Raw genomic sequence first — 112,591 nt, 5'->3', positions numbered from 1 at the left:
CCACTCAAACAGGATATGCGGACTGCATGACCGGCTTATCGCGTAGTCCACACGTAAAGGAGCGCCAGCGTTTCAGGTCTGCGGCTGAATGCAGCCGGCCGCCGGCCTTCCCAACGACAGCAGGCTAGCGGAAGCGGTACGACACGGCGATAAACCCGGTGTCCTGCGTCCGGCGGCTGACCAGGGGACTGCCCTGAACCGAAGACCCCAGCCACTTGCGGCGCAGCTGCATCGTCAGCACCCAGGGGTCACCCAGCGGCACATCGACCCCCAGGCCCAGCGTGGGCGCTGTCGAGGCGCCGGCGTTGTAGGTTGTAAACCCGCTGGCGGCTGACTCGGCCGGGGTCACACCGTAGAGGTAGTTGTTGTATTTGGCGCTGGTGTGTTCCAGCCCCACCTGCGGAAAGAACGACCAGCTGCCGACCTTGAACTCCGCCGCGTAAGTGGCTTCCAGCAATGCACCGTGCGACTTGTTGGCGTCCACAAACGCGTTCACGAAAAACCCGCCGTAAGGCGTTTCCTGAAAGGTCCCTATGCCCAACGGGATCGGCCGCTTGCGGTCTTTCAGCCCCGACAGCGCGGCCGTATCGGCGCGCCAGCCGTCCTGGCTGATACGGCCAGAAAATTCCAGGTAGCCGTAGCCCATCCTTGCGGTCTTGATGCCCAGTGTGTCGACACGCGCAAAGAAGCGGCCATAGTCCGCATAGGCATAGGGCAGCAAGGCGGTGTCGTTGCTCTTGCTGCGGATCACGCTTTGCGTGCCATACACGGCGCCGCCGATGTCGCCCGTCAGCTGGTATTTGAGCGGGGTGGGTTGTGCCTGCGCGATGCCCGTAAACACCAAGCCGGTGAAGATCACAGCGGACGGCAAAAACCGAACACCCTGAGGTACAGGAGAAGAAGCCCGGGTAAGACGTTTCATCGCATGCCTTCTTTCCGGAAATGATGCGATCCAGTATAGGACCGGGCAGGAAAAACTGCGCACCCGTCCTGCAGGCGCGTCGCGGGGCCGCGACACTCAAGCCCCGGAACGCTCAGGCCGTGGCGAGTACTGTGCGGCGCACCCGGCGCACATTGAAGGCGCTGGCGATCAACACCGCCTGCATCAGCGCCAGGCCCAGCAGCACGCCGCGGTAGTAGCCATGGTCCATCATCGCGCCGAAGATCAGCGGCGACACGGCCTGGCCGATGTCCAGGCCTGCATACACCACGCCGTAAACCCGGCCCGAGGCGTTTTCGGGGGTTGAGCGCTTGACCAGCAGGTCACGCGACGGCCCGGCAATGCCGGTGGCGAAGCCCATGATGCCGAACAGCACAGGCACGACCCATGCGGGGTAGCTGCCCGCGGCCAGCAGCACCGCCACGGCAGCCGCCGCACCAAACCCGATGCCCACAATGCGCTCGCAGCGTGCGGGATCCGACGCCAGGAAGCCGCCAAAAACCATGCCGCCCGCGCTGCACACCATATAGACCGTCAGGCAAATGGCCACCAGCGCGAGCGGCACGTTGTGCAAGTGGCGCGCGGCTTCAGGTGCAAAGGCCTGCACCACGCTGAGGACAATGGCATACCAGAAGAAGAAAGAAAAACACATCCAGACGGCCGGTATCTTCAGAAAACCCAGACTGCTGTCGGCCGCGGGCGCGCCCTTGACCGGTGCCGCCATCGTGAGGGTGAGCTTGTCGCGGTTCATCACCAGCACCGCCAGCACCGCAAAAGCCAGCACACCGGCCGCCGCCAATGCCACGCGCCACGAATAGGCAAACGTCAGCGTCACCACCACTGCGGGGGCCAGTGCCCAGCCCAGACTGCCGGTGATGCCGTGCACGCTGTAGGCGTGGCCCAGGCGCGGCGCGCTGACTTTGCGGTTCAGCAGCGTGTAGTCCACCGGATGAAACACACCGTTGCCGACACCGGCAATCACGGCAAAGCCGGCCAGCATCCAGTAGCTGGTGCTGACGGAATACCCAAAAGCCGCCACACCGAGCAGGCTCAGCCCGGCAAACAGAATGGGGCGCGGCCCGAAGCGGTCGACCACAAAACCCGAGAGCGCCTGCACCGCGCATGACACCACAAAAAAGATCGTCATCAAGAAGCCCAGCTCCGCATAGCTGACGCTGAACTCTTCCTTGAGCCAGGGAAACAGCGGCGCCAGCAGCAGCTGACTGAAATGGCTGATCATGTGTGCGAGGCCCACCAGGCCGATCACGCTGGCGTCGGCACGAAAAGGGACTGCAGCGGGCGCGTTCAGGGTCGTACTTGAAGTATTCATGGCGCTATCGTAGTATTGGCCAAGCCTTCTGAAATGCGACATAAAGCCATGTTTCGGCGAATTTCAGACAAACCGCTTTGATGGCATTCGCCCCACGATCACATCCAGATTCAGGTGAACAGAATCTCCAACCATGCCGCAACGTAAAGCCCCGCTCCATTTCGTGCCGGTGGGCGACACCGACAACTTCACACCCAGCCGCCAGCGGCCGGTGCGCGTGCGGGCGCGGACGCTGGAAGCCGATACCCATTTCAAGCCCCATTCCCATGCCTGGGCGCAACTGGCTTACTGCTCTACGGGTGTCTTGCAGGTCACCGCCGAAAAGGCGGGCCATGCCGGCGGCGAAGTCACCTACATCGTGCCGCCCTCCCGCGCCGTGTGGATCGCGCCGGGGGCGCAACACCATGTCACCGTGCTGGAAGCGGCCGAATTCCGCACGCTGTACCTCGACGCCAGCGCCACCCCAAAGGGCTGGACTGGTTGCCGCGTGATGGTGGTGTCACCGTTGCTGCGCGAGTCCATCCACGCGCTCGATGCGGCCACCCCAGAGCACCCGCTGCCGACAGCCCGGGAACAACTCCTTTCCGGCCTTGTGCTGGACGAACTTGCGCGCGCCGACACCCAGGCGCTCGGCGTGCCCATGCCACATCCGCAAACCGGGGACAAACGGCTGCGCGCGCTCTGCGAAGCCGTGTTGCGCGCACCATCAGAGCGGGCCACGCTGGCCGAATGGGCTGCCGGCACCGGCGCCAGCGAACGCACGGTGGCCAGGCTTTTTCGCGACGAACTGGGCCTGAGCTACCAGCAATGGCGCCAGCAAGCCATCCTGGCCCACGCCCTGCCCCTGCTCACGCGCGGGCAATCGGTCAGCACCGTGGCGGCGGCCAGCGGTTATGCCAGCGACAGCGCCTTCACCGCGATGTTCAAGGCCGCCATGGGCCAGCCACCCAGTCATTTTCAGAGTAAATAGACCTACCCCCGTCCGGGCTCACTTCGTGTAGCCCGTTCCCCCCTCAAGGGGGCGGTGCCTGGGGCCGGCAAAGCCGGACCCTCGGCCCCCACTGGTGAAATACCCCTCGCTGGCTATCATGGCTTGATGCAACTCCCCGCGACAAAGAATACCCAGCAAAGCCGACGGTGGCGTGCCGCAGCATGCGTGGCACTGACCGCCTGGCTGGCCGCGGCCAGCCAGGTACACGCACAGCCAGCCCCCTCAAACCACCCAACCCTGCTGCGCGAGCTGAACCGGGTACGGGAGGACGGTTGTGACGGGCGCGGCGCCAAGGTTTCCCTGCTGCGTGAAAACAGCGCCCTGTCGCGGGCGGCACAGCTCATGGGCGGCGGCCGCACGATGGACGAGGCGTTGAAAGCTGTCGACTACCGCGCCGTGCGGACCGCACAGATTGCCGTGCGCGGCGCGACCGGCCCCTCAGCGCTGGCGCGCAGGACCCTGGGCAAATCATGCAGCGCAGTCATGCATGCCGAGCTCGCTGAAGCCGGTTTCTACCAGCGCGGGGCACAAACCTGGGTCATTCTGGCCGCCCCCTTCTCGCCTCCCGCGGCGGCCCAGGCCGGCGATGTGCAAGCGCGGGTGCTGGCTTTGGTCAATGAAGCACGCGCCAGCCCGCGCCGCTGCGGTGCGCAGGCTTTTGCAGCCGCAGGACCGCTGCAATACAGCCCCCTGCTGTACAACATCGCCGGGGTGCATGCCACAGACATGGCGAGGTACAGCTACTTCAGCCACACCGGGCGCGATGGCAGCGACGTGGCCAGCCGCGCCACACGCGCGGGCTACGGCTGGAAGGCCATTGGCGAAAACATCGCCGCGGGGCAGATGCAGGCCGACACCGCCGTGCAGGGCTGGCTGAACAGCCCCGGCCATTGCGCGAACATCATGGCGCCCGCGTATACCGAAATGGGCACGGCCTTTGCGGTCAACACCCAGAGCAGCGCCGGTATTTACTGGGTGCAGGTGTTCGGGGCGCAGCGGTAAGTCACCTTGCCCGGGGCGCCCTGCTGTCAGTGTTTTTCAAACGCCGCGTTGAGGCGGCGCAGCAAGGGCTTGTTCAGCTCGCGTGTGTGCCTGTTCCAGCGTTCCATGGACCGCTGCAGCTCAATCTGCAGGCGCGCGCTGGTGGCGGTATCCCCGTTCATCGCGGCCCAGATGGCGTATTCAGCGCGGCTTTCAAAGCTGCCAAAACGGTCCACGGCGGATTCAAACTCCGCTTTCGCGTCCGCCCCCCTGCCGGCGCCGGCAAAGGCCTGGGCAAGCAGCAGCGACACCAGCTCCGCGCGAAAGGCGGGGTCGGTCTTGCGGATGAATTCAAGGTGAGTGATGGCCTCGGCATAGCGCTCGCAGGCGAAATAGGCCCTTGAGGCGCCCAGCCGGATTTCCAGGTCGGAGGCGAATGGGCCCTTTAGGCATGCGTCGTAACTCTGCGCAGCTTCCAGCGCCTGGCCGGCTTCGAGCAGCGCAGAGGCCAGCCGCATCTGGTTCTGCGCGGTGGGCGTGTAGTCAAACGCAGCGTGTGCTTCACGGAGTTCGCGTGTCGGGTCCAGTGTTTTTGCGGCTGCGGCCACGACCTTGCGCGCACCGCGTTCCAGCCGCGAATCCGGCAGGTAGACCGCCAGGAAGTAGACGAGGCTGCCCAGCATGGGAAACGAAAACAGGATGATCAGCCAGTACATCTGCTGGCCGCTACGCAAGGCATGAACGGCAAAGAACACCGCCACAATGAAATGAAGTCCCAATCCGACAAAAGGCATGGCCCATCCCTCCAGTTATTTTGGGGGGATTCTAAAGGGGCGTTAAGGAATGGGCCAGACCTTTCAGTTACCGGCAGGAAGCGCCGTCTCCTCCCCATCGCCATCAAATAGGCGCAAGGCGAGCAGGCCGTGCCCCACGCTGGCGCCTGCCCGCACAGCCGCCGCAACCAGAACCACTTCCGCCAGCTCCTCGCGCGTCACGCCCAGCCGCCTGGCCGCGCGGGTGTGCACGTCCAGGCAATAGCCACATTGGGTGGTAAGCGCCACCGCCAGCGAAATCAGCTCGCGCACACGGGGCTCAAGATGGCCGCCTTCGCGCTTGGCCGCATGGTCAAACGCGAGGAAAGCCCGGGCCTCCACAGGCGCCAGCCGCACGAAGGCTGGCGCCAGTTGCAGGTCTTGGGGTGACTGGTAACCGGCGCTCATGGCTGGCCTTTGCTGTCTGCTGACCTGCGGCGCCGCGCGATGGTTTCAAACAGGCCCACAAGCCAGCACATCGGGCAGCCGCGCATCAACACCAGCGCGCCCGCCAGGGGAAGCAACGCCCACAGGGAATGCACCTGGAAAACCAGAGCGGCGCACACGAGCAAGGCCAGCGCGCCTATCCCGCGCAGCAGATGTTGGGTGACCGAGGTGCTACAGAACATGGGCACCTCCGGTGGATGCGGTGCCACCCATGGTGCCGCCCGGCGCACAGTCAGGAAGATTTCGTTGCGGAAAAAACATCAGGATCTCCTTGTCGGTGGTTGATACCGGCAAAGAGGCCCACATTCAGCAAAAGGATTCGGGTTTCCTCAAAGAAATTTGAACGGCGCCATCACCAGAACGCCAGCCCTTCAGGTCAAACCTCAGATCAAGCGCTTGAGCAAGCCCATCACCTGGTCAAAGCGTTTGCCATAAGGCGGATAAAACAGGTCGCCCCTCGCCCACTTTGACTGCACCATCACCGGCTTTTGCTGCGTCAGCCGCAGGAAACCGGTTTCGCCGTGGTAGCTGCCCCAGCCGCTTTCGCCCACACCGCCGAAAGGCAGGTTCTCGTGCGCGATGTGCATCAGCGTGTCGTTGACAGTGACGCCGCCGCTCACGGTGCGCGCCAGCACGTGGTCGCGGGCACCGGCGTCGGTGCCAAACCAGTACAGCGCCAGCGGCCTGGGGCGGGCGTTGACATAGCCAATCGCGTCATCGATCGACGCATAGGGAATCACCGGCAGGATGGGGCCGAAGATTTCCTCGCTGAGCAGTTTCGAGCCGGCGGGCACATCGAACACCAGCACCGGCGCCATCTGGCGCGACGCCGCGCCCGCGCCGGGCGCACCGGCCTGGATGGTTTGCAGGCGCGCGCCCTCACCTTCGGCCTGGGCCAGCAGCGCCTGCAGGCGTTCATGGTGGCGCGGGCTGATGATGGCAGCGTAATCGGGGTTGCCGGCGATGGTGGGAAACAGCGCGGCCACGGCGCGCGCAAAGGCTTCGCCAAACGCGGCTTCACTGCCCTTGGGCAGCAGCACGTAGTCGGGCGCGATGCAGGTCTGGCCGGCGTTCAGCAGTTTGCCGTGGGCGATCTTGATGGCGGCCTTGTCGATGTCGCAGGACGCGTCGATGATGCAGGGTGACTTGCCGCCCAGTTCCAGCGTGGTGGGCGTGAGGTTGGCGGCGGCCGCTTCGGCGACCTTGCGGCCCACGGCGGTGGAGCCGGTAAAAAACAGGTGGTCAAACGGCAGCCCGGCAAATTCGGCGGCCAGGACGCCGTCGCCCTGCACCACGCAGAGTTCATCAGGTGCGAAGGATTGTTCAATCAGGGCCGCCAGCAAGGCAGAAGTTTTCGGCGTCAGCTCACTGGGCTTGAGCATGACGCGGTTGCCGGCCGCCAGCGCGGTGATGACCGGCCCGAGCGACAGCTGCACCGGGTAGTTCCACGGCGACACCACGCCCACCACGCCCAAGGGCTGGCGCTGCAGGTAGGCCCGCGCGGGCTGCAGGTACAGCGGCGTGCGCACTTTCACGGGTTTCATCCACTTTGGCAAATGCCGCAGGGTACTGGACAGCAGCGAGCGCAGCACAAAGATGTCGGCGATTTCGGTGAGCTGGGGCGACCGCACGCCGAAGTCTGCGTTGACGGCCTGTGCCAGCGCGCTGCCGTGCTCATCCAGCAAAGCACGAATACGCAGCAGGCGCTCCCGCCGCAGGGCCAGCGGAACCTCTGTCTGTGCCCGGCTGGCCTGGTGCTGGGCTTCGAACAATGTGCGAAGGACGGACGGAGGTGTGCTGGAACTCATGCGGCCATGATAGGGGCCACAGGGGCAGAGCAGTAGGGACGCAACTCCAGCAGCACTGCGGGTTGACCCTGAGGCACTTGACCCCATTTACAGACCTGATGCAGAACCTGTTGACGGTCTAAACGGGTTCTCAGGCATTTGGCTGACAATCGCGCCGGCACTTATCCGCTATGGTGGTTGGCAGGTAAACCATCCCTGATGAAAGTGTTTCATGGAATTCAAGGATTACTACAAGGTCATGGGCGTAGAGCGCAGCGCCACGCCCGACGAGATCAAAAAGGCACACCGCAAGCTGGCACGCAAATACCATCCCGACGTCAGCAAGGAAAAAAACGCCGAGGCACGCTTCAAGGAAATCGCCGAAGCCTACGAGGTGTTGCGCGATCCTGAAAAGCGCACCGCTTACGACCAACTGGGCGCCAACTACCAGGCCGGGCAGGACTTCCGCCCGCCACCGGGCTGGAACCCGGGGCAGGCCTCCAGGGGTGCCACCGGCGCTCCCCATTTTGGCGGAGCCGAAGGTTTTGACCACAGCGACTTTTTCGACGCGATCTTCCGCGGCATGGGCGGAGGGCCGCAAGGCCGGGGTGGTTTTGACGATATGCGCGGCAGCCGAAGCTTTGACATGCATGGCCAGGACCAGCACGCCAAAATCCAGATCGACATCGGCGACTCCTACAGCGGCGCCACGCGCAAGCTGCAGTTGCGCATGCCGATGGAGAGTGAAGCCGGCGTGACGATGCAGGACCGCAGCATCGAGTTCGTCATCCCCAAGGGCATACGCGCAGGCCAGCACATTCGCCTGGCGGGCCAGGGCTCTCCCGGTATGGGTCAAGGCAGCCCGGGCGACCTTTACCTGGATGTTGAATTTCTGCCGCATGCCCTGTACCGTGCCGAGGGCCATGACGTGTACATGAATCTGCCCGTCGCGCCATGGGAAGCCGCGCTGGGCGCCGAGGTGGAAGTGCCCACGCCCACCGGCGAGGTGGAGCTGAAAATCCCGGCGGGCTCTGCCGGCGGGCGCAAGCTCAGGCTCAAGGGACGCGGGCTGCCGGGCAAGACCCCGGGAGATTTTTATTTTGTGCTGCAGGTGGTCTTGCCGGCCGCGGACACGGATGCGGCAAAGAAAGCGTACGAAGACATGGCGGCGGCATTCAAGGCCTTCAGGCCGCGCACCGCCCTGCAAACCTCGGGAGCCAAGGCATGAACACCCCCACCCGCTACCTCGCCGGCTTCATCCTGGAAGACCAGGATGAACTCACCCTTGACGATCTCTGCCGGGCCTGCTCCGCGCAGTCGGAGCTCATCGTGGACCTGGTACACGAAGGCCTGCTGGCGCCTGTGGGAGAGGCTCCTGAGGTCTGGCGCTTCACCGGCGTGCACTTGCACCGGGCCACCGTGGCTGTGCGCCTGCAGCGCGACCTGGGGGTGAACCCAGCAGGTGCGGCGCTGGCAATGGAACTGATGGACGAGCTGGACAGTCTGCGCCGACAGCTGCACCGGCTGCAGGACAACTGACTCATCGGCGCGGGCAATCTTCTATATAGGACAGATCATGGCGCTCGCTGCCAAAGCAGCATGGGAGAATTCGCGCCATGTCCACCGAAGCAGCGCCCGCCCTGAAAAACATCTTTGACAAGGCGCGCTACCACCACATCGCGGCTGAAACCGCTGTGATCTACCCGCGTTTTGACGGTAAAAAATTTCTTGCACTCGCGCTCCCTGGCCTGGACGAGCTCTCGCTGATGCAGCGCCTGCGGCGCACCAGCGAGTGCCTGCACGCCACATTGCCGGCTGACTTCCCAAAAGCCATCGCCATCCTGCGCAAGCTGGCCCCGCGCATCAACAGCGGCTTCGTCACGCTGGTACTGCCGGACTATGTGGGCCTGTATGGGCGCGATGATTTCGACACCTCCATGGAGGCGCTGAAGTTTTTCACCGCCTTCGGGACCTCGGAGTTCGCCATCCGTGAATTCATCCGCCAGGACCCTGCGCGCACGCTGGCCGTGATGAAGGCCTGGGCCAAAGACGGGAGCGAGCATGTGCGGCGCCTGGCCAGCGAAGGCAGCCGCCCTCGCCTGCCCTGGTCTTTCAGGCTGGATGCGCTGATGGCCGACCCCGAACTTGCCGCGCCCATCCTGGAATCGCTGAAGTCCGACAGCAGCCTCTACGTACGCAAGTCGGTGGCCAACCACCTCAACGACGTCACCAAGCTGCACCCCGACTGGGTGCTGGAGCGTCTGAAGAGCTGGCCGCTGGACAACCCGCACACCGCGTGGATTGCCCGGCACGCGCTGCGCACACTGATCAAGCAGGGCGACAGGCAGGCGCTGGGTGTGATCGGCGCCGGTAAAAAGGCGGACGTCGGCATCAGCGGTTTGTCCATCACCCCCAAGAAACTCACCCTGGGCGAGCGGATGTCACTGTCGTTCACACTGCAATCCACCTCGCGCCAAAGCCAGCGGCTGGTGGTGGACTACGCGGTGCACTACGTCAAGAAATCGGGCAGCAGCTCGGCCAAGGTATTCAAACTCAAGGAGTTAACGCTGGCCGCCGGCGAAAGCGTGCAGCTGTCGCGCAGCCAGGTCGTGCGCGACTTCACCACCCGTGTGCACCATGCCGGGCGGCACGCGGTGGACATCATGGTCAATGGGGAACGCCTTGCGAGCGGGCATTTTGACCTGGTGAAGACCTGAAATGGCTACAGCCCAATAAAGACAAGAGCAAGCAGCTATCAAATATATAGCAATCCAATATACTACCTTGTCGCAGGGCCGCGCAGCCCAGGCACCTGGCGGCGGGCTTTGTACAGTAGCTACCTGACGCCCTCCCGCCGCCCTTCCGATTCCCATACCAAGCACCAAGGACATGTTCATGCGCCAACTCACCCTGCAACGATTCAGCCCCGCCTATTGCGCCCTCAGCCTGGTGCTGCTTCTGTCCGCCTGCGGAGGCGCCGGCGGTGAAGAGATCGGCGCGGTCGACACGGTCTTCAAATTCATCGGGCCGGACCACAAGATCGTGGTGGAAGCCTATGACGACCCCAAGGTGAGCGGCGTCACCTGTTATGTCTCGCGCGCCAAGACGGGCGGTATCAAGGGCGCATTCGGCGTGGCCGAAGACAAGGCCGAAGCCTCGATAGCCTGCCGGCAGACCAGCGTGATCAGTTTCCCGGGAGGCAAACCGATCGAGAAGCAGGAAGAAATGTTCAGCGAACGCATTTCGCTGGTCTTCAAAAAGCTGCGTGTGGTGCGCATGGTGGACACCAAACGCAACACCCTCGTCTACCTCACCTATTCCGACCGCGTGATCGAAGGTTCGCCGCAGAACAGCGTGACAGCGGTTCCGGTGCCGGCGGGCACGGTGATTCCGGTGAAGTAAAGGCCCGGCTACGGTCTTCGCGGCTGGCGGGTCTGAATACCCCCGCTGGCCAGCGGGACTAGCGTACTGTGCCATCGGCGTTTTCGCTTTTGACAACAGAATTCCGACCCATGACCCAAACCACCGCCACCTCCCTGAGCGATTTCCCCATCACCCGGAAATGGCCCGCCCAGCACCCTGACCGCATCCAGCTGTATTCGCTGCCCACGCCCAATGGCGTCAAGGTATCGATCATGCTGGAAGAGTGCGGCCTGCCCTACGAGCCGCACCTCGTCGACTTTGGCAGCAACGACCAGATGTCGCCGGCATTTCTGTCGCTCAACCCGAACAACAAGATCCCGGCCATCCTCGATCCGAACGGTCCTGGCGGTAAACCGCTGGGCCTATTCGAGTCCGGCGCGATCCTGATCTACCTTGCCGAGAAGACCGGTAAATTCCTGCCAACGGACGCAGCTGCCCGTTACGAAACCATCCAGTGGCTGATGTTCCAGATGGGCGGCATCGGCCCGATGTTTGGCCAGCTCGGTTTTTTCCACAAGTTCGCCGGCAAGGACTATGAAGACAAGCGCCCGCGCGACCGCTACGTTGCCGAATCCAGCCGCCTGCTTGGTGTGCTGAACCAGCGGCTCGAAGGCCGCAGCTGGATCATGGGCGACGACTACACGATTGCCGACATCGCCACCTTCGGCTGGGTGCGCAACCTGATCGGGTTTTATGGCGCCGGTGAGCTGGTGGAGATCCAGAAATTCCCCAACGTGACGCGCGTGCTCGACGCGTTTGTGGCGCGCCCTGCGGTCGTCAAGGGGCTGGGCATACCCGCGCGCGGCTGACGCCCCCACGCGAACACGGCGGACAGGCCGGGATGGTCAAATTGGCTATCATGGCGGGCATGTCCGCCAAGCCAGCTCCTAGCCCGGAACAGATTACAACGGACCGCTTTCGCCTGCTGGTGGATGCGGTGCAGGACTACGGCATCTTCATGCTCGACACCGCGGGCAACGTGATGTCCTGGAATATCGGCGCCCAGCGCATCAAACAGTACCGGGCCGACGAGATCATCGGCCGCAATTTCTCCACCTTTTACCCCCCTGAGGCCGTCGCCGCCGGATGGCCCGCCGAGGAATTGCGCCGCGCGGAAAGAGATGGGCGCTTCGAGGAAGAAGGCTGGCGCATCCGCAAGGACGGCAGCCGTTTTTGGGCCAATGTCGTCATTACCGCGCTCAGGGACGAGAACGGACAACTCGCCGGTTTCGGCAAGGTCACACGCGACCTCACGGAACGCCGGGCTCACGAGGAAGCGCTGCGCGAGAGCGAGGAACGCTTCAGGTTCATGATCGAAGGGGTGCGGGACTACGCGATCTTCATGCTCAGCCCCGACGGCGTGATCGAGAGCTGGAACAGCGGCGCGCAGCTCATCAAGGGCTACAGTCCGAGCGAAGTCATCGGCAAACATTTCAGCCTGTTTTACCGTCCTGAAGACCTTGAGGCCGGCAAACCCCAAGCCGAACTGAAGGCGGCCCTGGAGCATGGCCGGGCTGAAGAAGAAGGCTGGCGCGTTCGGCGGGACGGCTCGGTGTTTTGGGCCAATGTGGTGATCGCCCCGGTGTATGACACGGGCCGGCAACTGCGCGGCTTTGTCAAAGTCACACGCGACATGACCGAAAGGCGGCGCCTGCACGAGCTGGAAAAATCCAGCAAGCGCATGAGCGAGTTCCTGGCCATGCTGGCGCACGAGCTGCGCAACCCGCTGGCCCCCATCCGCAACGCCATCACCATCCTGCAACTGGAACCCTCCCCCAGCCCGCTGGTTCGAAGCAGCCGCGACATGATTGACCGGCAGCTCACGCACATGACACGCCTGGTTGACGACCTGCTCGATGTCGGGCGGCTGACCACCGGCAAGATCCGGTTCAAGACGGAGCAGGTTTCCTACAACCAGGTGGTGGCCCGCTCCATTGAGGCCGTGCGCCCCTTGTTTGATGCGCGGCGCCACCGCCTGAAGGCAGACATCCCGGCCGCGTCGCCGCTGGTGCAGGGAGACGCCACACGGCTTGCCCAGGTCCTGCAGAACCTGCTGGTCAATGCCGCAAAGTACACCCCCGAGGCGGGCCTGATCGAGCTGAAAGTCTGGCAAGAGGGCACGCAGCTCTACACCTCGGTCCGCGACAACGGGCTGGGTCTGTCGTCCCAGGCGCTCAGCCAGATCTTCGAGCTGTTCTCCCAGGGCGACGCGCAGACAGCCGCGCGGGAAAGCGGGCTGGGCATCGGCCTGACGCTGGCACGCTCCCTGGTGGAAATGCACGGCGGCGCACTGCATGCTGAAAGCGAGGGCCCAGGCCGCGGCAGCACATTCACTTTTTTCCTGCCCAATGCGCAGACAGGCGTGCACGGCACCGATGACGCAAGCGGTCCGGGCGCGGCCATCCTGGTGGTGGACGACAACCGCGACGCAGCCAATAGCCTGGCGGAGATTCTCAGGCTGATGGACTGCCAGGTGAAAGTGGCCTATGACGGCCCCGCTGCGCTGGAGATGTTTCGCCAGCAGGCACCCCAGGCCGTTTTGCTGGACCTCGGCATGCCGGGAATGAACGGCTACGAGGTGCTGGCAGCCCTGCGCGCCCTGCACGGCGGCGAGCAGGTGACGGTCGCGGCCCTCACCGGCTTCGGCACGGACGAAGACAAAAGCCGCGCGCTGGCCGCCGGGTTCGACGAGCACCTCACCAAGCCGCTGGACTTTACCGCCCTGCAGGCATTTCTGCAGACCGCCGGCGTGGTGGTTTGAGCGTTTGGGCGGCCAGGAAGGCTGTTTCTGCCCCTTTTCAGGCATCAAAAATGTCTGCAGCCTAATAACACCGTGCGCCAGCAGCTATCAAATAGATAGCAATTTCAGGAATGCCAATGTGTGTAGCTCGCCCGCAAGGCCCGCCGGCAGGCCGCCGCGGCCATGGGTGTATAACCAGAGCCCCCGGTCCCGCGCTTTTTCCTCATCCCGCGCGTGGCCGCTCACCTCACATCAATAAGCATCAAGCCGGGCGCATGAAGCGCCACGACACACCAAGGAAGATCAAACATGGGCGCGCAGTGGAAAGCAAAAGGCAAGGAACTGGCCGCAAATGCCAAGGGCAAGGTATTTGGAAAACTGGCCAAGGAAATCATGGTGGCCGCGCGCAGCGGTGCCGACCCGTCATTGAACGCCCGCCTGCGGCTGGTGGTGGAGCAGGCCCGCAAGGTCTCCATGCCCAAAGACACGCTGGAGCGCGCCATCAAAAAAGGCGCCGGCCTCACGGGCGATGCGGTTCATTTTGAACACGTGATCTACGAAGGTTTTGCCCCCCACCGCGTGCCGGTCATGGTCGAATGCCTGACCGACAACCTGAACCGCACCGCATCCGAAGTTCGTGTGCTGTTTCGCAAGGGGCAGCTGGGCACTTCCGGCTCGGTGTCCTGGGATTTTGACCACGTGGGCATGATTGAAGCCGAACCTGCCGCAGCAGGCGCCGACCCCGAGCTGGCCGCCATTGAAGCGGGCGCCCAGGACTTTGAGCCGGGCGAAGAAGAAGGCACCACCCTGTTCCTGACCGACGCAGTCGACCTGGACCTGGTGAGCCGCGCACTGCCGGCCCAGGGTTTCAGCGTGCTGTCGGCCAAGCTGGGCTACAAGCCGAAAAACCCGGTCGATCCGGCAACCCTCAGCGCCGCCGAACTCGAGGAAGTCGAAGCCTTCCTGGCCGCCATCGATGCCAATGACGATGTGCAGACCATTTATGCGGGCCTGGGCAGCTAGGGCCTGTCTGTTTGCGTTCCCCGGGCGTTTCCCGGGTCAGTTGCCCATCAGCGCGCGCACATGCGCCGCCGTGCCGCTGGCCAGGCCTTCCATGCTGTAGCCTCCCTCGAGGACGGAAACCACACGGCCCTCGGCGGTTTCATCGGCCACCTTCATCAACTCCCGGGTGATCCAGTGGTAATCGTCGTCCGTGAACTTCAGGCCGCCCAGCGGATCCAGATGATGGGCATCGAAGCCCGCGGAGATGATCAGCAGCCCGGGCGCAAACTTGCGCAGGGCCGGCAACAACTGGTCGGTCATCGCGGCGCGGAAGGCGGCAGACCCGGTGCCCCGCGGAAACGGCACATTCACGATGTTTCCAGCCACGCCGGTTTCATGGCGCGCGCCGGTGCCGGGGTAAAACTGGGACTGGTGGCAGGAACCGTAGAACAGGTCCGGGTCGTCGTAGAACGAGTTCTGCGTGCCGTTGCCGTGGTGCACGTCGAAGTCCACCACCGCAACACGCTGGATGCCGTGCCGCTCGCGGGCATGCAGCGCTGCAATGGCCGCCTGGTTGAACACGCAAAAACCCATGGCCTGGTCGGCCTCGGCATGGTGGCCGCAGGGGCGGGTAGCGCAAAAAACGTTGCTCGCCTCCCTTGTCACCACATCGTCCACGCCGGCACAGGCCGCACCCACGCAACGCATCACCGCCTCCAGCGAGCCCGGCGACAGGATGGTGTCACCGGCATCGAGCGCGCGGTAACCCTCGGCCGGCGACACAGCCTGCACTTGCTCCACATAGCCGGGTGTGTGCACGTGGAGCACCTGATCGAAGGAGCCCAGCGGCGCATCGCGCCAGAGCGCCTTCGCAAACTCCGGTGTCTTCAGTGCCCGCAGCACGGCTTCGAGACGCTCGGGCGACTCCGGGTGGTGCGGGCCGGGACGATGGTCGAAACAGGCTTCGTGGGTGTAGATCAGGGTGCTCATGGGCGTTTGTCTCCTTTGCAGCGCCGGCGCCGCCATGCAGTCGATGGCTTTCATGGCTGCGGGTTTTTGTACGGTCTCGTGAATGACTTTAACGGATCCTGTCCGCAAGCCGCTCTGCCAGCCGCCTCAGACGGCGAGCAAGAAAAAACCCGTTGCCTGCGTGCGCAGGAACGGGTTTTTGTCTTTTTCACATCAATAATGGCCACCAGCCCCCGCTGGTAAGCGCGAGCAGCTATCAATCCGATAGCAAGCTGCAGGCGCCGCTCAGCCCGGCCTCACCCGGCCGCCGCTTCGAAGCTGAACACCCCCGGATTCTGGATCGGGTCCACATCCACCGGGATGGTGCTCTTGGGCGGGAACTTGCCCTCAAGCAATAACTTCGACAGCGGGTTTTCAATGCGCTGCTGAATCGCACGCTTGAGCGGGCGCGCGCCAAACACCGGGTCGAACCCGACCTTGGCGAGCTCGGCAATCGCCGCTTCCGACACCTCCATGTTGAGGTCCATCTTCTGCAGACGCGCTATCAGCGTACGCAGCTGGATGCGGGCGATGGACTCGATGTTTTTCGCGTCGAGCGAATGGAACACCACGGTCTCGTCGATACGGTTCAGGAACTCGGGCCGGAAGTAGTTCTTCAGCTCGCCCTCCACCGCTTCCTTCACATCCTCATAGGGCTGCCCCACCATGGACTGGATGATGGGCGAGCCGATATTGCTGGTCATGACGATCACGGTATTCTTGAAGTCCACGGTGCGGCCCTGGCCGTCGGTCAGGCGGCCATCGTCCAGCACCTGCAGCAGCACATTGAAGACATCGGGGTGGGCTTTTTCCACCTCATCGAGCAGCAGCACGCTGTAGGGCTTGCGGCGCACGGCTTCGGTCAGGTAGCCGCCCTCCTCGTAGCCCACGTAGCCGGGAGGCGCGCCGATCAGGCGGGCCACGGAATGCTTTTCCATGAACTCGCTCATGTCGATGCGGATCAGGTGGTCTTCGCTGTCGAACAGGAAACCCGCCAGCGCCTTGCACAGCTCGGTCTTGCCGACGCCGGTGGGGCCCAGGAACAGGAAAGATCCCGTAGGCCGGTTCGGGTCGGAAAGACCCGAACGCGAGCGGCGGATGGCATTGGCCACGGCGCCGATGGCTTCGTCCTGGCCGACCACACGCTCGTGCAGCTTGCCTTCCATGAGCAGCAACTTGTCGCGCTCGCCCTGCATCAGCTTGCTGACGGGGATGCCGGTGGCGCGCGCCACGACCTCGGCGATCTCTTCAGCGCCGACCTGGGTGCGCAGCAAGGTGGGCGCACTGGACTTTCCCTTGCTGGCTTCGCTAGCCTGCGCTTCTTTGAGGCGCTTTTCCAGCTCGGGCAGCTTGCCGTATTGCAGCTCGGCGACTTTGTTGAAGTCGCCCTTGCGGGTGAATTCCTCGATCTGGAAGCGAATGCGGCCGACTTCTTCCATCACGTCCTTGGAGCCGAGCGCCTGGGCTTTTTCGGCCTGCCAGATTTCATCGAGGTCGGATATCTCCTTTTGCAGCTTGGCGATCTCCTCTTCAATCAGGTCGAAGCGCTTTTTCGAAGACTCGTCTTTTTCGCGGCGCACGGCTTCGCGCTCGATCTGTAGCTGGATCAGGCGGCGGTCGAGCTTGTCCATGACCTCGGGCTTGGAGTCCATCTCTATCTTGATCTTGGCCGCGGCTTCATCGATCAGGTCGATGGCCTTGTCGGGCAGGAAACGGTCGGTGATGTAGCGATGGCTCAGCTCGGCCGCGGCCACGATGGCCGGGTCGGTGATCTGCACGCCGTGGTGCTCTTCGTATTTCTCTTGCAGGCCACGCAGGATGGCAATCGTCGCCTCCACGCTCGGCTCGCCCACCAGAATCTTCTGGAAGCGGCGCTCCAGTGCGGCGTCTTTTTCGATGTACTTGCGGTATTCGTCGAGCGTAGTGGCGCCGACGCAATGTAACTCGCCGCGTGCCAGCGCAGGTTTGAGCATATTGCCCGCGTCCATGGCGCCTTCTGCCTTGCCGGCGCCCACCATGGTGTGCAACTCGTCAATGAAGACGATGGTCTGGCCTTCGTCCTTGGCGAGTTCGTTGAGCACGGTTTTCAGGCGCTCTTCAAACTCACCGCGGAACTTGGCGCCGGCCAGCAGTGCGGCCATGTCCAGGCTCAGCACACGCTTGCCCTTGAGCGAATCCGGCACCTCACCGGCCACGATGCGCTGGGCCAGGCCTTCTACGATGGCGGTCTTGCCGACGCCGGGCTCGCCGATCAACACGGGGTTGTTTTTGGTTCGGCGCTGCAGCACCTGGATCGCGCGGCGGATTTCATCGTCGCGGCCGATCACCGGGTCGAGCTTGCCCAGGCGGGCGCGCTCGGTCAGGTCCGTGCAGTATTTCTTGAGGGCTTCGCGCTGGCCTTCGGCGTCGGCGCTGTTCACGCCCTGCCCGCCGCGCACGGCGTCGATCGCCGCTTCCAGCGCCTTGCGGGTCAGGCCGTTTTCTTTGGCCAGCCGGCCCACGTCGCTCTTGCTGTCGGCCACAGCCAGCAAAAAGAGTTCACCTGCAATGAACTGGTCGTTGCGCTTGATGGCTTCTTTTTCAGTGGCCTGCAGCAGCCTGGCGAGGTCGGGGCTGACCTGGATCTGGTCCTGGCCCTGCACCTGCGGCAGTTTTTTAACGGCCGCATCAGCTGCCTGCGTGAGGCCGCCCACGTTGACGCCGGCTTTTTCAAGGAGGGCACGCGGGCCGTCTTCCTGGCGCAGCATGGCTGCCAACAGGTGAACCGGCTCGATATAGCCGTTGTCGTTGCCCAGCGCGAGGGACTGCGCATCGCTCAGGGCTTCCTGGAATTTGGTGGTTAATTTGTCTTGTCGCATTGAATTTGACTCCGCAAAGGGGCTCCGGGCTCACAAAGGAGCGGTTATTGCCGAGTTTGGGGCTTTTACGCCCCTTTTCAAGTCATCTAGCAGCAAGCAAGGCAAGCCATTGGGCCGCGTTTGATGTGCGTCAAGCCCGCCCGGTTCAGGCGTTGCCGGACCACCTTGTCCAGCGGCTTCGGGATCCACCAGCCAAAGACGCCTCGCTGCCCTTGGGAAAAGAGCCACTGCCGGTCACAGAGATCAAGGTGTTTTTGCTTGCGTGAAGCGCAACGGCCTGCTACCTGAACTTGAAAACCGCCAAACTACTGCGCCCTGACCTTGATAATTCCTGCCGCAGCCAGCTCCGCAACAGCCGTTCTTGCAAATTTGCCCGCCACGCTTTTGCTGTCACTGCCGATGGGCGTACCTCCCTTGATTTCAACGGACCAAGGCTTTGTGCCTGGCGGTGATTCCTTGAAGTGAACGGAAACAACCAGAACAGCCCCTGGACCCGTTATGGTGTGGTGAGTCCCAGTGACCCGGATACGAATCTGCGCATCATCGCCGCGCGTTGCACCGCCGTCTTTTAGCGCTGTTTCAATCTGGGCAGTCATTTGCCCCCGGATTTCAGTCAGCAGCTCTTCGACCTCTTTCCTGGCAGATACGACATATGCGCCGCTGACAGGCGGAGGGGAATAGCCGTAAGTGGAAACGGTGACGGCCATGGGTATGGCGCCAGGATTGACCCACACAACTTCGGCGCTGCTTACCCGCCTGGTCTGCACATCGGGTGTTTGTCGCGTGATATTGCTTGCACAACCAGCCAAGCCTATGAAGCAGATAAACAGCGATAGAACTCTGTAACAACGAAACATAAATACCTTCCAGAGAAATCAGAAAATTGCGGGGCTAAGCGTTTCGGGCCGAAATTCCCCATTTGGCCAGCGCCGCATCGTCGGTGACGCGGGCATCCACCCAGCGGGCGCCTTCCGGCGTTTCTTCCTTCTTCCAGAACGGCGCCTGGGTTTTCAGGTAGTCCATCAGGAATTCGCAGGCCTTAAAGCTTTCGCCGCGATGGGCTGACACTACGGCCACCATCACCACCTGGTCCAGCGGCTGCAGCAGGCCCACGCGGTGCACCACGCGCGCGCCAAAGATGTCAAAGCGTGCCATCGCTTCGTCGATCATGGCTTCGATGGCTTTTTCGGTCATGCCGGGGTAGTGTTCGAGCTCCATGGAAAGTACTTCTCCCGCGCCGGCCGACGAACGCAGCGAAGGGCCGCCCCGAGCAAGTTCAGCCCCCTCGGGGGGCAGCGAGGACACGCCAGTGCCGAGCGTGGGGGCCATATTGCGGTCCCGAACCGTGCCGGTGAAGGTGCAGACGGCGCCGACGCGCTTGTCGTTTGCGCGCAGCGCGGCAACTTCATCGGCGAGGTTGAAGTCGTCGGTGGTGATGAGGACGCGGGGGGGAGACTGGGCCATAGTGGCAATTTTGCCACTGGGCCAACCAGGCCGGTGCATATTCAACGCCGAAACAGTGCCACAGCCCGGCCCCTCAAGTAATATGGCTGCATGACTGGCCACATTCACCTTCTTGCCAACCGGACGCACGACAGCGCCCGCGGCTTTGAGGCGTGCGCCAGCAAATCGAAAAAACCGTTGCTCATTTGACCGGGGCTGCGGTTCCGTCGTCGAATGAGCGATGGAGCCGCCGGTTACTTTTTCAGAGTCTTTTGCGGACACCTTCTCTTGTTCTGATGACGGCCTTTTTAGCCGGTCAGTTTTTTGGGATGTGTATTCATGCAAACAGTGCTCAATGCCGAGCAGGCAAATCAAGCCACTCAGGCAACTCACGATTTCTCGGGACTCTGGATCCCGCTCGTTACCCCGTTTGACCAGGACAAGGTCGACTACGGTGCCTTGAAGCGCCTGGTAGCGCACTACCAGGCCAGCGGCATCGCCGGGCTGGTGGTATGCGGCTCTACGGGTGAAGCTGCCGCGCTCAGCGATGAAGAGCAACTAGAGGTGCTGCAAACCGTGATGGCCGAAGCCCCCGACCTGCCTGTGATCATGGGCTTGTCGGGCTATCACCTGGGCAAAACAGTGGCGCGCGTTCGTGCTTTGAGCCCACTGAACCTCGCGGGCATCTTGCTGCCGGCGCCCAGCTATATCCGGCCCTCGCAGGCGGGCCTGGTCGAGTGGTTTACCACCCTGGCCGATGCCAGCGCGGTGCCGGTGGTGCTTTACGACATCCCCTACCGCACGGGCAGCCAGATGGCGCTTGAGACCATCCGGGCGCTGGCGGCGCACCCGCGCATACAGGCCGTCAAGGATTGCGGGGGTGACCCGGCAAAAACGCGGGCACTGATCGCCGATGGGCAATTGCAGGTGTTGGCCGGTGAGGATGCGAACATCTTCGCGACTGTGGCAGCAGGCGGCCGGGGCGCTATCGCGGCAGCGGCGCATTTGCATACGTCGCGATTTGCGGAAATTGTTCAGTGCCTTCGAGCGGGTGACGTAGCTGGGGCCGAGGCTTTGTGGAGACCGCTGCCGCCGCTGATTGAAGCCCTGTTTGCAGAACCCAATCCGGGCCCGCTCAAGGCATTGCTGGCGCGACAGAGTTTGCTGAGTGACGAGTTGCGCAGCCCGATGACGCGCGCGTCTGCGGCGCTGGTGGAGCGGCTTGTGAAGCTGGATGCGCTGGTGGTTTGAGCCGCCGAGAGTGAGTGAATCAACCGCCGGTGACGGGGGGAAAGAAGGCGACTTCGCAGCCCTCGCTGAGTACAGCCGACTCATCGCTCATGACCTGGTTGAGCGCCATGCGCACCGATTTGCCGCGCGCAAGCGCTGCAGCGTGCGCGGGCGTGGCCGCCAGCAACTCATCGCGCAGCGCGGCCAGCGTAGCGGCGGAGGTGTCGCGCAACTCGCTGCCCTGCCCTATGGCTTCGCGGATCGAGGCAAAGTATTTGACGGTGATTTTCATAGGGGTCTTACCGGGAATGCCCTCACGACATCAAGGCTGAAAACGGAAGGAACTGCACCACGTCCCCGTGCGCGATGGTCTGGCCTGCCGGGTTGTCGATCACGCCGTCGCCCCAGACCGCCGAGGTCAGCACGCCGGAACTCTGGTTGGTGAACAGTTCCAGCCCGCCGGACGCGTTGCGCTTGACGCGCAGGAATTCACGGCGCTTGTCGGCTTTGGGCCAGTCAAAATGCGCAGTCGCAGCCATGGGACGAACAGCAGGTTCGACAGAGCCTTGCAACTTGAGCAGGAAGGGCCGCACCAGGACCAGGAAAGTCACAAAACTGGACACCGGGTTGCCAGGCAGGCCGATGAAGTGGGAGCCTGCAATCTTGCCGTAGGCGAAGGGCTTGCCCGGCTTCATGGCGATCTGCCAGAGCGCCAGTTCGCCCAGCGCCTGCACGGCGGGCTTGATATGGTCTTCTTCGCCCACCGACACGCCACCGCTGGTGAGGATCAGGTCGTGCTGCTCGCTGGCGCCCTTGAGCGCGGCGATGGTGGCGTCCAGGCGGTCGGGCACGATGCCCAGGTCAGTGACCGTACAGCCCAGGCGCAGCAACAGCGCACGCAAAAAGAAGCGGTTGGAGTTGTAGATGGCGCCGGGCTTCATGTCGGCGGGTGCAACCTCGCCAGGCATGACAAGTTCGTCGCCCGTGGAAAACAGGGCGACGCGCACCCGGGGCGCCACCTGCAATCTGTCGAAGCCGATGCTGGCGGCAAGACCAAGCGAGGCCGGCGTCAGGCGCTCGCCACGGTGCAGCACCACGGCGCCGGCAGCGACGTCTTCGCCCCGACGGCGAATCCACTGGCCCGCTCTGGGCGCTGTCTGAATGCGCACGCCGGCCTGGCTTTCGCTGCCGGCGTTGACCGTCTCGCAGTCTTCCTGCATGACCACCGCGTCGGCGCCCGGCGGAATGGGGGCGCCGGTGAAAATGCGCGCCGCAGAGGCTGGCGCGAGCATGTGGCCGCTGCTACCGGCCGGAATGCGCTGGTTGACCTGCAGCACCGCATCGGCCGACCAGTCGGCAACACGCACCGCATAGCCGTCCATGGAACTGTTGTCGTGTGCCGGCACATCGAGGCTGGACACCAGGTCCTGGGCCAGCACCCGGCCGTCGGCATCGAAGGTGGAAACCGTCTCGGCACCGGGCAGCAATGCCGCGTGGCCCAGCAACTCGGCCAGCGCCTGGTCCAGCGGCTTCAAGGGGGCCCGGCCGGGCTGCGGCGCAAGCGCCGGGCCGGCGGGCGCGGAGGAAACAGAACTCATGGTCGGGGTGTCCGGAACAAAAACATGAACGGAACGAAAAAAGCCTGCTTTGGCGAACGTTTAACCGAAACGGTCTTCAAACGAATAGGCGAAGCGTTCCTGATTGTTGACCAGGTACTCCGCCACGGCGTCGGCGTCGTCCAAATCCAGCACCGGGCGCAAGGTTGCTTGGGGCAGCTTGCCGGGTGCATCCGTGGCAACGGCGACGATGAAGTCGTCGTCCGGGTAGAGCGGGGGCTTGCCGGCATAGTCGGCCGAAGGCGCACGCCAGACTTCGATCTTGAGCAGGTCGCTGCTCTTGAAGCCCTCTACCAGCACCCAGTCCACGCCGCCATACAGCTCGGCGATCAGCTGGTGAACGGTGAGCTCGGACGGCTTTTCAAATTCACGCATCAGCGCAAGCCGGTTTGGCGAGGCCACGACCACTTCAAAGGCACCGGCCTGGCGATGCCGGAAAGTGTCTTTGCCGGGATGGTCAATGTCGAACTTGTGGTGCGCATGCTTGACCACCGACACGCGCAGGCCTCTGGCCTTCAGTGCCGGGATCAGCTTTTCGACCAATGTCGTCTTGCCCGAACCGGAATACCCGGCAAATCCGACCACGTTCATGATGTCGCTCTCACAGAAAGAAAGGCCGGAAGACGCCCAGGCCGCTATTAAAAATATAGCTGCTTGCGCAAGTCAGATATGGGCTACAGCCCGATTTAATGCACATTGTCGGCAATGTAGCGTTTGATCACAGCTGCATCGGCCGGCAGCACCTTGACGCGTTTCGGCAAGGCCTCAATGCCTTCGAACTTCGCCGGCCGCGTGGGCAATTGGCCCAGGGCTTCTTCAATGGTCGCCGCGAACTTGATGGGAAGCGCAGTCTCCAGCACGATCATGGGCACACTGGGTTGCAACTGCTCGCGCGCCACCTTCACGCCGTCGGCGGTGTGGGTGTCGATCATGGTGCCAAAGCGCTTGTAGGTGTCGCGGATGGTGGCCAGCCGGTCGGCATGGGTGCTCTTGCCGCTCACAAAACCGTAGCGCTGCGCGGCCGACTTGAAGGCTGCCTCCGCGCTCAGGTCAAAGTAGCCCTGGCTGCCCAGCTGGTCATGGAAAAGCGCCTTCGTCTTGCCGCCGTCACGGCCCAGCAGGTCAAACACAAAGCGCTCGAAGTTCGAGGCCTTGGAAATGTCCATGGAAGGGCTGGAAGTTTCGTGTGTGTCGGCACTGCTGCGCACGCGGTACACGCCAGTGCGGAAGAACTCGTCGAGCACATCGTTTTCGTTGGTGGCCACCACCAGCTTGGCGATGGGCAGGCCCATCATGCGGGCGACGTGGCCGGCGCAGACATTGCCGAAGTTGCCGGAGGGGACCGTGAAGTTGACCTTCTCGGTGTTGTTGCTCGTGGCCTGGAAATAGCCTGCAAAGTAGTAGACCACCTGAGCCATCAGCCTCGCCCAGTTGATGGAGTTGACCGTGCCGATCTTGTACTGGCGCTTGAAGGCCAGGTCGTTGGACACGGCCTTGACGATGTCCTGGCAGTCGTCAAACACACCGTCGACGGCGATGTTGTGGATGTTCTCGTCCTGCAGGCTGAACATCTGCGCCTGCTGGAAGGGGCTCATGCGGCCGTTGGGCGAAGTCATGAAGACGCGCACGCCCTTTTTGCCGCGCATGGCGTATTCGGCCGCGCTGCCGGTGTCGCCGCTGGTGGCGCCCAGGATGTTGAGCTCTTCACCGCGGCGTGCCAGTTCGTATTCGAACAGGTTGCCCAGCAGCTGCATGGCCATGTCCTTGAAGGCCAACGTGGGGCCGTTGGAGAGGGCTTCGAGGTAAAGGCCGTCTTCAAGCTTTTTCAGCGGGACGATGGCTTTTGTGCCGAACACCTCTTCGGTGTAGGTCTTGTTGCAGATAGCCTTGAGGTCGACGGCGGGAATGTCGTCGACGTAGAGCGAAAGAACCTCGAACGCCAGTTCAGCGTAAGGCAGGCCACGCCACTTCTGCAGCGTGGCAGCATCCACCTGCGGATATTGCTCGGGCAAGTAGAGGCCACCGTCGGGCGCCAGGCCTTCGAGCAGGATTTCACAAAAACGCTTGCGTTCGGCGTGGCCGCGGGTGGAGATGTACAGCATCAGGCCAGCTCCTCCTTGCGGATGCGCGTGATGGGCGCCAGCACCGTAGGCAGCGCCTGCATTTGCGCCAGGGCTTCGTTCATCTTCGCTTCCACGCACTCATGCGTGAGGATGATGAGGTCGGTGTGCGTGGAACCCACGCCGCCCACTTCATCGGCTTCGCGCTGCAGCACGGCGTCAATGCTGATGCCCGTGCCGGCCAGGATGCCGGTGACCTTGGCCAGTACACCGGCCTGGTCTGCGACTTTGAGGCGCAGGTAGTAGCTGGTGACGACTTCGGACATGAGCACCACAGGCAGGTCGCTCATCGCATCGGGCTGGAAGGCCAGGTGCGGCACGCGGTGCTCGGGATCTGCGGTGTGCAGACGGGCGATGTCCACAAGGTCGGCGATCACGGCGCTGGCGGTGGGCTCGCTGCCCGCGCCCTTGCCGTAGTACAACGTGGTGCCGACGGCGTCGCCCTGCACCACCACGGCGTTCATCGCGCCTTCAACATTGGCGATCAGGCGCTTGGCCGGCACCAGGCTCGGGTGCACACGCAGCTCGATGCCATTGGCGGCGCGCTTGGTGATGCCCAGCAGCTTGATGCGGTAACCGAGTTGTTCGGCATAGCGAATGTCTTGTGCGGCCAGGCCAGTGATGCCTTCGACGTAAGCCTTGTCGAACTGCACCGGGATGCCGAAGGCGATCGCCGACATCAGCGTGACCTTGTGGCCGGCGTCCACGCCTTCGATGTCGAAGGTGGGGTCGGCTTCGGCGTAACCCAGGCGCTGTGCTTCTTTCAGCACGACGTCGAAGTCCAGGCCCTTGTCGCGCATCTCGGACAGGATGAAGTTGGTGGTGCCGTTGATGATGCCGGCGATCCACTGGATGCTGTTGGCGGTGAGGCCTTCGCGTAAGGCCTTGATGATGGGGATGCCGCCGGCCACGGCCGCTTCAAACGCGACCATCACGCCCTTGCGGTGAGCCGCTGCAAAAATCTCGGTGCCGTGCACAGCCAGCAGCGCCTTGTTGGCGGTGACCACGTGCTTGCCGGCTTCGATGGCTTCAAGCACCAGTTGTTTGGCGATGCCATAGCCGCCTATCAGTTCGATCACGATGTCGACGTCAGGGCTGGCCACGACCTTGCGGGCGTCGTCCACGACCTGCACACCGGGGCCGACTGCGGCCTTCGCGCGCGCCACGTCGAGGTCGGCCACCATGGTGATCTCAATGCCGCGGCCGGCGCGGCGGCGGATTTCTTCCTGGTTGCGCTGTAGTACGTTGTAGGTGCCGCTACCCACGGTGCCAATGCCCAGAAGGCCTACCCGGATCGGGCTCAAATTCGTCGGTTTCATAGTCGCTGAGGTCTTGCTTTACGTTGATTTGGAGTCCTGCCCTCAAAAGAGCGAGGAAGAGGAATGGGGCCGAATGCAGGGTCAAGTTCGGTTGTTGCGGTAGTTCTCGAGGAACTTCGCAATGCGGCCAATGGCTTCGCGCAGGTCTTCCTCATGCGGCAGGAAGACGATGCGAAAGTGGTCCGGCTCGGGCCAGTTAAATCCCGTGCCCTGTACCAGCATGACCTTGGTCTCCTTGAGGAGCTCCAGGAAAAACTGGCGATCGTCCTTGATTGGGTAGACCTTGGGATCGAGACGGGGAAACATGTAGAGCGCAGCGCTGGGCTTGACGCAGCTCACGCCCGGAATGGCGGTGATCAGCTCATAGGCCAGGTCGCGCTGGCGGCGCAAGCGCCCGCCTTCGCAGGTCAGGTCGTTGATGCTCTGGTAGCCGCCCAGCGCAGTCTGGATGGCCCACTGGCCGGGCACGTTGGAGCACAGTTTCATGTTGGCCAGCATGTTCAGGCCTTCGATGTAGTCCTGCGCCTGCTTCTTGGGGCCGGACACCACCATCCAGCCGGCGCGGTAGCCACATGAGCGGTAGCTCTTGGAAAGCGAATTGAAGGTCACCGTGAGCACGTCAGTCGACAGGCTGGCGATGGCCGTGTGCTTCACACCGTCGTACAGCACCTTGTCATAAACCTCGTCCGCGAGAATGACCAGACCGTGCTCGCGTGCGATGTCGATGATGCCTTTGAGCAGTTCGTCGGAGTACAGCGCGCCCGTCGGGTTGTTGGGGTTGATGACCGCAATGGCTTTGGTTTTGGGTGTGATCCTGGCGCGGATATCATCCAGATTGGGCATCCAGCCATTGCTTTCATCACACCGGTAATGCACCGGCGTGCCGCCCGAGAGGCTGGTGGAAGCCGTCCACAGCGGGTAGTCTGGCGCCGGCAGCAGCAGCTCGTCGCCGTCGTCGAGCAATGCGTTGGTGGCCATCGAGATCAGTTCGCTCGCGCCGTTACCGAGGTAAATGTCGTCCAGCGTCACGCCCTTGATGCCCTGCTTCTGGGTTTCGTGCATCACGGCCTTGCGCGCCGCGAAAATGCCCTTGCTGTCCGAATAACCGGCCGAGGCAGGCAGGTTGCGGATCATGTCCTGCTGGACTTCTTCGGGCGCATCAAAACCAAACACCGCCAGATTGCCAATATTGAGCTTGATGAGCTTTTGGCCTTCTTCTTCCATCTGCTTGGCGGCATCCATGATCGGACCGCGGATGTCATAAAGGACATTGGCCAGCTTGGCAGATTTGGTGATCGGTTTCATGCGGTTTTATCGGTATGTGGGCAAGGCCTCGGGGCCCACCATGCTGGCAACGGGGAAGAAGCGTCAGCACTGCGGCGGGAAATTCGGGCGGAATCTATAATTTGACCACATAAAAGAGGGTTTTCGCCTCTAAAACCCGTCAAACCGCCCCGTGCATCGGCGCCCTCCGCACCATCGAAACGCCCAAATAATCCCGTATGAAACTTCAGCCAGACCGTCTCGATGTTCAGTCCATCCTTGGCTACGGTCCAGGCTGGGTCGGCCTGGGAAGCAATGGTGTCGCGGAGAAAATCGAACACAGCATCGTGATTGGCTCAAGGGGCGAGAAGTTTGACTGGAACTGCACGCGTTTTGAGCAACTCACGGCAGAGCATTTCACCCTGCTTTCCGCGACGCAGCCTGAACTCGTGATTTTTGGCAGCGGCTCCCGGTTGCGCTTTCCGCCTCCGGCCTTCCTGCGCACGCTGATGGAGCGCCGCATCGGCATTGAGACCATGGACACATTGGCGGCATGCCGCACCTACAACATCCTCGCGGGAGAAGGCCGGCAGGTAATTGCTGCCCTGCTGATTGAAACAGAAGGAACAGAAGGCTGAAATGCCCTCTCTTTCAGGGTAAAATCTAGGGTTGCACTTGGCACCACATCCAGGACTCACGTCCCGGGCCGGTTGCCAAAAGGCGCGGCTAATTACAACTACTTTCGTCAGGGTCTACTCAGTATGGCAGTCGTCGTCAATAAACCACTCCCCGAATTTGAAGCGATCGCCACAAGCGGCATCAAGGTTTCCAACACATCCCACCTCGGCAAAGTCGTTGTGCTGTACTTCTATCCCAAGGACAACACACCGGGTTGCACCACGGAAGCCATGCAGTTCCGTGATCGCTACAAGGACTTCGTCAAGGCCGGCGCAACCGTGTTCGGCGTGTCCCGCGACAATATGAAGTCCCACGACGAGTTCAAGTCCAAGCTTGAACTCCCGTTCGAACTGATTGCGGACACCGAAGAAAAAATGTGCCACATGTTCGGTGTGGTCAAAAACAAGATCATGTACGGCAAGAAGGTCAAGGGCATCGAGCGCAGCACCTTCCTGGTGGGCGCCGACGGTCAGCTGAAAGAAGAGTGGCGCGGCCTGAAGGTGCCCGGCCACGTGGACGACGTGCTCAAGGCCGTCAAGGCGCTCAAAAAGGCTGCCTGAAACAGCCCTGACGCCAGTTAGCAACAAAGAATTGCAAAGGATTGCCCTGTCACGCGAGTTGTGCATAATGAACTCATGCTGTTGACCTTCGCAACTGCGCCAAAAGAACAAGCCGCCCTGGTTTCAAGGCGGCTTTTTCGCTTCTGGAACCCTTCTTTTTTAGAGAGTTTTAAGCACTATGCCCCTGCCCCCCGCCCCGACCAAACGTGCCGCCCTGCTCTCCCCCGACGCGCTTGACGCGCCCGCCCGCTCGCCCTCCAAAGCACGCAAGACGGAAAGTGCCGAATCCGCCCAGAAACCCCCGGTGATGGACCTGTTTGACAGCCGCGCAGCAGGGGATGGCAGCCAGCATCCGTCAGCGTTTCAAGGAAAAGAGCCTGCCAACCCTTCAAGGACGAGCGCAAGCAGCTATAAAAAAGAGAGCATTCCACTGCCGCAGCCGGCTGCCAAGCCCAAAAAGGCCAAGCGCACCGGCCCCACCAAATTGTTCGTGCTCGACACCAATGTGTTGATGCACGACCCAATGTGCCTGTTCCGGTTTGAGGAGCACGACATCTTCCTGCCCATGATCGTGCTTGAAGAGCTCGACGGCCACAAAAAGGGCATGACCGAGGTGGCGCGCAACGCCCGCCAGACCAGCCGGACGCTGGACGCGCTGGCAGGCACCCAGGGCGCTGACATTGCCAAAGGCCTGAAACTGGACACCACCGGCCACCCTGAAGCTGGTGGCTGCCTGTTTTTCCAGACCAAACCGCTGGATTACACCCTGCCCATGAGCCTGCCGCAGGGCAAGGCCGACAACCAGATCCTGGGCGTGGTCGAGGCCTTGCGCAAGGAATACGCGCCGCGCGAGGTGGTTCTGGTGTCCAAGGACATCAACATGCGCGTCAAGGCCCGCGCCCTGGGCCTGGCCACAGACGACTACCAGAACGACAAAACCCTGGAAGATGGCGACCTGCTGTATTCGGGCTCGCTGGCCCTGCCGGCTGACTTCTGGACGCGCCAGAGCAAAACCGTCGAAAGCTGGCAGCAAGGCAGCCACACCTTCTACCGCATCACGGGCCCCATCGTGGGTAGCCTGCTGATCAATCAGTTTGTTTTTTTTGAAGCCCCCGGCGAACCCCCGCTGTATGCCCGCGTGACGGAAATTCGGGCCAAAACCGCCGTTCTGAAGACCCTGAAGGACTACAACCACCTCAAAAACGCCGTCTGGGGCGTCACCACGCGCAACCGCGAGCAAAATTTCGCGATGAACCTGCTGATGGACCCCGAAGTGGACTTCGTCACGCTAGCCGGCACGGCAGGCACTGGCAAGACGCTGATGGCACTGGCCAGCGGCCTCACGCAGGTGCTGGATGACCGTCGCTACACCGAGATCATCATGACGCGCGCCACGGTGAGCGTTGGCGAAGACATCGGTTTCCTGCCGGGTACCGAAGAGGAAAAAATGGGCCCCTGGATGGGCGCACTGGACGACAACCTGGAAGTATTGGGCAAGACCGACAGCGGCTCGGGCGAATGGGGCCGCGCCGCCACCAACGAACTGATCCGCTCGCGCATCAAGGTGAAAAGCATGAATTTCATGCGCGGCCGTACCTTCCTGAACAAGTACGTCATCATCGACGAAGCGCAAAACCTGACGCCCAAACAGATGAAAACGCTGATCACGCGGGCCGGTCCCGGAACCAAGATCATCTGCATGGGCAACCTGGCGCAGATTGACACACCGTACCTGACTGAAGGCTCATCGGGCATGACTTTTGCCGTCGACCGCTTCAAGGGCTGGCCGCACGGCGGACACATCACGCTGGCGCGTGGCGAACGTTCGCGGCTGGCTGATTTCGCGAGCGAAGTGCTCTAAGCACGACGGCAAAAAAGCGGCGCTTATTGGCGCCTATCGGTGTTTACGGCGCCGAAATGAAAAAAGGCCAAGTCGCAAGACTTGGCCTTTTTTGTTCTTCAAATTCTGGTGGGCGGTGCAAGTTTCGAACTTGCGACCCCTGCAGTGTGAATGCAGTGCTCTACCCCTGAGCTAACCGCCCTATTGGTCAGCCTAAGATTATATGCTGTTTCGATGGCTTTATTGTTTACGCCGCCAAAACACGCCAAACCGTTTTACCCTTGCTGGCCTTGTCAATATCCACCAGCAGCTTTTCATGGTCGGCGATCTCCTGGTCGTTGGCTGCGAGCAGCGGCAGGTCAAAGGCGCTGAGATCCATCTGGGGCACGTCACTATCGCCTTCCCGGGCGCTGTCCCCAACGTCCATCACCAGCGCATTCTGGCCACGGGTCAGATTGATGTAGACATCGGCCAGCAGTTCAGCGTCCAGCAAGGCGCCGTGCAAGGTCCGGCCCGAATTGTCGACTTCCAGCCGGTCGCACAAGGCGTCCAGCGAGTTGCGTTTGCCCGGGAACAGCTCCTTGGCCATCATCAGGCTGTCGGTGACCTTGGCCACGCAATGCTTGATGGGCGGCTTGCCGATGAGTTCGAGTTCCTTGTTGAGGAAGCTCACGTCAAAAGGCGCGTTGTGGATGATGATCTCGGCGTCCTGCAGGTACTCCAGCAGTTCATTGGCCACGGCCGAGAACTTGGGTTTGTCTTTCAGGAACTCGTTGCTGATGCCGTGAACCTTGAGCGCGTCCTCGTGGCTGTCGCGTTCGGGGTTCAGGTAGAAGTGGCGGTTGTTGCCGGTGAGCTTGCGGGCTACCAGTTCGACGCAACCGATTTCGATGATGCGGTCGCCGTTTTCAGCGGAAAGACCGGTGGTTTCGGTGTCAAGAACGATTTGGCGCATGGCTGGATTATCGCTGTGCTGGGTCAGTGGATGTTTTTCCGCCGGGCCGCCCCTAGGAAAAATGCGCCCCCTCGGGGGGCAGCGCAGCACACGCAGTGGCAAGCGTGGGGGCTAATGATTTTCCTTTGCGTGATTGATGGAGTATTTGGGTATCTCCACCGTCACATCCGACTGGGCCAGGAAGGCCTGGCAACTCAGCCGTGAATTGGGTTCCAGGCCCCAGGCGCGGTCCAGCAGGTCTTCTTCGCTCTCGTCGAGCTCATTCAGCGAATTGAAACCTTCGCGCACAATGATGTGGCAGGTTGTGCAGGCGCAGCTGAGGTCGCAGGCGTGCTCGATGTTGATCTTGTTGTCGAGCAGGGCTTCGCAAATCGAGGTGCCGGCCGGCGCACTGATTTCAGCGCCCTGTGGGCAGTATTCGGGATGAGGCAGTATTTTGATGATGGGCATGGTTGTCAGTCGGTTCAGACCGCCTCGATGTTTTTACCGGCGAGGGCTTGCTTGATGCCCCGGTTCATGCGCTGGGCGGCAAAGCCTTCGGTGCCTTTGGCCAGCGCCTGGGTGGCCGCTTCGATTGCGGCCGCATCACCGTGGGCACGCGTGTCGGCGAGGCCGACGATCAGGCTGTCGATCTGCGCCCGTTCATTGGGACTCAGCAGGTCGGCATCCGCTGCCAGGGCGCTTTGTGTGGCCAGAATCATGCGGTCGGCATCGACCTGGGCTTCGGCCAGGGCACGGGCCTGCATGTCTTGCTGCGCGGTTGAAAAGCTGTCTTGCAGCATGCGCGCAATATCGTCGTCCGACAGGCCGTAGGAAGGCTTCACGTCGATGCGTGCCTCAACGCCGCTGACCTGTTCTTTCGCATTCACACTGAGCAGCCCGTCGGCATCGACGGTAAACGTCACGCGGATGCGGGCAGCGCCCGCCACCATGGGCGGAATGCCGCGCAGCTCGAAGCGGGCCAGGCTGCGGCAGTCGGCCACCAGGTCGCGTTCGCCCTGCACCACATGCAGCGCCAGGGCGGTCTGGCCGTCCTGGTAGGTGGTGAAGTCCTGTGCCATGGCCGTGGGGATGGTCTGGTTGCGCGGCACGATGCGCTCGACCAGCCCGCCCATGGTCTCGATGCCCAGCGACAGCGGGATCACGTCGAGCAGCAACAGGTCTGCGCCCATGTTGTTACCGGCCAGTTGGTTGGCTGAAATGGCCGCGCCCAGCGCTACCACTTCATCGGGGTTGAGGTTGACCAGCGGCTCGCGCCCGAAGAAGCTGGCAACCGCCTTGCGCACCTGCGGCATGCGGGTGGAACCCCCAACCAGCACCGCGCCCTGGATGTCTTCTTTGGCCAGTTTGGCATCGCGCAACGCCTTGCGGACGGCCGCCAGCGTGCGCTGTGTCAGGTGGGCGGTAGCAGTTTCAAAATCTTCCGCTTTCATTTCGAAATTGACGAGGGCTTTAGCCAGTTGCACCGAAAAAGGCACGGGGTCCGCAGACGACAACGCCTCCTTGCAGTTCCGGGCGGTACGCTGCAAGGCCGCCTTATCGGACGGCGTGAGCGTGTCCGCCGCAAGCCCGGCCTTGGCCAGCACCCAGTCGACAAGCGCACGGTCGTAGTCATCACCGCCCAATGCGGAATCGCCACCGGTCGCCACGACTTCGAAGACACCTTGCGTGAGGCGCAGGATGGAAATGTCAAAGGTGCCGCCACCCAGGTCATAGACGGCGTAGACGCCTTCGCTGCTGTTGTCCAATCCATACGCAATCGCGGCGGCCGTGGGCTCATTGAGGAGGCGCAACACGTTCAAGCCGGCCAGTTGCGCCGCATCTTTGGTTGCCTGGCGCTGGGCGTCGTCAAAGTAGGCCGGCACCGTGATTACGGCGCCATAAATATCGTCATTAAAAGTGTCTTCGGCGCGGTAACGCAACGTGGCCAGAATCTCCGCGCTGATCTCGACCGGGCTTTTCTCGCCGGCGACAGTCTGCAGCGTGACCATGCCCGGCTTGTCGTTCAACTCGTATGGCAACTGAGCGCGGCTGCCGATGTCGTCAATGCCGCGGCCCATCAGACGCTTGACAGAAGAAATGGTGTTGCGCGGATCTTCCACCTGCGCGGCCAGGGCTTCATAGCCGATCTGGCGCTTGTCGTCCTCAAGGTAGCGCACCACGCTGGGCAGCAGCACCCGCCCCTGCTCGTCGGGCAGGCATTCGGATACGCCACTGCGCACGCTGGCGACCAGCGAATGTGTGGTCCCCAGGTCAATCCCCACCGCGATGCGTCGCTGGTGCGGGTCGGGCGTCTGGCCGGGTTCGGAAATTTGCAGGAGTGCCATGCGCGGTTGTCGTACTTTTTCTGTAATGCCTTGGAACCTGTTCAATGTCTTTTTGGAGATCGCATTGGAGTGCAATCGGGATGAGTGGATACCTCGGATGCGCCGCATGGGCTGATGCCCATGCAAGCGGCCGGGGTGTCCAATCGCCCGATTTCACTCCAACCCTTCGGGCAAGTGCCTTGTCGGGCGGTCTGCGGCGTTGCGGCGCTTGCCAATAGCCCAGCTATTGGCGGTGCACCGCGCCTTGCATCCCATCCCGAAAAGGTACTTGTGCGACTCCAAAAAGACATTGAACAGGTTCCTATTGTCCCAGCTGGTCGATGCGTGCATCAACCTCACTGGCAAAGCGCTCAATAAACATAAGGCTTCTGACCTGCTGGGCTGCGGCAGGAAAGTCCTTGTCCACGTCCAGCAGTTGCTCTATCTTTGATAGCTGCTTGCGCGCGTCAACTGTGGCTTGGGAGGCTATTTCTTCAAAATCTTCAGTTGTTTCGGCATCGTCGAGCGCTTCGCGCCACTGCATCTGCTGCATCAGGAAGTCGTGCGGCATCGTGGTATTGTTTTCGGCGTTAATGGGCGCACCGTTCAGCTCACACAAATAGCTCGCCCGCTTGAGCGGGTCTTTCAGCCGCTGGTAGGCCTCGTTGATGCGCACCGACCACTGCATGGCCACACGCTGGGCGGCCGTACCCTTAGCCGCGAATTTGTCAGGATGCGCTTCGCGCTGCAAATCCTTCCAGCGCGCGTCAAGCGCCGCGCGATCCTGCGCGAAGCGCTGGGGAACACCGAAAAGCTCGAAGTCGTTGGATTGGAGATTCATGCCGAGAAAAAGCCGCCAGCACAATCAGTGGAGGCGGCTTTGATAAGGGTGCAGCACGCGTTCGACCGCTCGCCCGTCAAACCCGGAAGCTTTCGCCACAGCCGCAACGGTCACGTTCGTTGGGGTTGATGAACTTGAAGCCTTCGTTCAGGCCTTCGCGCACAAAGTCGAGCTTGGTGCCATCGATGTAAGCCATGCTTTTAGGGTCGACCAGCACCTTGACGCCGTTGTCTTCAAACACGACATCTTCCGGTGCGATCTCGTCGGCGTACTCCAGCTTGTAAGCCAGGCCGGAGCAGCCGGTGGTCTTCACGCCAAGGCGAACGCCCACACCCTTGCCGCGTTTGGTCATGTAGCGGGTCACGTGGCGGGCGGCGGCATCAGTCAGGGTAACGGACATTTAAATCACTCGAAGGAAACAGGTGACGGGCAATGCGATTGATCAGTGCGTGTGCTTTTGCTTGTAATCGTTCACGGCGGCCTTGATGGCGTCTTCCGCCAGGATGGAGCAGTGAATCTTCACAGGCGGCAGGGCCAGCTCTTCAGCAATCGCGCTGTTCTTGATGCTTGCCGCTTCGTCCAGCGTCTTGCCCTTGACCCACTCGGTCACCAGCGAGCTTGACGCAATCGCGGAGCCGCAGCCGTAGGTCTTGAAACGTGCATCTTCAATCACGCCCGTCACCGGGTTGACCTTGATCTGCAGCTTCATCACGTCGCCGCAAGCAGGCGCGCCGACCATGCCGGTGCCTACCGTTTCGTCGCCCTTTTCAAAGGAGCCGACGTTGCGGGGGTTTTCATAGTGGTCTACCACTTTTTCGCTGTATGCCATTTTGTTTACCTCTTTAAGCTGTCTTGAATTGCGGGCTCGCCTTAATGGGCGGCCCACTGGATGGTGGATAAATCAACACCATCCTTGAACATCTCCCACAGGGGGGAGAGTTCGCGCAGTTTGGCCACGTTTTCCTTGATGGTGGCGACCGCGTAGTCGATTTCTTCCTCGGTGCTCCAGCGGCCAATCGTCATGCGAAGGCTGCTGTGCGCCAGTTCGTCGCTGCGGCCCAGGGCGCGCAGCACATAGCTGGGCTCCAGGCTGGCCGATGTGCAAGCCGAGCCGCTGGACACGGCCAGACCCTTGATGCCCATGATCAGCGATTCGCCTTCGACGAAGTTGAAGCTCATGTTCAGGTTGTGCGGCACGCGCTTGTCGGCGTGGCCATTGAGGAACACTTCTTCCACGTCCTTGAGCCCGTTGAGCATGCGCTCATGCAAGGCAAGGATGCGCTTGTTCTCTTCGTGCATCTCGGCCTTGGCAATGCGGTAGGCCTCGCCCATGCCGACGCACTGGTGCGTGGGCAAAGTACCCGAACGCATGCCGCGCTCATGGCCACCGCCGTGCATTTGCGCTTCCAGGCGTACACGCGGTTTGCGGCGCACGTACAGGGCACCAATGCCCTTGGGGCCATAGGTCTTGTGCGAGGTCAGGCTCATCAGGTCGACCGGCAAGGTGGCAAGATCGATGTCAACACGGCCGGTTGCCTGCGCGGCATCCACGTGGAAGATGATGCCTTTTTCACGGCACAGGGCGCCAATGGCCGGGATGTCCTGGATCACGCCGATTTCGTTGTTGACGAACATGACGCTGACCAGAATCGTGTCGGGGCGGATAGCGGCCTTGAGCGCCTCCAGGTCGAGCAGGCCGTCGGCTTGCACGTCCATGTAGGTCACTTCAAAACCCTGGCGTTCCAGTTCGCGGCAGGTGTCCAGCACAGCCTTGTGCTCGGTCTTGACCGTGATGATGTGCTTGCCCTTGGTCTTGTAGAAATGAGCCGCACCCTTCAGGGCCAAATTGTTGGACTCGGTCGCGCCGCTGGTCCAGACGATCTCGCGCGGATCGGCGCCAATCAGGTCGGCAATTTGTTCGCGTGCCTTCTCGACAGCGGCTTCCGCTTCCCAGCCCCAGGCGTGGCTGCGGGACGCGGGGTTGCCGAAGTGCTCGCGCAACCAGGGAATCATGGCGTCCACCACCCGCGGATCGCAGGGGTTCGTGGCACTGTAGTCCATGTAGATGGGAAAGTGTGGGGTGTCCATGTGGCTAGCTCTTTAAATTCACAGGCTGGCTGGCAGCGCGATCAATGAAGTCAATGCAGTCGGTTCACAAAAGGATGGTGCCGGGCAGACGCCCGGCATCGCTCCATCAGGATTTGGAAAATGCATTGCCCAGTGCGAAGACCGAGTTCGGTGCATTCACGCGGATCGGCTTGACAACCGGCGCTGTGAAAATGGCTTTTTTCACCTGCGGGGTATTCTCGATCACCACGCCCTTGGCGAGCTGGTCTTCCACCAGTTTTTGCAGGGTCACGGAGTCCAGGAACTCCACCATGCGGCTGTTCAGTGAAGCCCACAGCTCGTGCGTCATGCAGCGGCCGCCTTCGCCCAGGCAGTTTTCCTTACCGCCACACTGGGTGGCGTCGATCGGCTCGTCCACCGACACGATGATGTCAGCCACGGTGATCTCGGAAGCCTTGCGGCCCAGCGTATAACCGCCGCCGGGACCACGGGTGGATTCCACCAGTTCGTGACGGCGCAGTTTGCCGAACAGCTGTTCGAGGTAGGACAGGGAAATCTGCTGGCGCTGGCTGATGGCGGCCAACGTGACCGGGCCGTTGTTCTGACGCAATCCCAAATCAATCATCGCGGTGACCGCAAAGCGGCCTTTGGTCGTGAGGCGCATAACAAGCTCCTTTAAATGGCTTGACTGTCGTTTTCACCCTGAAAGCTTGTGACTTACAGGGAACTCTTCCTCCAGCCGCCCAGGTCAGTCAACCGGTATCGCGGGGGCTTTTTTGTTGTTCTGATATTGTTCTTGACTGTTTTCGTCAAGTATAACACGAGCAGGGTTTTTCCCGCTGAGGGTGCTCAAAACATGAGGGCTAACCCGTAGCTCGACTCACTTTATGCACCATATCCGTGCACAAAGTGAGTGGTCGGGTCGATCGGCCTAGGCGCGGGTTTGGCCTGCGGCGCTTAGCGGTACGACATTATCGGTGCCAGGCGCGCCAAAAGCCTGCTCCTTGAGGATGTGCAACTGGTCCCGTACCCGCGCGGCTTTTTCGAACTCGAGATTCTTGGCGTGTTCGATCATCTGCTTTTCCAGCCGCTTGATCTCGCGGGCGATGTCCTTCTCGCTCATGTCTTCCACCAATGCCTTCTGCATCTCGATCTTTTCGGCTTCCTTGCCGGATTTCTCGCTGTAGACACCATCGATCAGGTCCCTGATGCGTTTGACCACGCTGCGCGGCGTGATGCCGTGCTCCAGGTTGAAGGCAATCTGCTTGTTACGCCGGCGTTCGGTTTCATCCATGGCTTTTTTCATGGAGTCGGTGATGCGGTCTGCATACAAAATCGCACGGCCGTTCAGGTTTCGGGCCGCGCGGCCAATCGTCTGGATCAGGCTGCGCTCGGCGCGCAAAAAGCCTTCCTTGTCGGCGTCCAGAATGGCCACCAGCGACACCTCCGGGATATCGAGCCCCTCACGCAGCAGGTTGATACCCACCAACACGTCAAACGCGCCCAGCCGCAGGTCACGCAGGATTTCTACCCGCTCGACCGTGTCCACATCGCTGTGCAGGTAGCGCACCTTCACACCGTTGTCGCTCAGATAATCCGTCAGCTGTTCGGCCATGCGTTTGGTCAGCGTGGTGATCAGCACCCGTTCATTCTTCTCGACCCGGATGCGGATTTCCTGCAGCACGTCGTCGACCTGATGGGTAGCCGGCCTCACTTCCACCTGCGGATCCACCAGCCCGGTGGGCCTGACCACCTGCTCCACCACCTTGCCTGCGTGCTCTTTCTCATAATTCGCTGGCGTGGCCGAGACAAAAACGGCCTGCCGCATCTTGGCTTCAAACTCCTCGAACTTGAGCGGCCGGTTGTCCAGCGCGCTCGGCAGGCGAAAACCGTATTCCACCAACGTGGTTTTGCGTGCGCGGTCGCCGTTGTACATGGCGTTGAGCTGACCGATCATGACGTGGCTCTCGTCGAGAAACATCACGGCATCCTTGGGCAGGTAATCGCACAGCGTCGAAGGGGGTGATCCCGCCGGCGAACCGCTCAGGTGGCGGGTGTAGTTCTCAATGCCCTTGCAGTGGCCGATTTCACTGAGCATCTCCAGGTCGAACCGGGTGCGCTGCTCGATGCGCTGGGCTTCCACCAGTTTGCCGTCGGCGACGAACTGGGCCACCCGCTCGGACAGCTCCAGCTTGATGGTCTCCACCGCCGTCATGACCTTGTCGCGCGGCGTGACGTAGTGGCTCTTGGGGTAGACCACAAAGCGCGGGATTTTCTGGCGTATGCGGCCTGTCAGTGGGTCAAACAACTGCAGCGACTCGATCTCGTCGTCGAACAGCTCGATGCGTATGGCCAGCTCGGAATGCTCGGCCGGGAAAATGTCGATCACGTCCCCGCGCACCCGGAACGTGCCGCGCGCGAAGTCCTGCTCGTTGCGCGTGTACTGCATGCGGATCAGCCTGGCGATCACGTCGCGCTGGCCCATCTTGTCGCCGATGCGCGCAATGAACCGCATCTGTGTGTAATCCTCAGGCGCACCTATGCCGTAAATAGCGCTGACCGTACCGACGATGATGGTGTCGCGCCGCTCCAGCACGCTCTTGGTGGCCGACAGGCGCATCTGCTCGATGTGCTCGTTGATGGCCGAGTCTTTCTCGATGAAAAGATCGCGCTGCGGCACATAGGCTTCAGGCTGGTAGTAGTCGTAGTAACTGACGAAATACTCGACCGCGTTTTTTGGGAAGAACTCGCGGAACTCACTGTAAAGCTGCGCGGCCAGCGTCTTGTTGGGCGCAAACACGATGGCCGGCCGGCCCAGGCGGGCAATCACATTGGCCATGGTGAAGGTCTTGCCGGAGCCGGTCACGCCCAGCAGGGTCTGGAACACCTCGCCGTCGTTGATCCCTTCGACCAGCTGGTCAATCGCCGTCGGCTGGTCGCCTGCAGGCGGGTAAGGCTGGAACAGCTCGAACGGCGAATCCGGGAAACGGACGAACTGGCCCACAGCGGGGTCGGTGTTGACTGAATCAGTTATGACTTCCATAGCTTCTGGCATAAAACCTCGATCAGGCCCCGTTAAAATTCAGGGCAACCAAACAGAATACGACATTCGGCCGAAAATGGAAATTGCAATCCCCATTCGCCTTGTAGTTGCCCCCGCCATCGCTTTTGACACCTCTTGTAGCCTTTTTTCCGGTCAGCTTGTGACCTAAATCCGTGACCTGAACCCCCTATCGTCGCTTTCGCCTTCTTTTCACTTCTCTGAGGATATTTCATGTCTTTGTTTACCGCTGTCGAAATGGCCCCGCGTGACCCCATCCTGGGCCTGAACGAGCAGTTCAATGCCGATACCAATCCTGCAAAGGTCAACCTGGGCGTGGGCGTGTACTACGACGACAACGGCAAGCTCCCCCTGCTGCAATGCGTACAGGCGGCAGAAAAACTCATGATGGAGTCTCCCAAGGCGCGCGGCTACCTGCCAATTGACGGTATCGCCGCCTACGATGCGGCCGTCAAGGGCCTGGTTTTCGGCGTCGACAGCGAACCTGTCAAAAGCGGCCGAGTAGCCACTGCACAGGGCATTGGCGGCACGGGCGGCCTGAAGATCGGCGCCGACTTCCTCAAAAAGCTCAGCCCCAATGCCAAGGTGCTGATTTCCGACCCAAGCTGGGAAAACCACCGCGCGCTTTTCAGCCAGGCCGGTTTCGTGGTTGAAAGCTATCCTTACTATGACGCAGCCAAGCGCGGCGTCAACTTCGACGGCATGCTCGCCGCCCTCAATGCAGCCGCCGAAGGCACCATCGTCGTGCTGCACGCCTGCTGCCACAACCCGACGGGCTACGACATCACCGCGGCCCAGTGGGACCAGGTGATCGCGGCCGTCAAGGCGCGAAAGCTCACGCCTTTCCTCGACATGGCCTACCAGGGCTTTGGCCACGGCATTGCGGAAGACGGCGCCGTCATCGGTAAATTTGTGGCTGCCGGCCTGAGCTTTTTCGTGTCGACGTCCTTTTCCAAGAGCTTCAGCCTCTACGGCGAACGCGTGGGTGCCCTGTCGGTGCTGTGCGAATCCAAGGACGAAGCCGACCGCGTGCTGTCGCAGCTCAAGCTGGTCATTCGCACCAACTACAGCAACCCGCAGATCCATGGCGGCATGGTGGTGGCCACGGTGCTCAATACCCCCGCGCTGCGCACCCAATGGGAGCAAGAGCTGAGCGAAATGCGTGTGCGCATCAAGGCCATGCGCCAAAAGCTCGTGGACGGCCTGAAGGCCGCCGGCGTCAAGCAGGACATGAGCTTCATCACCGCCCAGATCGGCATGTTCAGCTACTCGGGCCTCAGCAAGGACCAGATGGTGCGCCTGCGCAATGAATTCGGCGTTTACGGCACCGACACCGGCCGCATGTGCGTGGCCGCCCTGAACAGCAAGAACATCGACTACGTCTGCGCGTCGATTGCCAAGGTCGTCTGAGGCCGTACTCCCGGATGAATTCATCCGGGACGCGCTGAAAAACCGCCACAACCGGTTCATTCTGGAACACCTGCCTGCGCTGGGACTGCCCGACGCATGGCTGGTGGCGGGATGCCTCTTCCAGACAATCTGGAACCTGCACGCGGGCCAGCCACCCGAAGCCCACATCAAAGACTACGACCTGTTTTACTTTGACCCTGCCGACCTTTCAGGCGCAGGCGAAGCAGCCGTCAATGAACGTGTCAGCGCCTGCTTTGCGGGCCGGGGCATTGTGGTGGAAGCCAAAAACCAGGCCAGGGTCCATACCTGGTATCAGGAGTATTTCGGCTTCCCCTACCCCGCCCTGCAAAGCTCCCGCGATGGCATCGACCGGTTTCCGGTGAGCTGTACGTGTGTCGGCTTAAGGGCAAATACTGCGGAGCGGACGGATGTAGAGCTTTATGCGCCCAACGGCCTGGCGCAGTTGTACCAGGGCAAGCTCAGCCCCAACCTGCTGTGCAACCACCTGCCGCTGTTCGAGAAAAAGGCGAAGGCTTATCAGGATCGCTGGAGCTGGCTGCAGGTTATCCATCCGCAAGTGGCCTGACCGGCCCCCAGCACGGCAGTGGCAAAAGCCAGGCTCTTCAAAAAAAAACGGCTGCAGACCATGACTGACAAGCGCAAGCAGCTATCAATTCAATAGCACAAAAAGCTATCTGGATTCATCCCCAAATTACTGACCGCATGGAAATGGAGCCAGCCTGGAAGCTGGTGTTGAAAAACCGTATTGGCTCCTTCGCGTCAACCGCGCCCGCCGTATACAGCAGCGGAAGGTAGTGCTCGTGGGTGGGGTGCGCCATCTTCGCCACCTGGCCCAGCTTCTGGAAATTCTGCAGCGCATCCAGATTGCCCTGCTGCAGATAACCACCGATCGTCTGGTCAAACTCCAGCGCCCAGTCGTAGGCCTGGTTACCCGCGGCCCCGCGCTGCATCTGGCGCAGGTTGTGCACGATATTGCCGCTGGCCACGATCAGCACGCCGCGATCCCGCAACGCCTTCAGCTGCTTTGCCAGCGCATAGTGCTCGTCGGGAGCCCGGCTGTAATCCATGCTGAGCTGGATGACCGGGATGTCCGCATCCGGAAACATGGGCTTGAGCACCGACCAGGCACCGTGGTCCAGTCCCCACTCGCCTTCGTCGAGGCCGAGCGGCGCCGATGCGCGCTGCCTGACCAACTGGCTGATCACCTGCGCCGCCGCGGTGTCGCCGGGCGCGGGGTATTGCTGGTCGAAGAGCTCCTGCGGAAAGCCGCCAAAGTCGTGGATGGTTTTGGGCTTGTCCATGGCCGTCAGCCACCAGCCTTCGGTCAGCCAATGGGCGGAAACGCACAGAATCAGCTGCGGCCTGGGGAATTTCGACCCAAACTCGGCGCCCAGCGCCTGCCAGCTGCGCCGGTACTCGTTGTCGCCGATGGCATTCATCGGGCTGCCGTGGCCCACAAAAAGCACCGGCATCCGGTCTGATTTCTTCAGGGAGGCCAGCTGCTCCAGTGCGGAGACGTCAATCGGGGGAAGCATGTTGTTTTTCCTGTTGAAGGGCTGCAGCTTCAGGGCGGGCAAAAACCACCGGCTGCAGGCAGAATGGTAAGTGTTCTTTCAATTCCGCAGGTGGTAGCGGTTTATCGGTCCGCAAGCCAGGCTGGCACCATCGTGGTGCTTTTGGCGTCAACAGTGTGAAAACCGCCCGGTATTGGTGGTTATCCTCAAATCAGTGCGGCAACCCCCTGTTATATTGCACTGCAACATATTACGATTTACCGAAGTAACCCTAACCCCAAGGTCGACCCCGATGCTGTACCAAGTCTATGAAGCCCAACGCACCTTGATGGAGCCCTTTGTCGACTTTGCGCAAGCCGCTGCAAAGCTCTACGGCAATCCCCTGTCGCCCATGGGCCAAAACCCGTTTGCACAACGCGTAGCCGCCGGCTACAGCCTGATTTACCGATTGGGCAAAGACTACGAAAAACCGGCTTTTGACATCCGGACGGTGGATGTCAACGGCACCGAGGTCAGCATCCACGAACGCGTGGAAATCGACAAGCCCTTTTGCGAGCTGCGCCGCTTCAAGCGCTTCACCGACGATCCCGCCACGCTGACAGGCCTGAAGGGCGAGCCCGCCGTGCTGATCGTGGCGCCGCTGTCGGGCCACTATGCAACCTTGCTCCGGGACACGGTCAAGACCATGCTCAAAGACCACAAGGTCTACATCACCGACTGGAAAAATGCGCGCACCGTGCCGCTTTCTGAAGGTTCATTCAACCTGGACGACTACGTCAACTACGTCCAGGAGTTCATTCGCCACCTCCAGGGTATTTACGGCAATTGCCACGTCATCAGCGTTTGCCAGCCCACTGTGCCGGTGCTCGCTGCCGTGTCGCTGATGGCCTCCCGAGGCGAAACGACGCCCTTGAGCATGACCATGATGGGCGGCCCGATCGATGCCCGAAAATCGCCTACGGCCGTGAACAACCTGGCCATGAACAAGAGCTACGAGTGGTTTGAAAACAATGTGATTTACCGCGTGCCGAGCAACTTTCCGGGCGCAGGCCGCCGCGTCTACCCCGGCTTTTTGCAGCACACCGGCTTCGTCGCGATGAACCCCGACCGCCACGCCAGCAGCCACTACGACTACTTCAAGGACCTGCTCAAAGGTGATGACGCCAGTGCCGAGGCGCACCGCAAGTTCTACGACGAGTACAACGCCGTGCTCGACATGGACGCCGACTACTACCTTGACACCATCAAGACGGTGTTCCAGGAATTCAAGCTGGTCAACGGCACCTGGGACGTCAAGGGCGTGGATGGCCAAATTGAGCGTGTGCGGCCCGAAGACATCAAGACCACAGCCCACTTCACGGTCGAAGGCGAGCTGGACGATATCTCGGGCTCTGGCCAGACCGAGGCAGCACACGGTCTTTGCCACAACATCCCCAAGGCACTGCAAAAGCACCTGGAAGTCAAGGGCGCGGGCCACTACGGGATTTTCAGCGGCCGCCGCTGGCGCGAGATTGTCTACCCGCAGGTCAAGGCCTTCATTCTTGAGAACAATCGGGCTCCAACCCAATCCAAGCGTGCGCCAGCAGCTACCAAAACGATAGCAAAACCGGTGCGCACCGCAGCAGCAAAGCCTGCCGCCAAAGCCGCCCCGAAGGCCGCAGCAAAGCCGGCGGCAAAAAAAGCAGCACGCAGCAAGAAGGCTTGAGGGCGGCGGCAAGGCCGGAGTCGCGAAGGTAGAGCGCAGGCAGAGCGGGCCATGACTGGTAGGACAATAGGCGGGTGACCTCCCCCCCCGACTCCAGCCTTTTCGAGCGCATCAACGCCGCACTGCCCCAAACCCAGTGCACCCGCTGCGGCTATCCTGACTGCGCGGCGTATGCCACGGCCATTGCAACAGGTCAGGCCCCCATCAACCAATGCCCGCCAGGCGGCGCCGAAGGCGTGCAGCGGCTGTCGGCCATCACCGGTCAGCCCGTTCAGCCGCTCAATCCCGCCAACGGTACCGAAGGCCCACGTGCTGTCGCCTTCATCGATGAAGACTGGTGCATAGGCTGCACCTTGTGCATCAAGGCCTGTCCGACCGACGCCATCATGGGCAGCAACAAGATGATGCACACCGTCATCGAGCCCTGGTGCACAGGCTGTGAGCTGTGCATACCGGTCTGCCCTGTCGACTGCATCAGCCTGGAAAACGTCACCGGCGAGCGCACGGGCTGGACGGCATGGTCTCCGCAAGAGGCCGACACCGCCAGAGCCCGTTATGAATTCCATCAGAACCGGTACAGGAACAGCACAAGCCCGGAGGACAAAGGCGCAGGGAAAGCGAAAAACCCGCCACAGGCCCCGCTACCAGCTTCAGCTGCACGCCCCGAGGGCGACCCCGCCGTGGCGGACCGCAAGCGCATGGTGATTGAGGCCGCCCTGGCCCGGGCCCGTGTGCAGCGCGAAAAAAGCGGCAAAAAAGACTGAGCAGCCCCTCAGCCCAGGGCAGAGAAAGCCTTGATCACCTCGGGCGGTGCCTGCACCAATTCAATCAGTACACCTTCACCCGAAACAGGAAACTCATCGTTAGCCTTGGGGTGCAGGAAACAGATGTCAAAACCCGCTGCGCCCTTGCGAATGCCGCCGGGTGCAAAGCGCACACCCTTGGCTGTCAGCCAATCGACGGCTTTGGGCAGGTCGTCTATCCACAGGCCCACGTGGTTGAGCGGCGTGGTGTGCACCGCGGGTTTCTTGTCCACATCCAGTGGCTGCATCAGGTCAACTTCGACCTTGAACGGGCCGCTGCCGATCGCGCAGATGTCTTCATCGACGTTTTCACGTTCGCTGACAAAGTTGCCGGTGACTTCCAGGCCCAGCATGTCGACCCACAGCGTGCGCAGCCGGTCTTTGCTGGTGGCACCGATGGCGATCTGCTGGATGCCCAGCACTTTGAAGGGTCGAGTGGCACTCATGCCTGGAACTCCACAATCGGCTGGTCCACGCTGAGCGATTCGCCCTTGGCCGCCAGCACCTTGCCGACCACGCCGTCGGCTACGGCAAACAGCACGTTCTCCATCTTCATCGCCTCAATCACGGCCACGCGCTCACCGGCCTGCACTTTCTGACCCACCTGCACGGCCACATCCACCAGCAAGCCCGGCATGGGCGAGAGCACATAGCGGCTCATGTCCGGCGGCGCCTTGTAGGGCATGAGCGCATGCAGCTGCGCCGCGCGCGGCGACAGCACCAGCGCATCCAGCCGTGTGCCGTTGTGCGCAATGCGGATGGCCAGCGGGTTGCGGCCCACACCGCGCTCCACCTGCGCGGCGAAAGGCTGCCCATTCACCGTGCCGCGTATGCGCGCGCCGCCCAGATGCCAGTTGCTACAAATTTCATAGCTACCGGCGCCCGTATCTACTGTGCCGGAGCCCGATTGGGCTTGATAATTTCGCACCGTTACAGGGTGCTGCGTGTTCTGCCCCGCAGCGCCCAGGCTCACCACAACGAACTCTTCCCCCACCGTCACGCCATGGCCCGGCAGCTGTCCGCTGATGCCGGCGGCACGGCCCAGCATGCGGCGATTGACGTAAGCAGCCAACGCCAGCAGGAACGAAGGATCGTCATGCGGCACGTCTTCGGCATGAAAGCCTTTGCTGTAGTTCTCGGCAATAAAGCCCGTGTTGAAGTCACCCGCCACAAATTTCGGATGCGCCAGCAAGGCCGCCTGGAAAGGAATGTTGCTGGAGATGCCGCGGATCACAAAACCATTAAGCGCCTCACGCATCTTGGCAATCGCCTCCTTGCGATCCTTGCCGTGCACGATGAGCTTGGCAATCATCGAGTCATAAAACATCGGGATCTCGCCGCCATCCTGCACGCCGGTGTCAACACGCACACCGTACAGCTGCGAGATGTCGGCCGCAAACATGGTCTCCTTGGGCGGCTGAAAGCGCACCAGCCGTCCGGTGGAAGGCAAAAAGCTGCGGAACGGGTCTTCGGCGTTGATACGGCACTCAATCGCCCAGCCGCTACGCTGCACATCCTTCTGCGCAATCGGTAGTTTCTCGCCAGCCGCCACGCGAATCATCAGCTCCACCAGGTCCAGCCCCGTGATGCATTCCGTCACCGGGTGCTCCACCTGCAGGCGGGTGTTCATTTCGAGGAAGTAAAAGCTCTGGTCCTTGCCGACCACAAACTCCACCGTGCCAGCGCTCTGGTACTTCACGGCCTTGGCCAAGGCCACCGCCTGTTCGCCCATGGCCTTGCGCGTCGCGTCGCTGATGAAAGGCGACGGCGCCTCTTCAATCACCTTTTGGTGGCGCCGCTGGATGGAGCACTCGCGTTCGTTCAGGTAAATCACATTGCCGTGGCTGTCACCCAGCAGCTGAATCTCGATATGGCGAGGTTCCTCGACAAATTTCTCGATAAAGACGCGGTCGTCGCCAAAGCTGTTCCTCGCTTCATTGCGGCAGCTCGTGAAACCTTCGAATGCTTCCTTGTCGTTAAAGGCCACCCGCAAGCCCTTGCCCCCGCCGCCGGCCGAGGCCTTGATCATCACCGGGTAACCGATGCCCTTGGCAATCTCCACCGCCTTCTCGGCCGTTTCAATCGCATCGTTCACGCCGGGAATGCAATTCACACCCGCCGCACCGGCCAGCTTTTTCGATTCGATCTTGTCGCCCATGGCGGCAATCGAATAGTGCTTGGGACCGATAAAGATGATGCCCTCTTCCTCGACCCGCTTGGCAAAGCCCGCGTTCTCGCTCAGGAAGCCGTAGCCGGGGTGCACCGCCTGCGCGCCGGTCTGCTTACAGGCCGCGATGATCTTGTCGGCCTGCAGATAACTGTCACGGCTGGGCGCGGGGCCGATGTTGACGGCTTCGTCCGCCAGTTCGACATGGCGCGCGTCCTTGTCGGCGTCAGAATAGACGGCAACGGTCTGGATACCCATCTTGCGGGCTGTCTTGATGACCCGGCAGGCGATCTCACCTCGATTTGCGATCAGTATTTTTTTAAACATCATTGAGCCTGTCTTCGTTAACCGCCTCAGCGGTTGATAAACATCGTGTAAATCGGTGGATTTTGTGAGCGATCGACAAACACGTAAGCGATGCCGTCCGAGCAGAAGTTGGCGACCTCGGCCGCACTGCCACTCTCCAGTTCTACCCAGTTGTCAATCTGCAGAAACAGCCGGCCGGGCGGCATCCGCTGCGCACCGTTGGCGGTCCAATAGGGAACGCCTCCACTTTTGGTGCACCAGGGGCTCTCCCAGTCGTGGGGGTGTCCAAGCTCCGGCGGCAGCTCAAAGTGGCGGGTGTAATCGTAAAAGGCCTCTTCGAGCTCGGGCGGCGCGCCATCGTCGTCAGTGCGCCAGCTCACGACGCCCAACTCGGACAGCACAGCCGGCAGCCCGTCGCTGGCAGCGGCGGGCGGGTCGGTTGCAAGCGTGCCCAGTTGGCTTTGCGGCACCGTGAAGGCGGCGTTTGCGCCGGCATCAGACTCCCAGAAGCTGCAGATACTGTCCCACTCGCACTTGAAAAGGAACAGCACTTCGCCATCCGCGAGCGGAAGTTCAGGAACAGCGGCCGGCAGTTGCGCAAGATGGCTCATGGCCCGCCCGCACTCCTTGCAAACGGGCCAAAGATGCGCGGGCAGCCCCCAGGGCAAGCCGCCCAGCTTGGGCACAAGGCCGGGTGCCGCGCCTTCGCGGAATCGGGGATAGTGGCTGATCATGCTACGTTCACAGCGGGATGTTGCCGTGCTTGCGCCACGGGTTCTCAATCTTCTTGTCCCGCAACATCACCAACGAACGGCAGATGCGCTTGCGCGTCTCATGCGGCAAGATCACGTCGTCGATAAACCCACGCGCGCCCGCGACGAATGGGTTGGCAAAGCGAGCCTTGTATTCGGCCTCTTTGGCAGCCAGCTTGGCCGGGTCGCCCTTGTCTTCACGAAAGATGATTTCCACCGCGCCCTTGGCGCCCATCACGGCAATCTCGGCGTTAGGCCAGGCGAAGTTGACGTCGCCGCGCAGATGTTTGGAGCTCATCACGTCATAAGCGCCGCCATAGGCCTTGCGCGTGATGACAGTGATCTTCGGTACCGTGCATTCGGCATAGGCATACAGCAGCTTGGCGCCGTGCTTGATGATGCCGCCGTATTCCTGTGACGTGCCGGGCATGAAGCCGGGCACGTCGACAAAAGTAATGACCGGGATATTGAAGGCATCGCAAAAGCGTACAAAGCGCGCTGCCTTGATGGAGCTCTTGATGTCCAGACAACCAGCGAGCACCAAAGGCTGGTTGGCGACGATGCCCACCGTCTGCCCCTCCATGCGAGCAAAACCAATGATGATGTTCTTCGCGTACTCGGGCTGAATCTCGAAGAAATCGCCGTCGTCCACCGTCTTGACGATGAGTTCCTTCATGTCGTACGGCTTGTTCGGGTTCTCAGGCACCAGCGTGTCCAGGCTGAGGTCCATGCGGCCAGCCGGGTCGGCGCTGGGGCGCACCGGAGCCTTTTCGCGGTTGTTCAGCGGCAGGTAGTTGTACAGGCGACGCAGCATCAGAAGCGCCTCGACGTCGTTCTCGAATGCCAGGTCGGCCACGCCGCTGCGCGTGGTGTGGGTGGTGGCGCCGCCCAGCTCCTCGGCCGTGACTTCCTCGTGGGTCACGGTCTTGACGACCTCAGGACCCGTGACAAACATGTAGGAGCTGTCCTTGACCATGAAGATGAAGTCGGTCATGGCGGGGGAATACACGGCGCCGCCGGCGCTCGGCCCCATGATCATGCTGATCTGCGGAATCACGCCGCTGGCCATCACGTTGCGCTGAAACACATCGGCATAACCGCCCAGCGAAGCCACGCCCTCCTGGATGCGGGCGCCGCCCGAGTCGTTGAGGCCAATAACAGGTGCGCCCACCTTCATGGCCTGGTCCATCACCTTGCAGATTTTCTCGGCATGGGCTTCGCTCAGGGCACCGCCGAACACGGTGAAATCCTGGCTGAAGACAAACACCAAACGGCCGTTGATCATGCCGTAGCCAGTGACCACACCGTCGCCGGGAACCTTGTTGTTTTCCATGCCGAAGTCGGTGCAGCGGTGCTCGACAAACATGTCCCATTCTTCAAACGTGCCTTCGTCGAGCAGCAGTTCCAGCCGCTCGCGCGCCGTCAGCTTGCCTTTGCCGTGTTGCGCATCGATGCGCTTTTGCCCGCCGCCCAGGCGCGCCGCAGCGCGTTTCTTTTCGAGTTGTTCAAGGATTTCTTGCATGGTGTATTCCGCAATGGTGGGACGGTGAAATTTATTTAACGGGTTCAAACAAAAGGCGCGCGGCGGCCTGGCTCATACGGCGTGAGTCATGCCCCACGCCCGGCACGGTGACACGCTCCCAGGCCAGGGGGGTGCCCAGCTTCTGCGCCTGCGTCTGGGCCTGCTCGAAGAAGTGGGTGCCGCGCTCAAAGCGGTTCACGCCCTGGGCGGTGGCTTGCCTGGCCTTGGGAAGGTTGGCCTCATCGGTTTTTATGTCAGTTTCACCGAGCAGCACGATCAGCTTGCGGGCAAAAACCTGCCTGAGTTTGTCGGGGCTGACAATGCTTTCGTTAAGCGCGTAAGGGAATTTGTCTTCCATCAGACCTGGATAGCGGGGCATGGTGTAACTGCCGGCATTGGCCGCCACGGCGACTGAAACGCGGGGTGCCTCGGTCAGCAGCATGAAGCGGTGCACAAACTGCCCACCTGCCGAGTGGCCGAACAGCAGGTAGTCGCTCGCCGCGAGGCCCTCACCAGCACGGACAAAATCAAAAAGATGCTCGACGATCTGGAAAGACCACTGGGCACGATCACGGCTTTCAATGCCGCCCATGTTGAACAACCTGGAAGAAAACCGCGCCTCGTCAAACTCCGGGGCCAGCACGATGAGTTTATTTTTCTCCGCAAAGGGCATCCAGTTGTCGCGCATGCGCGAGCCCTGCCGCTCCGCGCCGTGGATCACCATCATCACCCGCGCATCCGGACCAGCGCTGCGCGCCTTGTAGTAATGCACCGTGACGGGCTTGTCCGCGAAATAGCCTTTGTCGGTGAAGACAAAACTCTGCGGCTCGCCGGCGACCATGCCGCCGGCCCAGGCGAGGCAGGCCTGCAGAAGCAGTATGCAAAGAATGGCGATTTTCTTCATGAGTTCCCCTCTTTGGATGCCAGGGCCAACAAGCTCCTCGCAGCTGTCGATGCCGCCACTTCGCCACGCGCCACCTCAGCGAGCAGGCCGGGCAGGCGCTCGCGCACTTGCGGATCCTGGCGGAAAGCCTGCTTGAGGCCGGCGTCTATGCGTTCCCACATCCAGGCCAGCGACTGCTGCTTGCGGCGTGCTGCCAGCTGGCCGTTGGCGGTCTGTAGGGCCTTGAACTGCGTCACGGCTTTCCAGAACACGTCCACGCCCTTGTTGTGAAGGGCGCTGAGCTGGATGACTTGCGGGTGCCAGTTCTTGTCGAAGCTGGCGGCCTGCGTGCTATTCATGGCGTTATTGACCAGGCCGAACAGGCGCATGGCGGAAGTAATCTGCGCCTCGGCCCGCATCGCCGCGTCGGCATCGATGTCGGCCTTGTTGATGATGACCAGGTCGGCCAGCTCCATCACGCCTTTTTTGATGGCTTGCAGGTCGTCGCCGGCATTGGGTAGTTGCATCAGCACAAACATGTCGGTCATATTGGCGACGGCGGTTTCGCTCTGCCCCACACCGACAGTTTCTACGATCACCACGTCGTACCCGGCGGCCTCGCACACCAACATGGCCTCTCGCGTCTTCTCGGCCACGCCGCCCAGGTTGCCGCTGGAAGGGCTGGGCCGGATGTAGGCACGTTCATGCACCGAGAGCTTTTCCATGCGGGTCTTGTCACCCAGGATGGAGCCACCCGAGACTGAAGAGGAAGGATCGACGGTAAGCACAGCGACACGGTGGCCCTGCGCGATCAGGTAGAGGCCCAGCACTTCGATGAAGGTGGACTTGCCCACGCCGGGCACGCCGCTGATGCCCAGGCGCATGGCTTTGCCGGTATGGGGCAGCAAAGCAGTCAGCAACTCGTCGCCTTGTGCCCGGTGGTCGGCGCGGGTGGACTCCAGCAGCGTGATGGCCTTGGCGATGGCGCGGCGCTGCACCATTGGGTCCGGGCCCATGATGGCCTGGAGGAAATCGGGCGCGGCCATCACGTCGCCAACTCCGTCACTGACCATTCATAGTGCAGATCCACGCCCTCTTCGCCTTGCAGCACAAAACCGTGGCGCAGGTAGAAACGGTTGGCATCACTTTCTTTCAGCGCGGTGAGCCTGACAACCAGACCGCGCTCGCGCGCCTGGGCCAGCACCAGCCGCAGTACCCATGCGCCTATGCCCTGGCCGCTGGCACTGCTGCGCAAATACAGGTGATCAAGCCGCAGGGCCGCTTCGCCTTCAGGCTTGAGCGTGAAAAAACCCACACGCTCGCCATCGAGCAGGATGTGTTGCATGTGCTGCGGAATGAATCCCGCTAACAGGCGCTCGCGCGAGCGCGCAAGGTCAAAGCGCCCGACACGCTCCAGGCTGGGGCGCATGGCGTCGACGCGCAAGGCCAGCATGTCCTCGAAGTCGCCGGCAAGCACCGGCTGCAAGGACAAGCGGGAACTGATGTCTGTCACCGCACACTCCTTTCGCAACAACGGCTTGAATCTGGTCCCGCACATCCGCGGTGCCGGCCAGGATCAACGCGGATGGACTCCATCAGCATGACGACTTTGGCGATGGCGCGGCGCTGGGCCATCGCATCGCCGTCTAGCAGGGCGGTCAGGGTATTCATTGCTTTACCAGCAGGCTTGGCAGTCAACATCAATACTCATGACCCGTCCACTCCTGTGCTCCAGCAGCAGACCGGCACATTCCCCCAGTAGCTTTATCGGGGAGGGCATCCTGGCGCTGATCGGAACCCCGAATTTCTGGCTCACAGATGAAAGCGTCTCGCCAATTTGAACTTGCCTGAGAAAATGCCAATGGGGTTCATTGACCTTGAAGGTCAAAACGCTGATGTCCTGCGACTTCTTCGTTACCAGCAACCTGGCGTTCAAGCCCACAAAATCGAGCGTCCTTATCTCGCAGGAATTTTCTGGCTCGCAATACTCCCCAGCAGACTCGACCGTCTGGCTTTTCACCTTACCCAAAGCCACAGCCTCGCTTAGCTTTTTAGGGAATGAGGACTGCAATTCGCTACAAATCAACGCTGGATCGGCTTTGCTTGTCCTGATCCACTCTTGCGGCGGGTTTGCATACGCATTGAGCGCACCGGCAAGCAGCATGATGGGACTGAGCCTCAAAAACACCCTGAAAATCACTTCAACGCAGCCCGAATCTGTTCCAGCACGTCCTTGGCACTCGCCGGAATCGGCGTACCCGGGCCGTAGATGCCTTTCACGCCGGCCTCGTACAGCATCTCGTAATCCTGTCGCGGAATCACGCCGCCGACAAACACGATGATGTCATCGGCGCCCTGCTTCTTGAGCTCGGCGATGATGGCCGGCACCAGTGTCTTGTGGCCGGCCGCCAGCGTGGAGACGCCCACCGCATGCACGTCGTTCTCAATCGCCTGGCGCGCGCATTCTTCGGGCGTCTGGAACAGCGGGCCCATGTCCACGTCAAAGCCCAAATCGGCAAAGGCCGTGGCCACCACCTTGGCGCCGCGGTCATGGCCGTCCTGGCCGAGTTTGGAAATCATCACGCGTGGACGGCGGCCCTGCTCTTCAGCGAAGGCGTTGATTTCGGTCTTGAGCGTTTCCCAGCCTTCGGCGGAGTCATAAGCAGCAGCGTACACACCGGTCACCTTTTGTGTATCGGCGCGGTGGCGCCCGTAGACTTTCTCGAGGGCATCGCTGACCTCACCCACCGTGGCACGCAGGCGCACGGCCTTGATGCTGAGGTCCAGCAAATTGCCGTTGTTATTTTCGGCGGCGGCCGTCAGCGCGTCCAGCGCAACCTGTACTGCGGCGTTGTCCCGCTTGGCCTTGATGGCCTTGAGCCTTGTGATCTGCCCGTCGCGCACCGCCACGTTGTCGATGTCGCGCGACTCGATGGCGTCTTCGGTTTTGAGCTTGTATTTGTTGACGCCGACGATGACGTCCTTGCCGCTGTCGATGCGCGCCTGCTTTTCAGCGGCAGCCGCTTCGATCTTGAGCTTGGCCCAACCGCTGTCGACGGCCTTGGTCATGCCGCCCATGGCCTCGACTTCTTCAATGATGGCCCAGGCAGCGTCAGCCATGTCCTGCGTGAGCTTTTCCATCATGTAGCTGCCGGCCCAGGGGTCGATCACGTGGGGGATATGGGTTTCTTCCTGGATGATGAGTTGGGTGTTGCGGGCGATGCGGGCGCTGAACTCGGTGGGCAGTGCAATCGCCTCGTCAAACGAATTGGTGTGCAGGCTTTGCGTTCCGCCAAACACGGCCGCCATGGCTTCGATGGTGGTGCGCACCACGTTGTTGTAGGGGTCCTGCTCGGTCAGGCTCCAGCCGGAGGTCTGGCAGTGCGTGCGCAGCATCAGGCTCTTGGGGCTCTTGGCGTTGAAGCCTTTCATGATGCGGCACCACAGCAGGCGCGCGGCGCGCATCTTGGCGACTTCAAGGTAGAAGTTCATGCCGATGGCCCAGAAGAAACTCAGGCGCCCGGCGAATTCATCCACGTCCAGGCCCTTGCCCAGCGCGGTTTTCACATACTCTTTTCCATCGGCCAAGGTGAAGGCCAGCTCTAGCGCCTGGTTGGCACCGGCTTCCTGCATGTGGTAACCCGAGATCGAGATCGAATTGAACTTCGGCATGTTCTGCGCCGTGTATTCAATGATGTCGCCAATGATGCGGATGCTGGGCTGCGGCGGAAAGATGTAGGTGTTGCGGACCATGAACTCCTTGAGGATGTCGTTCTGGATGGTTCCGCTCAATTTGTCCTGGCTCACGCCCTGCTCTTCGGCCGCGACCACATAGCCGGCTAAAACCGGCAGCACCGCACCGTTCATGGTCATGGAGACGCTGACCTTGTCCAGCGGGATCTGGTCGAACAGGATTTTCATGTCCTCGACCGAATCAATCGCCACACCGGCCTTGCCCACGTCGCCGGTCACACGCGGATGGTCGCTGTCGTAACCGCGGTGCGTGGCCAGGTCGAACGCCACCGACACGCCCTGCCCTCCCGCGGCCAACGCCTTGCGATAGAAAGCATTCGACTCCTCAGCCGTGGAAAAGCCGGCGTACTGGCGAATCGTCCAGGGACGCACCGCATACATGGTGGCCTGCGGCCCCCGAATGAAAGGCTCAAAACCCGGCAGCGTATTGGTATGGGGAAGGTCTTTGGTGTCCTCAGCGGTGTAGAGCGGCTTGACGCTGATGCCGTCAGGCGTCTGCCAGTTCAACCCGCCCACATCGCCGCCGGGCGCTGATTTGGCAGCGGCTCTGGCCCACACCTCGAGGCTGGCTGCGGGAAATTCAGGTTCTTTGCTGGGCTTGGACATAGGATGGGTTACCGTAACGGGTCTTCACGCCGGGCGTCGCGATGGGAACAGCATAGGCTCAGCATGAGAGGAAGTCATGAATCCGGTCAAGTTTACATCATTTATAATTATTGATGCAAAATTCAGTTTGAAGTAAAATGCCCACTAACTCGCGTGCAGCGCTGATCGAAAGCAACGCCCACTCGAAGCTTTCGCACATTCAAAACACACCTTTATGCCCATGGCCGCAGTGTCCCTGACCCCTCGAGCGCTTTACGAAGAAGTGGCGGAGCTTTTGCGCCAGCGCATCTTCAACCGCGAGCTGACGCCGGGCAGCTGGATTGACGAGCTCAAGCTGGCCGAGGAATACGGCATCAGCCGAACGCCGCTGCGCGAAGCCCTGAAAGTGCTGGCCACCGAAGGCCTGGTCACGATGAAAGTGCGCCGCGGCGCCTATGTGACCGAAGTATCTGAACGCGACCTGGCCGACGTGTACCACTTGCTCGCGCTGCTGGAAAGCGATGCGGCCAGCGTTGTGGCAACCCAGGCCACGCCTGCCCAGTTAAAAGAACTGCAAAGCCTGCACAACGAACTGGAAAAAGCCGTTGCCAATCGCGAACGGTTCTTCGAGATCAACGAAGCCTTTCACATGCGCCTGCTGGAAATCGCCAACAACCGCTGGCGCGACCAGATGGTGGCCGATTTGCGCAAGGTGATGAAGCTGAACCGGCACAACTCGCTGCTCAAAAGTGGCCGCATTGAAGAGTCGCTTGCCGAGCATCGCGCCATCATGCAGGCGCTGTCGTCAGGCGACGCGAATGCCACCGCGCAGCGCATGCGGGAGCACTTCAGGAACGGACTGGAAGCGGCGGCCTGACAACCTGGCCTTCGGCCGACCCCTGAATGGAATGGAATCAGGCCTGCGGCACCGCCTCCCAGTGCTGCACCACCTTGCCATGTTTGTCCACACTTTCAAGCAGGACGGGAAAACCCCAAAGGCGCGCAACATGCTTGATCACCTCCTGGACATCGTCGGTGAGCGTTCGGTCGTTGTGGCGGCTGTGGCGCAAGGTCAGGGAGCGGGTCCCGCGTACGTCAACGTCCCAGACCTGTATGTTGGGCTCGCGGTAATTCAGGTCATGCTGGCGCGACAGCGCCTCGCGTACATGCCGATAACCCGCGTCGTCATGAATGGCCGCCACTTCAAGCTCGGACCTGCTCGCGTCATCCACCACTGAGAAGAGGCGGAATTCGCGTATCAGACGCGGCGAAAGGTATTGCCCGATGAAACTCTCGTCGCGGAAATGCCGCATCGCGTAGTCCAGCGTCTCCAGCCAGTTGGAGCCGGCAACGTCCGGCAACCACTGCCGGTCTTCTTCCGTGGGAGACTCGCAAATGCGTTTGAGGTCGCTGAACATGGCAAACCCCAGCGCGTAGGGGTTGACGCCGTTGTAGCCCGGATGTGTCACCGGCGGCTGGTAAATGACATTGGTGTGGGACCGCAGGCATTCGATCATGAAGCCGTCGGTCAGCAAGCCCTCGTCGTACAGGGAATTGAGCAGCGTGTAATGCCAGAAGGTGGCCCAGCCTTCATTCATGATCTGCGTCTGGCGCTGTGGGTAAAAATACTGGCCGATCTTGCGCACGATGCGGATCACCTCGCGCTGCCATGGCTCCAGCAGGGGCGCGTTCTTCTCGATGAAATACAGGATGTTTTCCTGCGGCTCCGGCGGAAAACGGCGATGGGTTTTTTCGGCCGGCTTGTCGGCAGACCTGGGGACTGTGCGCCACAGGTCATTGAGCTGCTGCTGCAGATAAGCCTCGCGGTCCTTGCGGCGGGCTTCTTCCTCCGCCAGCGACAGCTTCTGCGAGCGCTGGTAACGGTCCACGCCGTGGCTCATCAGGGCGTGGCAGGAATCCAGCAGTTGCTCGACCGCCTCCCAGCCGTGGCGCTCTTCGCACTCGGCAATGTAGGCCCGTGCGTACACCAGGTAATCGACGATGGCGCCGGCGTCGGTCCACATCTGGAACAGGTAGTTGCCCTTGAAGAAGGAGTTGTGGCCGTAGCAGGCATGCGCCATCACCAGCGCCTGCATGGGCATGGTGTTTTCTTCCATCAGGTAGGCGATGCAGGGGTTGGAATTGATCACGACTTCGTAAGCCAGCCCCATCTGGCCGCGTCGGTAATTTTTTTCCGTCGAGATGAACTCTTTGCCGAAGGACCAGTGCCGATAGTTCACCGGCATGCCTACCGAGGCATAGGCATCAATCATCTGCTCGGCCGTGATGACCTCGAGTTGAACCGGGTAGGTGTCCAGGCCGAAGGACTTTGCCTTTCGCGCAATCTCGCCGTGGTAGAGCTCGATCAACTCGAAGGACCAGTCGGATGGGCTGGGCAGGCAGGCATGCCGGCGCCCGGTGCCGGACAAGCCAGGCGCCGCCACTTCGGCAGGCTTTTTTGCGGTCTTTGTCATGGCTTGGCGCCTTTTTTGAACAACTCCCTGAACACCGGGAAAATTTCGTCCGCGGCTGCGACCTTGCGCATCGCGAAATTCCGGTTGTCCTCTTGCACCTGGGTGTACTCCTCCCAGAGGTTCTGGTCCTCTTCACCGACCTGGACATAGGCGAAATACCGCGACACCGGCAGCAGCTTGCCGACCAGCAACTCGCGGCAGCGGGCCGAGTCCTGGTGCCAGTTATCGCCGTCCGAAGCCTGGGCACCGTAGATGTTCCAGTCGCCGGGAGGGTAGCGCTCCTGGATGATCTGGTGCATCAAGGCCAGTGCGCTGGACACCACGGTGCCGCCGGTTTCGGTGGACTGGAAGAACTCCTCTTCGGACACCTCGGCGGCCTGGGTGTGGTGGCGAATGAAGATGACGTCGGTTTTCTCGTAATGCTTCCTGAGGAACAGGTACAGCAGGATAAAAAACCGTTTGGCGATGTCCTTGCGCGTTTCGTCCATGGAGCCCGATACATCCATCAGGCAAAACATGACCGCCTTGGCACTGGGCTGCGGCACCCTGACCCGGTTGCGGTAACGCAGGTCGAAGGGATCAAAAAACGGGATGGTCTTGAGGCGCCGGCGAAGCGCGTCGACTTGTGTCCTCAAGGAAAGAATCTCGTCAGGCAAATCCGGCGCGTCGCGCAGGGCCAGCGCCAGCTGCGCCTCCAGTTCATGCACCTGCCGCCGCGTCTCCCCGCCTATGGCGATGCGCCGGCTGAGCGCGACCCGCAGCGAACGCACCACGTGCAGGTTGGTTGGCGTTCCATCCGAGATGAAGCCGGCACGGCGGGATTTCCATTCCGGCGCATCGGGCAAAAGCTGGGTACGTATGAGATCGGGCAGCGCAAGGTCGTCAAAGAAGTACTGCATGAACTCTTCGCGTGTGATGCGAAAGACAAAGTCGTCTTCCCCCGCGCCGTCGGGACTGGCCTCACCGCCCGACCCGCCGCCGCTGCCACCCTGCGGCCGCGCGATGTGATCGCCGCGCACGTATTCACGGTTGCCGGGGTGCACGGTCTCGCGCGTGCCGCCGGTGTGCCCAAACACCGGCTGGTAAACATCGCGCCGCGGCAATGTGACGTCTTCGCCCTGTTCGATGTCATGGATGCTGCGGCCCGCGACAGCACGGCGCACGGCGTCACGTATCTGCCCGCGGAATCGGCGCAGGAAGCGCTCGCGGTTGCCGATGGACTTGTTCTTTCCCGCCAACCGCCTGTCAATGACTTGCTGGAGCACAGTGATCTCCGGTCACATACACATGACTACACCTGACACAGGACGCGCCGCCACGGCGCGCCGTGGGCCTCAGGAACTCTTGCGTACCCGCAGGTACCAGTCGCACAGCAACCGGACCTGCCGCGTGGTATACCCCTTGGCGACCATGCGGTTGACGAAGTCTTCGTGTTTTTGCTGCTCGTCCGCGCTGGCCTTGGCGTTGAACGAAATCACCGGCAACAGGTCTTCGGTGTTCGAGAACATTTTTTTCTCGATCACGGTGCGGAGTTTTTCGTAGCTGGTCCAGACCGGGTTCTTGCCCGCGTTGTTGGCGCGTGCGCGCAACACGAAATTGACAATCTCGTTACGGAAATCTTTCGGGTTGCTGATGCCGGCGGGCTTCTCGATTTTCTCGAGCTCGGCATTGAGCGCCGAGCGGTCGAAGATTTCACCGGTATCGGTATCGCGGTATTCCTGGTCCTGGATCCAGAAATCGGCGTAGGTCACATAACGGTCGAAAATGTTCTGCCCGTATTCCGAATAGGACTCCAGGTAGGCCGTCTGGATTTCCTTGCCGATGAACTCGGCATAACGCATGGCCAGGATTTCCTTGATGTAGGCCAGGTACTTCTGCTCGGTCTCAGGCGGGAACTGCTCGCGCTCGATCTGCTGCTCCAGTACATACATCAAATGCACCGGGTTGGCCGCGATTTCGGTGGAGTCGAAGTTGAACACCTTGGACAAAATCTTGAAGGCAAAGCGCGTCGAGATCCCATTCATTCCCTCATCGACGCCCGCATAGTCGCGGTATTCCTGGTAGCTCTTGGCTTTCGGATCGGTGTCCTTGAGGTTTTCACCGTCATACACCTGCAGCTTGCTGAAAATGCTGGAGCTCTCGGGCTCCTTCAGGCGCGTCAGCACAGCAAACTGCGCCATCATCTTCAAGGTGCCGGGGGCGCAGATGGCGTTGCGCAGCGAGGAGTTGTGAATCAGCTTTTCATAAATCTTCACCTCCTCCGACACGCGCAGGCAATACGGAATCTTGACGATGTAGATCCGGTCCAGGAAAGCCTCGTTGTTCCTGTTGTTCTTGAAAGCCTTCCACTCGCTTTCGTTGGAGTGCGCCATCACAATGCCGTCGAAGGGAATGGCGCCAAAGCCCTCCGTGCCCTTGAAGTTGCCCTCCTGGGTGGCGGTCAGCAAGGGATGCAGCACCTTGATGGGCGCCTTGAACATCTCGACAAATTCAAGCAGGCCCTGGTTGGACAGGCACAGGCCGCCGGAATAGCTGTATGCGTCGGGATCGTCCTGGGCGTAAGTCTCCAGCTTGCGGATGTCGATCTTGCCGACCAGCGAAGAGATGTCCTGGTTGTTCTCGTCGCCGGGCTCTGTTTTGGAAATGGCGCACTGCTTCAGGATGGAAGGAAAGCGCTTGACCACGCGGAACCGGCGAATGTCGCCACCGTACTCCTCGAGGCGCTTGACCGCCCACGGCGACATGACCCGCTGCAGGTAACGCGGTGCAATGCCGTACTGGGATTCGAGCAGCGGAAGGTCCTCTGCATTATTGAACAGGCTCAGCGGAGACTCATTAACAGGCGAGCCCTTCAAGGCGTAAAAAGGTACCTGCTCCATCAGCTGTTTGAGCCGCTCGGCGATGGACGACTTGCCGCCGCCCACCGGGCCGAGCAAGTACAGAATTTGCTTTTTCTCTTCCAGGCCCTGCGCGGCATGGCGGAAGTAAGAGACCACCTGCTCTATGGGATCCTCCAGGCCGTAGAAGTCGCGGAACGCCGGGTAGATCTTGATGACCTTGTTGCCGAACAGGCGCGACAGGCGCTGGTCATGCCGGGTGTCCAGCAGTTCAGGCTCGCCAATGGCGGCGAGCATCCGCTCAGCCGCAGTGGCGTAGACGAGAGGACTGCGCTTGCAGGCGTCGAGGTAGTCCTCAATGGACAGCTCCTCTTCTCGCGTCTGTTCATAACGCGTCAGAAAATTACGGACGACATCCATAAAGCCTCCTTTGCGCGCGGGAACCGAAGCACCCCGACTCGTGATGGAAATCTGCTTCAGATTCCGCGCAATGCATCGACTGTTATCTCACACCATGCGATTGATAGATCGCAGCGTCAACGGAAAGTTCCAAGGAACAATCGTCTCCATTATTTTCCAAATGCGCGAATAGGTACAGCGTATTTTTTAACGAATGCGGACGATATGTATGCGTGTGTGCACTATGTCGGCACCATCGCACGTCTGTCTTCATGGTCGTTGAGTTTGCTATTTTTTTAATAGCTCAGTGCGCAGGCAATCAGGCAGCTTTGAATGTTTTGTTGAAGAATGCAAAATCGCTGGCCGCGATTCATTTCAAACCCGGAGCGCATTCAACAGACAAAAATCACACACACGCATTGCATGGACAAACAGCAGGCCACTAGCTGAAGTCACCAATGCGTGTCAGGAATTTCAAGTGCCTTCTGTCAGTATCGGCCCTGAATGTTTTTTAGTCAGCCCCTTGTCGGCGCCCGTTACAAAAAATACGCCCGGCAATATCAATGCAGCACCCAACGCGTGGTGCCAGCCCAACGGTTCGCCCAGCACAACCCAGGCAGCCAGTGCCGCATAGAGGGGGCCCAGGTAAAGCGACACCGCCACACGGCTGGCGCCCAGGATTTTTTGCGCCCAGCCGTAAATCCAGTACGCGCCCAGTCCCGGCACAATCGCGGCCACCACGATCAGCCACAGCCCGTAGCCGCTTAACGGCAGGACATCAGGCCGCGACATTTCCCACACAGTCAAGGGAAGCAACACCAGGCTACCGCCTGCGCAGATGGCCGCCAGCCGGGCCGTGGCGCCAAGCGGGCTGGGCCACTGCTTTTGCAGCAAGGCATAGGCCGCCCATGACACCGTGGCAGCCACGATCCACAGGTCTCCCGCCGAGAACTGCACACCGGCCAGTGCCGTCCACTGGCCTTTGACCACCACATGCAGCACGCCGGCAATAGCCAGCACCACGCCCAAGCCCTGGCGCAGGCCCAGGCGCTCACCAAGCCAGATCACCGCCCCCAGACCTATCAGCACCGGCGACGCCGCATAAATAAGCGCGATATTCATCGCACCAGTGGAACGTGCCCCCTGGTAGACCCAAGCGCCACAAATCACCATGCCCAGGGTGCCCAGCACCAGGTACTGCCACCACACCTTGGCAATGTGGCTGCGCTGGCGCCACAGCTCGGACCGCGTGAGCACCAGCAGAAACAATGCCACCAGGCCCCAGCGCCCGAAAGCCAGCAGATAGGGGCCTATCACGCCCGGCGCCTTGCGCGCCACAATGTAGTTGACCGTCCAGAGCGCCGGTACCAGCCAGAGCAAGGCCAATGCCTGGCGCGCCTGTTTTTGCGCGGAATCAGGCATCGGCCATGGTGGTGGTGTCGACAAGCACTGATGGCGATAAAGCCGGCATTTCGTGTGCCAGCGCCATCACGGCATGCGGCGGCAAGTCGCGCAAGCGGTGGTCGCTCCAGACCTGGCGCCAACGCCGCGCACCAGGCAAGCCGTTGCGCAGACCCAGCATGTGGCGCGCAATGGCGCTCTTGGGCGTGCCATGCTCGGCAGCCTCGCGCACCATGTAGTCACACATCTGCGACTCCACAGCTTCACGGGTTGGCAGGGATTCGGCAGCGCCGAAGAAGGCGCTGTCCCAGGAAGCCAGCCACCAGGGGTTGTGATAGGCCTCACGGCCGATCATCACGCCGTCGAGCACGTTTAGCTGCTGTGACACCTGTTCCAGCGTGTTCAGGCCACCATTGATACAGATGACAAGGTGCGGAAATTCCTGCTTGAGGCGATGCACGAGCTCATAACGCAGCGGCGGCACCTCGCGGTTTTCCTTGGGGGAAAGGCCCTTGAGCCAGGCATTGCGCGCATGCACGATAAAGACCTTGCAACCGGCCTCGCTCACCGTACCCACAAAGTCGCGCACAAACTCATAGCTTTCAGCCTTGTCGATGCCGATGCGGTGCTTCACCGTGACCGGCACATCGACCACATCGACCATGGCTTTCACGCAATCAGCCACTAGCTGCGGCTCGGCCATCAGGCAGGCACCGAAAGCCCCGCGCTGCACGCGCTCGCTGGGACACCCGCAGTTGAGGTTGATTTCGTCATAGCCCCATTGTTCGCCCAGCTGCGCGCAGCGCGCCAGATCCACCGGCTCGCTGCCGCCCAGCTGTAACGCCACAGGATGTTCTTCGGCGTTGAAGCGCAAGTGGCGCTCCACGTCACCGTGGATCAAGGCACCCGTGGTCACCATTTCGGTGTAAAGCAAGGCGTGGCGCGACAGCAACCGGTGAAAGTGGCGGCAATGCCGGTCGGTCCAGTCCATCATCGGCGCCACGCTCAGCCGCCAGGGATGGCCCGGCAATGCGGCAGAGGCGCCAGATGCAGGCGCAGCGGGAAATGGAAAAAGGGCTGACATAGCCCCATTTTCCCAGAAAGGACGCACCCGCAGCTGCGCAGGGTCTTGGCCTGCGCAACCGGCTGAAACCCTGTCAGACTTCAGCGGTCTTGAATTCGTCCATCAGCTCCATTTTGCGCTGGCTCAGCTCGTCGGCCAATGCAACCAGGTCCAGCCTGGACTTGCGGGCTTTGACGAACATTTCCTCGCGCTCTTCCTTCACGTGGTGGTCGATGTATTCGCCCAGTACCGTCACGCGGGCGTCATACAGGTCGTCTTCCGGGTCCATTCCCGATATCTGCGCGATCAGGTCCTTGGCCGTACCGTGCTCCACTTCCGCCTCGTCGAGCAGCGCGTCGTCGTTGATGGCCGCGCGAACTTGAGGATAGAAGATTTCTTCTTCAATTTGCGCGTGTACCGTCAGCTCCTGGCAGATCTTGTCGGCTACTTCGCGCTTCTCCTCGCCGGACGCATGGCTGTCGCATAACTTCCTGAATGTGGTGAAAAGCTTTTTAACGGCAATATGGTCGGCATCCAGCAGATCTACAGCATCGTGCTTTTTTGGAGGTGCTTTGCTCATGGGGATCCTCTTTGGGGTTAATGGTCAGTCTGTTTGTGGGTTGAAATTCAATGCGGCCGGCAAAACCAATCGCCCAGCCAATTTAGGCCGACGCTCGCGCGAGATTTGTGGGAAACCCGGGAGCGCTTTTGTAGGAATACAGGAACCTGGCGGAGCCGAGCGAAAACCGTGGCGGCCTTGCTGCAGAGGTCCGTCTAATTCGCCCGAACCCGCGCGCTGCGGGCTGCCAAGCGGGTAATATGGGCGGCTACACCTCTCCGAACAGTTCAGGCCCTGAAGTGCAGGAACAAATGACGCCGACCATGCCGCACAACTCCACCTCACACGCACACGTTCCGCCCACATTCCGGATACATCCGCTTGTCGCACTGCTTCCGCTGACGTTGCTAATCGCCTGCACTTCAGTACCGCTTCCGCCATGGACGCCACCCTCCACACAGACTTCTGCGCCCTCACCAGCCCCAGCGCCCGCCGCGCAACGTCCTGCGCCTGCGGCCGCTGCGGTCCAGACCTCGCCCGTCGCGCCCCCAACAGCAACGGTCGGCCAACCCGCACCTTATAGCGACGCGGTTGCCGCGCGCTTTCCGGCACCCTCCGTTGTTTACAACACGCCAGGGCTTCAAGCCGGCCGCACCACGTTCACCACGCAGGCCGAGATCCAGGCATGGCTGCGCGAGCAGGCCGCCGCAGCTTCCCGCACGCCCGGGGTCAGGGCTGCCGTGCTGCCCATAGGCCGGTCACAGCGCGGTGAAACACTTGAAGCACTGGTCCTGACCCGCGCCGGCGGCACGGACCCCACGGTAATGCAGTCAGCAGGCAAGCCCACGGTGCTGCTGGTAGGCCAGCAGCACGGCGACGAGCCTGCCGGCAGCGAAGCGCTGCTGGTCATCGCTCGGGAGCTTGCCCAAGGTTTGCTGCAGCCTGCCCTGGACCGCATCAATGTGGTGATTGTTCCGCGCGCCAATCCTGATGGTGCAGCGAATGAGCAACGTGCGACCACAGGTGGGCTGGACATGAACCGCGACCACATGCTGCTCAACACGCCGGAAGCCCAGGCGCTTGCCAGGCTCGCCCGCGATTACCACCCCACCGTGGTAGTCGACGCCCATGAGTACACGGTCGTGGGCCGCTTCCTGCAGAAGTTCGGCAGCGTGCAGAAATTCGACGCGCTGTTCCAGTACGCCACCACCGCCAACCTGCCCGAGTTTTTGACCAAGGCCGCGGAAGAGTGGTACCGGCGCCCTCTGCTGGCAGCCCTCAAGGGCCAAAACCTCACCACGGAGTGGTACTACACCACCTCAAGCGACCTGGCCGACAAAAAAATCTCGATGGGCGGCACCCAACCCGACACCGGCCGAAATGTTTATGGACTGAAAAACGCCATCAGCCTGCTGATCGAAACACGCGGAGTTGGCATTGGCCGCCTGCATATCCAGCGGCGCGTTCACACCCATGTGACAGCCATCACCAGTGCGCTGGCGAGCACCGCCCAGCGCGCGAACGAGCTGCAACAGCTGCGGCCCTACCTCGACAAGGAAGTCGGCGCCAAAGCCTGCAAGGAGGAAGCAGTCGTGGAGGCAGCGCCTACTTCCGCACAGTACGACCTGCTCATGCTCGACCCCGTGACAGGCGCCGACAAGACCGTGTCCGTGGACTGGGATTCTGCCCTTGCGCTGCGCGTCCTTAAAGCTCGCGCACGCCCCTGCGGCTATTGGCTGTCGGCGGCCTCCACCGTGGCCGTCGACCGGCTGCGGCTGCACGGCGTCCATGTGCAGCGCGTTGCCGAACAGGGTTCCATGCTCGGCGACAGCTATCGGGAGACTTCCAGCACCTCGGGCGAACGCCAGGACGTACGCGGCACCATCGCCGACGCCAAGGCCGTTCTCAAAGTCCAGGTCAGCCTGACACGCGGCGTGGTGGACGTGCCTCGCGGCAGCTACTACGTGCCGCTGAATCAACCGCTTGGCAACCTGGTGTTTGCTGCACTGGAGCCCGACACCCAGAGCAGCTACTTCGCCAACCAGCTCCTGCAGGGCCTGCAAAGCACGGTGCGTGTGATGGCTGAGCCGACCATCAAGCTAGAGGACTTGTAGCCCCCACGGTCGCTCACTTCGTGTAGCTTCCTGCCCCCTGAGGGGGCCGCAGCGCCTGCGGCCCCTGCTGGCATAAGAGGTGAGCCTCGGGCCTGACTTGACGTCTGCGTCTGACAGGAAGAGGATGTGATTGCTGACCGGGAATTTACAGTTTTCGCGCCTTAATGATTCGTTGAACCAACGCAATGCATGAAAGGACTCGCCATGAAGAACTTCGAACTGACTAAAAAAATGCTCAGTATGGGGGGTGTCTTTTACCCCACCGGCTACGCCTTCATCATGTTCCCGAATCTTGAAGACGCCAGGCACGTGGCCCATGAACTGGAAATGGCCAGTAACAGCATCATGCTGCTGACACCGGAAGACATCCTCGAAGACATCGGCAAGGCGGATGGCCATTCGGACGTGAGCCTGCCGCGTGTCGGCACTGAGGGCGCAACAGTTCACAAGTACGTGGACCTCGCACGGGAAGGCCACCACGCGCTGATGATTCCGGTGCCGTCCAAAGACGCCACGGAGCGCATCATGGAAGTCGTGCGGAGGGTGCCTTTTTCCTATGCGCAGAAGTACCACAGCCTGGCGATCGAGGACCTGGAGTAACGCCTGTCCCGCAGGTGCCCAAGGACCATCGGGGCAGATTGAAAACCGGCCCGGGTTTAAGGCACACTGCGCCTCATGCCCCTGCCCAGCCACACGCCAGATCCATTCACTACAGCGCCCCGCGCCCGCCAGCTCATTGAACAGCTGCGGCTGAAACCGCATCCCGAAGGAGGCTGGTACTGCGAGGTGTTCCGCTCCACACAGCAAGTTGCGCCGCAGGACGGAAGACCGGTGCGCAACGCACTGACCTCTATTTACTTTCTGCTTGACGCCACACAGCACTCTCGCTGGCACCGCGTTCTTTCTGACGAAGTGTGGGTCCATCTGGAGGGCGCACCACTCGATCTCTGGACATGGAACGCGGAGGACAACCGCCTGAGCAGCACGGCGCTGGGCCCTGTCAGCGTAGCAACCACCCCTCAACACGTTGTAGAGGCCGGCCTTTGGCAGGCAGCCAGGCCACAGGCGAATGCCGCGATGGGCTACACCCTCATGGCCTGCATGGTGGGTCCGGGCTTTGATTTTTCCGACTTCCGGATGATGGAGCCGGGCGGCAACGAAGCCCGGCAAATCGCCGCCGACCATCCACAGCTGGCGCCATTGATCTAACGCTCAACAAGTTCAAAAACCCCGAGGATTTCCCATGATTGACCTGCACTACTGGCCTACACCCAACGGCTGGAAAATTTCCATCATGCTGGAAGAATGCGGCCTGCCTTACCGGCTGGTCCCGGTGAACATCGGCAAGGGTGAGCAGTTCACGCCGGAATTTCTCGCGATCAGCCCCAACAACCGCATGCCGGCCATCGTCGACCACGCGCCTGCCGGCGGTGGGGCGCCTGTGGCGGTGTTTGAGAGCGGCGCCATACTGGTGTACCTGGCTGAAAAGACCGGCCGCTTTCTGCCTGCCGAATTGCGCGAGCGCTACCAGGCTATGCAGTGGCTGATGTGGCAGATGAGTGGGCTCGGTCCCATGGCGGGGCAAAACGGGCATTTTCTTTTGTATGCGCCGGACAAAATCCCCTATGCGATCGAGCGCTACAGCAAGGAAGTGGACCGCCTTTACGGCGTGCTCGATGCGCAACTGGCACGAACCGGTGTGCATGTGGCGGGTGCTGCTTACTCCATCGCCGACATGGCCATCTTTCCCTGGGTGCGTACACACAAGGCTCAGCAGGTTGACTTGCAAAAATTTCCCCATGTACAACGCTGGTACGACGCCCTGTTTGAAAGGCCTGCCGTCAAACGCGGGCTGAACCTGGGCAAGGAACTGCGCGCACCGGCGCTGACCGATGAGGCACGCAAGGCCCTGTTTGGCCAGACAGCGCAAAGCGTACGGGACGGCGCGCACAAGGTTTCCTGACCCCCTTTTCCTTCCTCAAAAATCGAGATACCCATGATTGAATTCTTCTTCGACTGCTCCAGCCCCTGGACCTACATCGCTTTTCGCAACATCCAGCCGCTGGCAGCCGAGTTAGGGGAAGCCATTCGCTGGCGGCCGGTGCTGGTAGGAGGCATCTTCAACAGCGTCAACAAAGGCATTTATGCCGCGCGGGAAGACATGAATTCGCCGAAGAACCGCTATACGCTCAAGGACGTGCAGGACAACGCGCGCCAAGCGGGCCTGAAGATTTCATTTCCACCCCAGGTATTTCCGGTCAACAGTGTCAAGGCCATGCGCGGCTGTCTGTGGATTGCACAGGATGCCACGGCCGAGCTGCACTACCTTGAGTTTGTCGAAGCCACCTTCGCGGCGTATTTCACCCGTGAGGAAGACATCTCCCAAGACGAGGTGCTGACCGCCATCTGCCGACAGACCGGCATCAACGCGGAGGCATTTTTGACCGGCATTGCACAACCCGATATCAAGGAGCAGCTCAAGGCCAACACCGACGAAGCGATCCGGCGCGGTGCGTTCGGTTCACCCACCTTCTTTGTGGGTGACGACATGTATTTCGGCAACGACAGGCTAGCGCTGGTGCGCTCCGCCGTGTTGCGGGCCAAAGCAAGCACCTAATGCGCTGCGGTTGACGCGCCCGCGGTGCCGGCGCGCTCCAGCACATGGCGCGCCATGGACTGCGCCAGCTCCTGTTCACCGAGGAAGACCTTGCCGGCCTTCTCGTTGTCGAGCAGGCGCGCCTCGGCCTCGTTGTGGGTGCGTACCACGGTTTCAATGGCCGGATTCAGTGAACGCGCAGTGGCGACCATACGTCTGACGTCCAGCGTGTCGGGCGTCGCGATCACGAGCATGCGCGCCTGCGCGATGTGAGCCTGAACCAGAACTTCCGCCTCCACCGCATCGCCAGACACGGCCGCGATACCCTGTTCCCGAAGCTGTTCCACTGCCTCGCGATTCTGCTCTGCCACCACAAACGGAATGTGATGGGACTTCAGTGCATCGGCGATGCGCCGTCCTACCCGTCCATAGCCCACCAGCACCACATGATTCGACAAATACTTCTGGTCGGTCGTGGCCGGCAGCTCGGCTGTCGGGTCATCGCGGGCCTCCAGCTTGCGCGCCAGGGGTGACTTCGCCAGGATCCATTGCTGCAAGGGTTCAACGGCCTTGAAGACCAGCTGGTTGAGTGCAATCGAGATCAGCGCACCCGCCAGCACCAGGCTTTGCCCTTCGGGGGGCAGCAGACCCAGCGATGCACCCAGGCCCACCAGAATGAACGAGAACTCGCCGATCTGCGCGAGACTGGCCGAGACGGTGAGCGCGGTGTTCAGGGGATAGCGAAATACCATCACCAGCAAGCCGGCCGCCAATGTCTTGCCGACGATGATGATGCCCACCACGGCCAGCACCTGCAGTGGCCGCTCCAGCAATACCCAGGGGTCGAACAACATGCCTACCGACACGAAAAACAGCACGGCGAAAGCGTCGCGCAATGGCAGCGACTCTTCAGCAGCCCGGTGGCTGAATTCAGATTCGCGCATCACCATGCCGGCGAAGAAGGCGCCGAGCGCAAAGGACACACCAAACAGCGCCGTCGCGCCGAACGCGATGCTCACGGCGGCGGCCACCACGCACAGCGTGAACAGCTCGCGCGAGCCAGTGCGCTGCACCTGCCACAGCACCCAGGGGAAGAAGCGGCGCCCCACCACCAGCATCAGCGCCACAAAACCGCCCACCTGCAGCAGCGTAATGCCCAGTGTTTTCCACAGCGCATTGACATCGGCATCGACCTTGCCCGACAGCCAGCCGCCCAGCGGCGGAAGAAGAACGAGCACCAGCACCATGGCCAGGTCCTCCACGACCAGCCAACCCACGGCAATCCGCCCATTGACCGAGTCGAGGATGCCGCGGCTTTCAAGGGCCCGAAGCAGCACCACGGTACTGGCGACCGACAGCGACAGGCCAAACACCAGCGCCCCGCCGAGGTTCCAGCCCCACCAGTGCGCAAGGCCCATGCCGAGCGCGGTGGCAACCGTCATCTGCACGATGGCGCCAGGCACCGCGATCTTGCGCACCGCCAGCAGGTCGTCCAGCGAGAAATGAAGCCCGACGCCGAACATCAGCAGCATCACCCCGATTTCAGCGAGCTGGCTCGCGATCTCCGCATCCGCCACAAAGCCGGGCGTGAACGGCCCGATGATCACACCCGCGAGCAGGTAACCCACCAGCGCGGGCAAACGCAGCCGCACGGCGAGAAAACCAAAAATCAGGGCCAGACCCAAGCCGGCGGCAATCGTGCTGATCAGGGAAACGCTATGGGGCATGCGAGAGGGATTCCTTCTGGAAACGATCAAGAGCCCGTTCAGACTCAAGGGAAAGCCTGCGACGCAGCCCGGCATACGGGCTGTCCCCGTAGAACATGTCTCTTTAATTTACTACAGACGATTGAAATGGCCCATGGCCAATTCCCCACGCGTTCGCAGGTTGTTTACGCCAAACAGTCAGACATTAAAAAACCCGCCGAAGCGGGTTTTGATCAACCGCCCGGACGACGGTGCTCAGCCCATGTGCAGGCCGCCATTGAGCGAGAAGTCGGCGCCGGTGGCGTAGCCGCCTTCATCGGACGCGATCCAGGAAATGATGGAGGCAATCTCCTCGGGCTGGCCGAGCCGTTTGGCGGGCACGCCTGCGACGATTTTCTCCAGCACGTCAGGGCGTATGGCTTTGACCATGTCGGTGCCGATATAGCCGGGGCTTACCGTGTTGACCGTCACGCCCTTGGCGGCCACCTCTTGCGCCAGCGCCATCGTGAAGCCGTGCAGGCCGGCCTTGGCGGTGGAATAGTTCACCTGGCCGAACTGGCCCTTCTGGCCGTTGACCGACGAGATGTTGATGATGCGCCCGAAACCCGCTTCAATCATGCCCTCGATGACCTGTTTGGTCACGTTGAACATGCTGTTGAGGTTGGTGGAGATCACGGCATCCCAATCGGCCTTGCTCATCTTGCGGAACTGGCCATCGCGCGTGATGCCGGCGTTGTTGACCAGCACAGCCACGGGGCCATGCTCGGCCTTGACCTTGTCAAAGGCCGTGACGGTGGAATCCCAGTCGCCGACGTTTCCCACGGAAGCATAAAAAGTATGGCCCAGGGCTTTTTGCTCGTCGAGCCATTTGGTGAAGTCGCGCGTGGGGCCGCATCCGGCGATCACCGTGAACCCATCCTTGTCCAGCCGTTGGCAGATGGCAGTTCCAATGCCGCCCATACCGCCCGTGACATACGCTACTTTCTTTGCCATTTCGCTCTCCTTGATTTTGTGAATTATTCGAAACCGTTTACCTGATGACTTCCCTGCCGAACGGCCCACCGTGATTCGCTATCGATTTAATAGCTGCTTGCGCACGGTGCAAGCCAGTCTCAGCCTCTTTTACCTTATATTCAGCGTTCCAGTGTGAGGGCAACCCCCATGCCGCCGCCGATGCAGAGGCTGGCAATCCCTTTTTTCGCATCGCGCCGCGCCATTTCGTGCAGCAGCGTCACCAGGATGCGGCAGCCGGACGCGCCAATCGGGTGGCCGATCGCGATGGCGCCGCCGTTGACGTTGACCTTGCTGGTGTCCCAGCCCATCTCCTTGTTCACCGCGCAGGCCTGGGCAGCAAAGGCTTCGTTGATTTCGAGCAGGTCGAGGTCCTGGGCCTTCCAGCCTGCGCGCTGCAGCGCCTTGGTCGACGCGGGTACCGGGCCCATGCCCATGTAGGCCGGGTCGAGACCGGTGGTTGCGTAGCTGGCGATGCGCGCCAATGGCTTGAGGCCCAGTGCGGCGGCTTTTTTGGCCGTCATGACCATCACCGCGGCAGCGCCGTCATTCAGGCCCGAGGCATTACCGGCCGTCACACCACCAGCCTTGTCAAACGCTGGGCGCAGGCCCGCCAGGCCTTCGGCGCTGGTTTTGCGGTTGATGAATTCGTCCGCGGCAAATACCACCGGATCACCTTTTTTCTGCGGAATGGTGATGGAGATGATTTCATCCTTGAACTTGCCGGCGTCCTGCGCGGCCGCGGCCTTGGTCTGGCTGCCCAGGGCCAAGGCGTCCTGCGCCTCGCGGCTAATCTCGTATTTCTTCGCCACGTTTTCGGCGGTAATGCCCATGTGGTACTGGTTGTAGACATCCCACAGGCCGTCGACGATCATGGAGTCGATCATCTTCCAGTCGCCCATGCGCTGGCCGTCGCGCGAACCGTTGAGTACGTGCGGCGCGGCGCTCATGTTTTCCTGGCCGCCGGCAATGACGATTTCGCTGTCACCCGTGGCCACAGCCTGCGCTGCCAGCATGACGGCTTTGAGGCCGGAGCCGCAGACCGCATTGATGGTCAGGCCCGGAATGCCGTTGGGAAAACCTGCCTTGATGACCGACTGGCGTGCCGGGTTCTGGCCGACACCGGCGGTCAGAACCTGGCCCATGATGACCTCGCCGAGCTGGTCGGCGCTGAGGCCGGAACGCTCCAGCACACCCTTGATGACGGCTGCGCCGAGCTCGGTTGCGGGTATTTTGGCGAGCGAGCCGCCGAATTTACCGACGCCGGTGCGGCCGGCAGCAACGATAACGATGTCTTCCATGATGTGTCCCTTTTGAAGTTTTAGGATGCGTTTATGAATGCGTTTATAAATGCGGTCTGAGAGGCGCGGCTTGCTGTGTCAGGCTTTTGCCTTGACATAGCGGCCCGGCGCAGGCTCGATGGCTTTGTACTTGCGGCTGCCATAGGTTTTGGGTGCAGCAATTTGCTTGCCAGCATGGCCCTTGAGCCATTCCGACCAATCCGTCCACCAGCTGCCAGGATGTTCTGTCGCGCCTTCGAGCCAACCGGCTTGCGTCGCGGGAAACTTCCCCTGTGGCAGCTTGTCACGGGTCCAGTAGCTTCGTTTTTTCTTGGCCGGCGGGTTGATCACACCCGCAATATGGCCGGAAGCACCCATGACAAAACGTTTTTTTCCAGGCAAGTGCTGCGTGGAGGCATAGGCGCCGCCAATCGGCACGATGTGGTCTTCACGCGAGCCGTAGATGTACACAGGAATGTCGACCTTGCGCAAGTCTACTTTCTGGCCGCACACCACGGTCTTGCCCGGCTTGATGAGATTGTTCTCAAAATAGGTATTGCGCAGGTACCAGGCGTAAAACGGGCCCGGCAGGTTGGTGGAGTCGCTGTTCCAGTACAGCAGGTCAAACGGAGGCGGTGTTTCGCCCTTCAGGTAATTGCCGACCACGTAATTCCAGACAAGGTCGTTTGGTCGCAGGAAGCTGAAGGTGGAAGCCAGGTCTTGCCCCTTGAGCAAGCCGCCCTCCCCCATCTCGGCCTCACGGTACTTGACCGAGGTTTCGTCGATGAAGATATCAAGGATGCCGGTGTCGGTGAAATCAAGAAACGAGGTGAGCAACGTGGCACTGGCCACCGGCTTTCTACCCTGTGCGGCCAGCACGGACAGCGCTGTTCCGAGGATGGTGCCGCCCACGCAAAAACCCAGTGCGTTCAGGGTCTTGGCGCCGGTGATCTCCTGCACTACCTCGATCGCCTTGATGGCGGCGTGCTCGATGTAGTCGTCCCACGTCTTCCGGGCCATCGACTCGTCCGGATTGCGCCAGCTCACCACGAAGGTGCGGTGGCCCTGGCTGACGGCATAGCGGATCAGCGAGTTCTCGGGCTGCAGGTCAAGGATGTAGAACTTGTTGATGCATGGCGGGATCAGCAGGAAAGGCTTTTCGTACACCTTTGCCGTCAGGGGCTTGTACTCCAGCAGTTGAAAGAATTCATTTTCAAACACCACCGCGCCTTCGGTGGTGGCAACGTTTTTACCGACCTCGAACACACGCTCGTCGGTCATGGATACGTGGCCCTGCTTCAGATCGTGCAGCAGGTTGGTGAGACCCTGGGCGATGCTTTCGCCCTGGCTCTCGATGGCTTTTTGCTGCGCCTCTGCATTGAGCGCCAGGAAATTGCTGGGCGCCGTGGCCGCCATCCATTGCTCGACCGCGAAGCGCACGCGTGCGCGGGTCTTTGCGTCGCCTTCGACGGCGTCGGCCAGGGCCATGAGGGTGCGGGCGTTCAGCAGATAGGTGGAAGCCGAAAATTTCGAGACGGGGTTGGTCTTCCAGGCCGCGCTTGAAAACCTGCGGTCAGAAGACACCAGCGTATCGGCGCCGTCCTGCAACCCCTGGTTCCACAGGGCTGAGGCGTCCGCGATATAGCGCTGCTGCAATTCCTGGAGCCTGGCCGGATCGAACTGGAGTGCCGGTGGGGTCTGGCCTGTGCTGAATGCACCCATTGGCGCAAATCCGTTGTTTGCACCAGTATTGAAGCCGGCGCTTGATCCGGCGTTTGCCATGACACTCATGGCCTGCTGCAGGCCTGCCGCAAAGGTCTCTTGCATCTGCCGGGCCGCTTCGGCCTGCTTTGCGTCAAAATTCATCTTGTCTCCCCGATCCATGTTGAGTCCTGGTGACTCTTTTGAGCACACCAACAGTATCGTAGGATTTGCATTACAAATTGCTCACCAGGGCCGCGGAGTTCTACGTATTTATGTATTTGATTGTCATCGCCTGGATTTACGTTGTGCTCATGATGAGTGTTGCCGAAGCCACCAACAGCAACGGCACACTTCTGGGGGCACTGGTCACCTTTGTACTCTATGGACTGGGTCCTGTGGCATTGGTGGTTTACCTGATGGGTGCACCTGCCCGCAGCAAGGCGATCAAGAAGCGCGCAGCAGAGGAGCGCCTGCAGCAAACTGCAGACGCGGACGCAGCCCCAGACAAACCCTCACCGTCACACGCGCCAGATACAGGCGGCCATGCGCCCCGTGGCGCCAAACCCATTACCAGTGACGCCGGCATCCCGCCGGTGGGAAAAGAACCTTGACGGATTGCCCACGGTGCACCATGCATCGCTGCCATCATTGCCGTACACCTGTGTAATCCCCATCGCCTTGAGGCGCAACCGCGCCAGCGCCGGCAAGTCGGCCAAGTATTTATCGCTGCCGCACGGCGTAAAGCAGCGGCCGGCGTCAGACTGAACGGTTTCGAACGCGGCCTTGACTTCAGCGCCGACTTCGAACGCTGCAGGCCCGATGCACGGTCCGAGCCATGCTATTATTTTGATAGCTGATTGCGCTTGTTTTTGTTGGGCCAGAGCCCGAAATGACTCATAAACTGCCTCAAGTACACCGTGCGGGCCCGTCGGACTTCCTGCCAGCCCGCGCCAGCCCGCATGCGCTGCGGCCACCACAGCGCCCTCTTCGCTCGCGAACAGCACCGGCAAGCAATCGGCCACCATGATGGTGCAGGCAAGTCCCGCCTGATCCGTCACGCAGGCATCGGCTGTCTGGCCGTCGGCGGCATCGGCGCTCAACACCAGCACCTCGCTGCCATGCACCTGCTGAAGGAACACCGGGTGGCTGCCCGTTGCCCGCCGCAGCACATCGCGGTTCGCCGCAACATTGGCCGGCTGGTCGCCGACGTGGTCACCCAGGTTCAGGCTGTCATAGGGAACGGGCGACACGCCACCGGCACGTGTGGTGAACACTGCACGCACGCCGGCAGGCGCCGGCCAGTCGGGAATCAGCCAATCAGTATGCAAAACAGGCACCGGTAATTTTCCGACGGGCCGCCCCCAGGAAAATTGGCCCCTGAGGGGCTGGAGCCTGCGGCTCCGAACCTGCTTGAGCAGGTTTGGACAGGCGACAGAGGCGTAGCGTCTCGCAAGCCGCGGCCTGCAAGGCCTCGTGAACCACACGAAGTGGGGAACGTGGGGGCCACATATTTAGGCTTCGTTGTCGGGGCAGGCCGAAGGCTGGGCTTTCTGGAAGGCCGGCAGCGCCATACAGGCGTCGAACGCGGCCATGGTGCGCGGCAGTCCGTCAAAACTCACGTTAAAGCGTTTGGCATTGAATATCTGCGGCACCAGGCAGCAATCAGCCAGTGTCGGTGTATCGCCATAGCAATAGGTCGATGCCGGCAATTGGGCCAGCTGGCGTTCAAAGGCCTCCAGGCCTTCACGGCACCAGTGCACATACCAGGCGTTCTTTGCAGCTTCGTCGAGCTTGAGTTCCTTGACCAGGTATTTCAGGACGCGCAGGTTATTGACGGGATGGATTTCGCAGGCAATGGACTGCGCCAGCGCGCGCACCTTGGCGCGGCCCAATGCATCCGCCGGCAGCAAGGCCGGTTCCGGGTATTTTTCATCCAGGTATTCGATGATGGCCATCGACTGCGACAGCTTTTCCCCATCGACTTCCAGCAGGGGCACCAGGGTGTCGGCGGCCAGGGCGGCGTAAGGCGACTGCTTGTGCTCCCCTTTGGCAATGTGCACAGGAATGTAGTCGTAGCTCAGGCCCTTGAGCTCCATCGCAATGCGTACACGAAACGACGAAGAAGAGCGGAAATAGTTGTGGAGTTTCATCTCTAAAGCATAAACCCAAACCTTGCCAGCCCGCCGCGCGAATCGCCTGCGCGACTGGTGCAAAGCCCGGTCGCCGCTACCATTCTGGCGACAACCTTCCCCAATTCAGCGGAGACCACCATGAGCGCCATCGCCACCTTAGCCAACCACCAGATTCGCCTGGCAAGCCGCCCCGTCGGCTTGCCCACACGCGACAACTGGAGCTTCACCACCGAGCCCGTGGCCGAACCCGGCCCGGGCGACGTGCTCGTCAAAACCCTTTACCTGTCGCTGGACCCGGCCATGCGCGGCTGGATGAACGACGCCAAAAGCTACATCCCGCCGGTGGAAATCGGCGCCGTGATGCGTGCCGGCGGTGTGGGCAAAGTGATCGCCTCGCAAAACCCGGCCTTTGCCGTGGGCGACTACGTGAACGCCGCACTCGACGTGCAGGAATATTGCCTGATCCCGGCCGACCAGATCAAGCGCAGCGGCATGTTCAAGATCGACCCGCGCCTGGGCCTCACATCCTGGCTTAATGTGCTGGGCCTGCCCGGCATGACCGGCTACTTCGGCCTGCTGGAAGTCGGCCTGCCCAAGGCCGGCGAAACCGTCGTGGTTTCCGGCGCGGCCGGCGCCGTGGGCCAGACAGTAGGCCAGATCGCCAAGCTCAAGGGTTGCCGGGTGGTGGGCATTGCCGGGGGCAAGGCCAAGTGCGACTGGGTGGTCAAGGAACTGGGCTTTGACGCCTGCATCGACTACAAGAACGGCGACGTGCGTGCCGGATTGAAGGAACATTGCCCCAAGGGCATCGACATCTACTTCGACAACGTGGGCGGCGAGATCCTGGACATGGTGCTGGCGCGGCTGGCGCGCGGCGCCCGCATCATCATCTGCGGCGCCATCAGCCAATACAACAACACCACGCCCGTGAAGGGCCCCGCCAATTATTTATCGCTGCTGGTCAATCGCGCCCGCATGGAAGGCATCGTGGTATTTGATTACGCCGACCGCTACCACGTCGGTGTGGCGGAGATGGCCGGCTATCTCAAGGCCGGCACCATGAAAAGCAAGGAAGACATCGTCGTGGGGCTGGACACCTTCCCGGAAACACTGCTCAAGCTTTTCAACGGCGAGAACTTCGGCAAACTGGTGCTGCAGGTGGCCAAAGACTGAGGGCCGATGCGCCGGCTGCTGCCGGCGTTGGGTGCCGCTTACTTCGCATTGCGCACCAGGCGCACGACGGCCGCCGTGGCACGCGGGGCTTCACCGGCACTGCCGTCGCTGAAGCCCACAAAGGTGAAATAGCCCGGGCCGGTGCTGCTCGATGTCCAGAAGCGCGCCACGGGCGTGCCCGGAAAAGCATTCGGATCTATCGCCGCCTTGTCCACGTCAGCCTCTCGTGCAGAGACGATGCTGGAGAGTTCTTTGAGAATCGGCAAGCGCCATTGGGCCTCCGGCGCGGAAGCCGCCTTGGCACGCGCGGCCGCATCGGGATGGTTCAGGAAAGCCGGTTGCCCGGTGCAGGTCTTGCCCTTCCAGACCATGCCCTCCGCGCAACGCCGCCAGACCAGGCCGGTGCGGCTGTCGGTGACTTCCTGGTTGTCTGCGGATACGCTGAAACGCTCCTGCGCAAAACTTGCGCTGGACAATGCCAACAGCAAAAGGGAAAGACCCAAGGTGTGAACAGAATTGCGGTGCATAGAAATCTCCATGGCCGGAGCGGCCTTGCAGCCTTACGACTTGTTACCAATACTAGGCAAGTTATCTCGCTGCAACCATAGGGAACCTATGTAGGGGGTAGTACTTAGCGCTCACGCACTGTTTGTGTGCGGGCGCATTCAGGCGTCAGGGTTGATGCAGCTGGTAGTCATGCCCGAGCCCGCCACCATCAAGAACCTCCTGCGTGACCTGCTCAACCAGAAAATCCAGCAGCACGCGCACGCGCGCCGGCAAGCGGCCGCCCCGGCCGACAAATACTGCATGGATGGGTTCGCGCTCGCCCGGGTTCAGGCTTTCAGCCACCGGCACCAGGCGGCCCGCGTCAATGTCGCGGCCGACGTGGAACATCGACATGCGGGCTAGCCCCGCCCCCGCCAGTACCAGGTGGCGCAGCGCCTCGCCGTCGCTGGCACGCGCATAGCCGGTGATCGGCAACTGCTGAACCTGCCCGTCTACCCGTACCGGCCAGTAATGCATATTGCGCTTGAAGGTATGGGCCAGGCGCTGGTGCACTTCCAGCTCTTCCAGTGTGCGCGGTGTGCCGTGCCGGGCGAGGTACCCGGGACTGCCGACAATCACCTGCGCCGTATCGCCCAGGCGCCGCGCCACCAGTTGGGACGACGCAAGTGCACCCCAGCGGATTGCCACATCGGTGCGCTCATCCAGCAAGTCGACCACGCGGTCGGTCAAGGTAATGTCCAGCAAGATATCCGGAAAGCGCTCGTGAAAGGCCGGCACCAACGGCAGCAGCAAGCAGTGCGCGGTGGGCATGCTGGCGTTGATGCTGACGCGCCCGCGCGGCATGGCGCCGGCGGCCGCACCGCGTTCGGCCTCGTCCATGTCGGCCAGCACGCGCGTGCTCTGCTCGTAAAACGTCGTGCCTTCGGGTGTGAGCTGCAACTTGCGCGTAGTGCGGTTGACAAGCCGCGTACCCAGCCGCGCCTCCAGACGGGTCACCAGCTTGCTGACGGCCGAAGGGGTCATGCACAGCTGCCGGGCGGCAGCCGAAAAACCGCCCTTGTCCACGACCTGGACAAAGGCCTCCATCTCGCCGGAGCGGTTGACGTCTATGCGGGGCATGAACTGGTATTTTTGCGTGAATTATTGTGAATTGAATTCATAAATGATTGTCTTTTCGGCATTCTAGTCAAGATAGCACTTAGTCTTCACACTCAGCACATCCTCTTTTTAGGCGACTTTCATGGATGCGCGCAAATCACTCCCTTCACTTCCGTTAGGCCTGCTGGCCCTCACCGCGGGCTCCTTTGGCATCGGCACGACAGAATTTGTCATCATGGGCCTGCTGCTGCAGGTCTCAGCCGACCTGGGCGTCACCATCGCGTCGGCGGGGTTGCTGATTTCAGGCTACGCGCTGGGCGTGGCGGTGGGCGCGCCGGTGCTGACGCTGGCCACGCGCAAGCTGCCGCGCAAAACCGTGCTGCTGGCCCTCATGGCCATCTTCACGCTGGGCAACCTGGCCTGCGCGCTGGCGCCGGACTACGGCAGCCTCATGGCCGCCCGCGTCATTACCTCGATGGCGCACGGCACCTTCTTCGGCGTGGGCTCCATCGTGGCCACCGGCCTGGTCGCGCCCGAGCGCAAGGCCTCGGCCATCGCCATCATGTTCAGCGGGCTGTCGCTGGCCACCCTGCTCGGCGTGCCCGCTGGCGCCTGGCTGGGCCTGCACTACGGCTGGCGTTCCACTTTCTGGGTGGTGACGCTGATCGGCTTGCTCGCCTTTGTGGTGCTGGCCATTTTTGTGCCGCGCAGCGCGGCTGAAAACGGTACCTCGACCATCCGGCAAGAGCTGGCCGGCCTGGCCCGCCCGCAAGTACTGCTGGGCCTCTTGATGACGGTGCTCGGCTTCGCCGGCCTGTTTGCGATCTTCACCTACATCCAGCCCATCCTCACGCAGATCACCGGCTTCAGCGAAGCGGCGGTGTCGCCCATCCTGCTGGTGTTTGGCGGTGGCTTCTTTGTGGGCAATCTGCTGGGTGGACGCCTGGCCGACCGCGGGCTGCGGATGTCGCTGCTGCTCACACTGGGCGCGCTCGCGCTGGTGCTGGGCGTGATGGGCTTTGTGCTGCATTCGCCGGTGGCCACGGTGGTGTTTGTCGGGCTGCTGGGCGCGGCCTCTTTTGCCACGGTGGCGCCGCTGCAGATGCGCGTGCTGCAGCAGGCGCACGGCGCAGGCCAGAACCTGGCGGCCAGCCTCAACATCGGTGCCTTCAATGTGGGCAATGCGCTGGGCGCGTGGCTGGGCGGCCTGGTCGTCAACAGTTCCTTCGGGCTGGGCGGCTTGAGCTGGCTGGCTGCGCTGATCACGGTGGCCGGCATCGCGGTCACTCTGTACAGCCTGTCGCGCGACAAGGCCGAGCCGCGCGCCATCCCCGTCACTTGCTGAGAGAACCACACCATGAACACATTTTTCCTTTCAAAGCGGCGCGTATTTCAAGCCGTTCTTTCATTCGCGCTGCTGTTTGCCAGTGCTTTACCGCAGGCGCAGGCAGCTGGTGCCGGCGTGTGGATGCCAAGCTGGACGGCAAGCCCCCAACCCATCTGGAGCAATGACTTTGTGCTGCCGCTGGGCCTTCCCGCCACGCTTCACGACCAGACCGTGCGCCAGACCGTCCGGGCCAGCGTGGGCGGCTCACGCGTGCGCATCGTGCTGTCCAACGAATATGGCTCACAAGCCTTGCAGGTAGGCGCGGCCCAGATAGCGCCTGCCGGCGAAGCCGGAAAGGCAGTGACCTTTGGGGGGCAACAGGCCGTTACCGTGCCGGCAAGCGCCGTCGTGATGAGCGACCCGATCGAGACGCGCGTCGCACCGTTGGCCCACCTGTCGGTCAGCCTCTACTTTCCACAAACGACACCACTCACCACCATTCACTGGGACGGCCTTCAGCCCGCGCAGATTGCGGCAGGCAATGCCGTGAACGCGAGCGTCCTCAAGGCAGATGCCACGGTGAACAGCCGCCTCTTTCTCAGCGCGGTGTTGGTCGACGCCGCACCGGGCACACGCAGCGTGGTGGCCTTTGGCGACTCCATCACCGACGGCGCGGCGTCCACGCCGGGCGCCGACCAGCGCTGGCCGGATTTTCTGGCGCGCCGCCTGGCCAGTCAAAACGTGGCCGTGCTCAACGCGGGTATTTCGGGCGGACGGGTGCTCAAGAACCACATGGGCATGAATGCACTGGCCCGGTTCGAGCGCGACGTGCTGGGTCAGCCCGGTATTGCCACCGTAGTGCTGCTCATGGGCATCAACGACATCAGCTGGCCTGGCAGCACCCTTGAACCCAAGGAGCCCGCCACACAGACTGACGCACTGATCGCCGGCTACCGGCAGCTGATTGCTCGCGCCAGGAGCCGCGGCGTGCGCATCGTCGGCGCCACGCTGACCCCATTCGAGGGCGCGCTGACAATGCCGGGCTCACCGATTGCCAATTACTACAGCCCCGCAAAAGACGCGGTGCGCCAGCGCGTCAACGCATGGATACGCGACAGCGGCGAATTCGATGCGGTGCTGGATTTTGATGCGGTGGCGCGCGATCCGCAGAACCCGCTGCGCATCCTGCCCGCCTATGACTCGGGCGACCACCTGCACCTGGGTGATGCCGGCAATAAGGCGGTTGCTGAATCCATCGACCTGAAGTTATTAATGGGAGAGCGCTAGACCGCGGGCAGGCGCTAGCCGCCCACCACAAGGCGCAAACCAGGCATCAGGCTTTCGGTTTCGGCGCGCCGCTGCAGCGCCATGCGCATGTTCATCTGTGCGACTTCCGTGTGTTCGACTGCCAGCGCCTGGGCACGCGCCCCCTCCCCGGCCTTGAGCGCTGCAAACAGCATGTGGTGCTGGCGGTGCGCGTAGTGCATCCAGTCGCGGTCCTGCTCCAGCGTGGACTGCATGGGCAACATGGCCGAGGCTGACGCGAAGGGGAGCTTGTCGTTCAATTCGATCGCGCGTTGCAGTGCACGGTTGCCGCTGGCCTCCAGGATAAGCGCGTGGAAGCGGTCGTTCATGGCCGCATAGGCCGCGTAGTTGTCATAGCCCAGCGGGTTGGCAGCCAGTGCGCGGTCGCCTTCGTCCAGGCAGGACTGCAAATCAAGTTGCAACTGGCGTGACACACCGTGCTCAGCTACCAGCCGCGCCGCCATGCCCTCCAGATGGCCGCGTACCGCAATGGCATCGGCCACCTCGCGCGGGGTGAACTGGCGCACCAGGTATTTGCCGGTGTCATTGGCCTCGACCAGCCCTTCCTGCTCCAGCGTGACCAGCGCGGCCCGCACCGGTGTGCGCGAGGCGCCCAGGCGCTCGGCCAGTTGCTGCTCGGCCAGGCGCTGGCCCGGCTCAAACTCGCCGCGCAAGATCAGGTCGCGCAACTGCATCAAAACGGTTTCTTGCAAGTTCATGCCCGAGAATGTACACTGAATTTTAATTTCGGTATACCGTTTTAAGGTCTCCATGAACGCTGAACAGAACGAACTGCTCACCCGCATCACCGCGGGCACGCCCTGCGGCAAGCTGCTGCGCCAGTACTGGCAACCTGCGGCGCTGGTCGATGAGTTCAACCCGGCGCTGGACCCGCGTATGGAGATCCGCCCGGTCAAGGCGCTCAAACTGTTCGGCCAGAATCTGGTGCTGTTCAAGGACACCTCCGGCGCATGGGGCCTGCTGGACCGCGACTGCGCGCACCGCGGCGCCGACCTGTCGTTTGGCCGCCGCGAAAGCGCCGCGCAAGGCGGCGGCCTGCGCTGCCCTTTTCACGGCTGGAAGTTCGCCACCGACGGCCGCTGCCTGGAAACACCGGCCGAGCCCACGGGCAGCAAGTTGTGTGAACGCATACGCCAGCGCAGCTACCCCGTGATTGAAAAAGCCGGCGTGCTGTTTGCCTGGATGGGCGACGAGGGCAGCACACCGCCGCCCTTTCCCGCTTTTGATTGCTTTACCGCACCGGCCACGCACAGCTTTGCCTTCAAGGGTTTGTGGAACGCCAACTGGCTGCAGGCTTTTGAAGTGGGCATCGACCCGGCGCACCCGTCTTTCCTGCATCGCTTTTTGCAGGACGATCCGCTCGACGAAATCGGCGAAAACCCGGCCGGCAAGCAGTTTCGCAGCGCCAGCGCCGGCACAAAGGACGGCGAGCAGTGGCCGATGACGCGCATCATGCGCGAGTTCGCCCAGCCCGACATCAGCTTTGAAAACAAGCCCTGGGGCATGCAGCTGACCGCACTGCGCGCCATGACCGACAAGCTCACGCATGTGCGCGTGACCAACGCCATCTTTCCGGCCACGTTTGTGATTCCGCTGTCGGAAACCATGACCATCACGCAGATGCATGTGCCGGTAGACGACACGAACACCTACTGGTACACCTTCTTCACCAGCTTTGGCGCCCCGCTGGACCGCGAGAGCATGCGCGCGCAGCGCCAGCAGTTCATTGCCCTGCCCGATTACATTCCCAAAGCGGGCCGCCACAACAACTGGGGCTTCAACGCCGAAGAGCAGATGAGCACCACCTACCTGGGCATGGGCGAAGAAGACATCAATGTGCACGACCAATGGGCCGTGGAAAGCATGGGCGAGATCCAGGACCGCACACGCGAACACCTGGGCACCTCCGACAAGGTCATCATGGCCAACCGGCGCGTGCTGCTCAAGGCGATTGAGACCGTGCAAAACGGCGGCGTGGCGCCCGGCATCGCCGACCCTGCGCTGGCCGCAGCGATCACCGGCCCGGACACGGTGGATGGCATTGCGCCGGCGGGCGAATGGTCTCAGTGGTGGCAGCAAACCGCGCGCACCAAACGCGAGAGTGCGCCGTGGCTGGGCGCCAGAGCCACCTCCGACTCACCCAGCACCGTCACTCAGCCATGAGCAGCTTTGCGGCGCAATGCGGCGTGCAAGACGCGGCAAGGCAGGCTGCGCTGGCCGATGCCACGCGGCGCATCGAGGCGGGCGGCCTTGAGCTGGTGCGCTTTGCCTGGTGCGACCTGCATGGCATGTTGCGCGGCAAGACACTGGTGGCCGCAACTGCCGCACAGGCCATGACCGAAGGCGTGGGCATGGTGAGCACGCTGCTGCTCAAGGACACGGCCGACCGCACCGCCTACAAAGTGTTCGAGGCTGGCGGCGCCGCTGAACTGCCGGGCTTTGAATTTGGCGGCAATGTGATGCTGCTGGCCGACCCGGCGAGCCTGAAAGAATTGCCCTGGGCGGAGAAGACCGGCTGGGTGCAGTGCCAGCCGTGGTTCCCCGACGGCAGCCCCGTGGAGTTCGACACTCGCCGCGTGCTGCAAAGCGCCCTCGCCAACCTGGCCGAAGCCGGCTACGGCATGAAGTGTGGGCTGGAAATCGAGTTCCACATTTACCGGATTGCCGAGGGTGGCAGCGTTCCCCAGCTTGACCCGACGCGGGCCGACTGGCCGGGCTTGCCGCCAGAGGTGACCATGATCCATCCCGGCTACCACCTGCTGTCAGAGCAATGGGTGGACATGGCCGAGGAGCCGCTTCGCATCGTACAGCGCACGGCGCAGGCGCTGGGGCTGCCCCTGCTGTCGCTGGAAATCGAGCTGGGGCCCAGCCAGGTCGAGGCGGTATTTGAAGCCACCGATGCGCTGACAGCCGCCGACAACATGGTGCTGTTTCGCAGTGCGGTGAAACAGGCCTTGCGGCGTGCCGGTTACCACGCCACCTTCATGTGCCGCCCGCCCTTTCCCAACATCATGTCCAGCGGCTGGCACCTGCACCAGTCACTGGTGCACCTGAAAACCGGTGCCAACGCCTTCAAACGCCAAAGCCCCGCGGACGGAAGCACACCCGCGCACGCGCAGTACACGCTGACCGAAACCGGCGAACACTACCTCGCCGGGTTGCTCGCGCATGCGCGCGGCATGACGGCCTTCTGCACGCCCACCATCAATGGTTTCGGCCGCTTTCGGCCGAATGCGCTGGCGCCCCAATCGATTTTGTGGGGCCGGGACAACCGCGGTGCCATGCTGCGCGTGGTTGGCCAATGCAACGACAACGGCACACGTATCGAGAACCGCCTCGGCGAACCCGCCGCGAACCCTTATCTCTATCTGGCCTCGCAAATCCACGCCGGGCTGGACGGCATCGCGCGCCGCCTGAAAGCCCCCCCAGCCACCGACGCGCCTTATGGTGACACCGCCAAAAGATTGCCCACCAGCCTCGAAGAGGCGCTGCAAGCCTTGCAAGGCGACACGACGCTGGCGGAGGCATTCGGCAGCGCGTTCATCGCTTACCTCACGCGGGTCAAACAGGCCGAAATCACCCGCCATGCCGAGGCCCAGGACCAGGACGACTGGCAAAGACGTGAATACTTCAGCCGGATCTAACCGCCGCGGCCCGCATAAAAAATAACCATGATCACCATCCATTTCATCGAATCGGGCGGCCGCTCCACGCCGGTAAAAGGCAAAGTCGGCAAAAGCCTGATGGAAGCCGCAGTGGCCGCAGGCATTGACGGCATTGCCGCCGACTGCGGCGGCCTGCTGACTTGCGCCACCTGCCATGTACACGTGCAGGAACCTTTTTCCTCGGACACGCAAACCCTGCCGCCACCTGATGGCGAAGAGCTCGGCATGCTGGCATTTACCGCCGCGCCGCGCCTTCCCAACAGCCGGCTCAGTTGCCAGATCAAGCTCACGCCCGCGCTCGACGGATTGACGGTAGAGTTGCCTTCTACCCAGTATTAATTACCTCAGAAAGTTGTTCATGATTCTCGAACTCGCCGACATCCGCATTCACCCGGGCCAGCAAGCAGCCTTTGACGAAGCCATCCAGCGCGGCATCCGCGAAGTCATTTCCAAAGCCAAGGGCTTTCAGGGCTTCAAGGTCAACAAGGGCATTGAAAGCCCCGAACGCTACATCCTGCAGATCTTCTGGGACACACTGGAAAACCACACCGTCGACTTTCGTCAGTCGCCCGCCTTTGCCGACTGGCGTGCCATCGTCGGGCCCTTCTTTGCCGGCCCGCCCACGGTGGAGCATTTCGACCTGGTGGCCAAGTCAGCCTGAGCCTTGAGCCAGGGCCTGGCAAACAGGCAGACAATAAAAAACGGGGCTGACGGCCCCGTTTTTTTGTCTGCGCGCAGTTCTGATGCCGGCTACCTGGCCGCGTTTTCGTGGCCGCTGATCAGCTTACCAAGCAACAGGCCGAGCTGCACCCGCTCGTCATCATCCAGCGGGCTCACGATGCGCTGCTGTGCCTTGCTGACAGCACGCTTCATCTGCAGTGCAACTTTTTCCCCTTCGGGCGTCGTCCACAGCAGTTTGCGGCGCTTGTCGGATGGGTCAGCCTCCCGCTTGACCCAGCCTTTGGCCTCCAGCCGCCCGATCACCGACCCGAAAGTGGCCGGGTCAAAGGCAACGCGGCCCGACAGAGTGATCTGGTCTTCGCCCGGGTCGTCCATCAGCGCATTCAGGATGGCGAACTGCACGGGCGTCGCATCAAACCCGGCCGTCTCCTCCATGAAGATCGCGACCGCGAGTTGTTGTGCCCGGCGGATCAAGTGCCCGGGGGCCTCGCTGAAGTTAAAGCTTTTTGCCATTTACCGAGTTTACCGTTCAGCTTTGCGCTCAGGGTATGTACTAGCGTACATACATGATAAGCATACTTATCATTGTCGAAGCCCCCTGATACCCTCTCACACATGTCACACACATCCCCCATCCTCATCTCGGGCGGCGGCATCGGCGGGCTGGCCGCGGCCCTGGTGCTCGCGCAGGACGGGCATGCCGTGACGCTCATGGAACAGGCGGCGAGTTTTGGCGAGATCGGCGCCGGCATCCAGCTCGGTCCCAATATTTTCCGCATGTTTGACTACCTGGGCCTCACTGAAGCCGTCAATCGTGTGGCGTTCTTTCCCACCGGTCTTGGCATGAACGATGTGCGCACGGGCGAGAAAGTTGTCCGTGTCCCGCTTGGCGACCTGGCCCGCGCCACCTATGGGTTTCCTTATGGCGTGATTTACCGCGCCGACCTGCACCAGGTGTTCCTCAATGCCTGCCGGGCGCAGCCCAACGTCACCTTGCGCACCAGCGCCAGGGTGGAGTCGTTTGACCAGTCGGAAAGCGGCGTGACCGTGCACCTTGCAGACGGCGAAACCGTGGAAGGCAGCGCGCTGATAGGCGCAGACGGCATCTGGAGCCGCATCCGTGAAGCCGTGGTGGGCGACGGCAAACCTCGCGTGTCGGGCCATATCGCCTACCGCGCCGTGCTCAAGCGCGAGGATGTACCGGCCCATCTGTGGAGCGACGATGTGCTGCTTTGGGGTGGCGAGAAAACCCATCTGGTTCACTACCCCCTGCGCCGCGGCGAACTCTTCAACCTGGTGGCTGTTTTTCACAGCAACAAATACGACGAGGGCTGGAACACCTTTGGCGATACGGCCGAGTTGAACGAACGTTTCGCCGATGCCTGCCCGCAAGTCAAGGAACTGCTGGGAAAAATCGAGACCTGGAAGATGTGGGTACTGTGCGACCGTGAACCCGTGAAAAACTGGACCGACCGGCGCGTGACCCTGCTGGGCGACGCCGCCCACCCGATGCTGCAGTACCTCGCCCAGGGCGCCGGCCAGGCCATTGAAGACGCTGTCGTGCTGCGTGAAGCGCTGCGCTTTACCCGCGGCGATGTGCCAAAGGCTTTTCAGAAATACCAGCAAAAGCGCTACCTGCGTACCGGCCGCGTGCAATTGACTGCCCGTTTTTACGGTGATATTTACCATGCGGCCGGTGTTCAACGCGAATTGCGCAACCAGATGTTCCAGAGCGGCACCGAGAGCGCGGGTTTCGCCGGCCTGAAGTGGATGTACGACGGAATCGAGCCGTCAAAACTGTTCCAATGACGGTTTCAAAAGTCCCAGGGATTGTCATGACTCTTCTTCCCAACACCGCTGCTCTCCGGGTAATTGCTACGCTTTTGATAGCTGCTTGCGCTTATCCATCTTGGGCTGCAGCTCCAAAAGACTTAAAAGATGCGGCCTGGCCGACCAGGCCGGTGCGCATCCTTGTGGGGTTTCCGGGCGGCTCTACGCCCGACATGGCGGCGCGCAGCCTGGCCGAACCCTTGGGCCACGCCCTCGGCCAACCCGTGATTGTGGAAAACAGACCCGGCGCGTCAGGCAACATCGCGGCCGACCAGGTCGCCAAAGCCACTGACGACCATACGCTGGGCGTCGTCATCAACGGCAACCTGACCTCGGCCAAGCTGCTGTACTCCAGGCTGCCCTATGACCCGGCCAAAGACTTTGCGCCAATTTCACTACTGACCACGGCGCCCCTGGTGCTGGTAGCGCCTGCGGGCCAGCCTGGCGGCGCCGAATTCTTCGCTGCCGCGCGTCAGGGCGGCAGCCAGTGGAACTACGGCTCGGTCGGCAACGGCTCGGTGGCGCACCTGGGCATGGAGCTGCTGAAAAGCCGCATGCCCGGCGTCTCACCGGTTCACGTGCCCTTCGCCGGCAACCCGCAGGTGGTGACCGCCATGCTGGGCGGCCAGATCCAGATGGCGCTGATCCCGCCCGGCGTGGCCATGCCGCATGTGCGGTCGGGCAAGCTCCGGGCGATTGGCCTGGCCGGCGGACGCTCTTCCCTGGTGCCGGAAGTGCCGTCGCTGGCCGACGCCGGCGTGACGAATGTCAACCTGGAAGTCTGGACGGCCCTGATCGGCCCGGCCAGCCTTTCCAAAGCGGCCCAGGCGCGGCTGGCGCAAGAAGTGCCGCGCATCATTCGCGACGCCGACACGCGGCAAAAGTTGTTTAACCAGGGATGGCAGGCTGTGGGCACTTCGCCCGACGGCCTGAGGAGCCGCGTCAAAGACGAAGCCGCCATTTTGGGCGGCATCATCCAGTCGCGCGGTATCAAGCTTGAATAGGCAACTGAAGACAGCCATGCCCACCGTCACCGAACCCGCACGCTCCCTGCCCGTCTACGGCGAATTTGACGTTGTCGTAATCGGCGGCGGGCCAGCAGGGCTTGCTGCCAGCGTCAGCGCAGCTCGGCACGGCGCGCGCACCTTGCTGGTGGAGCGCTATGGTTTCCTCGGCGGCATGGGCACAGCCGGCGGCGTCACCAATTTCGCGGGCCTCTACGGCCGCAAAAACGGCCAGATGCAGCAGGTAGTGCGCGGCGTGGCCGACGACCTGCTGCAGCGCATTGACGCGCTGGGTGGCCTCAACGCGCCGCAAGACGGCATGCAGGGCCGCATCCGCGTGCGCTCTTATGACGTGTCGGCCTACAAGTGCGCAGCCGACCAGTTGCTGGTGGCGGCCGGTGTGCAAATCCTTTTCCATGCCTGGGCTGCTGCGGTGGTGATGGAAGGCAATCGCGTCAGCGCCCTGGTGGTCGAGACCAAATCCGGCCGCCAGGCAATCCGTGCCGCGCGTTTCATCGACTGCTCGGGCGACGCCGATGTGGCGAACTTCGCCGGCGTGCCGTTTGAGCTGGGCGACGGGCATGGCAGCGCACTGTTTCCCTCCACCATGTTTCGCGTCGGCCACGTGGATGCACCCCGCGCGCTGGCGGCTGTGGGCGAATTCAAAGCCATCAACACCCTGATGGCCGAGAGCCAGGCGCGCGAGCCAGGCCGCTACAAGTTTCCCCGTGAAGGTGCCATCCTCCGCCCCCAGAAGAACCCGACCGAGTGGCGCGCCAACGTCACGCAGATCCGCAACGCGCAAGGCACGGCCATGGATGCCACCGACGCGCGGCAGCTCAGCGAAGGTGAGCTTGAAGGCCGCCGCCAGATCACCGAATACTTCCGCTTCCTGCGCCACGAAGTGCCGGGCTTTGCGGAGTCCGCCATCGTCGACATCGCGCCGCAGGTCGGCATCCGCGAAACACGCCGCATTCAGGGCCTCTATGCCTTGAGCGGCGAAGACATCCTTTCATCGGCCCGCTTTGACGACACCATCGGCGTCAATGCCTGGCCAATGGAGCTGCATGCGGACGGCCGGATCGACTGGCAATTTCCGCGCAACACCGATGAGGCGCAGGGCCGCGTCTACAACGATCTCCCCTGGCGCATGCTGGTGCCTCAGGGCGTCGCCAACCTGCTGGTGGCCGGCCGCTGCGCCTCGATGACGCACGAAGGCCAATCGGCCGCGCGAGCCAGCGGCGGCTGCTTTGTGATGGGCCAGGCAGCGGGTACGGCGGCGGCCATGCCCGGCGCCGGGCAGGCTTTTTCCGATACCGACGTGAAACAGCTGCAGCAGTTGCTCATGCGGGACGGCGTGTATTTCGATAACGACCTTTAAGCGGCGATCTTTCACCCCAGAGACTGGACATCCATCATGGACATGACGCCCCCTACCGCCCCAGGCCAGCCCTCAGCACCCCACGGCGCTGCACGCAAGGCCTTTTATGAAGCCATCTCGGCGCACAGCATGACGCCGCTGTGGGAAGTGCTGCACGCGCTGGTGCCGCAATCGCCAAGCACCCCCTGCCAGCCGGCGCTGTGGAAGTACGCCGACGTGCATCCCTTCCTGATGAAGTCGGGCGAGCTGATCACCGCTGAAGAAGCGGTACGCCGCGTGCTGATCCTGGAGAACCCCGGCCTGCGTGGGCAGTCGTGCATCACGCAGTCGCTGTACGCAGGTCTGCAGGTCATCATGCCGGGTGAAATAGCGCCCAGCCACCGCCACACACAAAGCGCATTGCGCTTCGTGGTGGAAGGCCATGGCGCCTTCACCGCCGTGGATGGCGAGCGCACGCAGATGAAACCCGGCGACTTCATCATCACCCCCAGCTGGACCTGGCATGACCACGGCCACGAAGGCCGCGTGGAGTCCGATACACCGGTGGTCTGGCTGGACGGCCTGGACATCCCGATGCTGCGCTTCTTTGATGCAGGCTTTGCCGAAAACGGCACGGCCAAGCAACAGGAAGTCACCAAGCCCCAAGGCATCAGCAGCCACCGCTACGGCGCCAACATGCTGCCGATGCGGTATGACGCCCCGTTCGGTGAAACCTCACCCATCTTCAGCTACCCCTACGACCGCACGCGCGAAACCCTGCACCAGCTGGAAACCCATGCCGACATCGATGCCTGGGACGGCGTCAAGCTGCGCTATGTGAACCCGGCCACCGGCGGCTCGCCCATGCCGACCATGGCCACCTTCATGCAACGCCTGCCGGCCGGCTTTGAGGGCAAGTCATGGCGCCAGACCGACGGGGCCGTGTTCAGCGTGGTCGAGGGCACCGGTTCCGTCAGCATTGAGCGCGATGGCAAAACCTCGACTTTTGAGTTTGGCCCTTGCGACCATTTTGTGATTCCGTCGTGGCACACTGCGCAATTGCGTTCGGCGCAAGGTTGTGTGCTGTTCAGTTTTTCAGACCGCCCGGTGCATCAGGCCCTGGGCATACACAGAGAAGAAAGGTTGTCATGAGTTTTGTCATCACCCCACCGGCCGCAGTGTCCGTCCCTGTTGTGGGCACCAAAGACCGTTTTCCCGTGCACCGCATCTACTGCGTGGGCCGCAACTACGAAGAACACGCCAAGGAAATGGGTTTTACAGGCCGTGAGCCGCCCTTCTTCTTCCTCAAGCCCGCTGACGCCGCTGTCGTGGTGGACGCCGGCGTCACGGGCACCATTCCCTACCCATCGCTGACCAAGAACCTGCACCACGAAATCGAGCTGGTCGTGGCCATTGGCACCGGCGGTAAAAACATCAAGGCGGCCGATGCGCAAAAGCACATCTACGGTTATGCCGTGGGCCTGGACATGACGCGTCGCGACCTGCAGGGCGAGATGAAAAAGCAGGGCCGCCCCTGGTGCATTGGCAAAGCCTATGACCACTCCGCGCCCATCGGCCCCATCACACCCGCGGCCCGAGCCGGCGACGTGGCCAATGCCGAGCTCTACATCCAGGTGAACGGCAAGGACCGCCAGCGCAGCCATGTCTCCAAGCTGATCTGGAACATCGCGGAAACCATTGAACACCTGTCGGCAGCATGGGAGCTGCAACCGGGCGACCTGATTTATACCGGCACGCCTGAAGGCGTCGCGGCTGTGGTTTCGGGCGACACCATGGTCGGCGGTGTGGCGGGGCTGGAAACACTCACCGTCAAAGTCATCTGAACACGGGGTTAGCAAGCGCATGTCACGGCGGGGCAGCTGCGCGATAACCGCGCAGCTGCTTTAATCACCGCGCAAATACCCCGCTTTACCCGGGGTAACCCGCCTGACTGCTTGCCTCCTCAATTCTGATAATCGGCTTACCCGGTTTTTGGGAGCTCCCAAATGCCAAGACCTGCTTTTTGGAGAGCCTTCTTGAAAATCCTGCAGTCCCTTGCAAAATTCTGCGCTGTGCTGGCGGGCGTTCTGCTCACGGTGATCACGCTCATGACCTGCGCCAGCCTGATCGGCCGCAACCTGCTGGGCGCTACCCTCGTCGGCGACTTCGAACTCACCGGCGTGGTCACGGGGGCCGCGATCGCGCTGTTCATGCCCCTTTGTCAGATCAAACGCGGCAACATCATCGTCGACTTCTTCACCGCCAAACTGGGCGAAACCTCTAACGACAGGCTGGACCGTTTCGGTGCGTTGCTGTTGGGCCTGGTGTTTGCCCTGTTGGCCTGGCGCACGGTGCTGGGCGGCCTCAATTCGTACAACACGCACTCTGAAACCCAGATCCTGGGCTTTCCCGAATGGACGGTGTATGCCGCCATGGTCCCGCCTTTTGTGCTGACCTGCGTGATCGGTGTGTGCCAATCCGCGTTCGGCTTCGGCGACGCCCATGCGCCGCACAATCCGCTGGACGAGCTGGAGGCACACGTATGAGCTCCATCACCCTGGCTCTCGTCATTTTCGGCATCATGCTGGTCTTCATGGCCGTGCGTGTGCCTATCGCGGTCGCCATGTTTACCGCGGGCGCCATTGGTTACGTGATGCAGACCGGCTGGGGGCCGTTTTCCAGCTTCCTCAACACTCAGGCCTTCGCGCGCTTTGCCAGCTACGACCTGTCGGTGATCCCGCTCTTCATCCTGATGGGACATTTCGCAACGCAGGGCGGCATCAGCCGCGCCCTCTTCGGGTTCGCAGCAGGTGTGATGGGCCGGTTCAAGGGCGGTCTGGCCATGGCGTCCATCCTGGCTTGTGCGGCTTTCGGCGCCATCTGCGGCTCCTCGGTGGCCACGGCCGCCACCATCACCGGCGTGGCGCTGCCCGAGATGAAGCGCCACGGCTATTCGGGCCGCCTTGCCACGGGTACGCTGGCAGCCGGCGGCACGCTGGGCATTTTGATCCCGCCCTCGGTGCCACTGGTGATTTACGCCATCCTCACGGAGCAGAACATCGCCAAGCTGTTTGCCGCAGCCATGGTGCCGGGCATCATCGCGATGTTCGGCTACATGGTGGCCATTGCCATCTATGTACGGCTGGTGCCCGGACAGGCGCCCGAAGTAGACAACGACAGGCCGCCGATGACGCTGGCTTCCGCGCTGGGGATACTGCCCATCGCCATCATCTTCATCATCGTCTTCGGCGGCATTTACGGCGGCCTGTTCACGCCGACTGAAGGCGCCGCGGTGGGTGCCGCCGCCACTTTCGTAGCCGCCTTGCTCAAGCGCGAGATCACCTGGGCCAAATTCAAGCTGTGCTTTTATGCCACGGCGGAAAGCTCGGCCATGATCTTCCTGATCTTTATAGGCGCCGACCTGATGAACTCCGCCCTGGCCCTGACACAGGTACCCAACCAGCTCGCCGGCGTGGTCGGCGGCTGGGGACTGTCACCACTGATGGTTGTCACGGCCATCCTGCTGTTTTACGTGGTGCTGGGGGCAGTGATGGACGAGTTGTCGATGCTGCTGCTGACGATTCCTATCTTTTTCCCGATGGTGATGGGCCTGGACTTCGGCATGACCAAGGAATCCACCGCGATCTGGTTCGGCATCATGGTGTTGATGACCGTCGGCTTTGGCATGCTGGCGCCGCCGGTGGGCCTGAACGTCTATGTGGTCAATGGCCTGGCCAAAGACGTGCCTATCAGCGAAAGCTACAAGGGCGTCATGCCCTTCCTGATCAGCGACACCCTGCGCACCACCCTGCTGCTGCTTTTCCCCGGCATATCGCTGTGGCTGGTGAAATACATCAGCTAGCAAGCCTGCGGCTAGGGCTTTCACCGCTTCTCAAACCCGCTCCCATGCCTTAAGTTAGGCATATTGTTTACAGGAGACATGCATGATTCAACGACGAACCCTTCTCAAAACCAGCGCCGCCGCAGCCTTGGGCGCACCGGCGCTGTCGGGCCTGGCCCAGCAGGCCGTGACACTGAAGTTCCATACCTTCATGTCGCCCTCGTCCAATGTCTGGCTGGCCATGCACAAGCCCTGGATGGAAAAAGTCGAAAAAGAATCCGGCGGCCGCATCAAGTTTGAAGGCTATCCGGCCATGCAGCTGGGCGGCACGCCGGTGCAGCTCTACGACCAGGCCAAGGACGGCGTGGTTGACGTGGTGTGGACATTGCCTGGCAACACGGCCGGCCGCTTCCCGCGAATCGAGGTGTTTGAGCTGCCCTTCATGATGTCCAACGCCGAAGCGACTTCCAAGGCGTTTTGGGAATACGTGCAAACCGTTGCACCCGATGAATTCAAGGATACGCAGGTGCTGGCACTGCAGGTGCACGGCCCCGGTGTGATCCACACGGTCGACAAGCCCGTCAAGTCGATTGCCGACATGCGCGGCCTCAAGCTGCGCGCGCCGACCCGCCAGGTCACCAAGCTCATGGGCGTGCTGGGCGCCACGCCCGTCGGCATGCCGCTACCGCAAATCCCCGATGCGCTGAGCAAAGGCACCATCACCGGCTGCGTGATTCCGTGGGAAGTGGTGCCTTCGGTCAAGGTCAACGAGCTCACCAAGTTCCATGCCGAGTTCGACCCCGCCGGCGGCAGCCTTTACACCACCACCTTTGTGATGGCCATGAACAAGGCGAAATACAACTCGCTCGCGCCCGACCTCAAGAAGGTCATCGACAACAACTCCGGCATGGCCACCTCGGCCTGGCTGGGCAAGGTGCAGCAGGGCAACGACGTTCCCGGCCGCAAGACCGCCAGTGACCGCGGCAACACGATCTACACCGTGAGTGCGGCCGAAGCCCAGGAATTCCGCCGCAAATCACGCACGGTGGAAGTCGAGTGGGTGGAAGACATGAACAAGAAGGGTTTTGACGGCAAGAAACTGCTGGACACGGCACGCGCCCTGATTGAAAAGCACACCAAGACGACCAAGGCTTGATCAACAGGCCGCGCTAGGTGCGCATTCACGAAACCGGGCTTATGCCCGGTTTTTTTATGCTTCACCTATGTTCTTGTGCCTTTTCGGCCTTCAGCCCAATGAATACGGGCGCAACCAGCTCCTGATTTGATAGCGCGCCACCTCAGGCAAAACCTGCACGACAGCCGGGTTACTGCAACTGCGGCTTCATTCATGGCGCGTCTGCATAAGAATCCACCCGGCCCCCGTATGACGGGTGAGCCCGGTTCATCATTCCCTTTACCCCAAGGAAGTTCTTTCATGTCACGCATTTTGAAAACCCTGGCTGCCACCATCCTGGCCTCAAGCCTGAGCGCTTCTTTCACCCTGCCCGCTTTTGCGGCCGGCCCCATGGTCAAGACCCAGGCGCCCGGCTACTACCGCGTCACACTGGGCGATTTTGAAGTCACAGCCCTGTCGGACGGCACTGTCAAGCTGCCCGTGAAAGACCTGCTCACCAACACAACGCCGGCGAAAGTCGGCGCGGCACTGAAGCGTTCATTTTTACCTGACGCAGTCGAGACTTCAGTCAATGCCTACCTCATCAACACCGGCAGCAAGCTGGTGCTGATCGACACGGGTGCGTCCGGCCTCTTCGGCCCGACGCTGGGCAGCCTGCAGGCCAACCTCAAAGCCGCCGGCTACCAGCCCGAGCAGATCGACGAGATCTATATCACCCACATGCACCCCGACCACGTGGGCGGCCTCGTGGTGAACGGCGCCATGGCGTTTCCGAATGCCGTGGTGCGTGTGGACAAGGCGGACGCCGATTTCTGGCTGGATGAAGCCAAAATGAACGCAGCGCCCAAAGAATCCCAGGGCTTTTTCCAGGGTGCCATGGCGTCCATCAAGCCCTACGCAACGGCCGGCAAGCTCAAGACCTTTGAAGGCGCCACCGAGCTCGTGCCCGGCGTGAAGGCGCAGCCCACCCACGGCCACACGGCCGGCCACAGCGTGTATGTGGTGGAAAGCAAAGGGGAGAAGCTGATGCTGTGGGGCGACCTGATGCATGTGGCGGCAGTCCAGTTCGACAACCCGGAGGTCACCATCAAGTTTGACTCCGAGTCCCCACCGGCCGCCAAGGAACGCGCCAAGGCCTACGCCGATGCCGCCAAAAATGGTTACCTGGTCGGCGCGGCGCATATTGCCTTCCCCGGCCTTGGCCATGTGCGCAAGGGCGCGGGCAAGGCTTACACCTGGGTACCGGTGAATTACTCGTCGCTGAAATAAGAAAACAAACGAAATACGCGTTAAGCCCAATAAAAACGGGCGCGAGTAGCTACTTTTTTGATAGCACGGCAGCAAGCCTGCCGTGCGCCTCGGCAGGCCTCGGCCGGCGCAAAGCCGCTACACTCATCTGATGCAACGACCGCCCCTGAACCACTGCCGCGTCTGCGGCACCGCCGTGGCCTATCGCTTGCCGGACGACGGCGACACAAAAGAGCGGGCCGTCTGCCCGGCCTGCAATACGGTCCATTACGAAAACCCGCTCAATGTCGTTGGCACCGTGCCCAGCTGGGGCGAGGACGGCGCGCAAGTGCTGCTCTGCAAACGCAATATCGAGCCGCGTCGGGGCAAGTGGACATTGCCTGCCGGCTTCATGGAGTTGGGCGAAACCACCTCGCAGGGCGCAGCCCGTGAAACGGATGAAGAAGCCGGCGCCCAATATGAGATGCTGGGCCTTTTTACGGTCATGAACGTGGTGCGCGTCGGGCAGGTGCACATGTATTACCGGGCTCGGCTTTTGAGCACCGAATTCAATCCAGGCCATGAGACCATGGAGGCCAAACTGTTCACTGAGGCCGAAATTCCCTGGGACGAAATTGCCTTCAAGACGGTCAAGCAGACGCTGGAGCAGTACTTCGAAGACCGCCGCAAGGGTGCCTACGGCATCCATTCGTTTGATATTGAATGAAGGCCTTCAAGCCCGTGCCGGCCGTTACATTCTGCAGGCAGGACGCCCGGTAGAATTTCTCTGTATCCGGCTGGTTCTCACCGCGGATTTTCCGCCCCCTCATCGGCCTTCCGGCAGTCTCTTTTTTTAACCTCTTCCCCGGATTTCATGTTCAACACCGCAATCTTTTTCCGCATTGCCGACGATTTTGTGCTTCCTCCGCTGGAAGCGCTTGAAGAAATTTTCCAGTCCCACCGTTTCGTTCCCTGCGGCGCAACAGAGCCTGAATCCAGTGGCTGGGTGCCACCGCGCGGCAACAAAAGCACCGTCCTGCTCGAAAGCGTGGGCCGCCAGCTGATCGCCCGGCTCTGCACCGAGCGCCGCCCTGTGCCATCGTCCGCCATCAAGGCCGCGGTGGAAGAACGCATCGAAAAATACAAGGAAGAAACCGGCCGCGAACGCGTGGGCGCCAAGATCAAGAAGGAGTTCAAGCAGGAAGTCATGCTGGACCTGTTGCCGCGCGCCTTCACCAAGCGCTCGACCACCACGCTCTGGATCGACGTCGTCAACAAATTCCTGGTGGTTGACTCCGGCAACCTCACGGGCGCCGACAAGATCGTGAGTTATCTCGTGGAAGCGTTGAGCGAGGTGCCGGGCGCCCTGCCCGGCCTGAAGGCCAGCCCCATCCAGACGCAGATGTCGGCCGCTGCCGCCATGTCGCACTGGCTGTCGACGCGCGAAGCGCCATATAACTTCACGGTAGACCGCGACTGCGAGCTCAAGACGCCGGACGACCAGAAATCCACGGTGCGCTACTCGCGCCACACGCTGGAGATCGAGGAAGTGGCCCAGCACATTGCCGCCGGCAAGTTGCCGACGCAGCTGGCGATGACGTGGAACGAGCGCGTGTCTTTTGTGCTGACGGAAACCGCGCAGCTGAAAAAACTCAAGCTGCTCGATGTGGTGCTGGACGGCGTTCAGGAAAGCGGAAAGGACGACGACGGCTTTGACAGCGATGCAGCCATCATCACCGGCGAGCTGTCTTCGCTGATTCCGGACATGCTGGAGGCGTTGGGCGGGGAACTCGCCGAGGGAGAAGTCACACCGCACCCGGCCACCTCGCCTGCTGCCGACCCGGTACCAGAGCCCGCGTAGCAAATAAGGAAGACAGGTCATGCCCCAACACATCGGTATCGTCGGCTGCTCTGCCGAAGGCGCTGCGCTTTGTTATCAAACCATCTGTGTGGAAGGCGCCAAGGCCATGGGGCCGCATGCCCATCCTGAAGTGTCGATGCATACGCCGTCGCTTTCAGATTACATGGCGTGCATTTACCGCAATGACTGGAATGGCGTGGGCGACATCATGCTCGCTTCCGCGCACAAGCTCGCAAAAACCGGAGCTGACTTTCTTATCTGCCCGGACAACACCATCCATCAGGCTTTTGCTTACGTGCAGGAGCGATCCCCCTTGCCCTGGCTTCATATTGCGGAAGTCGTTGCCGAAGAAGCGGTCAGGCGCGGGTTCCGGTGCATCGGCATCACCGGCACGCGATGGCTCGTCGACAGTGAGGTCTACCCCGACAAGCTCGCGGCCCGCGGGCTGCAATACTTGCGTCCAGACAGCGCGGAGCGCGACGAAATCAACCGCATCATCATGGACGAGCTGGTGTACGGTGTCTTCAAGCCCGAAGCGATCGCATATTTCCAGAAAGTCATCGAGCGGATGAAAAGCGACGGCTGCGACGCAGTCGTCCTGGGCTGCACGGAAATCCCCCTGATCATGAGCGATTCAAACTCGCCCCTGCCGACTCTGGACTCCACACGCCTGCTGGCGCGCGCGGCGCTTGTCAGGGCGACGCAGGCCGTGCGGCCTTCGCCTGATTGAAAAGATTCAGTGCTGGCCCGGCGTAGCGCGGAGGCGTGAAACGGTTGCCGGCAAATCCTGCCAGGCCGGTTCCGAGGGTGCATAGCGTCCGCGCATATAAGCCACCAGCGCGGCAACCTGGGCATCATCCAGGCTGTGACGAAAAGCCGGCATGAACCCGATGTCTTTGCTCGCCGGTGACTGAATTCCCTCAAGGATCACCTGCACCAGATTGTCGGGCCGCTCGCTGTGCAGCTTGCTGTTAAGGGCCAGCGGCACGTTCACCCCCAGCAGTCGCGGGCCGTCGCCGTCGTGATGGCACGATGCGCAAGCGCCACTGAACAGGCGCTTGCCAGGGCCCGGCAAGCTGACAGCCGATTGCCGGGTGGACAAGACGATCTGCCCGGTGCGCTGGACGCTTTCAGCTTCCGTAGTTGGCTCATTAAAAGACACGAGATAAGTCGCCATCGCACGAATATCTTCTTCAGGCAAGGCGGCCAACTCCTTGATCACTGGTGCCATCGGACCCGCGGCAATGCCGTGCTGCGGTGAGTAGCCGCTACGCAGGTAGCGGTACAGCTCCGCAGCATTCCAGGGTACGGGCGCACGCGAGAGTGCAGTCAGCGCTGGAGCGTCCCAGCCATCCACCATGGCTCCGCTTAAAAAGGCCTTTCCGCTGCGCTCGGCGCCTGCGGCGTTGCGCGGCGTATGGCAGGCGCCGCAATGGCCCAGGCCGTTGACCAGGTAGGCGCCACGATTCCATTCGGCAGTCTGCGCCGGGTCGGCACGGTAAGGCGCCGGCTCATGAAACAGCGCGTTCCACCCGGCCATCAACGGCCGCACGCTGAACGGGAAGGTCAGCCGCGTGGCCGGTGGTTCCGATCGCACGGGGGGCTGGGCCATCAGGTAGGCATACAGCGCGGTCAGGTCTTCATCGCTGGTTTTGGCGAACGCGGTATAGGGAAACGCGGGATACAAATAGCGGCCATCGCGGGAAATTCCTTCACGCATGGCGCGCTGGAAGGCGCTGAAGGACCACAAGCCTATGCCGGTGTCCGCATCGGGTGTGAGGTTGGTGGTGACAATCTTTCCGAAAGGCGTATCCATGGCCCTGCCGCCGGCATTGGGTATACCGCCGGGTGCTGTATGGCACACCACACAATCGCCCGAGGCCGCGAGCTGCCGGCCGCGTTCCAGCGTTGCAGCGGTGTAGACGGAGGCACCGCCTTGCGTCACCGGCGCGATGGCCGACCGGCCGCCTGCCAGCGCCCATACGATGCCCACAACCCCGGCGAGCAAGGCGCCTGCGCGGGACCACCAGGCCATGCCTTTCGGCCATGCCGCGTCCTCAGGTACGGGATTGGGCAACCGGGCTGGAACCGCCGGGATGGCCGGTTCGGCCGCGAGCCCCGGGTTGAGCGCAGCACGTACAACTTCCGGCGTGAAAGGCGGCTGGCGAAAACGCACACCGGTAGCATCAAAAATGGCGTTGGCGATGGCTGCCGTACCCGGCACCGAAGACGACTCTCCGGCGCCAAGCGGTGGCTCACCGGGGCGCGCCATGGTCACGACCTCAATCACCGGCACGTCCCTGAAGTTGAGGATGGGGTAGCTTCCCCACTCCAGGCTGGTCACCTGATTTGTTTGGGGTGACACCGTGACCTGTTCCGTGAGTGCACGGCTGGTCGTCTGCACTACATTGCCATGGATCTGGTGCTGAACCCCGGCGGGGTTGATCAGCGTGCCGGCGTCATGCCCTACCACGACGCGCCGGACATGCACCTCGCCCGTCTTGCGATTCACTTCGACGTCAGCCACCCAGGCCGCCCACGCCGCCCCGAACCCCGGCCATTTGCTGTGCATGTAGCGGGCATACGCAAAGCCCTGGCCGCGCACGACGTCCTGTGGATCACCAGGCGCTGTAGGCTGCTGCTGCGGCGTCGTATGCGCCATCCAGCCGGCGCGCTCGGCCGTGGCACGCACCAGCTCGGCGGCGCGCGGCTCCTTCAGGTACCGCAGCCGAAACTCCACCGGATCGACACCCGCTGCTGTTGCCAGTTCGTCGATGTAGGACTCGTGCGCGAATGAATTGGGCAGCGCCGATACACCGCGCAGCCATGACGCACGCAACAGCGGCGCCATGTCATTGACGGCGATGCGCATGTTGGCGTACTCGTAGGGCGGCCGAGCGGTTCGGTCGCCCATTTCATAGGCTTGCGCGACCGGTTCAATGGTGCGTGTGAGCAGCAGCGCCAGCGTGGGCGATCCATTCGAAGGGTAGGAGGTCTGGAAGTCATAAGCCGCGACCGACCCGTCGGCATTGAGCCCACCGTTCACCTGCATGAGCTGGGCTGCGCCTTTGGGTTCCCAGGCATGTTCCTGCTCACGCGTCAGCTGCACACGGACAGGGCTGCCCACAGCACGCGAAAGCAGCGCGGCATCTGCCGCCACATCGTCTGCGCAGTTTCGCCCGTAGCAGCCCGCCGCCTCCATGCGGATCACGTCGATGGCGACGTCGGCAAGGCCGGTCAGGCGCGACAGGTCAGCCCGCAGCACGTGGGGGTTTTGGGTTCCTGCCCATACCGTCAGGCGCTCCTGCTGCCAATCGGCCACGGCACACGAAGGCCCGAGGGAGCCGTGCATTTGATAGGGCCAAACGTAGTTGCGCGCCAGGGCTTGTGCCGCGCTTGCCATCGCGGTGTCCACGTTGCCGTCGTCGACAAGCCTGCGCTGAGTGGCCGGGTTGTTGCGGATCGCCTGCTCAAGGTCGCCCAGACTGGCGAGACCGGGCCACGGCTTCCAGCTGACACGCAATTCACGCAGCGCCTGTTCGGCCTGCTCTTCCCGCTCTGCAACGATGCCGACAAAGTCGCGGATCACCACCACCGCGCGAATGCCCGGAATGTGGGAAATCGATGATTCGTCCACCGATTCCAGCGTATTGCCGATGAAGTCGCCGTGGTCAGCCCCGGCATAGGGCGGGCGCACGACGCGGCCGTGCAGCATGCCGGGTACGCGCATGTCGTGCACAAATGTCAGTACCCCGGTGGCCTTGGCCGGGATATCCAGGCGTGCCGCGCTGGTCCCCACCAGGCGGTAGTCGGCAGCATCCTTGACAGGGGTGCCCTGCACCAGCGAGAGATGTACATGCTCATTGGCCAGCAACGCGCCATACGTCACCGATTTATCTTCCTGCCCTGCCACCGAAACAACGCCATCTCGCACGGCGAGGAGGGAAGGATCCACCTGCAGTACGCCCGCTGCGCGCATCACCAGCCACGCGCGTGCCTGCGCCGCCGCGGCCCGCAAAGGGACGGCATGAACCTGGATGGACGCGCTGGCAATCGTGGCCCCCTGATTGGGCGCACGCGTCGTGTCCCCAAGAACCATGTTGACCTGCCCGAGCGCAACGTCGAGCTCTTCAGCCACGATCTGCGCCAGGGCCGTCCGGATACCGGTGCCTAGATCGACATGGCCGTTCAGGGCCGTCACGCTGCCGTCATCCCACACGGCAACCAGTATTTCAACGCCCTCTTGCGGATTGGCGCTGACCAATGCAGGTTGGCCACGGGCGGGTGGAGGCGCCGGCGGCGGCTCGCGGCTCACCAGCAAGACGCCGCTGGCCGCATGAAAATCGGCGCGTGTCAGGGGCGCATCGGCGCGACGCGTCATGGCGAGTTACCCCGGGCAAGGCTTTGGCGCGTCAGCTCTGCCGCACGCAATACAGCCCTCACGATCTCCAGGTGCGTGCCGCAGCGGCAGAGATTGCCGGACAGCTCGCGACGTATGTCGTCCTCGCCCGGTGCGGGGTTTCGCGCCAGCAATGCGACAGTCATCAGGATCATGCCGTTCAGGCAGTAGCCGCACTGGGCGGCCTGCTCTTCGATAAACGCCTGTTGGACCGGGTGAAGGGCCGCCGGCGTACCCAAACCCTCAAGGGTGGTGATTTCGCGGCCTGCCACGCCACATGCCGGAATAACGCAAGCGCGTGCCGCCACGCCATCGACCAGCACGGTGCATGCGCCACACTCGCCCAAACCGCAGCCATATTTCGGGCCATTCAGCGCGAAATCGTTACGCAGCACGGTCAGCAGGCTAGCCTGCTCCGCAACAGGCAGCGTACGCTCCAGCTGGTTAACGGACAGTGTGACGATGAAACCCATATTTACCGAACCGGTGCGGGCTCGCGTGGTGATTTCTCAACATCGATGAGATACGGCCTACACACTGAGATAGGCACGGCGCACTTCTTCATTGGCAGCCAGATCCGCCATGGATCCTTCAAAGCGGATTTGCCCTTTCTCCAATACATACGCCCTGTCGGAAACCAATTCGGCGAAATGCATGTTTTGCTCGGACAGCAGAATGCTGACACCGTGGGCCTTCAGCTCCAGGATCATGTTGGCCATTTGCTCCACAATGACGGGCGCTACGCCTTCGGAGGGTTCGTCAAGCAGAACCAGATAGGGATTGCCCATCAAGGTCCTGGCCACTGTCAGCATTTGCTGCTCGCCACCACTCATGCGGCCGCCGGGACGCGTGGGCATCTCACCCAGGTTGGGAAACAGCTTGAAGAGGCGTTCCGGCGTCCACAAGGGCGCCTCACTGCCGTCGGGCCAGCGGCGCGGCGCCTGCCGCCCTACTTCCAGGTTCTCGGTCACTGTCAGGTCGGTGAAGATTCGCCGGTCTTCCGGCACAAAGCCCAGGCCCATGCGAGCCGCATGGTGTGGTTCACTGCTGGAGATATCCTTGCCAAGAAAAGCCACGCTGCCGCGGCGCTTGTCGAGCATCCCGATCAGCGTCTTCAGGGTGGTCGATTTGCCGGCGCCATTGCGCCCCATCAGGGCAACGACTTCGCCGCGCCTGACAGCCAGGTTGACGCCAAACAGTATTTGCGCCGCGCCATACCAGGCCGACAGGTCTTTCGCCTCCAGCAGTATCTCGTTGCCGTTGCCCATCACGCAGTTTCCTTTTCAATGGCTTTTTTCTCGAAGGTCTTGCCACTGCCGAAATAGACTTCCTGGACTTTGGGGTGGTCGCGGATATCCTGCGGCTTGCCTTCCGCAATCAACCGGCCACGCGCCAGCACGATCATGCGGTCAGCATAGGCAAACACCACGTCCATGCTGTGCTCGGTAAAAAGCACCGCCATGCCCCGGTCAATGACCAGTTGTTTGGTCAGCGCCATCAAGTCGTTTCGCTCCCTGGGAGCCATACCGGCTGTCGGCTCATCCATGAGCAGCAACTTGGGGTTGTTGGCCATGGCCATGGCCAATTCCACACGCTTGACATCTCCATATGCCAGCACGCTGCAAGGGCGGTCAGCCTGCGGCTTCATGTTGACCTGCTCAAGCAGCGCCATGGCCTCGTCGCGCTTGTAATCTGCGGCACGGCGCCACATGGAAAAAAGCCGATGGTCTGCGGACAGCAAGGTCATCTGGACGTTCTCCACGACCGTGAGTGAAGAAAAGGTTTCGGCGATCTGGAATGTCCGACTGACACCGCGCCGCCAGATTTCACGGGGAGCCAGGCCGATCAGCTCCTGCGAGTCCAGCTGGATGGAGCCTGTATCTGCGCGCAGCTGACCGTTGACCATATTGAACGTGGTTGACTTCCCGGCACCATTGGGTCCGATCAAAGCCAGCAGTTCACCCGCCGCCAGCTCAAAGTTCACACCATCGACAGCCCTGACACCACCGAACGATTTACCCAGTCCTGACACCTTCAGCAAGCTCATGACTTCTCTCCCGCACTGCGGCGACTGGCCAGCAGCTGTTTGGCAAAGCCTGCAATCCCCTGGGGAAACAGCAGCACAAGAACCAGGATGATGGCGCCCAGCATGGCGCGCCAATAGTCGGTATTGCGCGCCACGGTATCGTGCAGCCATGTGAACGTGACGGCCCCCACGACAGGTCCCAAAAGCGTCTGGATACCCCCCAGCAAAACCATCACCAGACCGTCGATCGACTTGCTGACGTGCAGGCTTTCAGGCGAGATGCTGCCTTTTGAAAAGGCATAAAGCGCGCCAGCCAGCCCCGCAAAAGAACCCGCAATCACAAACGCGGCCCATTGCAGACGTTTGACATTCATGCCGATGGCATCAGAGCGCAGCACCGAGTCGCGTGCCGCACGCATGCCATAGCCAAACGGCGAATACAGCATCCGGTGCATCAGCAAGACGCCCCCGGCCACCAAGACAAGGGTGAGGTAGTAATAAATACGTTTGTCCGCCAGCCACTCAGAGGGCCATACGCCGGTCAATCCGTTGCTGCCGCCGGTGAACACGTCCCATTGATAACAAATAGCCCAGGTAATTTGCGCAAAGGCCAGCGTCAGCATGGCGAGGTAAACACCGGACAACCTGACGCAGAACCAGCCATAGACAAAAGCGCCCAGGGCCGCCACGAGGGGTGCAACGACCAGCGCCAGCTCCATGGGCATGTTCAGGCTGCGCACCAGCAGCGCGGCACCATAGGCCCCAAGGCCGAAGTAGGCGGCATGCCCGAACGAGTGCATCCCCGCGGGTCCCATGATGAAATGCAGGCTGACAGCGAACAGGACGGCAACCAGCAGATCAATCAGCAGCACTGTCACGTAAGGCGACTGCGCCGCCAGCACAGGCATCAAAGCCAGTACCGCCAGCAGGCCCGCACAACCCCAGGCATACAAGCGGTGCGGCCTGCGCAGCGGTTCTTCAGCCATGCCTGTATGCCGGCTGGGCGCCTGGGGCCTGCCGAACAATCCCCAGGGACGGGCCACCAGGACAACCGCCATTACGACGAACTCCACCACCAGGGTCAGCTTGGAAAAAGAGATGCTAATGCCCGCAATTTCGACCAGCCCCAGCCAGATGCAAATGGCCTTGAGTTCGGCAATCAGCAGTGCCGCTACGTAGGCACCCGGGATGGAGCCCATGCCCCCGACCACCACCACCACAAACGCGGCGCCGATGATGTTGAGGTCCATTTCCAGGTTGGCGGGCTCGCGCGGTAGCTGAAGCGCGCCCCCAAGGCCCGCCAGAAGTGCGCCCAATGCAAAAACGGCTGTGAACAGCCACGCCTGGTTCACACCCAGCGCGCTGACCATTTCGCGGTCCTGGGTAGCAGCCCGGACCAGGGTACCCCATCGGGTTTTAGTGAGCAAAAGCCAGAGCAGGCCCAGGACAACAGGTCCCGCGACGATCAGAAAAATGTCATAGGAAGGAAACTGGCGTCCGAGAATCGCCACGGAGCCCGTCAGACCGGGCGCCCGGGGACCAAGCAGTTCTTCGGCACCCCAAAACCAGAGCACGCCGTCCTTGATCACCAGGCCCAGGGCAAACGTTGCCAGCAGCTGGAATAGCTCCGGTGCACGATATATACGGCGAAGCAACAAGACCTCGACCAAGCCACCGAGAACACCTACAGCCAAAGCAGCCATCAACAGAGCAGGCCAGAAACCCAAGGTATTGCCGAGAGCACTGACCAATGAATAGGCAACGTAGATACCCACCATGAAAAAAGATCCATGGGCAAAATTGACAATCCGCGTAACACCAAAGATCAACGACAAACCAGCTGCCACGAGAAACAGCGACGATGCGCCGGCCAGGCCATTAAGCAACTGCACGATAAAGCCTGAGAAGCTCATGAACAAACCTTTTTTCTGCGGGATAGCGTGGCCGGCAAGCAGCGCACAGCGGACACACCATTAACATGACGGCGGCACCGGAACTGCCGGCAAACCGCGATGGGTGCATGCACGAGGCGCGGCACCTGCCGCCGTCAGCACTTGCCTCGGTCTAGTCGGCAGCGCGCATTTTTTTCACTTCAGCGTTGCTGGGCTGGACTTTTGAACCGTCGATATATCGATAGTCGACCATCACGCCCTTGCCGCCTTCATTTTTTGTGCGGCCCACATAGGCCCCCATGGTGGACTGGTGGTCTTCCGGTCGAAAAACCACGGGGCCGAAAGGTGTCGTCACATTCAGGCCGCGGAAAGCGGTAATCAGCTTTTCCGTATCGGTTGATTTCGCCTTTTTCATGCCTTCGGCCAGGGATTTGATGGCGCTATAGCCGACCACGGAACCCAGGCGCGGATAGTCTTTGTACTTACTGTGATAAGCAAGGAAGAAAGCCTTGTGTTCGGGAGTCTGGATGCCGTACCACGGATAGCCGGTAACCACCCAGCCGTTAGGCGTTTCTTCCTTGAGCGGATCGAGATATTCGGGTTCGCCCGTCAACAAGCTGACGACTTCACGCCCCTGAAACAGGCCGCGGGTATTGCCTTCACGAACAAACTTTGAGAGGTCGGCACCAAAAAGAACATTGAAGATGGCATCCGGCTTGGCGTCCGCCATGGCCTGCACAACACTGCCAGAGTCGACTTTGCCCAACGGAGGCGCCTGCTCGGCCACGAACTCCACATCGGGCTGTACGGCCTTCAGCAAGGTCTTGAACGTCGCGGCTGCGGACTGCCCATACTCATAATTGGGGTACACCACTGCCCAGCGCTTTTTCTTCATCGCGGCGGCTTCAGGGACCAGCATGGCAACCTGCATATAGGTGGAGGTCCGCAAGCGGAATGTGTAGCGATTGCCGTTTTGCCAGACGATTTTGTCTGTCAAAGGCTCAGCCGCCAGAAAGAAGAACTTTTTCTGCTTGGCAAAATCGGTCAGCGCCAGACCGATATTGGAAAGGAAGGAGCCCGTCAGCACGTCAACTTTTTCGCGCGAGACAAGCTCTTCGGCCGCACGAACCGCATCACCCGGATTTGCGTTGTCGTCGCGGATAACCAGCTGGACTTTCTTGCCGTTGATGCCGCCACCAGCATTGATTTCTTCAACGGCCAGCTCCATGCCTTTCTTGTACGGTTCCAGGAAAGCTGGCTGGGCCTTGTAGCTGTTTATTTCCCCTATCTTGATGACGCCCTGCGCATGCGCGTTCACGAATGAGGTCATCAGTCCGAGGAAAGCGACGGTGCTCAGCATTTTGTTGTGCAGCTTCATAAATACTCCTGGTTGTCGTGGATCAGATAGACGGCGATGGTGAGTCATTGGTGATAAGTAGGTTGGCAGCCGGGGCTACCTTAACCCATCCTCCCCCTTGATTTCGTGGATTTGAAGCCCCCCCACGCGCGGCAGGGGGCGGCCGCTGTCCGTGACGACGACAGCCACCACGATTTCGTTGGCCCGGGGGGCATCGGCAATGCGCGCCTCCATGGCATCAAAGTGGCTGCGCACGAATGCGGCATCCTTGTGTCCCAGCGGCACGTCAATGGCAGTACCCAGGCCACCGCGCTTTTTACTTGACGGCACCAGAGCAGCACCCTTTTCCACCGCCAGGCGCAGTGGGGCGCCCAGTCTGGGATGCAGGATCGCTGCCGCATGCTCGAGCTCGCCTGCCTCACCCACGATGGCGGCCTTGCCGTAACTATGGGCCTGGCCCGGCGCAATGCCAAGGGCCTGCACGCACTTTTGCCCCAGCAGCCCGCCAAGCTCTTCGCCGATGTCAATCAGCGCATCGAGTTTTTCCGCGTACACCCCGGAAAAAGGATTCTCGATCACGGCCATCGCCAATGCCTTTCGCGTCGGAGGAGCGACGACCTTTCCCATCTCGATGTATGTTTCGTCGATTTGCACAACAATTTTTCGAATCCTGGCTGTCATGGTTTTTCCTTGTCTCGGTGACTGCTAAATATCTGGCGCATCGGGTTTAACGCAAGCCATCCCATTTGGCGATGGCGCTGGCGGCCAGCCCACCCACCCGGGCGTGAATGCGCGGGCCCGTGCTCATGGCCAGGATGAAAACGATTTCGTCTGGCAAGGGAGCCCCTGGCACACGCACCTCAATGGCGTCGAAATGGCTACGGACATAACTCGCATTGACGTGCGTTAAAGGAACATCCAGCGCCGTACCCGGCGCACCCACTTTTTTTGTCGAAGGAACGATGGACAAGGCATTACCGGGTTGGCCGGTTTTTTCCTCAGCCTGCCCACGGGCATAAGCGTTGCGATCACCTTTCCAGCCAAGCAGCTCACGCATCGCGTACCCGCCGGGCACATGCCAGAGCGCACCATGCTCCAGTTCCCCTGCCGCGCCCACAATCGCTCCTTTTCCGTAACCCTCAATATGTTCGGCCGGCACCGCCATTGCGGCGCGCAGACGCTCAGCCATCTGGATACCCACGGGCTGAAGCTGGTCCATCATCGGCAGGAGGTCGGGCTCATACCGCCCCGCAAACGGGTTGGTCAGCACCGCGCCAACTGCCCCGCGAAGCAGAGGCACCGGCGCTATCGGACCGAATTCATGCCGTATCTGCTCCACGTGCGTAAAAATACGCCGAATTTCAATCATGGTGTGAGGTCCATTCATTTCATTAAGCAAATACCGAACCAGCCGGCACTTCAGCACTGTGATTTTGCAATCGTTGCGACGTTTTATCAGAGGTGGTCATCAGCTGGTTTTGGCAAACCAGCGCAGCCGACCAGATCAATCCCGCCGCCTGCAGAGCCTGTGCGCGTTCAAGCCCGGTGCGCAGTGCGCGCCGAACCGTTTCCGCCTCCAGCAACGGCACCTCAATTGTCACCAGCATTTCGCCAAGGTCGGTGTCGTCCTTCACGTCACAAGCTCTGCTGCGTTTGATTCGCACGTCGGCAACATCGACCGCATTCGCAATCATGGTGGCTGCAGCATCCGCTTGCGCGGCAGTACGCGCAAGGACCGTCACGCTGTCGGCAATACCCAGAGAAAAGCTTCGCCCTCGCCAACCGCTGGTAGCGACGCCGCGAACAGGAAGCGCGCTGGAAACCTCGAATTGCCCGTCGGTATGAACGCCGGCCAATACCTCGTTCACATCGAGGCGCGCCAGATCTGCATACAGGCCGATCCGCACAGATTGCGCTGGCGCCAAGTGCAGGGCAATGTCACCGCCGTTGTTGACCCAGGCGCGGTCTATCCCGCCATTGGCATAACAGGCGACCAGCTCCTGCGCGACTGCACCGGCAACGGCCGCCATCGGGGTGATGAAGCCATGCCGGTAAGGGTGGCACGCATTCCACATGCGCCGGGCTATGACCCCTTCCAGATGGCACTCATCCCGTACAGGCTGCCGCAGGAGAGGAAGTTCCCCGACCAGCTCGCCGAGGATATCGCTGAAACGCTCCCACGCTTTGGCATGAGCGTCCTCTACCGCAGCCGGCCTTCCATGGGCGCCAATGATGATATCCATCGGACCATGCTGGAAATGCCAGCGCCCGTCGGGAAGTTGCAAGCGTTGAGAGTTCATGTGCAAGTGCCTCAGCCCAATAACGGAGAACGCGCCAGAGGCCAGGGGTTGGCGGAAGGTAGCTTGGCCCATTCCAGAGCTACAGGTGCACCCTCGTTGTGCCAGGCACCGCGACACAACACATCCTCCAGCGTGCGCACATAGTCCATGTGCCCGCCCAGCGCGCGATAGTCGTCAAGCTTCATGCTGAATTCAATGGGAGCCACGATGGCCGGCGTGGGAACGGTTCCGAAACTGTTGTCCGGCATGCGCATGACATCGGCCATCACGGTGATCCCTCCACCGGGCCAGACGTAGGCAGGAGCCCCGCCACAGGTCACATTCACCAGGGAACTCTTGATGGCGCGCGTCAGCAAAACCGGATTTTCAGTGACACCGGCCCGCAGGCTGCCACCGGCTCCCGCAAGAAAGAGCACCGTCGCCAGCGAGGGCTCGCAGTTTTCACCGATACGCTCAACGACATGGCGCACTTCCGCCGGCATCTCTTGCTCCACGGGAACGAGCTCTTCATTGAGCACATACCAGCTTGCATGCTCACCGGTGGTGGACGTCATCAACAAGCGCAGGCCCGGCCAGGCGACATTACCGTCCCACGCCTCGATGATGGACAGGGGATCGGCGATATCCGTCCCACCCCAGCCCGTTCCAGGATTTGCCACCTGGAAATAGCGCCCCGGCGTGGACTTTCGTCCGCGCATCCGGATACCTGACGGGCGCATATCGAGACAACGCCCCGCCTGATGCTCGGTCAGCACACCGGTAATGTGGTCGTCGACCACCACCACCTCGTCAAGCTTGCCGAATAACTGCTTCGCAAAAATTCCGACCGTAGCCGACCCGCAACCCACGCGCATGCGTTCTTCCTCAACGCCATTCACGACAGGCGCACGGCCAGCCTGAATCAGTATCTGGGAACCGCCGTCAATCGTAAACTCCACGGCCTGCTTGTTGCCGAGCGCCTTCATCATTTCGACCGTGACACGGCCCTCTTTCTTGCTACCTCCCGTCAGGTGATGCACACCACCCAGGGACAGCATCTGCGAGCCATACTCGGCCGTCGTCACATGCCCGATTACCTCTCCCTTGCAGCGCACATTGGCCTGCTCGGCACCCAGGAAGCGGTCAGTGTCAATTTTTACCTTGAAGCTGCAATAGCTGAAAATTCCTTCCGTGACCACAGTGACCAGATCAACACCGGCCGCTTTCGATGAAACGATGAATGGTGCCGGCTTGTAGTCGGGATAAGTTGTTGATGAACCCACACCCGTGACAAACACTTCATCAGCCAGTAGAAGATCACCGCTCCATGGAACCGCTGATGCGCCATCCGTGCCACCGGACAGATCTTCTGGCGCGGGAAGTCTTGCATCTGTACGCCCCGCAAACGGCACAATATGCGTCCCTCCGACGGACAGCGTACGGCGCAACAACAACACCGGGTCGACCCGAACAAGCGTTCCGCCGTGGTTGGCATAGCGATCGCAGGCCCCGCTGCGCCCTTCGGATATCTGACATAGAACCGGGCAGGCATTGCACTCGATTTTCTCGCTATTCATTCGCTCGTTTCGCGGCCGGGCCTTTTCCAAAACCAGCGGAAACGTCAAGGCATCCATGCCAGGCAAGCCGTCCGTCTTTGTATGTTCAGTCATCGTGCTCGTCCTTCTGCCACTCTCACCATCTTGGGGCGAATTCACCAATGTAGTGCTCACTTAATTTACATGTTGCATTCACTACATACGAGATTCAATGTAGCGCATGCGGATTTCTCATGCAATAGTATTTACATGGCTGTCTTAAACTTATTTTAAAATGTTGTACACACTGAATTTAAATGTTGCGTTCACTACATTAATGTGGCACATTGCCTCCGTGGCGGCATCGTTTGGCCAGGGCATGCAAATACCTATCGAGACCGCGCAATGGAAAGATCGGCTCACAAGCCGGCAGATCATGAAACCATGAGACATCAACGCAGCCTCTCCAATTCATAACCATCACTCCCGAATAACACCATGAGCGCTTTCAATGAAGAAACTGTGCTGTCCGTCCATCACTGGACTGACCGCCTGTTTACCTTTACCACCACACGCGACACATCACTGCGCTTTAGCAACGGCCACTTCACCATGATCGGGTTAAGGGTCAACGACAAGCCTTTGCTGCGCGCCTACAGCATCGTGAGCCCCAATCATGAAGAGCATCTCGAATTCCTCAGCATCAAGGTCGCGGAAGGTCCCCTGACGTCACGGCTGCAGCACATCAAGGTC

General features: G+C 61.6%; 105 protein-coding genes and 1 tRNA gene (1 of these 106 cut by a window edge). 43 read left to right on the top strand and 63 right to left on the bottom strand.

Annotated features, from left to right (window positions below):
• Positions 1-124: 124 nt before the first annotated feature.
• A complete protein-coding gene (locus tag AC1D13_RS09270; RefSeq protein ID WP_477665789.1) occupies positions 125-922 on the bottom strand; it encodes a MipA/OmpV family protein in 798 nt (265 codons plus the stop codon).
• 112 nt (positions 923-1,034) lie between these two features.
• The gene (locus AC1D13_RS09265; RefSeq protein ID WP_457280447.1) at positions 1,035-2,270 is read right to left on the bottom strand and encodes an MFS transporter; all 1,236 of its coding nucleotides are present in this window, start codon (positions 2,268-2,270) and stop codon (positions 1,035-1,037) included.
• Between the two features lie 133 nt (positions 2,271-2,403).
• On the opposite strand from AC1D13_RS09265, the gene AC1D13_RS09260 reads away from it, so the two are divergent.
• Both AC1D13_RS09260 and AC1D13_RS09255 read left to right on the top strand, forming a co-directional pair.
• Positions 2,404-3,240: an AraC family transcriptional regulator gene (locus AC1D13_RS09260; protein ID WP_457280446.1), complete on the top strand. Its 837-nt coding sequence runs from the start codon at positions 2,404-2,406 to the stop codon at positions 3,238-3,240.
• 186 nt (positions 3,241-3,426) lie between these two features.
• Complete coding sequence (locus AC1D13_RS09255; RefSeq protein ID WP_477665788.1) at positions 3,427-4,263, top strand: CAP domain-containing protein; 837 nt, start codon at positions 3,427-3,429, stop codon at positions 4,261-4,263.
• Positions 4,264-4,289: 26 nt separating this feature from the next.
• Here the strand turns inward: AC1D13_RS09255 and AC1D13_RS09250 are convergent, their stop codons facing one another.
• The 4 genes from AC1D13_RS09250 to AC1D13_RS09235 form a co-directional block, all read right to left on the bottom strand.
• Positions 4,290-5,036, bottom strand: a complete 747-nt coding sequence (locus tag AC1D13_RS09250; protein WP_477665787.1) for a hypothetical protein — start codon at positions 5,034-5,036, stop codon at positions 4,290-4,292.
• A 63-nt stretch (positions 5,037-5,099) separates the two neighbouring features.
• Positions 5,100-5,462, bottom strand: coding sequence for a carboxymuconolactone decarboxylase family protein (locus tag AC1D13_RS09245; RefSeq protein WP_477665786.1), 363 nt, complete (start codon positions 5,460-5,462; stop codon positions 5,100-5,102).
• Entirely contained in the window at positions 5,459-5,683 is a 225-nt protein-coding gene (locus AC1D13_RS09240) for a hypothetical protein (RefSeq protein WP_477665785.1), read from the bottom strand. Before AC1D13_RS09240 ends, AC1D13_RS09245 begins: the two co-directional genes overlap by 4 nt.
• Positions 5,684-5,884: 201 nt before the next feature.
• The gene (locus AC1D13_RS09235; RefSeq protein ID WP_477665784.1) at positions 5,885-7,309 is read right to left on the bottom strand and encodes a coniferyl aldehyde dehydrogenase; all 1,425 of its coding nucleotides are present in this window, start codon (positions 7,307-7,309) and stop codon (positions 5,885-5,887) included.
• A gap of 211 nt (positions 7,310-7,520) precedes the next feature.
• Here AC1D13_RS09235 and AC1D13_RS09230 point away from each other — a divergent pair, with 211 nt between their 5' ends.
• From AC1D13_RS09230 to AC1D13_RS09200, 7 genes are all read left to right on the top strand, one after another.
• Positions 7,521-8,516, top strand: a complete 996-nt coding sequence (locus AC1D13_RS09230) for a DnaJ C-terminal domain-containing protein (RefSeq protein ID WP_457280440.1) — start codon at positions 7,521-7,523, stop codon at positions 8,514-8,516.
• Entirely contained in the window at positions 8,513-8,827 is a 315-nt protein-coding gene (locus AC1D13_RS09225; protein ID WP_477665783.1) for a chaperone modulator CbpM, read from the top strand. The genes AC1D13_RS09230 and AC1D13_RS09225 overlap by 4 nt, the downstream gene beginning before the upstream one ends.
• Positions 8,828-8,904: 77 nt before the next feature.
• The gene (locus AC1D13_RS09220) at positions 8,905-10,005 is read left to right on the top strand and encodes a DNA alkylation repair protein (RefSeq protein WP_477665782.1); all 1,101 of its coding nucleotides are present in this window, start codon (positions 8,905-8,907) and stop codon (positions 10,003-10,005) included.
• A 178-nt stretch (positions 10,006-10,183) separates the two neighbouring features.
• The gene (locus AC1D13_RS09215; protein WP_457280437.1) at positions 10,184-10,690 is read left to right on the top strand and encodes a CreA family protein; all 507 of its coding nucleotides are present in this window, start codon (positions 10,184-10,186) and stop codon (positions 10,688-10,690) included.
• Positions 10,691-10,800: 110 nt separating this feature from the next.
• A complete protein-coding gene (locus AC1D13_RS09210) occupies positions 10,801-11,520 on the top strand; it encodes a glutathione S-transferase N-terminal domain-containing protein (RefSeq protein ID WP_457280436.1) in 720 nt (239 codons plus the stop codon).
• Between the two features lie 59 nt (positions 11,521-11,579).
• Entirely contained in the window at positions 11,580-13,472 is a 1,893-nt protein-coding gene (locus AC1D13_RS09205; RefSeq protein ID WP_457280974.1) for a PAS domain-containing hybrid sensor histidine kinase/response regulator, read from the top strand.
• 288 nt (positions 13,473-13,760) lie between these two features.
• A complete protein-coding gene (locus AC1D13_RS09200) occupies positions 13,761-14,474 on the top strand; it encodes a YebC/PmpR family DNA-binding transcriptional regulator (protein WP_457280435.1) in 714 nt (237 codons plus the stop codon).
• Between the two features lie 36 nt (positions 14,475-14,510).
• On the opposite strand, the gene AC1D13_RS09195 is transcribed toward AC1D13_RS09200, so the two are convergent.
• The 4 genes from AC1D13_RS09195 to AC1D13_RS09180 form a co-directional block, all read right to left on the bottom strand.
• Positions 14,511-15,443: a histone deacetylase family protein gene (locus AC1D13_RS09195; protein WP_457280434.1), complete on the bottom strand. Its 933-nt coding sequence runs from the start codon at positions 15,441-15,443 to the stop codon at positions 14,511-14,513.
• 275 nt (positions 15,444-15,718) lie between these two features.
• Positions 15,719-18,319 (bottom strand): ATP-dependent chaperone ClpB, encoded by a 2,601-nt coding sequence (gene clpB / locus AC1D13_RS09190; RefSeq protein WP_457280433.1) that lies wholly within the window; start codon positions 18,317-18,319, stop codon positions 15,719-15,721.
• Positions 18,320-18,624: 305 nt separating this feature from the next.
• Positions 18,625-19,026: a hypothetical protein gene (locus tag AC1D13_RS09185; protein ID WP_457280432.1), complete on the bottom strand. Its 402-nt coding sequence runs from the start codon at positions 19,024-19,026 to the stop codon at positions 18,625-18,627.
• Between the two features lie 184 nt (positions 19,027-19,210).
• Positions 19,211-19,783 carry a molybdenum cofactor biosynthesis protein MoaE gene (locus tag AC1D13_RS09180; protein ID WP_457280431.1) on the bottom strand — a complete coding sequence of 191 codons (573 nt, stop codon included), beginning with the start codon at positions 19,781-19,783 and terminating at the stop codon, positions 19,211-19,213.
• 318 nt (positions 19,784-20,101) lie between these two features.
• On the opposite strand from AC1D13_RS09180, the gene dapA reads away from it, so the two are divergent.
• On the top strand, positions 20,102-21,013 hold the full coding sequence (dapA, locus tag AC1D13_RS09175) for a 4-hydroxy-tetrahydrodipicolinate synthase (RefSeq protein WP_457280430.1): 912 nt from the start codon (positions 20,102-20,104) through the stop codon (positions 21,011-21,013).
• A 19-nt stretch (positions 21,014-21,032) separates the two neighbouring features.
• On the opposite strand, the gene moaD is transcribed toward dapA, so the two are convergent.
• The 6 genes from moaD to AC1D13_RS09145 form a co-directional block, all read right to left on the bottom strand.
• Positions 21,033-21,284 carry a molybdopterin converting factor subunit 1 gene (moaD, locus tag AC1D13_RS09170; protein ID WP_457280429.1) on the bottom strand — a complete coding sequence of 84 codons (252 nt, stop codon included), beginning with the start codon at positions 21,282-21,284 and terminating at the stop codon, positions 21,033-21,035.
• Positions 21,285-21,306: 22 nt separating this feature from the next.
• Entirely contained in the window at positions 21,307-22,590 is a 1,284-nt protein-coding gene (locus tag AC1D13_RS09165; protein ID WP_477689386.1) for a molybdopterin molybdotransferase MoeA, read from the bottom strand.
• Between the two features lie 60 nt (positions 22,591-22,650).
• Positions 22,651-23,199 carry a molybdopterin-guanine dinucleotide biosynthesis protein B gene (gene mobB, locus AC1D13_RS09160; RefSeq protein ID WP_457280427.1) on the bottom strand — a complete coding sequence of 183 codons (549 nt, stop codon included), beginning with the start codon at positions 23,197-23,199 and terminating at the stop codon, positions 22,651-22,653.
• Positions 23,200-23,294: 95 nt separating this feature from the next.
• Entirely contained in the window at positions 23,295-24,710 is a 1,416-nt protein-coding gene (thrC, locus tag AC1D13_RS09155) for a threonine synthase (RefSeq protein ID WP_457280426.1), read from the bottom strand.
• Positions 24,710-26,032: a homoserine dehydrogenase gene (locus AC1D13_RS09150; RefSeq protein ID WP_457280973.1), complete on the bottom strand. Its 1,323-nt coding sequence runs from the start codon at positions 26,030-26,032 to the stop codon at positions 24,710-24,712. Before AC1D13_RS09150 ends, thrC begins: the two co-directional genes overlap by 1 nt.
• Positions 26,033-26,128: 96 nt before the next feature.
• On the bottom strand, positions 26,129-27,352 hold the full coding sequence (locus AC1D13_RS09145; protein ID WP_477665776.1) for a pyridoxal phosphate-dependent aminotransferase: 1,224 nt from the start codon (positions 27,350-27,352) through the stop codon (positions 26,129-26,131).
• Positions 27,353-27,549: 197 nt separating this feature from the next.
• On the opposite strand from AC1D13_RS09145, the gene AC1D13_RS09140 reads away from it, so the two are divergent.
• From AC1D13_RS09140 to AC1D13_RS09130, 3 genes are all read left to right on the top strand, one after another.
• Entirely contained in the window at positions 27,550-27,948 is a 399-nt protein-coding gene (locus AC1D13_RS09140) for an Mth938-like domain-containing protein (protein ID WP_457280424.1), read from the top strand.
• Positions 27,949-28,071: 123 nt separating this feature from the next.
• Positions 28,072-28,548, top strand: a complete 477-nt coding sequence (locus AC1D13_RS09135; RefSeq protein WP_457280423.1) for a peroxiredoxin — start codon at positions 28,072-28,074, stop codon at positions 28,546-28,548.
• A gap of 178 nt (positions 28,549-28,726) precedes the next feature.
• Entirely contained in the window at positions 28,727-30,409 is a 1,683-nt protein-coding gene (locus AC1D13_RS09130; RefSeq protein WP_457280422.1) for a PhoH family protein, read from the top strand.
• A 106-nt stretch (positions 30,410-30,515) separates the two neighbouring features.
• Here AC1D13_RS09130 and AC1D13_RS09125 read toward each other — a convergent pair.
• The 10 genes from AC1D13_RS09125 to uvrB all read right to left on the bottom strand — a co-directional run bounded on the left by AC1D13_RS09125 (position 30,516) and on the right by uvrB (position 39,612).
• A tRNA-Val gene (locus AC1D13_RS09125) sits at positions 30,516-30,590 on the bottom strand.
• Between the two features lie 45 nt (positions 30,591-30,635).
• Positions 30,636-31,343, bottom strand: coding sequence for a DNA polymerase III subunit epsilon (gene dnaQ, locus AC1D13_RS09120; RefSeq protein ID WP_457280421.1), 708 nt, complete (start codon positions 31,341-31,343; stop codon positions 30,636-30,638).
• Between the two features lie 111 nt (positions 31,344-31,454).
• Positions 31,455-31,793, bottom strand: a complete 339-nt coding sequence (fdx, locus tag AC1D13_RS09115) for an ISC system 2Fe-2S type ferredoxin (RefSeq protein WP_477689385.1) — start codon at positions 31,791-31,793, stop codon at positions 31,455-31,457.
• 14 nt (positions 31,794-31,807) lie between these two features.
• Positions 31,808-33,670, bottom strand: a complete 1,863-nt coding sequence (gene hscA, locus AC1D13_RS09110) for a Fe-S protein assembly chaperone HscA (RefSeq protein ID WP_477689384.1) — start codon at positions 33,668-33,670, stop codon at positions 31,808-31,810.
• A gap of 301 nt (positions 33,671-33,971) precedes the next feature.
• Positions 33,972-34,490: a Fe-S protein assembly co-chaperone HscB gene (gene hscB, locus AC1D13_RS09105; RefSeq protein WP_477689383.1), complete on the bottom strand. Its 519-nt coding sequence runs from the start codon at positions 34,488-34,490 to the stop codon at positions 33,972-33,974.
• A gap of 76 nt (positions 34,491-34,566) precedes the next feature.
• Positions 34,567-34,890 (bottom strand): iron-sulfur cluster assembly protein IscA, encoded by a 324-nt coding sequence (gene iscA, locus AC1D13_RS09100; protein WP_074575253.1) that lies wholly within the window; start codon positions 34,888-34,890, stop codon positions 34,567-34,569.
• Positions 34,891-34,932: 42 nt separating this feature from the next.
• The gene (gene iscU / locus AC1D13_RS09095) at positions 34,933-35,319 is read right to left on the bottom strand and encodes a Fe-S cluster assembly scaffold IscU (protein WP_092128183.1); all 387 of its coding nucleotides are present in this window, start codon (positions 35,317-35,319) and stop codon (positions 34,933-34,935) included.
• A 41-nt stretch (positions 35,320-35,360) separates the two neighbouring features.
• The gene (locus AC1D13_RS09090) at positions 35,361-36,578 is read right to left on the bottom strand and encodes an IscS subfamily cysteine desulfurase (protein ID WP_457280417.1); all 1,218 of its coding nucleotides are present in this window, start codon (positions 36,576-36,578) and stop codon (positions 35,361-35,363) included.
• A 106-nt stretch (positions 36,579-36,684) separates the two neighbouring features.
• Positions 36,685-37,221, bottom strand: coding sequence for a Fe-S cluster assembly transcriptional regulator IscR (gene iscR, locus AC1D13_RS09085; RefSeq protein ID WP_457280416.1), 537 nt, complete (start codon positions 37,219-37,221; stop codon positions 36,685-36,687).
• Between the two features lie 267 nt (positions 37,222-37,488).
• Positions 37,489-39,612, bottom strand: a complete 2,124-nt coding sequence (gene uvrB, locus AC1D13_RS09080) for an excinuclease ABC subunit UvrB (protein WP_477689382.1) — start codon at positions 39,610-39,612, stop codon at positions 37,489-37,491.
• A gap of 219 nt (positions 39,613-39,831) precedes the next feature.
• Between uvrB and AC1D13_RS09075 the strand changes: the two genes are divergently transcribed.
• Both AC1D13_RS09075 and AC1D13_RS09070 read left to right on the top strand, forming a co-directional pair.
• A complete protein-coding gene (locus tag AC1D13_RS09075; RefSeq protein ID WP_477665772.1) occupies positions 39,832-41,028 on the top strand; it encodes an amino acid aminotransferase in 1,197 nt (398 codons plus the stop codon).
• Positions 41,012-41,614 (top strand): nucleotidyltransferase family protein, encoded by a 603-nt coding sequence (locus AC1D13_RS09070; protein WP_477689381.1) that lies wholly within the window; start codon positions 41,012-41,014, stop codon positions 41,612-41,614. Before AC1D13_RS09075 ends, AC1D13_RS09070 begins: the two co-directional genes overlap by 17 nt.
• 115 nt (positions 41,615-41,729) lie before the next feature.
• Here AC1D13_RS09070 and ygiD read toward each other — a convergent pair whose 3' ends face one another.
• On the bottom strand, positions 41,730-42,584 hold the full coding sequence (gene ygiD, locus AC1D13_RS09065; RefSeq protein WP_477665770.1) for a 4,5-DOPA-extradiol-dioxygenase: 855 nt from the start codon (positions 42,582-42,584) through the stop codon (positions 41,730-41,732).
• Between the two features lie 271 nt (positions 42,585-42,855).
• Here ygiD and AC1D13_RS09060 point away from each other — a divergent pair, with 271 nt between their 5' ends.
• Positions 42,856-44,268, top strand: coding sequence for a polyhydroxyalkanoate depolymerase (locus AC1D13_RS09060; protein WP_477665769.1), 1,413 nt, complete (start codon positions 42,856-42,858; stop codon positions 44,266-44,268).
• A 74-nt stretch (positions 44,269-44,342) separates the two neighbouring features.
• A complete protein-coding gene (rsxB, locus tag AC1D13_RS09055; RefSeq protein ID WP_457280410.1) occupies positions 44,343-45,032 on the top strand; it encodes an electron transport complex subunit RsxB in 690 nt (229 codons plus the stop codon).
• A gap of 8 nt (positions 45,033-45,040) precedes the next feature.
• On the opposite strand, the gene AC1D13_RS09050 is transcribed toward rsxB, so the two are convergent.
• The 10 genes from AC1D13_RS09050 to scpA form a co-directional block, all read right to left on the bottom strand.
• The gene (locus AC1D13_RS09050; RefSeq protein ID WP_477689380.1) at positions 45,041-45,517 is read right to left on the bottom strand and encodes a VOC family protein; all 477 of its coding nucleotides are present in this window, start codon (positions 45,515-45,517) and stop codon (positions 45,041-45,043) included.
• The gene (locus AC1D13_RS09045) at positions 45,514-47,565 is read right to left on the bottom strand and encodes an acetyl-CoA carboxylase biotin carboxylase subunit (RefSeq protein ID WP_457280408.1); all 2,052 of its coding nucleotides are present in this window, start codon (positions 47,563-47,565) and stop codon (positions 45,514-45,516) included. Before AC1D13_RS09045 ends, AC1D13_RS09050 begins: the two co-directional genes overlap by 4 nt.
• A gap of 26 nt (positions 47,566-47,591) precedes the next feature.
• On the bottom strand, positions 47,592-48,155 hold the full coding sequence (locus AC1D13_RS09040; protein ID WP_457306605.1) for a hypothetical protein: 564 nt from the start codon (positions 48,153-48,155) through the stop codon (positions 47,592-47,594).
• A gap of 130 nt (positions 48,156-48,285) precedes the next feature.
• Entirely contained in the window at positions 48,286-49,818 is a 1,533-nt protein-coding gene (locus AC1D13_RS09035; protein ID WP_477665768.1) for an acyl-CoA carboxylase subunit beta, read from the bottom strand.
• A gap of 31 nt (positions 49,819-49,849) precedes the next feature.
• On the bottom strand, positions 49,850-50,722 hold the full coding sequence (locus tag AC1D13_RS09030) for an alpha/beta hydrolase family protein (protein ID WP_477689379.1): 873 nt from the start codon (positions 50,720-50,722) through the stop codon (positions 49,850-49,852).
• Positions 50,719-51,747, bottom strand: coding sequence for a methylmalonyl Co-A mutase-associated GTPase MeaB (gene meaB, locus AC1D13_RS09025; RefSeq protein WP_477689442.1), 1,029 nt, complete (start codon positions 51,745-51,747; stop codon positions 50,719-50,721). Before meaB ends, AC1D13_RS09030 begins: the two co-directional genes overlap by 4 nt.
• Positions 51,747-52,214, bottom strand: coding sequence for a GNAT family N-acetyltransferase (locus AC1D13_RS09020; RefSeq protein ID WP_477689378.1), 468 nt, complete (start codon positions 52,212-52,214; stop codon positions 51,747-51,749). Before AC1D13_RS09020 ends, meaB begins: the two co-directional genes overlap by 1 nt.
• Positions 52,211-52,372, bottom strand: coding sequence for a hypothetical protein (locus AC1D13_RS09015; protein ID WP_457280403.1), 162 nt, complete (start codon positions 52,370-52,372; stop codon positions 52,211-52,213). Before AC1D13_RS09015 ends, AC1D13_RS09020 begins: the two co-directional genes overlap by 4 nt.
• Positions 52,373-52,376: 4 nt before the next feature.
• Positions 52,377-52,865: a hypothetical protein gene (locus AC1D13_RS09010; RefSeq protein ID WP_477689377.1), complete on the bottom strand. Its 489-nt coding sequence runs from the start codon at positions 52,863-52,865 to the stop codon at positions 52,377-52,379.
• A gap of 32 nt (positions 52,866-52,897) precedes the next feature.
• On the bottom strand, positions 52,898-55,060 hold the full coding sequence (gene scpA, locus AC1D13_RS09005) for a methylmalonyl-CoA mutase (protein ID WP_457280401.1): 2,163 nt from the start codon (positions 55,058-55,060) through the stop codon (positions 52,898-52,900).
• Positions 55,061-55,280: 220 nt separating this feature from the next.
• Between scpA and AC1D13_RS09000 the strand changes: the two genes are divergently transcribed.
• The gene (locus tag AC1D13_RS09000) at positions 55,281-55,916 is read left to right on the top strand and encodes a GntR family transcriptional regulator (protein ID WP_457280400.1); all 636 of its coding nucleotides are present in this window, start codon (positions 55,281-55,283) and stop codon (positions 55,914-55,916) included.
• 37 nt (positions 55,917-55,953) lie between these two features.
• On the opposite strand, the gene AC1D13_RS08995 is transcribed toward AC1D13_RS09000, so the two are convergent.
• From AC1D13_RS08995 to AC1D13_RS08970, 6 genes are all read right to left on the bottom strand, one after another.
• Positions 55,954-57,513: a SpoVR family protein gene (locus AC1D13_RS08995; RefSeq protein ID WP_457280399.1), complete on the bottom strand. Its 1,560-nt coding sequence runs from the start codon at positions 57,511-57,513 to the stop codon at positions 55,954-55,956.
• Positions 57,510-58,784: a YeaH/YhbH family protein gene (locus AC1D13_RS08990; protein ID WP_457280971.1), complete on the bottom strand. Its 1,275-nt coding sequence runs from the start codon at positions 58,782-58,784 to the stop codon at positions 57,510-57,512. The genes AC1D13_RS08995 and AC1D13_RS08990 overlap by 4 nt, the downstream gene beginning before the upstream one ends.
• A 63-nt stretch (positions 58,785-58,847) precedes the next feature.
• The gene (locus AC1D13_RS08985; RefSeq protein WP_457280398.1) at positions 58,848-60,770 is read right to left on the bottom strand and encodes a PrkA family serine protein kinase; all 1,923 of its coding nucleotides are present in this window, start codon (positions 60,768-60,770) and stop codon (positions 58,848-58,850) included.
• A 453-nt stretch (positions 60,771-61,223) separates the two neighbouring features.
• On the bottom strand, positions 61,224-62,171 hold the full coding sequence (locus tag AC1D13_RS08980) for a DMT family transporter (RefSeq protein WP_457280397.1): 948 nt from the start codon (positions 62,169-62,171) through the stop codon (positions 61,224-61,226).
• Positions 62,164-63,234, bottom strand: coding sequence for a tRNA dihydrouridine(20/20a) synthase DusA (dusA, locus tag AC1D13_RS08975; RefSeq protein ID WP_457280396.1), 1,071 nt, complete (start codon positions 63,232-63,234; stop codon positions 62,164-62,166). Before dusA ends, AC1D13_RS08980 begins: the two co-directional genes overlap by 8 nt.
• Before the next feature lie 73 nt (positions 63,235-63,307).
• The gene (locus AC1D13_RS08970) at positions 63,308-63,793 is read right to left on the bottom strand and encodes a hemerythrin domain-containing protein (protein WP_457280395.1); all 486 of its coding nucleotides are present in this window, start codon (positions 63,791-63,793) and stop codon (positions 63,308-63,310) included.
• Positions 63,794-64,083: 290 nt separating this feature from the next.
• On the opposite strand from AC1D13_RS08970, the gene AC1D13_RS08965 reads away from it, so the two are divergent.
• From AC1D13_RS08965 to AC1D13_RS08945, 5 genes are all read left to right on the top strand, one after another.
• Positions 64,084-65,886, top strand: a complete 1,803-nt coding sequence (locus AC1D13_RS08965) for a M14 family metallopeptidase (RefSeq protein ID WP_477689376.1) — start codon at positions 64,084-64,086, stop codon at positions 65,884-65,886.
• A gap of 204 nt (positions 65,887-66,090) precedes the next feature.
• Positions 66,091-66,486, top strand: coding sequence for an RNA-binding protein (locus tag AC1D13_RS08960; RefSeq protein ID WP_477689375.1), 396 nt, complete (start codon positions 66,091-66,093; stop codon positions 66,484-66,486).
• Positions 66,487-66,561: 75 nt separating this feature from the next.
• On the top strand, positions 66,562-67,095 hold the full coding sequence (locus AC1D13_RS08955) for a cupin domain-containing protein (RefSeq protein WP_457280393.1): 534 nt from the start codon (positions 66,562-66,564) through the stop codon (positions 67,093-67,095).
• A 34-nt stretch (positions 67,096-67,129) separates the two neighbouring features.
• Positions 67,130-67,849, top strand: a complete 720-nt coding sequence (locus tag AC1D13_RS08950; RefSeq protein WP_477689374.1) for a glutathione binding-like protein — start codon at positions 67,130-67,132, stop codon at positions 67,847-67,849.
• 33 nt (positions 67,850-67,882) lie between these two features.
• The gene (locus tag AC1D13_RS08945; RefSeq protein WP_477689373.1) at positions 67,883-68,503 is read left to right on the top strand and encodes a DsbA family protein; all 621 of its coding nucleotides are present in this window, start codon (positions 67,883-67,885) and stop codon (positions 68,501-68,503) included.
• Here AC1D13_RS08945 and AC1D13_RS08940 read toward each other — a convergent pair.
• The 6 genes from AC1D13_RS08940 to maiA form a co-directional block, all read right to left on the bottom strand.
• On the bottom strand, positions 68,500-70,209 hold the full coding sequence (locus tag AC1D13_RS08940; RefSeq protein WP_477689372.1) for a cation:proton antiporter domain-containing protein: 1,710 nt from the start codon (positions 70,207-70,209) through the stop codon (positions 68,500-68,502). The genes AC1D13_RS08945 and AC1D13_RS08940 overlap by 4 nt on opposite strands.
• Positions 70,210-70,443: 234 nt before the next feature.
• The gene (gene phbB / locus AC1D13_RS08935) at positions 70,444-71,181 is read right to left on the bottom strand and encodes an acetoacetyl-CoA reductase (protein WP_457280389.1); all 738 of its coding nucleotides are present in this window, start codon (positions 71,179-71,181) and stop codon (positions 70,444-70,446) included.
• 140 nt (positions 71,182-71,321) lie between these two features.
• Complete coding sequence (locus AC1D13_RS08930; RefSeq protein ID WP_457280388.1) at positions 71,322-72,500, bottom strand: acetyl-CoA C-acetyltransferase; 1,179 nt, start codon at positions 72,498-72,500, stop codon at positions 71,322-71,324.
• A 78-nt stretch (positions 72,501-72,578) separates the two neighbouring features.
• Entirely contained in the window at positions 72,579-74,345 is a 1,767-nt protein-coding gene (phaC, locus tag AC1D13_RS08925) for a class I poly(R)-hydroxyalkanoic acid synthase (protein WP_477689371.1), read from the bottom strand.
• A 356-nt stretch (positions 74,346-74,701) separates the two neighbouring features.
• Positions 74,702-75,511 (bottom strand): peptidoglycan editing factor PgeF, encoded by an 810-nt coding sequence (gene pgeF / locus AC1D13_RS08920; RefSeq protein WP_477689370.1) that lies wholly within the window; start codon positions 75,509-75,511, stop codon positions 74,702-74,704.
• Between the two features lie 183 nt (positions 75,512-75,694).
• Positions 75,695-76,333, bottom strand: a complete 639-nt coding sequence (gene maiA, locus AC1D13_RS08915) for a maleylacetoacetate isomerase (RefSeq protein ID WP_477689369.1) — start codon at positions 76,331-76,333, stop codon at positions 75,695-75,697.
• A gap of 120 nt (positions 76,334-76,453) precedes the next feature.
• On the opposite strand from maiA, the gene AC1D13_RS08910 reads away from it, so the two are divergent.
• On the top strand, positions 76,454-77,488 hold the full coding sequence (locus tag AC1D13_RS08910) for an NADP-dependent oxidoreductase (protein WP_477689368.1): 1,035 nt from the start codon (positions 76,454-76,456) through the stop codon (positions 77,486-77,488).
• Positions 77,489-77,526: 38 nt separating this feature from the next.
• On the opposite strand, the gene AC1D13_RS08905 is transcribed toward AC1D13_RS08910, so the two are convergent.
• Positions 77,527-78,015 carry an Lcl C-terminal domain-containing protein gene (locus AC1D13_RS08905; RefSeq protein WP_457306593.1) on the bottom strand — a complete coding sequence of 163 codons (489 nt, stop codon included), beginning with the start codon at positions 78,013-78,015 and terminating at the stop codon, positions 77,527-77,529.
• A 145-nt stretch (positions 78,016-78,160) separates the two neighbouring features.
• Positions 78,161-79,114 carry a LysR family transcriptional regulator gene (locus tag AC1D13_RS08900; RefSeq protein WP_457280382.1) on the bottom strand — a complete coding sequence of 318 codons (954 nt, stop codon included), beginning with the start codon at positions 79,112-79,114 and terminating at the stop codon, positions 78,161-78,163.
• A gap of 121 nt (positions 79,115-79,235) precedes the next feature.
• On the opposite strand from AC1D13_RS08900, the gene AC1D13_RS08895 reads away from it, so the two are divergent.
• Positions 79,236-80,438: an MFS transporter gene (locus tag AC1D13_RS08895; protein WP_457280381.1), complete on the top strand. Its 1,203-nt coding sequence runs from the start codon at positions 79,236-79,238 to the stop codon at positions 80,436-80,438.
• Between the two features lie 12 nt (positions 80,439-80,450).
• Positions 80,451-81,707, top strand: coding sequence for an SGNH/GDSL hydrolase family protein (locus tag AC1D13_RS08890; protein WP_457280380.1), 1,257 nt, complete (start codon positions 80,451-80,453; stop codon positions 81,705-81,707).
• 14 nt (positions 81,708-81,721) lie between these two features.
• Here AC1D13_RS08890 and AC1D13_RS08885 read toward each other — a convergent pair whose 3' ends face one another.
• Complete coding sequence (locus AC1D13_RS08885; RefSeq protein WP_457280379.1) at positions 81,722-82,444, bottom strand: GntR family transcriptional regulator; 723 nt, start codon at positions 82,442-82,444, stop codon at positions 81,722-81,724.
• 52 nt (positions 82,445-82,496) lie between these two features.
• On the opposite strand from AC1D13_RS08885, the gene AC1D13_RS08880 reads away from it, so the two are divergent.
• The 4 genes from AC1D13_RS08880 to AC1D13_RS08865 are packed head-to-tail and all read left to right on the top strand — an operon-like array spanning position 82,497 to position 86,072.
• Positions 82,497-83,909, top strand: coding sequence for a Rieske 2Fe-2S domain-containing protein (locus tag AC1D13_RS08880; RefSeq protein ID WP_477665758.1), 1,413 nt, complete (start codon positions 82,497-82,499; stop codon positions 83,907-83,909).
• Positions 83,906-85,390, top strand: coding sequence for a glutamine synthetase family protein (locus tag AC1D13_RS08875; RefSeq protein WP_457280377.1), 1,485 nt, complete (start codon positions 83,906-83,908; stop codon positions 85,388-85,390). The genes AC1D13_RS08880 and AC1D13_RS08875 overlap by 4 nt, the downstream gene beginning before the upstream one ends.
• Positions 85,391-85,417: 27 nt before the next feature.
• The gene (locus AC1D13_RS08870) at positions 85,418-85,750 is read left to right on the top strand and encodes a 2Fe-2S iron-sulfur cluster-binding protein (RefSeq protein ID WP_457280376.1); all 333 of its coding nucleotides are present in this window, start codon (positions 85,418-85,420) and stop codon (positions 85,748-85,750) included.
• 19 nt (positions 85,751-85,769) lie between these two features.
• On the top strand, positions 85,770-86,072 hold the full coding sequence (locus AC1D13_RS08865) for an antibiotic biosynthesis monooxygenase family protein (protein ID WP_477685442.1): 303 nt from the start codon (positions 85,770-85,772) through the stop codon (positions 86,070-86,072).
• An 89-nt stretch (positions 86,073-86,161) separates the two neighbouring features.
• Here AC1D13_RS08865 and AC1D13_RS08860 read toward each other — a convergent pair whose 3' ends face one another.
• Positions 86,162-86,605, bottom strand: a complete 444-nt coding sequence (locus AC1D13_RS08860; protein WP_457280374.1) for a MarR family winged helix-turn-helix transcriptional regulator — start codon at positions 86,603-86,605, stop codon at positions 86,162-86,164.
• A gap of 102 nt (positions 86,606-86,707) precedes the next feature.
• Here AC1D13_RS08860 and AC1D13_RS08855 point away from each other — a divergent pair, with 102 nt between their 5' ends.
• The 12 genes from AC1D13_RS08855 (at position 86,708) to AC1D13_RS08800 (ending at position 99,080) form a co-directional block, all read left to right on the top strand.
• Positions 86,708-87,901, top strand: a complete 1,194-nt coding sequence (locus AC1D13_RS08855) for a 3-hydroxybenzoate 6-monooxygenase (RefSeq protein WP_477665756.1) — start codon at positions 86,708-86,710, stop codon at positions 87,899-87,901.
• 26 nt (positions 87,902-87,927) lie between these two features.
• Positions 87,928-88,926: a Bug family tripartite tricarboxylate transporter substrate binding protein gene (locus AC1D13_RS08850; protein ID WP_457280372.1), complete on the top strand. Its 999-nt coding sequence runs from the start codon at positions 87,928-87,930 to the stop codon at positions 88,924-88,926.
• A gap of 16 nt (positions 88,927-88,942) precedes the next feature.
• On the top strand, positions 88,943-90,307 hold the full coding sequence (locus AC1D13_RS08845; RefSeq protein WP_477689367.1) for an FAD-dependent oxidoreductase: 1,365 nt from the start codon (positions 88,943-88,945) through the stop codon (positions 90,305-90,307).
• Between the two features lie 36 nt (positions 90,308-90,343).
• The gene (gene gtdA / locus AC1D13_RS08840; protein ID WP_457280370.1) at positions 90,344-91,438 is read left to right on the top strand and encodes a gentisate 1,2-dioxygenase; all 1,095 of its coding nucleotides are present in this window, start codon (positions 90,344-90,346) and stop codon (positions 91,436-91,438) included.
• Positions 91,435-92,130: a fumarylacetoacetate hydrolase family protein gene (locus AC1D13_RS08835; RefSeq protein WP_457280369.1), complete on the top strand. Its 696-nt coding sequence runs from the start codon at positions 91,435-91,437 to the stop codon at positions 92,128-92,130. The genes gtdA and AC1D13_RS08835 overlap by 4 nt, the downstream gene beginning before the upstream one ends.
• 192 nt (positions 92,131-92,322) lie before the next feature.
• A complete protein-coding gene (locus AC1D13_RS08830) occupies positions 92,323-92,832 on the top strand; it encodes a TRAP transporter small permease (protein ID WP_457280368.1) in 510 nt (169 codons plus the stop codon).
• Entirely contained in the window at positions 92,829-94,148 is a 1,320-nt protein-coding gene (locus tag AC1D13_RS08825; RefSeq protein ID WP_457280367.1) for a TRAP transporter large permease, read from the top strand. The genes AC1D13_RS08830 and AC1D13_RS08825 overlap by 4 nt, the downstream gene beginning before the upstream one ends.
• Before the next feature lie 82 nt (positions 94,149-94,230).
• Positions 94,231-95,283, top strand: a complete 1,053-nt coding sequence (locus AC1D13_RS08820) for a TRAP transporter substrate-binding protein (RefSeq protein WP_457280366.1) — start codon at positions 94,231-94,233, stop codon at positions 95,281-95,283.
• 279 nt (positions 95,284-95,562) lie between these two features.
• Positions 95,563-96,531 carry an MBL fold metallo-hydrolase gene (locus tag AC1D13_RS08815; protein ID WP_457280365.1) on the top strand — a complete coding sequence of 323 codons (969 nt, stop codon included), beginning with the start codon at positions 95,563-95,565 and terminating at the stop codon, positions 96,529-96,531.
• A gap of 130 nt (positions 96,532-96,661) precedes the next feature.
• Positions 96,662-97,216 carry an NUDIX hydrolase gene (locus AC1D13_RS08810; RefSeq protein WP_457280364.1) on the top strand — a complete coding sequence of 185 codons (555 nt, stop codon included), beginning with the start codon at positions 96,662-96,664 and terminating at the stop codon, positions 97,214-97,216.
• 147 nt (positions 97,217-97,363) lie between these two features.
• Positions 97,364-98,350: a recombination-associated protein RdgC gene (locus AC1D13_RS08805; protein ID WP_457280363.1), complete on the top strand. Its 987-nt coding sequence runs from the start codon at positions 97,364-97,366 to the stop codon at positions 98,348-98,350.
• Positions 98,351-98,369: 19 nt separating this feature from the next.
• On the top strand, positions 98,370-99,080 hold the full coding sequence (locus AC1D13_RS08800) for an aspartate/glutamate racemase family protein (RefSeq protein WP_457280362.1): 711 nt from the start codon (positions 98,370-98,372) through the stop codon (positions 99,078-99,080).
• Positions 99,081-99,086: 6 nt separating this feature from the next.
• Here AC1D13_RS08800 and AC1D13_RS08795 read toward each other — a convergent pair whose 3' ends face one another.
• The 10 genes from AC1D13_RS08795 to AC1D13_RS08750 form a co-directional block, all read right to left on the bottom strand.
• The gene (locus AC1D13_RS08795) at positions 99,087-102,731 is read right to left on the bottom strand and encodes a molybdopterin cofactor-binding domain-containing protein (protein WP_477689366.1); all 3,645 of its coding nucleotides are present in this window, start codon (positions 102,729-102,731) and stop codon (positions 99,087-99,089) included.
• Positions 102,728-103,222 (bottom strand): (2Fe-2S)-binding protein, encoded by a 495-nt coding sequence (locus AC1D13_RS08790; protein ID WP_457280360.1) that lies wholly within the window; start codon positions 103,220-103,222, stop codon positions 102,728-102,730. The genes AC1D13_RS08795 and AC1D13_RS08790 overlap by 4 nt, the downstream gene beginning before the upstream one ends.
• 57 nt (positions 103,223-103,279) lie before the next feature.
• Positions 103,280-104,017, bottom strand: coding sequence for an ABC transporter ATP-binding protein (locus AC1D13_RS08785; RefSeq protein WP_457280359.1), 738 nt, complete (start codon positions 104,015-104,017; stop codon positions 103,280-103,282).
• On the bottom strand, positions 104,017-104,796 hold the full coding sequence (locus AC1D13_RS08780; protein ID WP_457280358.1) for an ABC transporter ATP-binding protein: 780 nt from the start codon (positions 104,794-104,796) through the stop codon (positions 104,017-104,019). The genes AC1D13_RS08785 and AC1D13_RS08780 overlap by 1 nt, the downstream gene beginning before the upstream one ends.
• Positions 104,793-106,688: an ABC transporter permease gene (locus AC1D13_RS08775; RefSeq protein ID WP_477665750.1), complete on the bottom strand. Its 1,896-nt coding sequence runs from the start codon at positions 106,686-106,688 to the stop codon at positions 104,793-104,795. Before AC1D13_RS08775 ends, AC1D13_RS08780 begins: the two co-directional genes overlap by 4 nt.
• Before the next feature lie 151 nt (positions 106,689-106,839).
• Positions 106,840-108,027 carry an ABC transporter substrate-binding protein gene (locus tag AC1D13_RS08770; RefSeq protein ID WP_457280969.1) on the bottom strand — a complete coding sequence of 396 codons (1,188 nt, stop codon included), beginning with the start codon at positions 108,025-108,027 and terminating at the stop codon, positions 106,840-106,842.
• A 93-nt stretch (positions 108,028-108,120) separates the two neighbouring features.
• Positions 108,121-108,705, bottom strand: coding sequence for an amino acid synthesis family protein (locus AC1D13_RS08765; protein WP_457280356.1), 585 nt, complete (start codon positions 108,703-108,705; stop codon positions 108,121-108,123).
• 46 nt (positions 108,706-108,751) lie between these two features.
• Complete coding sequence (locus AC1D13_RS08760) at positions 108,752-109,393, bottom strand: amino acid synthesis family protein (protein ID WP_457280355.1); 642 nt, start codon at positions 109,391-109,393, stop codon at positions 108,752-108,754.
• Positions 109,394-109,415: 22 nt separating this feature from the next.
• Entirely contained in the window at positions 109,416-110,324 is a 909-nt protein-coding gene (locus AC1D13_RS08755; RefSeq protein WP_457280354.1) for a UPF0280 family protein, read from the bottom strand.
• 11 nt (positions 110,325-110,335) lie between these two features.
• Entirely contained in the window at positions 110,336-111,973 is a 1,638-nt protein-coding gene (locus AC1D13_RS08750; protein ID WP_457280353.1) for a 6-hydroxynicotinate reductase, read from the bottom strand.
• Positions 111,974-112,336: 363 nt separating this feature from the next.
• On the opposite strand from AC1D13_RS08750, the gene AC1D13_RS08745 reads away from it, so the two are divergent.
• Positions 112,337-112,591, top strand: the beginning of a protein-coding gene (locus AC1D13_RS08745; protein ID WP_457280352.1) for a ferredoxin--NADP reductase. The gene runs 519 nt beyond the window's last position; only the first 255 of its 774 coding nucleotides appear in the window; it begins with the start codon at positions 112,337-112,339; its stop codon lies off the right edge, out of view.

This window comes from Polaromonas sp. P1_E12, assembly GCF_056405975.1.
The sequence above is the reverse complement of the archived record's forward strand: the minus strand, read 5'-3'. Positions and strand labels throughout refer to the sequence as shown.

What these genes read in the sequence shown, in the direction of transcription:
- AC1D13_RS09270 (WP_477665789.1), bottom strand. Translation starts at nt 922, where the DNA reads ATGAAACGTCTTACCCGGGCTTCTTCTCCTGTACCTCAGGGTGTTCGG.
- AC1D13_RS09265 (WP_457280447.1), bottom strand. Translation starts at nt 2,270, where the DNA reads ATGAATACTTCAAGTACGACCCTGAACGCGCCCGCTGCAGTCCCTTTT.
- AC1D13_RS09260 (WP_457280446.1), top strand. Translation starts at nt 2,404, where the DNA reads ATGCCGCAACGTAAAGCCCCGCTCCATTTCGTGCCGGTGGGCGACACC.
- AC1D13_RS09250 (WP_477665787.1), bottom strand. Translation starts at nt 5,036, where the DNA reads ATGCCTTTTGTCGGATTGGGACTTCATTTCATTGTGGCGGTGTTCTTT.
- AC1D13_RS09245 (WP_477665786.1), bottom strand. Translation starts at nt 5,462, where the DNA reads ATGAGCGCCGGTTACCAGTCACCCCAAGACCTGCAACTGGCGCCAGCC.
- AC1D13_RS09240 (WP_477665785.1), bottom strand. Translation starts at nt 5,683, where the DNA reads ATGTTCTGTAGCACCTCGGTCACCCAACATCTGCTGCGCGGGATAGGC.
- AC1D13_RS09235 (WP_477665784.1), bottom strand. Translation starts at nt 7,309, where the DNA reads ATGAGTTCCAGCACACCTCCGTCCGTCCTTCGCACATTGTTCGAAGCC.
- AC1D13_RS09230 (WP_457280440.1), top strand. Translation starts at nt 7,521, where the DNA reads ATGGAATTCAAGGATTACTACAAGGTCATGGGCGTAGAGCGCAGCGCC.
- AC1D13_RS09225 (WP_477665783.1), top strand. Translation starts at nt 8,513, where the DNA reads ATGAACACCCCCACCCGCTACCTCGCCGGCTTCATCCTGGAAGACCAG.
- AC1D13_RS09220 (WP_477665782.1), top strand. Translation starts at nt 8,905, where the DNA reads ATGTCCACCGAAGCAGCGCCCGCCCTGAAAAACATCTTTGACAAGGCG.
- AC1D13_RS09215 (WP_457280437.1), top strand. Translation starts at nt 10,184, where the DNA reads ATGCGCCAACTCACCCTGCAACGATTCAGCCCCGCCTATTGCGCCCTC.
- AC1D13_RS09210 (WP_457280436.1), top strand. Translation starts at nt 10,801, where the DNA reads ATGACCCAAACCACCGCCACCTCCCTGAGCGATTTCCCCATCACCCGG.
- AC1D13_RS09205 (WP_457280974.1), top strand. Translation starts at nt 11,580, where the DNA reads ATGTCCGCCAAGCCAGCTCCTAGCCCGGAACAGATTACAACGGACCGC.
- AC1D13_RS09200 (WP_457280435.1), top strand. Translation starts at nt 13,761, where the DNA reads ATGGGCGCGCAGTGGAAAGCAAAAGGCAAGGAACTGGCCGCAAATGCC.
- AC1D13_RS09195 (WP_457280434.1), bottom strand. Translation starts at nt 15,443, where the DNA reads ATGAGCACCCTGATCTACACCCACGAAGCCTGTTTCGACCATCGTCCC.
- clpB (WP_457280433.1), bottom strand. Translation starts at nt 18,319, where the DNA reads ATGCGACAAGACAAATTAACCACCAAATTCCAGGAAGCCCTGAGCGAT.
- AC1D13_RS09185 (WP_457280432.1), bottom strand. Translation starts at nt 19,026, where the DNA reads ATGGCCGTCACCGTTTCCACTTACGGCTATTCCCCTCCGCCTGTCAGC.
- AC1D13_RS09180 (WP_457280431.1), bottom strand. Translation starts at nt 19,783, where the DNA reads ATGGCCCAGTCTCCCCCCCGCGTCCTCATCACCACCGACGACTTCAAC.
- dapA (WP_457280430.1), top strand. Translation starts at nt 20,102, where the DNA reads ATGCAAACAGTGCTCAATGCCGAGCAGGCAAATCAAGCCACTCAGGCA.
- moaD (WP_457280429.1), bottom strand. Translation starts at nt 21,284, where the DNA reads ATGAAAATCACCGTCAAATACTTTGCCTCGATCCGCGAAGCCATAGGG.
- AC1D13_RS09165 (WP_477689386.1), bottom strand. Translation starts at nt 22,590, where the DNA reads ATGAGTTCTGTTTCCTCCGCGCCCGCCGGCCCGGCGCTTGCGCCGCAG.
- mobB (WP_457280427.1), bottom strand. Translation starts at nt 23,199, where the DNA reads ATGAACGTGGTCGGATTTGCCGGGTATTCCGGTTCGGGCAAGACGACA.
- thrC (WP_457280426.1), bottom strand. Translation starts at nt 24,710, where the DNA reads ATGCTGTACATCTCCACCCGCGGCCACGCCGAACGCAAGCGTTTTTGT.
- AC1D13_RS09145 (WP_477665776.1), bottom strand. Translation starts at nt 27,352, where the DNA reads ATGAAACCGATCACCAAATCTGCCAAGCTGGCCAATGTCCTTTATGAC.
- AC1D13_RS09140 (WP_457280424.1), top strand. Translation starts at nt 27,550, where the DNA reads ATGAAACTTCAGCCAGACCGTCTCGATGTTCAGTCCATCCTTGGCTAC.
- AC1D13_RS09135 (WP_457280423.1), top strand. Translation starts at nt 28,072, where the DNA reads ATGGCAGTCGTCGTCAATAAACCACTCCCCGAATTTGAAGCGATCGCC.
- AC1D13_RS09130 (WP_457280422.1), top strand. Translation starts at nt 28,727, where the DNA reads ATGCCCCTGCCCCCCGCCCCGACCAAACGTGCCGCCCTGCTCTCCCCC.
- dnaQ (WP_457280421.1), bottom strand. Translation starts at nt 31,343, where the DNA reads ATGCGCCAAATCGTTCTTGACACCGAAACCACCGGTCTTTCCGCTGAA.
- fdx (WP_477689385.1), bottom strand. Translation starts at nt 31,793, where the DNA reads ATGCCCATCATCAAAATACTGCCTCATCCCGAATACTGCCCACAGGGC.
- hscA (WP_477689384.1), bottom strand. Translation starts at nt 33,670, where the DNA reads ATGGCACTCCTGCAAATTTCCGAACCCGGCCAGACGCCCGACCCGCAC.
- hscB (WP_477689383.1), bottom strand. Translation starts at nt 34,490, where the DNA reads ATGAATCTCCAATCCAACGACTTCGAGCTTTTCGGTGTTCCCCAGCGC.
- iscA (WP_074575253.1), bottom strand. Translation starts at nt 34,890, where the DNA reads ATGTCCGTTACCCTGACTGATGCCGCCGCCCGCCACGTGACCCGCTAC.
- iscU (WP_092128183.1), bottom strand. Translation starts at nt 35,319, where the DNA reads ATGGCATACAGCGAAAAAGTGGTAGACCACTATGAAAACCCCCGCAAC.
- AC1D13_RS09090 (WP_457280417.1), bottom strand. Translation starts at nt 36,578, where the DNA reads ATGGACACCCCACACTTTCCCATCTACATGGACTACAGTGCCACGAAC.
- iscR (WP_457280416.1), bottom strand. Translation starts at nt 37,221, where the DNA reads ATGCGCCTCACGACCAAAGGCCGCTTTGCGGTCACCGCGATGATTGAT.
- uvrB (WP_477689382.1), bottom strand. Translation starts at nt 39,612, where the DNA reads ATGCCAGAAGCTATGGAAGTCATAACTGATTCAGTCAACACCGACCCC.
- AC1D13_RS09075 (WP_477665772.1), top strand. Translation starts at nt 39,832, where the DNA reads ATGTCTTTGTTTACCGCTGTCGAAATGGCCCCGCGTGACCCCATCCTG.
- ygiD (WP_477665770.1), bottom strand. Translation starts at nt 42,584, where the DNA reads ATGCTTCCCCCGATTGACGTCTCCGCACTGGAGCAGCTGGCCTCCCTG.
- AC1D13_RS09060 (WP_477665769.1), top strand. Translation starts at nt 42,856, where the DNA reads ATGCTGTACCAAGTCTATGAAGCCCAACGCACCTTGATGGAGCCCTTT.
- AC1D13_RS09050 (WP_477689380.1), bottom strand. Translation starts at nt 45,517, where the DNA reads ATGAGTGCCACTCGACCCTTCAAAGTGCTGGGCATCCAGCAGATCGCC.
- AC1D13_RS09045 (WP_457280408.1), bottom strand. Translation starts at nt 47,565, where the DNA reads ATGTTTAAAAAAATACTGATCGCAAATCGAGGTGAGATCGCCTGCCGG.
- AC1D13_RS09040 (WP_457306605.1), bottom strand. Translation starts at nt 48,155, where the DNA reads ATGAGCCATCTTGCGCAACTGCCGGCCGCTGTTCCTGAACTTCCGCTC.
- AC1D13_RS09035 (WP_477665768.1), bottom strand. Translation starts at nt 49,818, where the DNA reads ATGCAAGAAATCCTTGAACAACTCGAAAAGAAACGCGCTGCGGCGCGC.
- AC1D13_RS09030 (WP_477689379.1), bottom strand. Translation starts at nt 50,722, where the DNA reads ATGAAGAAAATCGCCATTCTTTGCATACTGCTTCTGCAGGCCTGCCTC.
- meaB (WP_477689442.1), bottom strand. Translation starts at nt 51,747, where the DNA reads ATGGCCGCGCCCGATTTCCTCCAGGCCATCATGGGCCCGGACCCAATG.
- AC1D13_RS09015 (WP_457280403.1), bottom strand. Translation starts at nt 52,372, where the DNA reads ATGAATACCCTGACCGCCCTGCTAGACGGCGATGCGATGGCCCAGCGC.
- AC1D13_RS09010 (WP_477689377.1), bottom strand. Translation starts at nt 52,865, where the DNA reads ATGCTGCTTGCCGGTGCGCTCAATGCGTATGCAAACCCGCCGCAAGAG.
- scpA (WP_457280401.1), bottom strand. Translation starts at nt 55,060, where the DNA reads ATGTCCAAGCCCAGCAAAGAACCTGAATTTCCCGCAGCCAGCCTCGAG.
- AC1D13_RS09000 (WP_457280400.1), top strand. Translation starts at nt 55,281, where the DNA reads ATGGCCGCAGTGTCCCTGACCCCTCGAGCGCTTTACGAAGAAGTGGCG.
- AC1D13_RS08995 (WP_457280399.1), bottom strand. Translation starts at nt 57,513, where the DNA reads ATGACAAAGACCGCAAAAAAGCCTGCCGAAGTGGCGGCGCCTGGCTTG.
- AC1D13_RS08985 (WP_457280398.1), bottom strand. Translation starts at nt 60,770, where the DNA reads ATGGATGTCGTCCGTAATTTTCTGACGCGTTATGAACAGACGCGAGAA.
- AC1D13_RS08980 (WP_457280397.1), bottom strand. Translation starts at nt 62,171, where the DNA reads ATGCCTGATTCCGCGCAAAAACAGGCGCGCCAGGCATTGGCCTTGCTC.
- dusA (WP_457280396.1), bottom strand. Translation starts at nt 63,234, where the DNA reads ATGTCAGCCCTTTTTCCATTTCCCGCTGCGCCTGCATCTGGCGCCTCT.
- AC1D13_RS08970 (WP_457280395.1), bottom strand. Translation starts at nt 63,793, where the DNA reads ATGAGCAAAGCACCTCCAAAAAAGCACGATGCTGTAGATCTGCTGGAT.
- AC1D13_RS08965 (WP_477689376.1), top strand. Translation starts at nt 64,084, where the DNA reads ATGACGCCGACCATGCCGCACAACTCCACCTCACACGCACACGTTCCG.
- AC1D13_RS08960 (WP_477689375.1), top strand. Translation starts at nt 66,091, where the DNA reads ATGAAGAACTTCGAACTGACTAAAAAAATGCTCAGTATGGGGGGTGTC.
- AC1D13_RS08955 (WP_457280393.1), top strand. Translation starts at nt 66,562, where the DNA reads ATGCCCCTGCCCAGCCACACGCCAGATCCATTCACTACAGCGCCCCGC.
- AC1D13_RS08950 (WP_477689374.1), top strand. Translation starts at nt 67,130, where the DNA reads ATGATTGACCTGCACTACTGGCCTACACCCAACGGCTGGAAAATTTCC.
- AC1D13_RS08945 (WP_477689373.1), top strand. Translation starts at nt 67,883, where the DNA reads ATGATTGAATTCTTCTTCGACTGCTCCAGCCCCTGGACCTACATCGCT.
- AC1D13_RS08940 (WP_477689372.1), bottom strand. Translation starts at nt 70,209, where the DNA reads ATGCCCCATAGCGTTTCCCTGATCAGCACGATTGCCGCCGGCTTGGGT.
- phbB (WP_457280389.1), bottom strand. Translation starts at nt 71,181, where the DNA reads ATGGCAAAGAAAGTAGCGTATGTCACGGGCGGTATGGGCGGCATTGGA.
- AC1D13_RS08930 (WP_457280388.1), bottom strand. Translation starts at nt 72,500, where the DNA reads ATGGAAGACATCGTTATCGTTGCTGCCGGCCGCACCGGCGTCGGTAAA.
- phaC (WP_477689371.1), bottom strand. Translation starts at nt 74,345, where the DNA reads ATGAATTTTGACGCAAAGCAGGCCGAAGCGGCCCGGCAGATGCAAGAG.
- maiA (WP_477689369.1), bottom strand. Translation starts at nt 76,333, where the DNA reads ATGAAACTCCACAACTATTTCCGCTCTTCTTCGTCGTTTCGTGTACGC.
- AC1D13_RS08910 (WP_477689368.1), top strand. Translation starts at nt 76,454, where the DNA reads ATGAGCGCCATCGCCACCTTAGCCAACCACCAGATTCGCCTGGCAAGC.
- AC1D13_RS08905 (WP_457306593.1), bottom strand. Translation starts at nt 78,015, where the DNA reads ATGCACCGCAATTCTGTTCACACCTTGGGTCTTTCCCTTTTGCTGTTG.
- AC1D13_RS08900 (WP_457280382.1), bottom strand. Translation starts at nt 79,114, where the DNA reads ATGCCCCGCATAGACGTCAACCGCTCCGGCGAGATGGAGGCCTTTGTC.
- AC1D13_RS08895 (WP_457280381.1), top strand. Translation starts at nt 79,236, where the DNA reads ATGGATGCGCGCAAATCACTCCCTTCACTTCCGTTAGGCCTGCTGGCC.
- AC1D13_RS08890 (WP_457280380.1), top strand. Translation starts at nt 80,451, where the DNA reads ATGAACACATTTTTCCTTTCAAAGCGGCGCGTATTTCAAGCCGTTCTT.
- AC1D13_RS08885 (WP_457280379.1), bottom strand. Translation starts at nt 82,444, where the DNA reads ATGAACTTGCAAGAAACCGTTTTGATGCAGTTGCGCGACCTGATCTTG.
- AC1D13_RS08880 (WP_477665758.1), top strand. Translation starts at nt 82,497, where the DNA reads ATGAACGCTGAACAGAACGAACTGCTCACCCGCATCACCGCGGGCACG.
- AC1D13_RS08875 (WP_457280377.1), top strand. Translation starts at nt 83,906, where the DNA reads ATGAGCAGCTTTGCGGCGCAATGCGGCGTGCAAGACGCGGCAAGGCAG.
- AC1D13_RS08870 (WP_457280376.1), top strand. Translation starts at nt 85,418, where the DNA reads ATGATCACCATCCATTTCATCGAATCGGGCGGCCGCTCCACGCCGGTA.
- AC1D13_RS08865 (WP_477685442.1), top strand. Translation starts at nt 85,770, where the DNA reads ATGATTCTCGAACTCGCCGACATCCGCATTCACCCGGGCCAGCAAGCA.
- AC1D13_RS08860 (WP_457280374.1), bottom strand. Translation starts at nt 86,605, where the DNA reads ATGGCAAAAAGCTTTAACTTCAGCGAGGCCCCCGGGCACTTGATCCGC.
- AC1D13_RS08855 (WP_477665756.1), top strand. Translation starts at nt 86,708, where the DNA reads ATGTCACACACATCCCCCATCCTCATCTCGGGCGGCGGCATCGGCGGG.
- AC1D13_RS08850 (WP_457280372.1), top strand. Translation starts at nt 87,928, where the DNA reads ATGACTCTTCTTCCCAACACCGCTGCTCTCCGGGTAATTGCTACGCTT.
- AC1D13_RS08845 (WP_477689367.1), top strand. Translation starts at nt 88,943, where the DNA reads ATGCCCACCGTCACCGAACCCGCACGCTCCCTGCCCGTCTACGGCGAA.
- gtdA (WP_457280370.1), top strand. Translation starts at nt 90,344, where the DNA reads ATGGACATGACGCCCCCTACCGCCCCAGGCCAGCCCTCAGCACCCCAC.
- AC1D13_RS08835 (WP_457280369.1), top strand. Translation starts at nt 91,435, where the DNA reads ATGAGTTTTGTCATCACCCCACCGGCCGCAGTGTCCGTCCCTGTTGTG.
- AC1D13_RS08825 (WP_457280367.1), top strand. Translation starts at nt 92,829, where the DNA reads ATGAGCTCCATCACCCTGGCTCTCGTCATTTTCGGCATCATGCTGGTC.
- AC1D13_RS08820 (WP_457280366.1), top strand. Translation starts at nt 94,231, where the DNA reads ATGATTCAACGACGAACCCTTCTCAAAACCAGCGCCGCCGCAGCCTTG.
- AC1D13_RS08815 (WP_457280365.1), top strand. Translation starts at nt 95,563, where the DNA reads ATGTCACGCATTTTGAAAACCCTGGCTGCCACCATCCTGGCCTCAAGC.
- AC1D13_RS08810 (WP_457280364.1), top strand. Translation starts at nt 96,662, where the DNA reads ATGCAACGACCGCCCCTGAACCACTGCCGCGTCTGCGGCACCGCCGTG.
- AC1D13_RS08805 (WP_457280363.1), top strand. Translation starts at nt 97,364, where the DNA reads ATGTTCAACACCGCAATCTTTTTCCGCATTGCCGACGATTTTGTGCTT.
- AC1D13_RS08800 (WP_457280362.1), top strand. Translation starts at nt 98,370, where the DNA reads ATGCCCCAACACATCGGTATCGTCGGCTGCTCTGCCGAAGGCGCTGCG.
- AC1D13_RS08795 (WP_477689366.1), bottom strand. Translation starts at nt 102,731, where the DNA reads ATGACGCGTCGCGCCGATGCGCCCCTGACACGCGCCGATTTTCATGCG.
- AC1D13_RS08790 (WP_457280360.1), bottom strand. Translation starts at nt 103,222, where the DNA reads ATGGGTTTCATCGTCACACTGTCCGTTAACCAGCTGGAGCGTACGCTG.
- AC1D13_RS08785 (WP_457280359.1), bottom strand. Translation starts at nt 104,017, where the DNA reads ATGGGCAACGGCAACGAGATACTGCTGGAGGCGAAAGACCTGTCGGCC.
- AC1D13_RS08780 (WP_457280358.1), bottom strand. Translation starts at nt 104,796, where the DNA reads ATGAGCTTGCTGAAGGTGTCAGGACTGGGTAAATCGTTCGGTGGTGTC.
- AC1D13_RS08775 (WP_477665750.1), bottom strand. Translation starts at nt 106,688, where the DNA reads ATGAGCTTCTCAGGCTTTATCGTGCAGTTGCTTAATGGCCTGGCCGGC.
- AC1D13_RS08770 (WP_457280969.1), bottom strand. Translation starts at nt 108,027, where the DNA reads ATGCTGAGCACCGTCGCTTTCCTCGGACTGATGACCTCATTCGTGAAC.
- AC1D13_RS08765 (WP_457280356.1), bottom strand. Translation starts at nt 108,705, where the DNA reads ATGACAGCCAGGATTCGAAAAATTGTTGTGCAAATCGACGAAACATAC.
- AC1D13_RS08760 (WP_457280355.1), bottom strand. Translation starts at nt 109,393, where the DNA reads ATGATTGAAATTCGGCGTATTTTTACGCACGTGGAGCAGATACGGCAT.
- AC1D13_RS08755 (WP_457280354.1), bottom strand. Translation starts at nt 110,324, where the DNA reads ATGAACTCTCAACGCTTGCAACTTCCCGACGGGCGCTGGCATTTCCAG.
- AC1D13_RS08750 (WP_457280353.1), bottom strand. Translation starts at nt 111,973, where the DNA reads ATGACTGAACATACAAAGACGGACGGCTTGCCTGGCATGGATGCCTTG.